The organism is Bifidobacterium sp. ESL0790 (assembly GCF_029395435.1).
Taxonomy (GTDB): Bacteria; Actinomycetota; Actinomycetes; order Actinomycetales; family Bifidobacteriaceae; genus Bifidobacterium.
The window spans coordinates 1,614,801-1,730,143 of sequence record NZ_CP113915.1 but is presented as its reverse complement, the minus strand read 5'-3'; the positions used below and the strand labels follow the sequence as shown (position 1 = coordinate 1,730,143).

The window sequence follows — 115,343 nt, the reverse complement described above, 5'->3', positions numbered from 1 at the left end:
CCCGCTTTGGAGTCGGGGCTGCTGTGCTTCACCATCGTGGCCGACGCCTTCGCCCACAACATGGTGCGCTCGCTGGTCAACGGCTGCGTGCAGGTCGGCCGTCACCGCAAGACGCTGGACTGGTTCGCCGGGAAGATGCGCGAGCCGGTGCGCGAAGGTTCCACCGGCCCCATCGCCGCCCGCGGCCTCACCCTCGAGCACATCGCGTACCCCGCCGACGACGAGCTGGCCACCCGTGCCCAGGCCATCCGCGCCCGCCGCACGTTGCCCGATCAAACAAGTTGACCCAGTTTTGCCGTCTGGCTAACTGCTGCTAACCTGTAAATCCTGCTGGTTTTCGTATGTTTTTGCACGTCAGAACGTACGTTTCCCAGCAGGATTGACCGGTTCGCAGCAGTAAGGTGTCGCTGTTGGTATAAGTGGTGTTAGAAGTGGAGGCGGTGTGGTTGCGCAACGGTGTGATTGGTCTGGTGTTTTCGTAATGTGATCAGCAATATTGGATTGGCGAGGTGCGCCACGCCCGGTTGCGGTGGTTGGCGGGTTGCCTTATACTTGAAAAGTTGCGTTTCGCGCAGCGGATGGATGAGTGTCCGAGCGGTCTAAGGAGCACGCCTCGAAAGCGTGTGAGGAGAAATCCTCCGCGAGTTCGAATCTCGCCTCATCCGCGAAAGACCTTTGGAATTCCACCTCCGAAGGTCTTTTCTTTTATCGTCGTGGCGGTGTCGCCATTACTTGGACGGTGTCTCTACTACTTGAACAGGGCCTCGTCGAAGGCGGGGTAGCCTAGGGTGAGCGCGTAGTAGGCGCGGGAGGCCGCGAGGTCACTGAGCGCTGCCAATGACTTGTCGGTGGCGTTGCGCTTGGTGGAGGCCGAGGGGTGGGTCTTGGCCACGGCGTCCACCGACTCCCTTGCGCAGTTCATCTCCACGACCGCCATCGTGGGGGCGCGCAATCCGGTGGATGGGTCGTCGATGATCTGCGGGTTGTTGATGAGGTTCGTGACGTCATATACCTTTTGACGCGGGTCGGCGGAAACATTGCCTCCGGACGCGTCAGCAGTGCCACCAGCGCCAGCAGTGCCAGAAGAACCGTCGGAACCTGACGTCTTATTCGCGCCATTCGTCTCGCCCAGCCCCTGCCTCAGCGAGATGAGCCTGGACGCCACGGAATGGTGGTTGTCGCTCAACAGCAGGCTGGCCCCGTCGCTGCCTCGCGCGGTGAGCACCTGCACCTCGAATCCCGCGCGGTCCTCCGCCAGCGCGACGCCATTCAGGGCCTCGTCGTCGATGTTGAGCGCCACGACGTTGTCGAGGTTCATCGTCTCGGCGTCGGCGCCCGGCGCGGCGAAACCGAACAGGGGAGCCATGGTGGCCTGCGTCCAACGCGCCTGCGCGGCACGCATGGTGTCCATGTCGAATTGCGAGGGGCATTGCGCGGCGGCCTCGCTCCAGCCAAGCGAGGCGTTGCCGGCCGAGAAATAACGCACGGGGAGCGGGTTGCCCGGGGCGGCGTGCGCCTGGGCCTGCGAGGCTGCGGTGTAAGCAGTCTCACACGGGCCGGCCTGCGTCGGCGTGGTCTGGATCGTGGGTGCCGTGCAAGCGGCCAAAGGCGTTATCAACAGCGCCGCGAGAAGCCCTTTGCAGGCACGGTGATGGTGGAAATTGCGCAAAGAGAAAAGTGGGTTACGTGTCTGCATAAACCACTAGAATAACGTCTGATTGTGACTAAATGGGCAGAGCGCTCGGTAGATTATTTTATTCGCTACATAACTTCATATAGGAGGTCTTGCGACCATGGAACTAGACCTGACAGGTATTCATCAACTCGCGTCCGAGCAGGGCATCGATTCCCAGACTTTGGATGACGCACTTTCCGAGGCATTGCTCCTCGCGTACAGCAAAACTCCACATGCGGCCAAGCACGCCCGCGTCGAACTCGACGAGCGCGCCGGCACCTTCACCATCTGGGCCCGTGACGAGAAGCCCGTCGAGCCCACCGAGGAGGACCCGCACCCGCGCCCGGAGCTGGGCGAGGAATATGACGACACCCCGCATGATTTCGGCCGTCTCGCCGCGTCCACGGCCCGGCAGGTCATCCGCCAGCTCTTCCGTGACGCGGAGGACGAGCGCGTGCTCGGCGCCTTCGCCGGCCAGAAGGGAAAGCTCATCACCGGCGTCATCCAGCAGGACGCCAAGGACCCGGCCAACGTGCACGTCAAGGTGGGCGACGTCGAGGCCATCCTCCCCAAGCGCGAGCAGGTGCCGGGCGAGCATTACCGCCACGGCGACCGTCTGCGCGTCTATGTGGTGACCGTCGGCCGCGGCCTGAAGGGCCCCGAGATCGTCGTCTCCCGCTCGCACCCCGAACTGGTGCGCAGGCTCTTCGAGCGTGAGGTGCCGGAGCTGGTCTCCGGAGCCGTCTCGATCATGGCCATCGCGCGTGAGGCCGGCGCCCGCACCAAGATCGCGGTGCGCGCCAACACCGACGGCATCAACCCCAAGGGCGCGCTGATCGGCCCCGGCGGCGCTCGCGTGCGCGCCGTGATGGAGAACCTTGGCAACGAGAAGATCGACATCGTCGACTGGTCGAAGGATCCGGCGAAGTTCGTCGGCTCCGCGCTTTCGCCGGCCGTGGCCACAGGCGTCAACATCGTCAGCGAGAAGAACAAGACGGCCATCGCCTTCATCCACGACGACCAGCTCTCGCTCGCCATCGGCAAGGAGGGCCAGAACGCCCGTCTCGCCGCGAAACTGACCGGTTGGAAGATCGGCATCGAGTCCAGCGAGGCGCACGCCGCGCAACAGGCCGCGCAGGCCTCCGAGGCGCCGAAAGAGCAGTGATTCGCAATCCAGCGTCACGAGTATGCTGGGGCACGGTAATCCGAGCGCGGGCTCACAGTCTGCCCGCGCGACGGAATGGAGACGAGGTAACACGATCATGGTCGCACGATGAGTCTGGGTAAGCTCGCCGGCAAAATACATTGACCGCGCGCATATACGCGTGGCCGCAACATTAGGAGAAAACTGAGTGGCAAAACAGCGCGTATATGAACTCGCCAAGGAGTTTGGCGTAAGCAGCAAGACGGTATTGAACAAGCTCAAAGACATGGGCGAGTTCGTCAAATCCGCCTCATCCACCGTCGAGGCGCCGGTGGTTCGCAAGCTTCGCGCCGCCTTTCCCAAGCAGGGCGGGGACGCGGGCAACGCCGAGGGCAAGTCGGGCAATGGAGGCTCAAAGGGTTCCGGCAACCGCCAGCATTCTGGTTCCGCCCCAAAGCCGGGGTCGCGCCAGCAGCCGGCATTCTCATCGGCCAGGCCTGGGCAGCCGGGCCACACCGGGCAAGGGCACAATGGGCGTCATGACGGCCAGCAGCGTCGTTCCGGCGCGATGCCGGGGCCGCGTGGTGGCCAGGACCAGCGCCAGCACGGCAATGGCGGTAACGCCGGGGGCATGAGGCCTTCGGGCGGCCAGTCGCGCAACCAGGGCGGCGCGCCGCATCCGCACACCCCCACTCCGGGCCAGCACAATGGCTCCACGCCCCGTCCGGGCAACAATCCGTTCAGCCGCAAGCAGGGCATGCATGTGCCCATGCCCAGCGGCATTCCGCGCCCGCATCCGATGGCGCGTCCGACGGTCAACAACGGCCATGGCCGTGGTGGCGGTCGCGGCGGCGCACGTGGCGGTTTCCGCAATGGGCGTCAGGGCCAGGGTCAGGGCGCTCGTCCGGGCCAGTGGGGCCACAACCGTCCGGGCCAAGGCCAGGGCGGCGCCGGGCACACCGGTGGCAACCGCTTCGGCGGCGGTGCCGGTGGCGGTTTCCAGGGAGGCCCCTCGCACGGTCCGTCGCGTGGCGGCCGTCGTGGCGGCACCGCGGGCGCTTTCGGGCGTCAGGGCGGCAAGTCCTCCAAGGCCCGTAAGAACAGGCTCGCGAAACGTCGTGATTTCCAGGAGATCAAGGCTCCTACCATCGGCGGCGTGCGCATCCCGACCGGCAACGGCCAGACCATCAAGCTGCGCCAAGGCGCCACGTTGGCCGACCTCGCCGAGAAGATCAACGTCAATCCCGCCGCGTTGGTGACGGTGATGTTCCACCTGGGCGAGATGGCCACGGCCACCCAGTCCCTGGACGAGACCACCTTCCAGATCCTGGGCGAGGAGATCGGCTGGAACATCAAGATCGTCTCCGCCGAGGAGGAGGACAAGGAGATCCTCCAGCAGTTCGACATCAACCTCGACGAGGAAGAGCTGCAGGACGACAAGGACCTCAAGCCGCGTCCCCCGGTGGTCACCGTCATGGGCCACGTCGACCACGGCAAGACCCGCCTGCTCGACACCATCCGCAAGACCAACGTCTCCGCACGCGAGGCCGGCGGCATCACCCAGCGCATCGGCGCCTATCAGGTGACGGTCGACCTGGAGGACCAGAAGCGCAAGATCACCTTCCTCGACACCCCTGGCCACGAGGCGTTCACCGCCATGCGTGCCCGCGGCGCCGAGCTCACCGACATCGCGGTGCTGGTCGTCGCGGCTGATGACGGCGTGATGCCGCAGACGGTCGAGGCCATCAACCACGCGCAGGCGGCCCATGTGCCGATCGTCGTGGCGGTCAACAAGATCGATGTCGAGGGCGCGAACCCCGACAAGGTGCGCGGCCAGCTCACCGAGTTTGGCCTCGTCCCCGAGGAGTACGGCGGCGACACCATGTTCGTCGACATCTCCGCGAAGCTCGGCACCAACGTCGACAAGCTGCTCGAGGCGATCCTCCTGACCGCCGACGCGTCGCTCGACCTCAAGGCCAACCCGGACATGGACGCGCGTGGCGCGACCGTCGAGGCCAGGCTCGACAAGGGCCGTGGCGCCGTGGCGACCGTGCTGGTGCAGCAGGGCACACTCCATGTGGGCGACGCTATCGTGGCCGGCACCTCCTATGGCCGTGTGCGTGCGATGCTCGACGAGAACGGCAAGCAGATGAAGGAGGCCTTGCCCTCCACACCTGTGCAGGTCCTGGGCCTCACCAGCGTGCCGAGCGCCGGCGATCTCTTCCTGGTCGCCCCCGACGACCGCACCGCCCGCCAGATCGCCGAGAAGCGTCAGGCCTCCGAACGCGCGGCCCAGCTGGCCAAGCGCCGCAAGGTCGTCTCGCTCGAGAGCTTGAAGGAGCAGTTCGCCAAGTCCGAGGTCGACATGCTCAACATCGTCATCAAGGGCGATTCCTCCGGTTCCGTCGAGGCGCTGGAAGACTCCCTGATGAAGATCGAGGTGTCCGACGAGGTCGGCATCCAGGTCATCCACCGCGGTGTCGGCGCGATCACCCAGAACGACGTCAACCTCGCGAGCGTCGACAAGGCCGTCATCATCGGCTTCAACGTCCGCCCGAACCGCCAGGTCGCCGACCTCGCCGATCGCGAGGGTGTGGAGATCAAGTACTACTCCGTCATCTACAAGGCCATCGAGGACATCGAGGCCGCGCTCAAGGGCATGCTCAAGCCGGAATACGAAGAGGTCACCACCTCCCATTCCGAGATCCGCCAGATCTTCCGTTCCTCCAAGTTCGGCAACATCGCCGGCGTCATGGTCCAGGACGGCGAGGTCAAGCGTGGCACCAAGGCGCGCATCCTGCGCAACGGCGTCACCACGGTCAACGACCTGGAGATCTCCTCGCTGCGTCGTTTCAAGGACGACGTGCAGTCCGTCAAGGAAGGCTACGAGGCTGGTATCAACCTCGGCAACTTCAACGACATCCAGGAAGGCGACATCATCGAGACCTTCGAGATGAAGGAGATCGAGCGCAAGGACGTCAAGCCCTCGTCGAAGGACGACAAGTCCGGCGACGCCAAGGATGCCGGCAAAGGCCCCAAGGCCGACTCCAAGAAGGCGTGACATCCGACCCCCCAGCGATTGTCACCTGCAGCGTCATCTCGCGGCAGATGGCAGTCGCTGATTTTGTTTGGTGACCATTGGGCTCTGGTCATGTGACGGAACGGACTGTGACATCTTTTAGGGTTCCGTTTCGTGACAGGTCGGGTGTGGTCCTGTGACGAAACGGACTGTGGGGCTTCGTAAGATTCCGTTTCGTAACAGGTAGAGTGTGTTGGTGTGAAGGAACGGACTATTCGTTGGTCAAGGGTCCGTTTCTTCATTGGGATGTGCGGGTCTAGGCAATATATGGATTCGCGGATATCCTTATTATGAAACGGTTATATATCAAGGAAACGTTATGGCAGGAACCAATCCACGCGCCGCGCGCATCGCGGCCCTGATCCAGCGCGTCATCGCCTCGTCGATGGAGCGCACATTGCACGACAAGCGCCTGCAGGGTGTCACCATCACCGATGTTCGCGTGACCGGCGACCTGCAGATCGCGCGGGTCTACTGGACCCAGCTCGGCCAGGAGGGCAAGGCCCAGGGGGAGCGCAAGCGCGCGCAACAGGCCCTCAAGCAGGCCACCGGCCGCCTGCGCTCGCTGGTCGGGCAGAAGGCCGGGCTGCGCCTGACCCCGCAGCTGCAGTTCGTCTACGACGAGGTGCCGAGCGAGGCCCACGAGATTGAGGACATCCTGACGGTGGCCCACAAGCGTGACGAGGAGCTGGAGAAGTCCCGCGCCACCGCCCAATACGCCGGCGGCGAGGACCCGTATGTCGAGCCGCGCAAGAAGAAGACCGCCGCCGATTTCGAAGATGGCGTCGAGTCGGGGATTGAGGAGTAGCGCCCGCGTATATCGTGGGTCAAACCGCGCACGTTGTGGTGTCGTTGTGTTCGTATAGCCGTGGATAGGCAGGCAACGTTTCTGCGGACAACGTTTCTGCGGGCAACGTACTGAAGAAGAACATATTGGGGGGGGCGGCTTGCCAAAGGCCGGCTCCCGATTTCGATTACTTTTCGATTATTGGGGAAGATATGGCGAAACAGGGCAAGACCGAGGCCTCGGGCCTGCTGGTGGTCGACAAGCCGCTGGGCGTCACCAGCCACGACGTGGTGGCGGCCGTGCGCGGGGCGCTGCACATGCGCCGCGTGGGCCATGCCGGCACGCTCGACCCGCAGGCCTCGGGCGTCTTGGTGGTCGGATTCGGCCACGGCACGCGCCTGCTCAATTACATCGTCGACCACACCAAGACCTACGAGGCCACCATCCGGCTCGGGCAGACCAGCACGACCGATGATTCCGAAGGCGAGATTTCGACCGTCGCCTCGGTGCGGTTGGAGGATGGCTCCGATAGCCGTGCTGCTTCCACGGGTCCGGCGGCTTCCGCAGGGCAGGGTATGGGCCACGGATATGACGAACATTATGAACATGACGAACACGGCGGGCAGAACGGACCTCGAGTTTCCCGCGAGCTCACGGTCAATCAAATCGAGCAGGCCATCGCCGAGCACCTGACCGGCGACATCGAGCAGGTGCCCAGCGTCTATTCCGCCGTGCGCGTCAACGGCCATCACGCCTACGAGCTCGCGCGCCAGGGCAAGGAGGTCAAGCTCGAGGCCCGCAAGGTCACCATCAGCGAATTCAGCGTGCTCGAGGCCCGTAATGTCGAGGTTGAGCTTGGTGGAAGCGACAAAGACGGCGACGGTAATGAAATCCAAAGCGTCGACGCCGTGAGAAGCGTCACCTCAGTGGTCGACGTGGACGTGCGCATCAGTTGCTCCACCGGCACCTATATCCGTTCTCTCGGGCGGGATTTGGGGCGTCTGCTGGGCGTGGGCGGTTATCTCACGCGTCTGCGCCGCACCAGGGTCGGCAGGTTCGATGTCAATGAATCCAAGGTCGTCACCGCGCACGCCATGCCGCACACCTTCACCAATCGCCAAGGCGAGGAGGTCACGCTCAACAAGGCCGTGCTCGACGTCAACCGCGACGAGCTGCTGCAGCGCGCCCTGCCCATGCTGGAGGCGGCGAAGCGCACCATGACGACCATCGAGATCAGTGAGAACGACGCCGCCGACTTGCGTTTCGGGCGTAGGATTGAAGGCTCGCTTCCGGACACCGCGCCGACCGCCGCCGCATACGTTCCGCAGACCGGTGAGGTGGTGGGCATCGCGGAGCCCGCGAACGACCACGAGCTCAAGTCCGTCCTGGTCTTTCCCGCAGAATCGTAGATAAAGCGGCGGTAATATTTTCAGCATCTCAATATCGCCAATATCATTGTGTGGGCATATCGCCGAAAACTAGATCCGTAAGAACGGTTACCAAAGCCGCAACTTTCCCGCCCAAGGCCGTTCGACCCTTCCTGTGTGACTTCGCACAGGGCGGCATCGTCGCTATTCCCTCGCGCAAGCGTAACTGGTAACATGGTGTGCTGGTTGATAAACAAAGGACTTCGATGAACATCACGAGATTGACACCCGACACCACCGGACTGGTCGACTGGCCCCTGCTGAGCCGCGACAAGAAGGCCGTGGTCACCGTCGGCACCTTCGACGGGCTGCATCGCGGGCACCAGGCCGTGGTGCGCCGCGTCATCGAGCTGGCGAAGGCGACCAAGTCGTTCTCCGTGGTCATCATGTTCGATCCGCGTCCGGCGCTCGTCCACGCCTACGCGCACGCGCACGACGACATGCCCGTGCCGGCCGACTTCTACGACGCCAAGGCGCTCACCTCGGTGGACCAGCGCCTGCGTGAGTTCGATGCGATGGGCGTCGACCACGTGCTCGTGGTGCGCTACGACTTGGCGTTCGCCTCCAAATCGTTCCGCTTCTTCCTGGGCCAGCTGGTCGGCAAGCTCGGCATGCGCACGCTCGTTTTGGGCAGCGACGCCACCATGGGCGCGGGTAAGACCGGCGACATCAAGGCCATCAAGAACCTTTCGCTGGCCACCGGCGTCTTCGAGCTCGACGTGGTGGACGACCGTGGCCCCGGCTATACGCGCGTGCCGGCCAAGATTGAGCCGTTGGCCCCGCCGACCGACCACTTGGGCGACCCCGAGGATCCGCGCAAGGCGATGGGCAAGGCCGAGCTGCGCGCCTGGAGCAAGGAGCGCCAAGGCAGGAACGTGCGGGTGTGGAGCTCGTCGAATGTGCGCTATCTGCTCGCGCATGGCTGCGTGCGCGAGGCCAACGACATCCTGGGCTACCGTCACGCCGTGGAGGGCACGGTGGTGCACGGCGAGCAGCGGGGGCGTGAGATGGGCTTCCCGACGGCGAACCTGGCCGAGCGCGTCGAGGGCTATGTGCCGGTCGACGGCGTCTATGCGGGTTGGCTCATCGACCTGGGCCCGGCCGACGAGGAACGCAACTTCACGCGCGACCGCATGCGCATGGCCGAGGGGTCGCAGTGGCGTTGGCCGGCGGCGATCTCCATCGGCACCAAGCCGACTTACTCCGACGAGACGGGCGTGGACGCGCGGGTGATCGAGCCCTACGCGGTCACCGACGACTGGCTGGAACTCTACGGCCATCGCGTGCGTGTGGAGTTCTCCTCGTTCCTGCGCTCGCAGGTCAAGTTCAGCGGCACCGAGGAGCTTACGGCCGCGATGAAGGACTACGCCGACCAGACGCTCGAGATCACCGCCAAAGAGTGATGGCGGCTGCTTTGGTGCCGTCGGTTTCGGCAGGGTCGCTTTCGCTGCGGACGATTGGTGATCGCCGTTTGTTGCCTTCGCGTTAATGACGTTGATGGAGTTGCCGGCGTTGATGGTGTTGCCGGCGTCGGAACAATTCATGCCGAGACTGTTCTAAAAAAATAAGCAAGTATATAAGGCGGGACCCACGAATCATTTCCGTGGGCCCCGCCTTATTGATTGATCGGATGCAGCCTCATCTTACTTGCGCATGCGCGCCTTGGAACGGCTGAGCACCAGGGCGATACCGGCCGCCAGGATCGCCGCCGTGGTGATGCCGGCGATGACCACACCGGTGGAGGAGAGGCGTCCGTTCGGGTTCGCGCCATTGGCACCGGGGCCGTTGGAGGCTCCCTGGCCGGGGGCAGAGGACTCGCTTGGCGCCGGCCTGTCGAGCTCAAGGGGGCTGATGGCGCTGGTGTTACCGGTCGCGTCCTTGACTTGTACCTTGGCTTTGACGGCCTGTGGGTCAGCAGGCCAGTTCGCTTCGAACGCACCGATATGGCCAGCGACGCTGCTGCTTTGCACGCTGGTCGGGGTGTCAGCCGTGATGGCGTTGCCGGCGCTGTCGAGCCAGGTGATGGTGGCCGTGTCGCCGCCCTCGGCCGCGGGGGTGACGCCGGTCAGCCCGCTCTTGGCGCTCATCGCCTTGCCGGTCACCTTCCCCGACGCGGAAGCGAGACTATTATCTTTTATCGCCGGGGCAATCATGTCGACATGCACGGTCTTGAAGGTATAGGGAGAGACATCCACGCCGTTAAGCGATTTCGCTCGGACGACATAGTCGACTCCGGTGCCGTTGGAATCGGCGGCGATATTGGTGAAAGCCGATACGGGGAACGTCGCCGACCACGTGTTGCGGGAGGTGTCGAAGGTGGTGGTCGCGGCGGCGGTTCCGTCGCCTTCCGTCTCACTGGTGCTGCCGGCGGGCAAGAGTTTTATGGACATGCCGTCAATATCGGTGGCGCCCGCCAGATCGCCGCTCACCGTCACGGTGTCAGAAGGTGAGACCGCATTGCCTTCCAAAGATTTGGGAGCATCCGCGCCATTGATGCCCGGTTTGGGAACGGCCCGCTTCCATACGGCGTAGAGAACGTTTCTGGTGGTCGTGTCCGGAAGCGTAGCGCCTTCTGCGTAGTCAGGTGTTGTCGCCGTCGGCGAGGTCGCCCAACCTTTGAAGCTGTAACCGGTTTTTTCTAATGTGTTCTGGGATGGTGCCGTCAATGCTGGATCGTTATAACCTGGAATGATCATGAAAGGCGGTTTCTCTCCTTGTGTGGCGCCGTTGCCGTCGAACACATATCCTATTCTGCCGTACCACTGCGTGCGTCCCACCGGGTGAATGGAACTGCGTGGGCCGCTCCAAGTGCCGTCCTCATTCGACCAAGTTATAGGAGTGCCTGACCACGGGAACGGGCCGTTTACATCATCGCCTGCAACGTTAGTCAGTGACGATAGGTTTCCTGCTGCGCTCAGACGAATCATCTTCACGCCGTTGTCGAACATGGCGTAGGCATTGCTGATTGTGCTTACGCTGGTGTCCAGATTAGATAAGTCGATACTTGTTAGCGAACCGTCAGCGGTGAACATATATGATGTGTTGGTGACCTTGCTCATGTCCCAGGAGGACAAATCCAGATTGGTGAGGGCACTGTTGGTTTGAAACATGTTGTTCATGTTGATGACATTGCTGGTATCCAGAAGGTTCATATTGTTGTATTTGGTGGCTTGGATCATTTCAAGAAATAGAAAGGCGCTATTCTCATTGGCCTTGACTTCTGAATCGATGGTCACCTGAAGGGCGACGTTGCTATAAGTAGGGTGCCAGGGCAAATCCTCATAGGAAGAAGTTGCAGCCAAAGTTCCGATACCCAGGGCCTGGTTCAGAGTGCCTAGATGGAATGTGCAGGAGGTATCGAGATGCCAATAAGCATTGTTGCCCCAAGGCTGCTGACCCGAATCGGGGCATTCAAACTGCGGGCCGACGGACGGGCTGGCGCCTCGTTTCATGGCGGAATCGGGCGAACCGAGCGTCGCGGATTTTGGCGTGATGCCTGTGGTCGGCGCAGGGGTCTTTGCTGTGGATTGGGTCGTGGCGTCGTTCGGTGTGTTGTTTTTGCCGGATTGTGTGTTGGATTCATTGCCTGTTTTGTCGGCATTGCCCGGTTGAGCGTTCACAGTTGCCGACGGTGACATGCCGCTGACCGGTGTGGCCGCGCTGGCCATTTGCGGGGCCAGGATGGTGGCCGCCGCGGCGAACAGCGCGACCGAGATGCGTACGATGGTATGGGCTTGCTGTTTTCCCATTGTCCTTGTTTCCTCTCCGCTCTTCTGGAGCATGCATGTGGTCATTAAGACATGGCGCTGTCTTTTGTAATGCAATTCACATGTAATACAACCATATAAGATGTGGCGGAAATAATTCACATTGGGTGTCGAATTGACTATTTTTCTGTGAAAGGTTTTGCGATTATGCCGTCGCTGGTTCATTGGTCTGATTATCGAATGCCATGATTTGAATCGCTACAGCACTCTTCTTTGAGACTACGATTAAGTGGTTTTTGATACTAGACACTCATGACGGCGAAACGCACGTCAAGACGATTCCGTGCACTTTGCCGCCGTTGTTTGCTCGACTTCGGTTTGGCTTCGTTTCTTACTCGAGGGTGAAGCCGTCGAAGGTGAATCCGGGGCTCACCACGCAGGAGACCAGCGCGTCTCCCTTGCCGGGCACTGTGCGCTGCCAGCAGCCTTCGGGGATGACCACCTGGCCGATGGGCGCCGATGATGCGTCGGGCGTTGCGGCTTCTGGCTGTGCCGCGTCTGCCTGTGCTGGATTCGCCGGGGCGAGGCCCTGCCCGAGCGCGTAGAGCGTGCGTCCGTCCTCGTCGGCCGGGGCGTCGCCGTAGCCGCCCAGCTCAAGGCCGACGGTGGCCGGGCCGTGCCAGAGCCAGATCTCCGTGGCATCTACCTTGTGCCAGGCGCTCGCGTCGCCCTCGGCCAGCAGGAAGTAAATCAGCGAGGCCAGCGGACGGCCTTCGGTGGCCTTCATCGCCTTCAACGCCTTGGGGTCGGCTTCCGTGCCCTGCCGTGTCGCCACGCCCGCCGCGGCCTGTTCGCTCAGCCAGGTCTGCCGGTACCATCCGCCTTCGGGATGTTCCTCGAGACCCAGCGCCGTCACCACACGCTGTGCGTACTCGCTCATATCCTCAAATGCAACGCTCATTGTTCTGCCGTCCTTCGTCTTTTGTTCGGGTGGAAGCGCGGGGTCGTCCCAAGCCTCAATCACAGGATTCAATGGTAATTGGATTGCGGTACCGATGGATCCGAGGTCGCGTCGCGGAGGTGGCGTGGATGGCGTCGATACGTAAATCTGGTACCAGGATATTTCGGATACGCAATGACGTAGACGAGGGCAATGGCAACACGAAATGGACGACGGCAAAGACGATTGATAAAAGGTGAGGGGCCATGGAGATAACTCGTGGACCCTCACCTTTTATATTGAATTATCGGCTATTTCTATTTGCTCATATGGGCCTTGGAGCGGTTGAGTACCAAGCCAATGCCCGCCATCAGGATCGCCACCATGGCGGTCCCGGCGATGGCCGCGCCGGTGGAGGAGAGGCGACCATTCCGATTCGGGCCGTTCCCGTTCGCGCTGTTGCTGCCGGAGCCGCGGCCTGAGCTGCCTTGAGGCTGATAGGAGGCGGGTGTGCCGAGGCGCATCATGCTGGTGGGGGCGCTGGTGTTGCCGGCGCCGTCCCGCGCGGTGACGGTGACGTAGTAGCCGAGCCGCACGCTCGCGGGCCATTCGGCGCTGAAGGTGCCGTCGGTCTGGCTGGTGGCGGTCGTGGTCAACGGCGTGCCGCCACGGCTGAGCGTACCCGGCGTCGTCAATGGCTGCCCGTCGGCGTCGAACCAGGCGAGCGTCAGCGTCACATGCCCCTCGGCGGCGCGGTGCGGCTGGGCCGTCTCGTCGGCGGAGGAGAGGACCTTGCCGGTCACCATGCCGCTCGCGGAGCCGGCGGGCGCGGTGAACGTGACCTGGGTGGCCACAGGCGCGACCATGTCGACGTTATGCTGCTGGCAGGTATAGGCCGAGTCACCGTTGTGGTCGGTGTGGAGCTTGGCGCAGAACGTGTGCTCGGTACCGGTTCCGATCTCATCGGCGAACGCCGAGTTGGGGAAGTCTGCCGTCCATGCGCCGGTCGAGGTGTCGAGGGTCGGGCTGTCGGCGAGGATGCCTTGCCCGGCCTCGGCGTCGGTGGCGGTCTTGCCGGAGGGCAGGAGGCGAACGATCACGCTGTCTCCCGCGTGGGTGCCGCTGACGGTGCCCGTCACGCTGACTTGGCCCGTCGGGGTAACGCCCGCCGTTGCGGTGGGAGCTTCGGGGCTGATCGTGGAATCCGGGTCGGCCGGGCGGCCAAGGTCCAGTGTGGTCGTGGCGCTGGTGTTGCCGGTCGTGTCTTTGGCCTGCACGCCGGCTTTCACGGCCTTGCGGTCGGTCGGCCAGTTCGCCTCGAACGTGCCGTCGGCGGCGCTGGTCACCACGCTCGGCGTATCGGCCGTGATCGCGTCGCCGTCCTTGTCGAGCCAGGTGATGGTGACGGTCGTGTTCTGCTCGGCGGCCGGCGTCACCCCGCTCAGCCCGTCCTTCGCGGACATGGCCGTTCCGGTGACTTTCTGATGGTCCGAGACCAGGTTGCTCGGCGACGGCGCGGTCATGTCGACGTGCACGGTCTTGTAGGTGTAGGCCGAGTCGCCATCGCTGTTGTGCAGGCGGGCGCGGATGACGTAGTCGACGCCCGTGCCGGTTGTGTCGGCGGCCGTGTCGGTGAAATCAGAGGCGTGGAACGTGGCGGACCATGTGTTCGCGCTCATGTTGAACGTCGTCGTCCCTTGTTTGCCGTCGGACGGAGTCGCGCTGGTGCTGCCAGAGGGGAGCAGGCTCACCGATACGTCGTCGGCTCCTGAGGCAGGTGTCAGGGTCCCCGTAATCGTCACTTCAGAGTTGTTGTCTACATTCAGTCCCTCGGAGGATTTGGGCGCTGTAATATCCGTCATGTTTGCCACTGGAATGATTTTCCATACCGCGTATAGCCTCACTGTGTTGCCGCTGTATTCGGTAAGAGGGTCACCTTGGTGGTATGTGGGTTCCGTCGCCTCGGATGAGGCCGACCAGCCCAAGAATTCATAACCGGTCTTTTCCAACGAGTTGCGGTCTGGTGCCGTGTATGTGCTGCCAGATACTGCCAGCGGGACGGGAGTTCCACCCGAAGCGCCATTGCCGTCGAAGAGATACGCGATGGAAACTTTGCTATACCACATGGCTTTCGACCGTGTACCGAAAGGAGTGGGGTCAGTGCTTGGATCTCCTGAGATGCCATCTTCGCTGGTCCATATGGCACTTGGGAGCTCATTATGGGGTTTGATTGTCGTGTCTTTCCCAAGACGGATAAAAGTAAGCAAGTGATCGGCGTCGAACTCCCAACTCATACTTGTGACGTTACTGGTATCGAAACTGCTGATATCTAGGCTACGCAGCCCCCAGTCGTCGTAGAACATGCCGCCCATGTTGGTGACCTTGCTGGTGTTGAAGTTGCTGAGGTCCAGGTTGGTTAACCCCCAGGTGTCGGCGAACATGCTGTCCATGCTGGTGACGTTGCTGGTGTCGAAGTTGCTGAGGTCTAGGCTGGTCAGCTTATTGTCTTCATCGAACATCTCTTTCAGGTTGGTGGCATTTTTAGTGTCAAGTAAATTTAGATTTTGAATTTCGGTAACATTTCGAAGCTCGCCAAACAGGCAGGCTGATCTGGTTGCGGCTTGGACAGCAGAGTCGAATTTTACTTTCTGCACGTGATAAGACCAGTCAAACCAAGGAAGCACTCTATGCACCTCGCCATAGCTTATTCGGCTGGTTACACCTAGGGTTGCCGGCTGGGAGGTATCAACTGCGCCAAAGTGCAGCACACAGTCAGAGTCTACATGCCAGTAGGCATTGGTGCCCCAAGGTGTGATTCCTGAGTCGTTGCAACTGCTTTGCGGACCTACGGTTGGTTGGTTGCTTTGCGCAAGTGTCGAATCGGAAGCTGAGACTGGTGACTGCGGGGCCGAACCGAGTTGCTGGTGTGTGTCGGTCTGTTGTGAAGTCTCGGGCTTCGACGCTGGAGCGGGAGCAGCACTGGGCTCATCCTTGCTTGGGGTTTGCGTACCAGACTGCTCGCCGGTTGCCTGGCTCGAGTCGCCTTGCTGCGTGGGCGCGGCCGTGCTGCCATCAACCTGCGGTGAGACCGGCGGTGTCGCCGCGCTGGCGAGCTGCGGGGCCGCCAGCATCGCCGTGGCCGCGAGCAGCGCGATCGCCGTTTTGATGAGCTTGTTGTTCGTGTCGCTTCTCAATGCGAATCCCTCCCTGTATGGATTGCCGTCTTCATCCAGGGACGGGAGAGGTGTTTGTATCCACTCTTGCGGTGGATTTGTAATACTATATAAAAATAATAGCATTTTGTATCACAAATGCTCAGTTAATTAGATAAAAAATATAAAATAACTAATTTTATCACAAAATGTATTACAAATAACTTCGGAATGGTGGATTTCAGGCGTCGTTGCCTTGCTCGCTGTCTTCTTTGCCCAGCGCCGAGAAACCGTTTGCCGCTACCGGCCCTTCGAGACTCCCATCGCGTCAAGGGCATCGCGCAGGGACGAGACCTCCACGATCTGCAAACCTTTGACCGCCTTGATGGCGCGGCGGCCGCGATGGGCGGGCACCACGGCGCGGGTGAAGCCCAGACGCGCGGCCTCGTTCAGACGGTGGGAGAGCTGGGGGACGGGGCGCACCTGGCCGGTGAGGCTGATCTCGCCCATGGCGCAGGTGGTGCGGGGGATGGGCTTGCTGGTGGCGGCGCTGGCCAGGGCGGCCACGATGGCCAGGTCGCACGAGGGCTCCTTGGCGAGTCCGCCGGCGATGGTGGAGACGTAGAGGTCGTTGGCCAGGAGGTTCACGCGCCCGTGACGGTAGAGCACGGCCGAAAGCATGGCGAGCCTGTTGGAATCGATGCCGTTGGTGTTGCGGCGCGGGGTGGGCAGCACGGATTTGGTCACCAGCGCCTGCACCTCGATCGGCAGGCTGCGGTGGCCGTCGAGCGTGAACGTGACGCAGGTGCCCTCAACTGGCGCGTCCTCGGTGGAGAGGAAGAGGCCCGAGGGGTCGGTGACCTCCTCGATGCCCTCGCCGCTCATGTCGAAGCAGCCCACCTCGTCGGTGGGGCCGAAGCGGTTCTTGGCCGCGTGGAGCATGCGCAGCGCCGTCTGCGAGTCGCCCTCGAACTGGCAGACCACGTCCACCAGGTGCTCGAGCGTGCGCGGGCCGGCGATGGAGCCGTCCTTGGTGACGTGGCCGACCAGCATCACCGGGATGTCAAGCGTTTTGGCGGTGTCGATCAGGGCGCTGGCCACTTCGCGCACCTGCGTGGAGCCGCCGGAGATGCCATCGACGTCCTGCGAGACGATGGTCTGCGCCGAATCGACGATGGCGAGGCTTGGCTTCTCCTGCTCGATCAAGGCCAGGACCGTGGCGAGGTCGGTGGTGGCGGCGAGCAACAGGTTCTCCTCGAGCGCGTTGATGCGGGAGGCTCGCATACGCACCTGCGCCTGCGATTCCTCGCCGGAGATATAAAGGACGGATTTCTTGGGATGGTTCCGTGCCACATTGCCGGCCGTCTCCAAGAGCAGGGTCGATTTGCCGATGCCCGGCTCGCCCGCTACCAGCACCACCGAACCCGGCACGATGCCACCGCCGAGCACACGGTCGAACTCCTCGAAACCGGTGGGGATGCGCGTGGTGCTTTCGGTGGAGATCTCGGTGATCGGCTTGGCCGCGGCGCTGCCGGCCACCACGCCGGAACTGGCTTGGGTGCGTGAGGTGCGCCCGGGCGCTGCCGTGCGGCTCGCCGTGGCGGGGCGTGCCTCGTGGAACTCCTCGACCGTGCCCCATTGGCCGCATTCAGGGCAGCGGCCATACCATTTCACGCCGTTCCAGCCGCACTCCGAGCAGACATACTGTGTCGAATTCTTTGCCATGAGGCCGACGCTACCGAGTTTGGCTGACAAAGGCAAGTCGTCTTGTGGATATGCATGGATATACGCGGATATATATGGACAGCGGCGAAAATCGGACGTTCGGAATCGACGGCAAACCTCTTGGCGCCGACGACGCACACCCAAAAGGGTGGTTACCAAAAGATACCGTACGTATTTCCATGGTATCTTTTGGTAACCATGGATTTGGGTGTGCGTCCTTTCGGTATAAAGCGCAAAAGTCGGAGCTTAACATACCTATTAACTAGATATATGGCTATAAGGTGCATGGCAAATCCAGCCGCCCCGTAATGCACTTCGACACCCGCGCAACGGCCATGTTGCAAGGTGGTCAAGCGTCAGCCCAGTGTGAAATAATCACTACTATGTCAAACGTTCAAAAATCCTCCTCCCACGGCAAGCTCATCGCGGTCATCGTCAGTGCGGCGGTGGTGATTGCACTGGTGCTGCTCTCCGCTTTCGTCTGGCCTGGTTGGGCGATGAACCACAACGGTTCGCGCGACCAACAGGCGCAATCCTCCAAGTCGCAGCCCACCACGCCGAGCATCAAGGCCAAAGACCTTCCGCAGGACGCCTCGGCGCTGCTCAAGGCCATGCCCGACAGCGTGCTCAACTTCGCCCGCATCGACGCCGGGCCCAGCGCGGACTGGACCTCCGCCTCCCCGCTCGAGGAATACACGTTGACCTATTCCACCGGCGACTCGGCCAAGAACGTCAGCCTCAAGGTGGCGCAGTGGCCCAGCGGCGACGGCGCGAACGGCCAGTACGACGCGTTGGTCAAGGCGCTCAACGGCGAGGACGTGGCCAGCGGCGACGTGAAGGTCTCCGGCAACGCCACGGGCAGCTATATGGTCAAGACCACCGACAAGAAGGGCAAGGAGGCCACGGCGATCTGGCGCAACGACAGCGTCGTCTTCCAAGCCACCGGTCCGAAGGATTCGGTGCTGCGCTTCTACCAGAAGTTCCCGCTCTGAGCCGGGCGCGCTCGGTTTCGGTGAGTTGGTTTTGTCGGTCGATGGCGTTTTAAGTCGGCTTGGCAGTGTATCATTGGGCAAGTTGCACACTTACAGTCAAGGAATGGAGGCTTCAGATGGGTTCCGTCATCAAGAAGCGCCGCAAGCGGATGAGCAAGAAGAAGCACCGCAAACTGCTGCGTAAGACTCGTCATCAGCGCAAGTAGTTCTTAACGCTTAGAGGCCCGGGATCGCAAGGTTCCGGGCTTTTGTTATGCGCGTTGACGGGTGTGGCGGCGGCATATTCTGGCCGACCCCGAGATTGCGGCCCCTGTATCTCAAACACCAGTCAGGCCATACGAAACAACACCCCACACCTCCAAAAACAGACACGTTTTCTGGCCTATAACCCAAAGCAGACACACATTCTGGCCGGTATCCCGGCATATTGGTGGTGCCGGCGTAGGTGGTGGTACCGCTTGCCGCCTCAATCCTTCGATGGCAGATTTTGGATATAGTTTGCGTCAGAATTATTCGTTTTCTGCCGTTAACCGGTTTCGGCGGCATACATCGGATAATTCTGTACGGCTTTGTATTCGTTTCCCGCCGTCGAAGTCGTGTAATTTATCGCCGGTGGGCGCAAAACGGTGGTGTTTCACGGCGCGCTGTGACACCATGGCTATATGGCACAAATTACTTTGGGTGGTGCGCCCACTCGCACCGTAGGAAATCTCCCCGCCGTCGGCTCTGCGGCCCCGGCCTTCTCCATCGCCGATGGCGATCTCAACGACTTCGGCCTCGACAAGTTCGCCGGCCGCAAGGTCATCCTCAACATCTTCCCCTCGCTCGACACGGCCACCTGCTCGATGTCGGTGCGCAAGTTCAACAAGATGGCCGAGGACCTGGACGGCGTCACCGTGGTCTGCGTCTCCAAGGACCTGCCGTTCGCCCAGGCCCGCTTCTGCGGCGCCGAGGGCATCGAGAACGTCGTCACTGGCTCCGTCTTCCGCTCCTCGTTCGGCGAGGACTACGGCGTGACCATCGCCGACGGTGGCATGCGCGGCCTGCTTTCGCGCGCGGTCGTGGTCATCGACGCGGACGGCAAGGTGGCCTACACCCAGCAGGTCGCCGAGATTCACGACGAGCCCGACTACGACGCCGTCCGAAAGGCCGTCGAGTCGCTCTGACAGCCAGATTCCAGCCGGATTGTTGGTCGGTCTGTTGGGGGGGGCTGGTCGGCTTGTCGGGGTTTGGTCGGCCCGGACGGTTAGTCTAGCCCAGCCGACCCCAATGGTTGCGTTTGTGACGCTAATTGCAGTTATAGCGTCGCAAACGCAACCATTTTCTTTGTCACATTGCAGTTGTGACGCTAAGTGGGGTGTTGGCGTCGCAAACGCAACGGGTCGATTGAGTTGCAGATGCGACGCAAAGTGGGTTGTTACCGTCGCGAACGCAACCGACTAATTGTGTGGGTTGCAGATGTGCGCAAAGTGGGGCATTAGCGTCACGAATGTAACTGTTGTGTTGCGGACGTGACGCTTAGTGAGGTGTTGGCGTCGCAAACGCAACTGTATTGGTTTCGGATGTGACGCAGAAGATGTGTTTAGTGTCACGAATGCAACTGGCCGATGGTGTGGGTTACGTTTGCGACGCAAACAGTGGATGTAGTGCATGAATGCGACCAGCTAACGGTAATTGTTGCGTTTGTGACGCTAATTGAGGTGTTGGTGTCGCAAACGCAACCGTTTTTCTTTGCCACATTGCAGATGCGACGCAAAGTGGGGCGTTGGCGTCGCAAACGCAACTGTGTTGGTTGCGGATGTGACGCAGAAGATGGGTTTAGTGTCACGAATGCAACTGGGCAACGGTTGTGAGTTGCGTTTGTGACGCTAATTGAGGTGTTACCGTCGCAAACGCAACCATTTTTCTGTCATATTGCAGATGTGACGCTTAGTGGGGTGTTGGCGTCGCAAACGCAATGGGGTAGTGGATACAAAAGAACCGGTACGGGCTTGTGAATCAAGCCGTGTACCGGTTTCGTACGTGAAGGCTGGCCAACGCGATCTGGTCAACCGATTAACCAGGCGATCAAGCGACCAATCCCAGCACCTTACTCCCTGGATTACTCCTCGGAGACGGTGAGTACGCGCGGGCCGTTCGGGTTGCCGACGATCACCTTGTCGACGCGGTTGAGGAAGAGGCCGTGCTCCACGACGCCGACCGTGTTGATGAGGTCCTCGGCCAGCTCCTCCGGGTGGTCGATGCGCTCCAGATGCAGGTCGACGATGAAGTTGTTCTCGTCGGTGCGCACCTCGGTGCCGTCCACGTTCTTGCGCAGCACGGGCTTGTAGCCCTTCGCCTCGAATTTGTCGATGACGTGGCGCGAGCCGAACGGGATGACCTCGACGGGCAGCGGGAACCGGCCGATGGTGTCGACCACCTTGGACTCGTCGACGATCCAGATGTTGTAGTTCGAGTTCTCGTTGACGATCTTCTCCCAGAGCAGCGCCGCGCCGCCGCCCTTGATGCCGTTGAAGTTGCTGTCCACCTCGTCGGCGCCGTCGATGGTCAGGTCGATGTGGTCCACGTCATCGATGTCGACGATCTTGATGCCGTAGCCTTCGGCCTGCTTGGCGGTGCGGCGCGAGGTGGTGACGCCCGTGAACTTGAGGCCCTCCTCTTGCGTGCGGCGGCCGAGCTCATCGACCAGGAACCGCACGGTCGAACCGGTGCCGAGGCCCGCGATCATGCCGTCTTTGATGAACTTGGCGCCTTCGATGCCGGCCGCCTTTTTCAGCGCGTCTTGCTCTTGCTTATCCATCTTGCTCCTTTGTTAAGCGCTTTGCCCGGCCAACCCGTGGCGGGCTTCCGTTGCCATACTATCGGGGTTGCAATACTTTCGGCGAGGCTTTGCGTCGAGGTGAACGACGTGAAGTTCCGAGTGTCTTTATATGGTTCCGGATGGTTGGTATTCCGCGGTTTTTGTGGGGATTATTAGTTATCGCTCCGCCGGTTGTTGGCGATCAGGAACGGGGCCCCGTTCAGGGTGATCGCGCCGTCGCCGGCCACGTAGCCATCGATGGCGATGACGCCACGGATGCGGCGCGGCTTGCCGTCGAAGGTCGGACTCGTGCACGGGGCGGGGGAGAAGCATAACGTGCCATTCACCGTCAGGCCGCTGGGCAGGTAGGTTGGCTGCTGCGGGCGAGGTTGTGGCTTGTCGGGTTGCGTTGCTGGGTTGTCGGGTTGCGTTACTGGGTTGTGGGAGGCTCCCGCGTTGCTGGTTGCATTGCCACGCGATGTGATTGTCTCGGCCGAGCTGGCTGATTCACTTGAATCGTTTGGTCGCGATGAGTCGGTTGACGTATCGCCGTCATGGGATTCGTTGGAATTGGCCGAGTCGCCGCGCTCGTCAGAATTGGCCAGATTGGCGGACTCGTCAGATTCGTCCGAATCGGCTGAACCGTCTTGCTTCCGGGTGTTATCCGAATTATCGAATCCACGGTGCTCATCGGAGTGGCTTGATTCCGCGGTCCCTGCCGCGTTGTTCAGGCCGGCTGATTCCTCGGACTCGTCTGAGTCTTCCGAATCGGCTGAATGGGCTGAATCAGTTGAATCTTCCGAATCGACTGGTTCTATGGAACCGTCCAGGTTTTGATATTGGTCGAAAGCGCTTGTATCGGCTGCCGTTTCTGGTGGTACAAGCGTTTCCAGATCGTTGGGATTGTTGGAATCGTTGGAATCTTTGGTACGTGACGTCATGTCCGAACGATTCGCCGCAACTGTATGGCCCGGTCGGTTCGAATCGTCCAAGTCCTTCGACTGGCTCACCCAATCCGCGTCGTCATAGGATTCACCGGCGGAAGCCTCGTCGTTTTCAGCAGCGCGGTGATGGGCCACGATCGGCTTGCGCGAGCCGAAATCGTATTCCGGCACATCCTCCGGTTCCGACAGTCGTTCGGCGAGTGACGGCCGATGTGCCGAACCGTTTTCACGATGATTGCCACTAGCGTTGTCATCGCTGTGGCGGCCGTCGTTGTCATTCTGGTTGTCATGATTGTCGGCGCTACGACTCAATCCCGCGTCATTATCCGCACCGTAATCCGCGCCATCATTCTCGCCGTAATCGTCCTCATCGTTCCAGTCATCGTCAGCGTCATCACCCGAGTTCGCTCCGCGCCCGAGATGATATTGCTCCTCGGTAATCTTGCCGTCAATCAGCATCTTCGCGTCGGCCGGAATATCCACACCTTTCGCGTAGGCCGAGGCGAGCAGCGATTGCCAGCCCTCAAGCGGCAAATAGCCGTCTTTCACCCCGCTGCGCGCGTCGCCGGAGTAGGTGTGGGCGAGGTCGTCGACCTTCTCGTTGCCTGGGTTGCCGTTGTGCCCTTTGACCCACACGAACCTCACCGGCCCTTCGCGGCGGCCGATCTCGGCGTCGATTGCCTTGATGAGCGGCGCGTTCTTCACCGGCTTCTTCTGCGAGTTCTTCCAGCCGTTTTTCTTCCAGCCGTGCACCCACTTGGTGGAGCAGTTGATGGCGTACTGCGAGTCCGTCTCGATGGTCAGTGGCTCGGCCCCGCGGTGCGCCCGCAGCGCCTCGAGCACCGCGCACAGCTCGCCGATCTGATTGGTGCCGTTGGTGGCGCCGCCCGCGTCGCTGTCGCCGTCATGCTGGTGGCCGGGCGTCCGCGCCGCGTTCGACGCGTGATCCGCCCAAGCCCAACCCATGGGCCCGTTGGGGTTGCCGAGTGCGCTGCCGTCCGTAGAAACCGTGATAGTCATAGCTCCCAGCCTACGTTTTGCCGGCGAAATTGAAAAGAGGAACCAGTTCTGCTTTTATTGGATTTTCAGATAAATGTAAAATGCGTTTTATACTTTTGCCCTAATTTGGGTAAATGTAAAGTGCGTTTTATATTTGGGTGAGAAATCGATAAGTTAAAAAATATTTTTAAACTTGAATCAGATTTGGGCTGCAACAAACAACAAGTCGGTAGATAGGTTTTTGGGAATCGCGGAATTTCGCCATTCCTGTTTTTCTATCTACCGACTTGTGCAGTGTTCCTATAGAGAATTATTCGCCGAGCGCCTTATCGACCACGTCGGTGGCCTCATCCAAGACCTGGTCGAGCGCCTCTGGGGAGACGAACGACTCGGCGTAGATCTTGTAGATGTTCTCGGTGCCGGAGGGGCGGGCGGCGAACCAGTTGTTCTTGGTGGTCACCTTGATGCCGCCGATGGGTGCGTCGTTGCCGGGTGCACGGGTGAGTTTGGCGGTGATGTCCTCGCCGGCCAGCGTGGTGGCAGAGACGGATTCGGGGGAGAGGCCTGCGAACTTCTGCTTCTGCTCGAGCGTGGTCGGCGTATCGACGCGCTTGTACCAGCTTTCGCCGAACTTGGCGACCTGCTCCTGATGGAGCTGCGCCGGGTTCTTGCCGGTCTTCGCGGTGATTTCCGCTGCCAGCAGGTCGGGGATGATGCCGTCCTTGTCGGTGGTCCACACGCGGCCGTCGCGACGCAAGAAACTCATGCCGGAGCTTTCTTCGCCGCCGAACGCGACCTTGCCGGTGAAGAGCGGATCAACGAACCACTTGAAGCCGACCGGCACCTCGACCAGCGGCGCGTTGATGGAAGCGGCCACGCGGTCAATCAGCGAGGACGAGACGAGCGTCTTGCCCACGCCGGTGCCCTTGGGCCAGCCGGGGCGCGCGCCGCCGAAGAGATAGGCGATGCACACGGCGAGGTAGTGGTTCGGGTTCATCACACCCCAGTCGGGGCAGACGATGCCGTGGCGGTCGGCGTCGGGGTCGGTGCCGCCGACGAGATCGTACTTGCTCCACGCGCCGCCGTTGAGTTCGTCCACGAGGCCTTTCATCGCATACTGCGAGCTCGGGTCCATGCGTATCTTGCCATCGTGGTCGATGGTCATGAACCGCCAGGTCGGGTCCACGTCGGGGCGGACCACACCGATATTCAATCCGTACTTCTCATTAATCAGCGGCCAGTAATTCACGGAAGCGCCGCCGAGCGGATCGATGCCAAGCCTCACGCCGGAGGAGCGGATGAGGTCGAAGTCGATGACGTCGCCGAGGTCGGAAACATAGTGGTCGCGATAGTCGAAGCGTTCCACCAGCGGAGACTTGATGGCCTCGTCGTAGGGCACGCGCTTAACGTCGTGGAACGAGCCGAGCAGCTCGTTGGCGCGGTTGGCGATGGCTTCGGTCGCCTCGGCCGGGGCCGGGCCGCCGGTGACCGGGTCGTACTTGAAGCCGCCGTCGGTGGGCGGGTTGTGCGAAGGCGTCACGACGATGCCGTCGGCAAGTCCGTCGCCCTCGAAACGCTGTGAGCCGTCGGCGGCGCGGTTATGGGTCAAAATCGCATGTGAGATAACAGGCGTGGGCACGAAGTCATCGCGCGAATCGATGCGCACAGTCACGCCATTGGCGACCAGAACCTCAATCGCGGTCTTCATCGCCGGTTCCGAAAGCGCGTGGGTGTCACGTCCGAGATAAAGCGGTCCGGTGACGCCCGCCTTCTTGCGGTATTCCGCGATGGCCTGCGAGATCGCGACGATATGCGCCTCGTTGAACGAGGTCTTGAGCGATGAGCCGCGGTGCCCCGAGGTGCCGAAGGAGACGCGTTGCGCCGGGTCGGCCGGGTCGGGGACGTTGTCGTAATACTTACCGATGACCTCGTCAACGTCGATGAGGTCCTTCTGTGTGGCGGGTTTGCCCGCATTTGTTGCTACCATATCTCCATTGTGCCACGTCGGGGCCATGAAGGTGCGGCTTTGCGAAGTTGCCGACAGCTTCCACACCATGAGCGGCGGATGAGGTGGGGCCGACGAGCCGTGATGGTGCTGGCGGTGGCAGTGGCGACGGCTGGGAATGCGAAGCGAATCGTGCGGGTTGGGGCTTGGCGGCGTGGTGCCTTTTCGGTTAAAGCGCTGGAAAATGTCATATAAATTTTTCTATCAGCGCCAAACAGGCCCGTGGTATCGGCGCGATTCTACGATGGAACACGAGAGAATTCCGCAACCCAACAGTTCGAGGCACTCCATGACCTTCTACGGCATCGATTACCTGCAAAACCAGCACGGCATCAACCAACTCATCCGTTTCTCCGTCATCATCGCGCTGTGCGTGGCGCTGGTGGCGTTCACCGTGCTCTACCTGCGTCACCGGCTCAAGACCAAATACCGCGACCTCGGCATCATCGCGCTGCTGCTGGTGGCGCTGGTCTTCGGCGGCGGCTACACGCAATACCGGCAAAGTGAGACGGCCAGCGCCAAAAGCGAGCAGATGGTCAGCTTCGTGCAGCACGTCGCCAAGGAGAAACACGTCTCGCAGAAGGACGTTCTGGTCAACTCGAAATACCTGAACCAGGACGTCATCGTCAAGATCGGCAAGAAATACTACACGGTGACACTCAACACGGACTACACCGCCTACCGTCTCACCGAGACCCACATGCTCACCGACATCAAAGTGGAGCAGTGAGTGAGGATCATGCCAGCCGCGGCCGCGCCACGGGATGCTGCTGCTAACCGGTCAATCGAGCTGGAAAACGTACGTTTCGGCGGTCCTAAATATACGAAAACCAGCAGGATTGACCGGTTAGCAGCAGGAACCACGTATTCGGCCGATACAACCATCCAATTTTGATTATCGTGATTGCAAGTATAAGTAGATAAGGACTTTCATCATGCTCATCAGCACAACACTCGTCATCAAACTCGTCGTGGGCATCGTCTTCCTCATCGTCCACATCAACCTCTTCGGCAAATCCAACCTCGCGCCCACCAGCGCCATGGACCAGATCCAGAACTACGTGCTCGGCGCCATCATCGGCGGCGTGATTTACAACGAGCAGATCACCGTGCTCGACTTCCTCTTCGTGCTCATCACCTGGACGCTGTTGTGCATGATCATCAAGTTCGCCAAGGAGCACAACCGGTTCGTCAAGAAGGTCATCGACGGCGGCCCGGTCGTGCTGATCTCGGGCGGCAAGGTGGACGTCGCCACCTGCATGCGCGCCGGCGTCTCGGCCAACGACCTCATGCTCAAGCTGCGCTCGCAAGGCGTCTACGAGATCTCCAAGGTGCGCAAGGCCTACTTCGAGCAGAGCGGCCAGCTTACGGTCATTCAATATGGCGAGGAGTCGCTGCGCATGCCGCTGATCGTCGACGGGCAGGTCTCGGCCGACGTGCTCGACGCCATCGGCCATGACGAGGATTGGCTCGATGGGGAAGTGAAGAAGCAGGGCTTTGACGGCACGAAGGCGGTGTATATCGGCGAGTATGTCAAGGGCAGGCTTGAGTTGACGGGGTATGCGAAATAGGGCGAAACGCGCGAAATAATAAGGTAATAAGGCGAAACGACTTTCAATAATTGAGCCGTTTCGCCACCGAACCGATTGCGAATTGAGCGCCAGCTGATTACTGACCGGCTCTGGCAGGCCCCTAGAGCCCTTAGCTGATGGCCTCTTTCGACGGCACGCGCACGCACAGCGACTTCGGCTCGATGCTGAAACGGATGTGGCTCGATTCGCCGAGCATGTCGCCGTCCACCTCGGCCAGCGCCGGCTTCTCGAGCCGCACCTCGGCCTGCGTGCCCTGGATCTGGTCCATGGTCGAGTTGGTGGAGATGGGGCTTTGCTGCGCCTTGCCGGTGATGGTCTGGTGCATCACGTCGCCGAAGAGGTTGGCCCAGCCGAGGATGCCGCCGGAGGTGTCGATGATCTCGAAATCGAGCAGGCCGTCGTCGAAGGAGGCGTCGGGCATCAGTGAGAACATCGGAATCTGGCCGCAATTGCCCGCCATCATCGTGCGGAAATGCACGTTGGTGATGGTGCGGGCGGTGCCGTCGGGGCTGGTGATGGTGATGGTGCCGCGGTATTTCGGCGCGAAGAGATGCTTCATGGCCCCGGCGAAATAGGCCAGCCAGCTGATGTTCTTCTTGAGCTCCGGGTCCGTGTCCTCGATCATGTCGGCGTCGAAGCCGATGCCCGCGATGATGAGGAAGGCGTGGGCGTGGGTCTGGTCGTCGCGGTCCAGCAGGGCCATGCGCCCCATGTCGACCATGCGCTCGCCACGCGAGATGGCCACGGTGAGCGCCGCGTCGATGTCGTCGATGGGGATGCCCATGTTGCGCGCGAAGAGGTTGCCGGTGCCGATTGGCACGATGCCCAGCGTGTGGCCGGTGCCGCTGATGGCGCTCGCCACGGTGCGCACGGTGCCGTCGCCTCCCACCGCCACCAGCACGTCGGCGCCGTGGTCCAGAGCGTCCAATGCGCAGGCGCGTCCGTCGTGCTCCAGCGTGGTTTCGATGAACTCGATGTCTTTGATGCCGCGGGCGTGGCAGAACTCCTCGATGTGCCTCCGCGATTTGTCGGCCTGGGGCTTCGAGGGGTTGACGATGAAGGCGTATCTCACCTGGTCGTCGTCGCGTTCGTTGAGCTTCTCCACACGCTTGCGGCGCTTGTAGGCGCGCCAGGCCAGCAGCGCCACGACCGCCACGACAATGAGGCAGATGATCGCGGCGATGACGATGAGCACAGTACCAGACATGTCTTTATTGTGTCGCGCTTTCTCGACGACATGCCTTACAAAGGTGCAAAAATGAACGAATCCTACACGCGTCGCCCCGCGTCTTTTCCGGCGTGAATGGTTTGCGGTGCCATCGGTTTTCGCGGGCCTGTCTCACAATGTGTCACCCTGTTTGCGAGGGTTGCGCGGCAAAGTTATCCTCAAAACCATGCTCAACCTGCGAACTCTCGACCGCCGCGCCATCGGTGTGTTGCGCGTCGATGAGTCGATGCCGGTTCTGGGCATTCTCGACCAGTCGGGTCGATCGCGTTCGTGGTCGTCTTCCAGCCGTTGCACCGGTTCCGGCTCGTGGCTCGACATTAGTTCGCGTCGCTGACGCTTATTTCCGGAAAGTCCGTTCAGGAGACCGCCGAAGAATCCCAAGGATTACCGTCAATCGTTTTAGGGAATAGTGGCGAATATCGCGGACAATGTTACGGAAACCGTCTTGCCGACGCAACAATCATCGGTGATAATCGTGAATCGCAACCAAACAAGCACAACAAAGCACAACAAAGCACAACAAAGCACAACAAAGCACAACAATCAAATAAAAACAAAAGGGAAAGTGGCATTGTCATGACGACAAAACCGGATGTCTCAACGAAACCGGCCGGCGGCGAGCGGGTGGATGTGAGCCAGTCGACCAGCGGCGGCAGGGCCGAGGCGCTCAAATGGCACGGCCGTGACATCAGATGGATGCTGAGCCTTTTCGGCACGGCGATCGGCGCGGGCGTGCTCTTCCTGCCCATCGACGCTGGCGGTGCGGGCATCATCGGCATCCTGCTCATGCTGGCCGTCGCCTATCCGCTGGCCTATTTCGCGCACCGGGCGATGTGCCGCTTCGTGCTTTCGGCCAAGAACCCCGGCGACGACATCACCGACGTGGTCGAGCAGCATTTCGGCTTCGGCTTCGGCATGGTCTTCACCATCATCTACTTCATCGAGGTGCTGGTCATCCTCTTGATGTATTCGGTCTCGATCACCAACACTGCCGAAAGCTTCATCGTCAACCAGCTGCACATGTCGGCCCCGCACCGCTGGCTGCTTTCCCTGGTGCTGATCGCCGCGCTGATTCTGATTGTGGTCTGCGGCGCCGGGGTGGTCACCCGCGTGATGAGCTGGATGACATGGCCGGTCATCGCCGTTCTGGTGATTTTCGCGCTCTACCTCATCCCGCGCTGGAACCCGTCGATGCTCACCAGCGTGCCGCGCAACGCTTCCGGCGGCTTCGATTTCGGGCAGCTGATCTTCGCGCTGTGGCTCTTGATGCCGGTCATCGTGCTCACGTTCGACCATTCCGCCATCATCTCCTCGTTCTCCGTGCACGTGCGCGGGCGCTATGGCGAGAACGCGGACGCCAAGATCGGCAAGATCTTGAAGGTCGGCGAGCCCATGATGGTCACCGTCGTGCTCTTCTTCGTGCTGAGCAGCGACCTCGCCCTGACGCCTGGCGATTTGGTGAAGGCCAAGGCGCAGAACGTCTCCATCCTGAGCTACCTGGCCAACATGATGGGCACCCCGGCCATCTCGTGGATCGCCTCGATCACCGCGTTCGTCTGCATCTTCAAGGCGTTCCTCGGCCACTACCTCGGCGTCGAGGAGGGGCTCGGCGGCATCATCCGCAAGGTGGCGCACACCCGTCATGTGGTCATCGAGCGCAAGCCGCTGCGCGTGGCCGTCAGCGTCTTCATGTTCCTCGCCTGCTGGCTGGTGGCCTGGGCCAATCCCTCTGCCATTGGCATGATCGAGACCATGGCCGGCCCGCTTATCGCCTTCGTGCTCCTGCTGCTGCCGATGTACGGCGTCCACAAGGTGCCGGCGCTCAAGAAATACTCTCACAAGATCAGCAACGTGTTCATCGTCGTGGTCGGCGTGATCGCGGTGAGCGCCATCTTCTACAACATCATTGCGCTGTTCTGAGGCTCAAAGCCAAGGCCAAGTCCAACACCAAGGCCGGAAAATAGCCGATACCGCGTGGGCGTCGGCCGGGTCGGGCACCACGAGGGTGTCCCTTTAGACAAGTAGGCTTATAGACATGCTTGATATCCAATTTATCCGTGAACATCCCGATGTCGTGCGCGAATCTCAGCGCAAGCGAGGCGAATCCGTCGAACTGGTCGACGAGGTCCTGAAGCAGGACGAGACCCGCCGTTCCGCGCTGAAGTCGTATGAGGAGGCGCGCGCCAGCCAGAAGGCCATGGGCAAGAAGGTCGCCCAGGCCGCGCCCGATGAGAAGGCCGCGCTGATTGCGCAGACCAAGGACCTGGCCAACAAGGTCGCCGAATACAAGAAGGTCTCCGACGACGCCTCCGAGGCCTACACCAAGGCCATGTGGCAGTTCTCCAACATCGTCGAGCCCGAGGCTCCCGAAGGTGGCGAGGACGACTACGTGGTGGTGCAGAAGGTCGGCACGCCGCGCGACTTCAAGGCCGAGGGCTTCGAGCCCAAGGACCATCTCACGCTCGGTGTGGGCGTGGCCGGCATCGACATGCGCCGTGGCGTCAAGGTCTCCGGCTCGCGTTTCTACTTCCTGCGCGGCGCCGTGGCCCGCATGCAGATCGCGATGCTCACCATGGCCGTCGACCAGGCCGAAGCGAACGGCTTCACCTTGGCGATCACGCCGACGCTCGTGCGCCCCGAGGTCATGGCCGGAACCGGCTTCTTGAACTCTCACGCCGACGAGATCTATCGTTTGCGCGAACCTGACGACCAGTATTTGGTGGGCACCTCCGAGGTGCCGCTGGCCGGTATGCACGAGGACGAGATTCTCGACCTTGGCGATGGCCCCCTGAAGTATTGTGGCTGGTCGAGCTGCTACCGTCGCGAGGCCGGTGCCGCGGGCAAGGACACTTCTGGTATCATCCGCGTCCACCAGTTTGACAAAGTGGAGATGTTCGTCTATTGCAAGCAGGAGGAATCCCGCGAGATGCACAAGCAGCTGCTCGGCATGGAGGAGCAGATGCTGGCCAAGGTCGAGGTGCCCTACCGCACCATCGACACCGCCGCCGGCGATCTCGGCTCCTCCGCCGCGCGCAAGTTCGACAACGAGGCTTGGGTGCCGACGCAGGGCCGCTACCGCGAGCTCACGTCCACCTCGAACTGCACCGAGTACCAGGCCCGTCGTCTCAACATTCGTGAGCGCACCGAGGACGGATCCACCCGCCCGGTCTCCACGCTGAACGGCACGCTGGCCACCACGCGTTGGCTCGTCGCCATCCTCGAGAACCATCAGCAGAAGGATGGCTCCATCGAGATTCCGAAGGCCATGCGCCCCTACATGGGCGGCCGCGAGGTCATTGAGCCCACCAAGTGGGAGGCGTGACGGCTTCCGTCGCGTAGCGTAGCCCCGCATCGGGTTCTCATCGTTCAAAAGCGCCATAAACAAGCTCGCTGACAATCGTTCAGCGGCCCGTCTATGGCGCTTTCCGTCATTCCGCCATTTTCAAGCCGCTTGGGCTTGGTCAGCGGCTTGTTTATGGCGCGTCTCTATAGTTTCGCCATTGTTGAGCCATTTGGTGCTTGCTGGAGGCTTGCTTATGATGCAATTGCTGAATAATCGCTGGTAGGGCGACGCGCCTGCTGTCTGCGGGCGGTTGCTATAATTCATCAGTCGCGCATTTCGGTGTCAGCCGGATGCGCCTCATGGACAGATGTCTGAGCGGTCTAAAGAGACGGTCTTGAAAACCGTTGAGGGGCAACCCTCCGCGAGTTCGAATCTCGCTCTGTCCGCTTTGCAAATGGGTTCTGGATACTAAGCCTATCCGGAACCCATTTCTCGTTTTCGCGTCAATTGCACGACGGCGAGGAAGTCTTAAAGAATCCCGCTCAATCTTCGTTCGAATGAATCTGATGCCAGTCCGAAGCCTATACGGAGGAATGACGGGAACAGCTTGCCGGCTTGGTGACGGCCGATGCAAATGGTTAAGACTGGCGGAAGATTCGGAAAGGTTATTGGGGCCAGTTTGCGGCGACATCACTGGTGATTGTTGGTTCATTTCGGCCAGTTTTTCGCGGCGGTGTCGAGCACCAGACGAACCATTTGCGTGGCCATATCCTCGGCCTGCTGCTCGGTCAGGCCGAGTCTCCTTTCAACGTCGGGTTTCTCGTTCGCGTCGATGGCGGTGCCATGCGCGTAAACACTGATGTTGACGGACATGGCGGGTGCGGTTTCGTCGCTCCTGTACATGCTGACTCTGATGCTGCGTCGCTCATCTGCATCGGAGTCCGGCCGCGAGAATATAAGCTTGTAGCCGTTGGCTTTGACGGTGATCATGCCGGTTGTGTTGTCCATCTGGCCGGCGACGGTGTCGGCTTTGATGTCGGGGCCGTGGCCCTGCAGGGCCTTCTGCACGTCCCACCGGTGGTCGAGGAACAGGCTGTCGGTCTGGGTGACGATGTCGGCGTGCCGCCGGTAGGTGGAGATGAACGGCTCATGCGGGGGAGGTTCCATACCCTTGTCGAATTCGTGCCCCACCCATACCATAAGCCCGACGAACAGGAGCGCCAGGGCGGCGATGACGGCTACTGTGGTGATGAAGGCGCGCTGCCAGAATGATATGAGCCTGGATTTGGTGTCTTCCTTCATGGGTTTGTTCTCCTGACATTGGATTCGATGGTGCCGTCTTTCGTGGTGTCGGCTGTCACTGGTCTGTGCCACCAATCTTGCGTTGCGGGAGGGTGGGATCGTTGATAACGGACCACCTTTGTCCGTCGCCGGCATTGTCCTTTTCGGTCGGCGTTATCACGTCTGGGCCACCCTCGGCTCGGTTCATGTCGTTCTTTTGATAAGCCATTTCACGCCCTGATCGGGATCACCGCTTCGTTGCTTCTCATCTCGCTCATATCGGAAAATGATAGCACTGAACGGAATATGGTTGCCGATTTGGGACTCCGAATGCTTTGAACTTTTACGTTCTCACACGATTCTTCGGTCGGCGGCCCAGCGGGTCAGCTCGGTGCGGTTGGAGAGCTGGAGCTTGCGTAGCACGGCACTGACGTGGGTCTCGACGGTCTTGACGGAAATGAATAGTTCGGCGGCGATTTCCTTATAGGTGTAACCGCGCGCGATGAGACGCATGACCTCCTGTTCACGGGTGGAGAGCTTGTCAAGCTCATCATCGTGCTGGGCCGGCTCGGTGCCTTGGAAGGTCGAGAGCACGAAGCCAGCCAGTTTCGGTGAGAAGACGGCGTAGCCCTCGTTGACCTGGATAATCGAGGATATGAGGTCGTCGCCGCTGATGGTCTTGGTGACATAGCCTCGTGCTCCGGCGCGGATGACGGCACCTACGTCCTTCGGCGAATCCGAGACGGAAAGGGCGAGGAACGCGGAATCGGGGGAGAGCGGCTGCGATTTCGCCAGTATCTCGGCGCCGCCTCCACCTTCGCCGCCAGGCACATGCACATCGAGCAGCACGACATCGGGCTTGGTGTTGGCGATCATCGCCACCGAACCCTCCACATCGGGGGCTTGCCCGACGATGGCGAAATAAGGACTCAGGGTCGTGATGACGCCCGCGCGGAACATCTCGTGGTCGTCGATCACAGCGATGCGAATATCGTGATGGTCCGATTTTGCCGTATCGGGTTGATGGGAATCAGGTTGGGCCGTGAACGTCCGGGGAGCGCTGGTCTTTCCTGTGCTTCTCGAACCGTACTTGCCTGAGCTGGTTGCTGATATGGCGGATTCGGCCATATCCGATACCTTGATGTCAGACTGCTTGGCACCCAGCAGCCCCGTATTCGCCTCGTCATTCATCTGCGTCTCCAGTTCCCCTCTCACTTGCCATTATGTCATCTGCGGCACAATGCTCCTGCGAGATTGGCATATGCATGCGCACTTCGGTGCCCCATTGGGGCCGTGAAACGATTTCGACGGAGCCGCCTCGACGTTTGATGCGCCCCATGATTGATTCGCGGATGCCAAGCCTGTCTTCGGGGATGGCATCGACGTCGAATCCGTCACCATGGTCACGCACGAAGACCTCGACCAGTTTCCCGCCCGTCTCGCAATAGACGGAAATGGGTTCGCCGCCATGTTGGACGGCGTTGAGCATGGCCTGCTCGCTGGCGTTGAGCAAGGCGTCGGTCTGGGCGCTGGGTCGTGCGTCGCCCACCGCCACCACCTCAATGGGCTTGCGATACTCATCCTCGATACGCGCGGCAATCTCGTGGAGGCCTGCGCTCACCGAGCGATCCGGTGGGGTGCGGTCCTGATAGAGCCAACGACGTAATTCCCGCTCCTGACCACGGGCCAGGGTGAAAACGGTCTGTGGCTCGTCGCTGTGCAGCTGGATGAGGGCGAGGGTTTGCAAGACGCCATCATGCAGGTGGGCCGTCATGTCGGCCCGCTCCTCCTCGCGTTCCTTCAGCGCGCGCTCGCGGCCGAGATCCTGGGTGAGCTTGTTGCCCAATGGCACCAACGCCACGCCCACACCCGCAAGAAGCGCCAGTCCCGCCACCATTGCGGAGAACGGAAGGTGGAATTGGAATGTCGTGGAATCCGTGCAGACGATATAGCCGGCGGCCAAGAGGATGATGCCCGCTATCAGATAGGGCAGCTGGCCACGCGCCGCGTTCATCTTGAGCCATGCCACACCGATGCCGCACAACGCCATGAGCACGCCAACGGTGAGGTCGGCGGGAATAGGACTGGCCGTCAGCAAGATGGCGAGAATAACAAGGGCCAACCCGGCCAATGCGATTAACGAGGGTTTCGAGGCTCGTTTCAGGGCCTGGCCGATATCCTCAAACGAGCCGATGCCGTCATCAGCGCCTGCATCCGCCGACGAATTCTGAGGAGTGTTCTCAGGGTGTCCGTATTGCTGACGATTGCCCTTCTCCTCTCTTTTACATCGTCGCTCGTCTTGATGGTTGTCAATTCCTGCTTCAGCTGCGGGATTCACGATGTTAGAGTTGGAGCTTCCGATATCCGCGCCGTTTTGGTAACCGGCGTTGCCACCATAGAAGTCTTGGTTCGCTCCAGGATAGGCCAGATTGCCACGGGCGAGCGGCCCCTGACTGGCTTGCTGTTGGGCTTGGTAGACGGCCACCGGATCGCCCGCTGGCACGAACACCCACAAGAAGATATAGGCGGCGATGCCTGAGCCGAACAGGAAGGTCAGGGCGATGAACGCCATTCGGATGACCGCTACCGGGATGCCCAGATGCAGGCTCAATCCCCGGCACACCCCGCAGAGCATACGCTTGTTTTTCGGCCTGAGCAGCGGCAGCCGTTGACGAACGGGAGCGGGGAACGCGGATTGCCCTGGGTAGTTGTTTCCTTGATAACCATAACGGCCGTATTCGTTTGAGGAGTGGCCATTGGGGCCATAGCCGTATCCACGGGCTGACGAGTCGGGGTACGGTTGCCCCGGCTGTTGCCCTCGCGTGGATCGGTTTGTTGGTCTCATGCTTCCATTGTGCCCGAAATCTGACATGTTCATGGGTATTCGTCGAAAAATCAGGGTTGAATCAGGGTGTTCCCTGACCCTTTCGCGAGTGTCGGCATGGTGTAATGGCACTATGAACAACGACAACATGTATGCGGGGGCCGCGCCAGGCCCGCAAAATTACCAGGGCGGTCAAGGTCCGGTGCCTCCAAGGCATGAGAAGATCGACCATTTCTTCGCTTGGATTCGCTCCAGCGGGTTGATGCGCGGCAACAACCGATGGATTGCTGGCGTGTGCGACGGCATCGCGGTGCGCTATGGCCTCAGTCCGATCTTTGTGCGGGCGATTGTGGCGGCATCCACCTTGGTGTTTGGCTTCGGGGCGGCCTTCTACGCGGCCGGATGGGTGTTGCTGCCCGATTGCCGAGATGGCAGGATTTCCGGTGAGGAGCTGGCATATGGTCACTGGCAGTGGTCGTTGCTGGGGCCCATCATCTTCATCCTCATCGCCTTTGCCTCGCCCGGCATTGGGGTGTTGCTGGCGGTGATTGCCGTCGGTGTGCTGTTGGTCATGGTCAACAGCCTGCAACACCGCGTGCAAGATCACAATGGTGGGGCCGGAACCGGAGGACGGGGAGCGCCCAATCAGCCCTCAGCTGGTCCCTATGGCCCTAATCCGCCTCAGGGAGGGGGCTGGCAGCCGCCCATGCCAGACGCCAACACCTTCAACACCAATGCTACGAATTTTGGCGGGGGTGAGGCTCGGTCGGAAGCGTTCCGGGGTCAATCCGATGAAGGATCGAGAGATCAGTCCTTTCGCGTCTCCAGCGATACAGTTAGGGAAGACGTGCAAGGAAGTGGTGCTCCGCGACCAGTGAATGACGGTGCCAATTCATTCAATTGGTCAGCTGATCGCACCGCGGATGGGCTTGGTGAGCCTCCTACCTATATGGCTGAACCATATGATCCTGCGTACCAACAGCCGCAACCATATCCTCAAGCTGTCGCTGGGGTGCGTGCGAAGAAGCGTGTCCGTCGCAAGCCGGCTGGGTTCGTTCTTGTCCTGTTCATGCTGGGCGCCATCATCCTTTCCGGTGCCATCGTCGCGATTGTGTGTGTGAGCGAGGGCGGCTATCTCGGATCCATCTTCAAGATGGGCACCATCTGGATTGCGGGTGTGCTGTTGGCGCTCGGCGTCGTCATCGCCTTGCTTGGCATGACGGGCAGGCGTGCTGGAGGGTTGCATCCATTGATGTGGATCGCGGCCATCGTGGCCGTCACGCTTATCAGCTCCGACATCGGCTATTCCTATGTACTCAGCGATATGAACCGTGTGGACACCTCTTACCAAAGCGTGAACGTGACCGGTTTCAAAGCGCTTGATGGCAGCGACAAGACTCAGCTCTCGCAGCTGAACCAAGGAATGGCGTTCAAAGGGAATCGCCTTGACAACGATGTCGTCAACATCGATATGAGCGAGTATCAGGCAGCCAACGGTACTCATGAGGTCGAGTTGAACGACGGCAGCAAGGTCCAGTCCGGCTGCCCGACTGGCCGCATCGATCTGACGGTGCAGCAATCGACGGTATATGTCACATTGCCTGCTGGTTGCTCCTACCGACTCAGTCATGGCACGAATGCCGACATACGTGCTGAGGCCCAGAAACGACATGCCGATGCGAAGACCTCTAAACCAAGTACTCCTGCGGAGCCCACTAAACCCGACAAACCAGAGGAACCGAATGTCTCTTCTCAATCCTCTTGGTTCATGAGGCAAGATACTCGAGGCGCTAATGTTGAATCCGCCTCGTCCATTGATGGCGCGAACGAGCAGAGTGCCTTGACCGAGCCAAGTGGTCTGCATGGGTTCTTGAATCGCTCGGCTTCCACACTGCCGGTCTCCTGCACGCACAGGCATGCCAAATCCAGTGATGGCAGTGAATATGACGAAAGTTTCGGTTGCGATTCTGATGAGGATGACGATACCGATGATGAAGACAACGACTATTACAGCAGCGAGAATGATGGTGGTCAGGGTGACAGGTTCTGCTTTGGCTTCTGTGACGGCAGTTTCGGTATGGGGGCATGGCTTGGCGACGATTTGGCCACTGGCACCAAATCATTGGGCAGTGGTTATGTCGCCATCGGTCGTGGTTCCCAGATTGGTGTAGGAGGGAACAGCTATAGCCGCCTTGAATTCCAACACGGTATCAGTTCATCCAAAGACTATGAGTGGTTCTTCTCGAATAACCATGCCAAGATGCCGAAAGGTGGTCCTGAGCTCACCATTGACGCACCCTATATCGTCGAAGGGCGAGTGACGGTGCAATATCCGAAAGAAAGCACCGTGCCGACGTATGCGCGGTTCAGCAAGGAGCAGGTCAAATGAGCGACATGCCAAACAAGGAAAACAACGTAGCCAATATCGGGGATGGCAATGAGCCAGATGGTATGACTGACAATGCTACTGAAGCCGAGGTTGATGCCGTTGATCTCGGCCAATCCGAAAACCAAGGTGCCGAACCCGGGCAGTTTGACGCAGATACGGTGACTGCCGAAGTGAAGATAGTGACGGGGGAGCCGACGGATTCGTCTGATGAGGCAATAGGGGCGGCCGATGAAGCGGTGGCTGCCAATCTGGATGCCGACAATCGGGATACCGCCAATTCGGGCACAACTAAGCTGGGTAGCGCTAATCCTGATATTGGTAATCCGGGTACTGCCAACCGGGATGCCGACAGTTTAGGTACAACTAAGCTGGGTCCTGATAATTCTGATATCGGTAATCCTGATGTAGATAATCTGGACGCTGTCAATTCCGGTACTGCTGGTTTGGGTCCTGATAACCCGAGTATCGGTAATGCGGATAATAGCCAAGCAAGCGTTGCCGGAGATGACATCAACGGAGACGCGAACCAGTATTGGGATGCGTCGGATGGTTCGCGGAATACCTCAAGCGAGCAGGAACATCCAGAGGACTATCAAAATACTGCAAGTTATGATCAAGCCGCTAGCAATTCCAGTCCGGGTTATTTCGTGGACGGGCAAGGTTCCGGGTCGTACATCCACGTGCCACGTGATGTGCCTGGGCAACCCGTGTGGGAGCCGTCCCCGCAACCCACCGGTTTGAGCGGAATGACCATTTTGCTCAGTTTGTTGCCGCTGTTTCTCGGCGTGGTTGCTCTCATCGTCGGCATCTGGTTCCCGATTCCCCTGCTGCCGAGTATGGGCGGCACCGACCCGCGCGCGTTGGCGGCCTTGGTGCTGGCGGTGTTGGGTGGCCTGCTGATCTTGGTTGCCGGCGTGTGGGGGTTGGCGTCAGCGATTCGGTCTCATCGGCAAAGGTCCAATTGATAAACAGACGTATTCAGAGGAGGTATGGATAGGAGAGATTGCGAAATCACCATCGGCAAACTCACTGAAGTATTCAGAAGGGGTCTGGATATGAGAAAGGGGTTTGGGTATGAGAGATAGGAAAAATTAAACAGTGGGGATGTGTGCATCTCGGGTCAGTAAGTGAGCAGTCCGAAGAACGCCATCAACGTCAGCGACAGGAGAGATCCAAGCGCGCACAGCACGATGACGGCTGTTCTGGAGAAACCGAATGTTGCGTCTTTCGGCTTGACGATTTCGCCGCGGTTGTGATTCTCGTGTTCGTAGTTGCGGTGTTCATACCTAAACATGGAACTGTTTTCTGGGAACCCGGTGGGCTTGAAAGTGGGGTCGCCGTCCCCTTGTTCATGCCTAGACGCGGAATTGCTTGTAGAGAACCATGCCTGATCCGTGCTGCTGGAAACGTAACCAGACGTAGACTCCGCTGCAGAAGCGATGTCCGGCGAGGTGCGGTGACGGAGTGTGCGCCACAGGCTCAAGATCAGCCAGGTGAGCAACGCGATATCGACAAGCGGTATGAGACGCAGCACAATCCAACCGACAGTGAGTGGGGTGCTCTGGTATGTCAGGCTCAATGCGTCTCGTGCCGCCATGACCACATACGCGGCGAACGAGACGACACCGGCGACTGACATGAAACCGTTGGCGCCTAGCGCGACGGCGAGTTTATGCGGAAGCCGAAGATGGTGGCGCTCGCTGTTATGGTGCTGAACATCATTGTGGTCATCGTATCCGGCACAGTATGCGTCACCGTCTGTTCCGAGCCTGTTCGTCCCAGATTCGCCAGTGCGATGCCGGGCCCATGCATTGCCAATCGCGATGCCGATTGCCCAGATTCCCGCCACCAGCGGGCAAAGAAACACCAAGACGAGCAAAACCAGCAGCGCCGGAAGAGTCGAGATGAGGCCTGGTCTGATCGTGGTGGGGACGGCAAAGCGTTGGCGCGGCTGCGTTCCGGCGACTTTCGGCGTCGTCCAGTCGGAGGCCGAGGCTCCCGAGGCCACGGCGTTGGTCCAGTCCTCAAGGTCGTGCGTGTAATGCTGCTCAAGCGGCAAACCGGGCTTCGATGTGTAGGCTCCCACACGCATCTGATGATTGGCTTGGTAATAGCGCACGGTCACATTGCTGTTTCCTACACCCTTGGCCGCCGTGGCGATGTCTTGCGCGCCTTGCTCGATGGGCATGGCCAGATCGTCGGTGCCGTAGTTGACCAGCAACGGCATACTCAGGCGGTCGAGATAGCGGTCGGCGGGGAAGTCCGCATAATTAGGTCCGATTGGCGCGAAATCCAAGCTGACGAACGAATCCACAGCGTGCCGAAGCCTTGGTGGAGCGCCAACCGCCGCCAGATAGGAGTTGCCGGCCATCGCCATCTGGTGCCGTCCGGAGACCGCCGGGGGAGAAGTCAGAATCATGAAGGGTATGGCGTGGTCGTCGCCGGCCATCGCCTCGCAGACCCACGTGCCCTCTGACTCGGCATAGATGCCCGCTTTGGAGGCGTCGACGTTGGGCAGCGCCCGCAAGGTGTTGAGCGAGACCAAGTAATCTCGCGCCATCGCGTAATAGTCGCGGTGGAAGGTGCCATAGGTGTCGAGTCGTTTGTCGGGCACGAGCGTGACGATGCCGGCCGAGCTCATGGCCGAGGCGATGTCGCCATAGACCTCGTTGGCCTTGCCGGTGCCCGCCCCGTGGATGAACAGCACCGCCGGCCGTTTGCCCGGTGCCCCGAGCGGGGAGCGAACGACCGCATTGATGGTCACCTTGTCAGTCAGCCGAATACGCATCGAAGTCGTCGAAACCTGGTAAGTGCCTTCCTGCGGGCTCGAAACGTCACGTGCCTGGATGGTCGTTTGCGACGAGGCAACGGAGACGTGTTCCCGCAACGGTTCCGCCTGCCAATCCGGCGTCATCGCGGCTCCCAGCGTCGCGAAAACCGCCAGCAACGCCACGAATATGGCGGTCGGAGGAATCAGGCGCTTGAACAATCGCATGCGAGTCACTCTAATGCGCCGTCCCTGACTTCGCCATCTTCAATTCTTCCTTTGCTGAATCTGGTCGGACGTTGCGGAATCCGGCTGAATACGAACGAAAGCAGATACATCCTTTTCGTCCATATTCATTCCATGTCCGTGCTTCTTCCAGCTCAGCCCTGTCCAGCTCATCGGCGCCCGTCTCAGACCTCCACCGGCTGCAAACGCTCAAGCGCGTCGGTATGGGTCTCATAACGCAGCGAATAGACCGCCAGCAGTGCCACGGCCACAACGGCGAACGGCACGCCACCCAGCGCGGGGTAGTGGTAGTCCATATCCGAAATCGTCAGCATCGACCCGCCGACCATCGATCCCACGGCGTTGCCGAGGTTGAAGGCCATCTGCACCGCCGCGCCGCCGATGAGCTCGCCGCCGCCCTTGCCCGCCTCGGCGAGCAGCAGTTGCTGCGGGGTGGAGATGAAGAAGAGTGCGAAGGCGACCACGAAGGTGAGGATCGCCGTGCTCACCCGGTTGCCGGGCACAAGGAAGACCAAGGCGAGGCCGATGACGGAGAAGAGCTGTCCAAGCCCAGCGGTGCCGGCGGTACGCCAATGATCGGTGAGCTGGCCTCCCGCAAGTCCGCCGACCACCATGGCGAACCCGGCGAGCATCATCAACAGCGGCACCATGCCGGAGGAATAGCCGCCCACGCGCTGCAGCCACGGCGACACATAGCTCCACCAGCTGAAAATCCCGGTGTTGCCGGTGAACACCGCCGCCAGGATCAGCCACGGCCCGGGCTTGCCAAGGAAGCGGAACTGGCCGATGATGCCAGTGTCCTTCACCGGTGTGATCTGCGGCACCCAAGCGAGCACCAGTACGATCGTCAGCGCGGCCACCCCGGCGAGGATGAGGAACGCCAGACGCCACGAGAGGTGTTCGGCGATGAGGGTGCCCGCCGGCACGCCCAGCATGTTGGCGACGGTCTGCCCGGTGACGGTCAGCGAGACCGCCTGGGCCTCCTTGCCCGGCTTCGCCACCGTTTTGGCGATGAGCGCCGACGTGCCGAAGAACGCCCCGTGCGGTAGGCCCGAGATGAAGCGTGCGGCGATCAGCAGCGGCGCGTTCGTCGAGAGCGCGCTGAAGGCGTTGCCGGCCAGCGCGATGACCATGAAAGCGATGATGAGCTGCTTCGGTCCGGCCTTGCGCCCGAAGACGAGCATCAGCGCGCCCACGCACACCCCGATGGCGTAGGCCGAGATGAAGTTTCCGGCGGTGGGGATGGAGACGTGCATGGTGTGGGCGGCCTGGGGGAGGATGCCCATCATCACGAATTCGGCGGCGCCGAAGGTGAATGCCCCGGCTGCAAGCGCGAGCAGACTCTTTTTCAAGTTCGTTCCTTTATGGATAATATGGTGAATTTATGGTTATTGTGGCTCTTTGCGGTTATGGCCGTGGTGTTGCCCGTCCGTGTCAAATCCGCACGCGTCGCCAAAGTGTTTTGTGAAGCGTAGCGATTGTAGGTCAGGCATACTACTTCTTTCCTCACGGCGTATGCTCACCAAATTCGGCCTGCGTATACCTCCAGGCGTTACCTATATATAGCTGCTATATAGCTACCGATTCGTGAAACTCAACTCACGCTCGAACGATTTGGCGGACAGGCTAGGCGGACTAGACGCGTTGTATAGGGTGACGCTGCGGGGCAACGGCATCGCGATGGTGGTGCGGTGACGCAATAACGTAGTGACGTCGTAACGACACCAAACACCATGGAATGGCCTATATCCCACTTTTCGGCAGACACAAGACGGGAACATTGTTCCTGACATGACGAAACCCCTCGAAAATCAAGGGGTTTCAAGTTGGTCGGGCTGGCGAGATTTGAACTCGCGGCCTCTTCGTCCCGAACGAAGCGCGCTACCAAGCTGCGCTACAGCCCGATGAACAACAGCAATCATCATACAACCAACCTGGGGACGAGTCCACCATGCGTGTCGGGAGGCAGGTCCTTATTTGTATTGCAGTTATAGTTTTCGGCGTGATATCGCGGCTTGCGGGGGAGGGTGGCGTCAACTTCCTGACGCGACAATGCCCTGCACGTCTCCCGCACGTCTCCCGCACGCGTTCCGTGACGTGCCTCGCGCAAAGTCCGCGTCCGTCCCGTACGAGCCAACCGCAAATCCGCCTTCCGAAAATCTCACCGAACCCTACCTATGATTATCCTTCCGAGATAAGGAACCCCGGCCTCCTGTATCGGGGCTGCTCGGTACACTCGTGAAGTATGAGTGAAACCAAAGAGACCGGGGAAAACCGGCAAGAAGAAGAGGCCGAAGGCCAGCAGATGTCCACCATCGAGCATGCTCAGATGCTCTTGGAACAAGACGAGCAGATCGCCAAAAACATTGAGGGGGGCGCCTCATTCGACGACGCCATCGACCCGACCAACAAGCAGTTCGGCCCGGAAGGACATCCCGAGCAGGTGCAGATGCGCGTGGCCAAGCGCGCCCAAATGCTCAAGGATGGCATCAATCCCTACCCCGTCAGCGTCGGCGTCACCGACACCATTCCGGCGGTGCGCGCCAAGTATGACGGCAAGCTCGAGGCCGGCCAGGAGACCGAGGACGTGGTGGCCATCGCGGGCCGCGTGCTCTTCCTGCGCAACGGCGGCGGCCTGTGCTTCGTGCAGCTCGCCGCGGGCGACGGCACCACGATCCAGGGCATGATCTCCAAGAAGGAGATCGGCGCGGATTCGCTGAAGTCCTTCAAGCAGCTGGTCGACCTGGGCGACCACCTCTTCCTCAAGGGCCGCGTCATCGCCTCGAAGACCGGCGAGCTCTCCGTCTTCGCCAGCGAGTGGAAGATCGCCGCCAAGGCGCTCCAGCCGCTCCCTGCGCTGCACAAGGAGCTTTCCGACGACACCCGCACCCGCAAGCCCTATATCGGCATGATCGCCGACGACAAGATCCGCGACATGGTCCGCCGCCGCTCCAAGGTGGTCTCCTCGCTGCGCAACACGTTCGCCAAGGACGACTTCCTCGAGGTCGAGACCCCGATGCTCCAGACGGTGCACGGTGGCGCCGCGGCCCGCCCGTTCATCACCCACATGAACGCCTTCGACATCAACCTCTTCCTGCGCATCGCCCCGGAGCTCTTCCTCAAGCGCTGCCTGGTCGGCGGCATCGAGCGCGTCTTCGAGATCAACCGCGACTTCCGCAACGAGGGCGTCGACGCCACGCACGCTCCCGAGTTCACCATGCTCGAGGCCTACCAGGCCTACGGCAACTACGACACCATCGCCGCCCTGACCAAGAAGCTCATCCAGCAGTCGGCCATCGACGCGTTCGGCTCCACCAAGGTGACGTTGCTCGACGGCAGCGAATATGACTTCGGCGGCGAATGGAAGCAGATCTCGATGTATGATTCCCTCTCCGAATCCCTTGGCGAGGAGATCACCCCCGAGACCTCCGTGGAGCACCTTGGCGCGATCGCCGACAAGCTCGGCGTGGAGCGCGACGAGGTGGAGAACCACGGTAAGCTCATCGAGCACCTCTGGGAGCATTTCTACGAGGCCGATCTCGGCGCCGTCACCCCCACCTTCGTGCGTGACTTCCCGGTGGAGACCAGCCCGCTGGTCAAGGCCCACCGCAGCAAGAAGGGCGTCGTGGAGAAGTGGGACCTCTACGTGCGCGGCTTCGAGCTGGCCACCGGCTATTCCGAGCTCAACGACCCGGTGGTGCAGCGCCAGCGCTTCGTCGACCAGGCCAAGGACGCGCTTGCCGGCGACGTCGAGGCGATGGACATCGACGAGGACTTCCTCGAGGCGCTCGGCGTCGGCATGCCTCCGACCGGCGGCATGGGCATGGGCATTGACCGCCTGCTGATCGCCATGACCGGCGCGACCATCCGCGAGACCATCACCTTCCCGCTGGTCAAGCCGCTCAACTAAGCGCAAGTTATTGATTGCGTGATTCGCGCCTCATCGCGTGAGTCCGCCGCATGAATCGGAAACCGTGGGCTCGTCTTCTAACCGAAGGCGGGCCCACGTTGCGTTCGTGCACAACATCTCAGTACGCTTCGTTTGTCGTTTGTTGCATATCGCATTTCATATATCGATATATCGCCTCCCATCTGGCTCTGTGCAACGTGTGATGCCGTGATAAGCCGCCATCCACATATCATCGTTTGCCTACTCAAATCCCAGACGGTTCCCCAAAAACTCGCACGATGAACGCCACCTGCCGCAAAAATTCAATGATTGCCTCGTGCCCGTTCCGGTTCCCGTGCCCGATGTAGTTTGCGTGGCATACAGTGGCAATTACTCGAGTGACTTGGGGGTTCCCGCCAGTCTCAACATTGGCGGAGGCCGCTGGAAAGTCAGCAAGCAGCAAGTACAGGAGTGGGTCAGTTGAAGAATATGTCGCTATGGGTTTCAGGGCTTCGTCCGAAGACGTTGCCGGCCTCAATCGCGCCGGTGCTGGTGGGCATCGCCGCCGGATATCGCCTGGTGAAGGCGCCGGTCACCTGCGGGGCCGTGGCGCCCCAACCCACCGGATGCGTGGCTGGCGGACTGCCTGGCCCCGATTCATCATGGTCCGTTTTCGCCCTGCTTTCGGTGCTCTGCGTGCTGGTCGCGCTCTTCCTGCAAATCGCCGCCAACTTCGCCAACGACTATTCCGACGGCATCCGCGGCACCGACGAGGGCCGTGGCGAGACGGAAGCCAAGACCGCCAAACCGCAGCGCCTCACCGTCTCCGGCCTCGTCACCCCTCACCAGGTGTTGGCCGCCGCCGGCGTCAACGCCTTCATCGCTTGCCTGGCAGGTATCGCCGCCATCGTCATCACCGGCTACTGGGGTTTCTTCATCCTCGGCGTGCTCTGCCTGCTCGCCGGCTGGTTCTACGTGGGCGGCAAGCACCCCTACGGCTACGCGGGCTACGGCGAGGTCGGCGTCTTCCTCTTCTTCGGCCTGGCCGCCGTGCTCGGCACCGAATACGTGCTCGCGGGCAAGATCAACTCCGAAGGCGTGCTCGGCGCGGTGCTTTGCGGCCTCTTCTCGTGCGCCATCCTCATGGTCAACAACCTGCGCGACGTCGACGAGGACAAGGTCAGCGGCAAGATGACGCTGGGTGTGCGCCTGGGATACAAAAACGCCAAGACGGTCCTCTTCGTCACCTACCTTGTGCCCTTCGCCATCACCATCGTCATGGCCTTCGTGCCGCTGTACGAGGTCATCAGCCGCTCGTGGGCCATCAGCCTCGTCGGCATCGTGCTGACCGTGCTCGCCTTGCTGGTCGCGGCGGTCTGCGTCAAGGCGATGGTCGGCATGGTGCAAAGCGTCAATGCCGGCAATTTCGTCAAGGCCCTGCCGATGTGCAGCATGACCGTGCTGCTGTTCTCGCTCGTCTTCATCTTCATGGAGCTTTCGTTGGCCTTATAAGGCTTTGCGGGGTTTCACTACGAGGTTCTTGTAGGTCTTGGTAACGGACCTTGCAGGGCTTTGAGCGTCGGGCTGTCATCGTGCTTTGCGTGGTGGCCTGACGCTTTCGTATAGTTTGCGTCAATACGCTATGTGAACGCTCACAATTTTGGTGCCCGTCCGTCCCATTGACCGCCTAGACTTGAAGCATGTCATATAGATTAGTATTGCTCCGGCACGGCCAGAGCGCATGGAACAAAACAAACCAGTTCACTGGCTGGGTGGACGTCCCGCTCACCGAGAAGGGCGTCGAAGAGGCCAAGCACGGCGGCGATCTCATGAAAGAGAAGAACGTCCTGCCCGACATCGTCTTCACCTCACTGCTGCGTCGCGCGATCAACACCGCCAACTACGCACTCGACGAGGCCGACCGCCTCTGGATCCCCGTCAAGCGTAGCTGGCGCCTCAACGAGCGTCACTACGGCGCGCTGCAGGGCAAGAACAAGTCCGAGATTCGCGAGAAGTACGGCGAGGAGAAGTTCATGATCTGGCGCCGTTCCTACGGCACCCCGCCGCCGGATATCGATCCCGACGACAAGTTCTCGCAGAACCACGACCCGCGTTACGCCGGCGATCCGGTGCCCGAGGCCGAGGCCCTGGCCAACGTCGTCGCGCGCGTCACCCCCTATTGGGAGTCCGACATCGTCCCCGAGCTCAAGAGCGGCAAGACCGTCCTGATCGCCGCGCACGGCAACTCGCTGCGCGCCATCGTCAAGATGCTCGACGGGCTGACCGACGAGGAGATCTCCAAGGTCAACATCCCCACCGGCATTCCGCTGGTCTATGAGCTTGACGAGGATATGAAGCCGATCAAGCCCCGTGGCGAGTACCTCGATCCCGAGGCCGCCGCCGCTGGTGCCGCGGCCGTCGCCGCACAGGGCCAGGCCAAGAAGTAAGTTTCTGGTTGTTCACAAAAGGGTCCTTACGATTTCGTGTCGTAAGGACCCTTTTGTTTTTGAATCAGCTGAAGCCACTGCCTGCAGGTGGCTGCAGTCCTTGGCTGGTCAATACTGCTGCTAACCTGTCAATCCTGCTGGTTTTCGTATGTTTCTTGCCCCTGAAACGTACGTTTTGGAGCAGGATTGACCGGTTAGCAGCAGAAGCGACTGCGCTCACTCCTCGTCGAGGTCGCGGGGCTCTTTGCTGGGGTCGAAGCCGGAAACGATGTAGACCACCTGGCGGGCGATGGAAACGGCGTGGTCGCCAAGCCGCTCCATGAAGCGCGCCGTCAGCACCACGTCGATGAGCTGCTGCCTCGTGCCCTTCCAGGAGTCGTCAAGCACCAGATCGAAGGATTCCTGGTGCAGCTCATCGAGTTTGTTGTCGTCGGCGATCACCTGCTGGGCCAAGGTCGTGTCGCGGTCGGCGAGCATTCCCGGCAGCCGGTCGGCGGTGACATCGAGCAGCGCGCGCATGCTGGTGAAAATGCGACGGGTCTTCTCGTCGTCCGGCAAGGCCGAGTCGGGATAGGCTCGATGCGCGGTCTGCGCGATATGCTGCGCCAAATCGCCCATACGTTCGATGGTGGAGGCCAGCCGCAGCGTGGCGACGACCACCCGCAAATCCGTGGCCACCGGGCTCTGCTGTGCAAGAAGCCGCACGCACTGGTCGGTCACGGATTTCTCCAGCTCGTCGATGGCCTCGTCGCCGTCGATGACCTTCTGCGCCGCTTCCATGTCGCCGTCGAGCAGTGCCTTGCCCGCTCCGTGCATGGCGTCGCGCACGCTGGTCGTCATGTGCTCCAGGTCGTCGGCCACCGCTTCCAGTTCCTTGTTGTAGATGACTCGCATGGTTCCTCGTCTCGTTGTGATGGGCTGTGGTCGGTCGTCCCGGAGGAGTCTCGGTGGTTGGTTTGATTGGATATCGTTACGTTTTGGGCCGTCGTTGATGACGGATGTCACATACTGAATATTGAATTATTGCGAACTGAATTGCAAGCCAAACGACCTGCGGAACCGGCACTAATCCGCGCCGAGCCTGCGATAGTCCCAGCGGTCGAAATGCTCCCAGACAAGCAGCAACACGCCGATGATGACCCCGGAGGAGCACAACACGAGCGCCTCGAGCACCTTGAACCCGCAGATGAGCAGGACCACGGTGACGGCCAGAGCGATCAGCCACCAGCTGGTCACAATCGCAAACGTTTTGCGCAGGTCGACGCGCACCGGCTTTGGCGGTGGCTTGCATACGTCCGGGTTGATGATTGGGGTCAGCTTCATATCGACGATTTTAGTATCCGGGGCTAACCTTGGGACTTGACTGTAGGCTTAGAACGATGAACGCGGCCCGGCGTCCCCGCTTCCGGTGGGTGTCGGGGCTATCGTCGCCAAACGGAACCACAAAGGAACCAACAGCGGAGCCACCAAGAAAGGAGCGCGCGTGTATCCGATCCATCCGGTCGTCAAGCGATATGCGTGGGGCTCCCATACCCGCCTGCAGTCCATGTTCGCCGACGTTTTAGCACTTGACGAGGGCGATGCCGAGCCGGCGAGCGGCCCCATCGCCGAGATGTGGTTCAGCGGACACGCCCAGTGGCCCTCGATGGTCGATCTCGGGGGAGGCGTGCGCGCGCCCCTGACCGACCTCATCCGCAGCGACCCCGAGGCGATGGTGGGCACCCGCTGTTCCGAGCGTTTCGGCCCGGTCTTGCCATATCTGCTCAAGGTGATCTCGGCGGGCACCCCGCTTTCGCTGCAGGTCCATCCGGTCGATTTCGAGGCGCGCGCCGGTTTCAATTTCGAGACCGCGCTCGGCCGGCCGATTGAGGACCCCGACCGCGCCTTCAAGGACGCCGTGGCCAAGAACGAGATGGTGGTGGCACTTGAGCCCTTCGAGGCCTCCGTCGGTTTCGCCTCGCCGGCCTTCATGCTGGCCAACCTCACGCTGGTTGACCACCCTGTGGCCAAGCGGATGGTCCGCGCGCTGACCAAGGCGCCGAGCGAGCGCACCGGGGGAGGGCCGTCGGTGACGCAGGCCTCCGATTTTGCGGCGGCCGACGCCATGATGCCGATCGCCGCGATGGTGTGGCCGGAGTCGCGCAAACGGGTGTTCCGCGCCTTCCACACCGCCGTCACCGCCGATTCCGAGACCGGCCTCGAGCCCGCGTTGCGCAAGGCCCGGGCCACGGTCTCCGACCCACGCTCCACACTCGCGTTCGACAACGCCCTGCGCGCCTGCCAGACCTTCGAGGGTGACCCGAGCGTGCTGGCGCTGCTGATGATGAACCCGGTCTCGCTGCAGGAGGGCGATTCGGTGTTCATCGCCGCGGGCACCCCGCACGCCTATATCAGCGGCACCGGCATCGAGATCATGACCAACTCCGACAACGTGCTGCGCGCCGGGATGACCGTGAAAAGCAAGGACATCCCCGATTTCATGAAAAGCCTCGACTGCTCGTGCGGCGCGCCCGTCAACCCCACCGTCAGCCGTTTCGCCGACCTTGGGACCATGTTCGGCAACCGCGTTTTCTACCGCCCGCGCATCAGCGAGTTCGCCCTGGCCTATGGACGCGTGGGCTCGGGGCGCAGGCCTTGGCCGGTCTGGGAGAAGATCACCCAGCGCTACGACGAGCTGCCACAGGTCAGCCGCCGGGCGCCGCGGCATTTCGGCCCGCGCATCATCGTCTGCACCGAAGGCTCGGTGGCCTGCGCCAGCGCCAAGGAGGAGCGGGTGCTTTGCCAGGGCGACGCCATCTTCGTGCCGGCCAGCGATGGCAGGGTGACGATCAGCGTGGCCGGAGGCAGCCCGACGCGGGCCGGTCGCAGGCGGTCGGAGGCCTCGCCGACGGGGTCGTTCGTCTACGCCTGCACGCAGGTCTAGGGCGACGTCAAGCGTTGTCGCGAAGCGGAAATGTGATGCGTCAAGCCGTCGGCGAAAGCCGTTCTGTAATGCATTTGCAGTTTGTATTGAAATTGTGAAAAAGTGACACGCCGGGGGTTTCGTTGTTTTCCCCTTATTGCTGCCGTTGCGGCACAATCGAGCCTTTTGGAAATTCGACCGGTCGGGTAGAATAATGGACTGTTGTAAGTGATGCATCTTACATTGCTTGGTTTGTTGCGGTTGGCATGTGGTATCGTGCCAACTTGTTATCAAGTGTTGAAGAATGTGGACGGCATTCGCAAGGAGTTAAACGTATGGGGCATGCAGCGCACAAGGCGCACGGACGCTTGGGCGGTCTGTCGATATCAGGGTTGATGTCGAAGTCCAGCCACGCCGCGCACTCTGCGAAAGCTATGCGTCGCGCCGAGGCGATGGCCTCAGATGGCGCGGTCGTCGAGCTTGATGCCGCCGTCGCCGAGAAGATCAACGAGATCATTCCCCCCACCCGTCGTTCCATCCGCATCGAGCGCCAGGCCCAGAGCCGCCGTCATGCGGCGGTGGTCTCGGCCTCGTTGGCCGCTTTGGTGGGCACCACGGCCACGGCCGCGATGGCCTTGGGCGGGGTCAACCGCTCGCGCATGGCTGTGGCCGACCCGACCACGACCTCGAACATCAGGGCCGCCGGCGCCGCCTCGCGCTCCGAGGACCGCGCCTCCCTCAACGGCACGCAGGTCAACGGCCACAATGCCCAGACCAGCAACTATGGTGCCTGGGACCTCGGTGATTCCAATACTTCCCTCGATGTCGCGATGATGTCGAAATCCGCGGCGAACAACCCCAAGGTGGCCGACCTGATGGATCAGGACGCCGGCCTTCTCCCCGCTGGGTTCAACCCCAACCACGACACGGGCGACACCGGCAACGCCTACGAGTTCAGCCAGTGCACCTGGTGGGTCTACGTGCGTCGCCACCAGCTTGGCCTTCCCGCCGGCTCGCATATGGGCAACGGCGCGATGTGGGGCAGCTCGGCCAGGGCCCTCGGCTATTGGGTCGACAACACCGCCCGCCATGTCGGCGACATCATGGTCTTCGCCCCCGGCCAGGACGGCACGGATCCGACCTGCGGCCACGTCGCCATCATCGAGAAGATCAACCCCGACGGCTCGGTCGAGACCTCGGAGTGCGGCAGCGTGATGAACGGCAAGACCTACTCCAAGACCTACACCGCCGCCCAGGTCGCCCAGCACGAAATCATCCACTACTGATTTCGCTGTCGGCATGAAGATAATGTGACGCCCATCATATTGGGCTTTTCAAGTTACACCCCTTATTTTTCGTGTCATTTATGTAAAACAATTGACCTTTTTTGTTTGGTCTGCTTGTTATGGTGGAGGAATGATGAAATTCACGAAGTCCTGCTCTGCTATCGCGGCTGTCGCCCTTGTGGGTTCGGCGCTCTTCGCATTCTCCTCGACCGCCTCTGCCACTACTGAAGACAGTGTTCCGGTCACTTCATCGCGCTCGTTCCGCAAGGTCAACACCGTCAAGAAAGACCTGCTCAAGGAATCGACATCCACCAGTGTGGACGCGCAGTCGAGCTGGGGCGGTATCGAATCGCTTGACGTGCCCCAGACCCAGTCCCAGTCCGAGAAGGACGCGGCCGCCGCTCAGGCAGCCTCGCGCTCGGCAAGTCGTGAGTCGTTGACCAAGGGTGATTTCACCATCACGCCTCCCGACGGCCAGACCTCCGCCGCGCTCGTCAAGTTCGCCGTGCAGTTCGTCGGCCAGGTTCCCTACGTCTACGGCGGCAACACGCCTGCTGGTTGGGATTGCTCCGGCTTCGTGCAGTACGTCTATGCCCAGTTCGGTTTCAGTCTTCCTCATTCCTCCGGCGCCCAGGCCGGGGTGGGTCGTGCGGTCGCCGATCTCTCGCAGGCCATGCCGGGCGACATCATCGCCAACGGTGATCACGCCGCCATCTATATCGGCAATGGCATGGTCGTCAACGCGATGTCACCGGGCCAGGGAACCCAGATCTGCCCTGTGGGCACGGTCTTCCCTGGCGGGTATTCGATTCGTCGTCTGCTCTGAGGTCTTATGAACTTTCTATGACGCGCTCCGTAATGGGGCGCGTTTCGCTTTGTTGAGCGCGCAAACTTACACGAGTTATCCGACCCGCGGTATTCTTAGTACAGAGGCGGTGTTGAGTGCCGCTGATTCAAGGAGGTAGTCATGGTAAACGACAAGGCCATTCTGGTGGGCGTAGATGGATCGCAAGCCAGCTACAAGGCGACATGGTGGGCCGCGAACTACGCCAAGCACGCGGGGCTCACCCTGCAGATCGTGTGCGCGTACTCGCTGCCGAGCTATGCCGCGGTGTCATTCGATTCCACATACACGTCGATGGGCGACGACAACGCGGCCCACATCGACGCCCAGGAGATTCTTTCCAAGGCCAAGGCCATCGCCAATGAGCAGGGCGTGGACGCGCAGACCCTCATCGTCACTGGCGACCCCTCGTCGGTCTTCGTTGAGCTCTCGCGCAACTACAATCTGATCGTCATTGGCAACCGCGGCAAGGGTGGCCTGGCGGAGCGACTGCTCGGCACCACCAGCTCGTCGCTGCCGGCCTACGCCTATTGCCCGATCATCGTGGTGCCCTACACCGACGACGACGGCAAGACGATGCATCTGAACAACAACATCACCAGCGTCGCCGTGGGCATCGACGCCAGCGAGTGGGGACTCAAGGCGTTGCAGATCGCCGCCGACCTCGCCGCCGACCGTGGCGCCGAGCTCGACGTCATCGACGCGGTGGCCGGCCTGCAGGGCGTCAGCGACGAGGACGGCGTCTACGACTCCTACATGGAGGATCTGGAGTCCGACATCGCCCCGATTCGCAAGGCCCACCCCGATCTCAAGATCACCAAGACCATCGTTCCCGAGTCCGCCGTGAGCGCCCTGACCAAGGCCAGCTACGACCACGACATCGTGGTCGTCGGCTCGCGTGGCAAGGGCGGGTTCACTGGCCTGCTCGTCGGCTCGACCAGCCAGGGGCTCATCCAGCACGCGGCCGGCCCGGTCTACGTGGTGCCGCGCAAGTACGTCGAGGCCGAGAAGTCGCGCTCTGACGGCACGCTGGAAGGTGTCAGCGGCGTCGAGAAGGTGTCGGTGGAGACCGCCGGCAGCGAACAGGCCGAGGCCATCGAGTCCTCGATCGACCCGGAGCACAAGGGCTGATTTACTGGTAGCGCATAACGCATAACGTATAGCAAAGCCCCGGCGTCCACGGTGATGGATGCCGGGGCTTTCGCTACGCCGCGCGAATCGCGTGTCAGTAAGTAATGTGGTGACTGCGGGCAAGCAGGCGACGGTCAAAACAGTAAGGCTCCGACGCTCAAGATGACGAACGTCGGGGCCCTATTGTTGCTCGCTTGATATTGCGGAAAGGCGGCCTTACTTGGTGAGCACCTTGACCTCCATGCTCACCGGCGTGGCGACCTCATAGGTGTGCATCACCGTGCAGGACTTGTCGATATGCTTGGCGACGCGGTCCTTGAGCTTCTCCACGTCCTCGCCGTGGATGCCGGCGCTGCGCGCGTCGACGACCACCTGCTCGCGGAAGGCGGTGTAGCCGTCGGCCTCGCGGTCGTAATCGCCGTCGACGGTGATCTTCGCGCCTTTGCCCTCACCCAGGGAATTCTCGATGGTCATCTGGCTGGAAAGCGCGCCGCAGGCCGCCAGCGCCACCTTCATCAGGTCGCCGGGGTTGAACTGGCCCTTGCCGTGCCCGAACTTGATGTGCGCGCCCTCGTCGCTGAACGCGTCCCAGGAGCCGTCCTTGTTGCGCTCCACCCACAGTTTCTTCGCCATTGCGTACCTCCTCGCGGTTGTGCCTTGCTGGTGTCAAGGCGTATCCCTACCAATCTAACCCCAAGCCCCGTCGTACGGGCGAGGTGTTGGTGAGCGAACAGGATACATCCAATCCGGCGCGTTTTCCCTCGGTGAAACGAATGCGGTGGTGCGGTGGACATGGTATTCGTCGCGAGCGCAAGGCCGACCCGGGTTGCTAGAATGGTTGGTTATGTTGAACCAAGAACAGCTTGAAGAAATTCGTCGCGAGATTCCCGACCGTCCGCAAACCGACATCCCGATGCCCTATGAGGACCTCGTACGCAAGATCCTGCGCGAGGGGACGCTCAAGACTGACCGCACCGGCACGGGCACGATCTCGCTGTTCGGCCAGCAGATGCGCTTCGACCTGTCGAAGAGCTTCCCGTTGCTGACCACCAAGACCGTGTTCTTCAAGGGCATCGCCTACGAGCTGCTGTGGTTCCTCAAAGGCTCGAGCAACGTGCGCTGGCTGCAGGAGCACAACGTGCACATCTGGGACGAGTGGGCCGACGAAAACGGTGACTTGGGTCCGGTTTACGGCGTGCAGTGGCGCAGTTGGCCCGCACCGACCAAGGATGATCCAAATCGCACCATCGACCAGATTTCCAATGTGTTGGATCTTATCAAAACACATCCGGACTCACGCCGTATGATCGTCACTGCGTGGAACCCGGCCGAGGTCGAGGAAATGGCGTTGCCGCCCTGCCATGCGCTCTTCCAGTTCTATGTGGCCGATGGCAAGCTTTCATGCCAGCTTTACCAGCGTTCCTGCGACATGTTTCTAGGAGTGCCGTTCAACATCGCGTCCTATTCGCTGCTTACGTTGATGATGGCGCAGCAGACAGGCCTCGAGCCGGGGGAGTTCGTTTGGACCGGCGGCGATTGCCACGTCTACGACAACCACATCGAGCAGGTGCTCACCCAGCTCGGCCGCGAGCCTTATCCGTATCCGCAGATCAGGATTGAAAAGGCGGACTCGATCTTCGACTATAAGTACGAGGATTTCGAGATTTTGAACTACCAGCATCACCCGTCCATCAAGGCGCCGGTGGCCGTCTGAACCGGTCGATAGACTTGGTGCCAAATGCCGTATTCAAGGAGTGAATGAAATGGAGCATGACAGTAGTCGCAGTGGCTATCACGAACCCGTGCCCGGATCCGCCGGGCAACGAGTGGTCGAGGACTGGGGTGACGATGTCGTCAAAACCTTCTCGGTCAATCTGATTTGGGTGTGCGCCTCCGATATGCAGGGCCGCCCCAACGCGATGGGATTCCAGGGTGGCATGCCTTGGCATTTGGCCGAGGACATGCGGCGTTTCAAGGAGCTCACCGTCTCGCACCCGGTGATCATGGGCCGCAAGACCTGGGATTCACTCAACCCCAAGTTCCGTCCGTTGCCGAACCGCGACAACATCGTTGTCACGCGCGACCCGCAATTCAAGGCCGCCGGTGCGACCACGGCCAATGACATCGAGGCGGCGCTCGATTTCGCCCGTCAGGAGGCCATTCCCGACGACGGCCTGGACCGTAGCGAGATCTGGGTGATCGGCGGGGCGCAGATCTTCCGCGAGATCATGCCGTTCGCCAACAAGGCCTATGTAACCTACATCCGCGGCCGTTTCGACGCCGACACCTACGCGCCCGACATGGGCGAGATGCTGCGTTCCGGTGCCTGGAGCGTGGTGGACGACGGGCGTTGGATGAGCCCCAAGAAGCACGAGAAGGGTGTGGAGGCCTTCCGCTTCGCCACCTACAAGAAGAACCTCTAAGTCTACCTGGCTTTTGCTGATGCGTTTAGCGCAGTGACGCGGGTATCGCCGGTTTCGCGGCGGTATCCGCGTCGTTGCATATAGCGGTGATTTGAGGTGCTTGCTGGGCTGCGTCGGTGTGCCGTCGCGTTCCGTTTCGAATATTTGCCTATTCATATCCGCTTGGGTCGCAGCATTTATTCGGGCGGCTGTAGTTCGTGTTCCGTATAATGCGTCCCAGAACTTTGTATTTCGAAAGCCTGTATTCCCGAAGGAAAGTTGCCAGAACAATGTCCAAGAAGCCTTACACCGTCATGACCGTCTGCACCGGCAATATCTGCCGGTCGCCCATGGCCGAGATCATCCTGCGCGCCCGTTTCGAGGACGCGGGCCTGGCCGACCGCGTGCGCGTGATGTCGAGCGGGGTGAGTGACGAGGAGCACGGCAATCCCATCGACCGCAGGGCCGTGCGGGTGCTCAAGGCCAGGGGCTACGAGATTCCGGCGCACCATTTCGCGCACCGCATCACCCCCGAGGAGATCGAGGAGACCGACCTCTTCCTGCCGATGACCGCCTCGCATATGCGCGAGCTGCTGTGGCAGCTGCCCGAGGAGAAGCGCTCCGAGGTCCACCTTTATCGCAGTTTCGACCCGGACCTCCCGAAGCCCGCGAAGGGGCACGAAAGCGAGATCGACCTGGTGGACCCGTGGTACGGCGGTCCGCGCGACTTCGACATCGCCATCGACCAGATCGACGGCGTCGCCCCCTACATCGTCGATTGGGTCGCCAGGCAGCTCTGAACAGAGCAGGGAGCGGTGGCCGCGGCGTCATCTTTAAGTGTTCTTGCCGCGTTGCATTAGCGGAGACAGGGAAGGCGATACACCTCGGCCCCGGTGTCTGTTTCCAAACATCGGGGCCGACGGCCATATTGAGAAAGACATGTAATGTCTAGTATCAGTTGCGACCCCTTCCGATAAAGCTTTATTGCCGCCTAATCTTCGAAAGGTTTGCGATGCCGCAACCGACAAGAACAATATATCACCTGATTTAGGATATTCCTTTTTTACAGGAAGCAAGTCCTCTGCATCCTGTTTCTTGAATCTGCTGGGTAAATGCTGGGTTTGGTGAGGACCAGCTCGTCGGTGAGAATGAAAAAGTCTCGAAACCGTGATGACTTGGTTTCGAGACCTGAGTGGTGGCTCCGAGCGGCATCGATCCGCTGACCTAACGATTTTCAGTCGTTCGCTCTACCAACTGAGCTACAGAGCCATGAATAAATCAAAAACCCGGCGAACCGGGCTTAAGACCATTCGAGCGACTCCGGCCAGACTTGAACTGGTGACCTCCGCCGTGACAGGGCGGCGCTCTAACCAACTGAGCTACGGAGCCGTGGCTTGCTTTCATCAAGCAGCCGAGTATCTATATTACTGAAAACCGGGAAATGCGCAAGTCTTGGATGAGGCACAGCGTGTCGCCTAGTGTTCCAGCGATTTTTCCGTGTCGTCATACAAAACGTCGGCAAGCGCCGTCAAACTAACGTCCTGATGGCCACGCGTCTTCAGAGCCACTGCGAGAGACCGGTGGTCTGCAGATACAGGGTCTCGGCGACGTTGCCATCCGCGCCGCTGAGCATGGAGGGCTTGGCCCAGATGAGATCGGCGGTGTCCTGCGTGCTGGCCTGGATGCCGTGGTCGGTGTCGAGGTATGTCTGCTCCGAGGAACAATCCTCGTCGTAATAGCAGTCGTCATCGTCCGAATATGAGGAGTCGCCGGCCATCGAGATGGCCACGACGATGAGGACGACCACGATGATGAGCGAGACGGTGCCGATCGCGCTGATCACAATGCCCGCGATGCTCAGCCCCTTGCTCTGCTCGCCGGTCTTGTTGATTTGGTTCATCGCGATGATCGAGAGGACCAGGCCGACGGGAGCGAAGATGAAGGAGAGGACGAAGCCCACGATGCACAGCGTGTTCCAGCGGTTGCTCTCAACGGGGACGTAGGGGACGTATCCGCCGTTCGCCGCCGTGTTCGGCTGGGTTTGGTAGCTCGGCGTGTACGGCTGGTATTGCCCGGCGTATGGCTGCGCGGCCGGGGCGCTGTAGTTCGGCTGCGGGTTGCCCTGGCTCTGCTGGTACTGGCCGTTGCCCGGATTCCCGGCACCCTGCCCGCCGATGTAGCCGTCGAAGGAATATGACGACGTCGGCGTGCCGTAGGGCGACTCATATGGTGAGCTGGCCTGGTTGGCGGATTGAGGTTGCTGAGGCTGCTGGGGTTGCGATTGCTGGTTCACGCCCGGCGCCTGCTGGCCCGCTCCGGCGGCCGGCCGGTTGGTGTTGGCCGAGGGCTGGCTCGCGGCGGATGCGTTGGCGTTGAAGGTCTGCGTCGGCTTCTGCCACGCGCCGTTCGCGTTGTATTGCGGGCCGCCCTGCTGGCCGGGGTTCGGTGAGCCGGTGGCGCCTTGGCTCGGCTGCGGGTCGTTTGTGCTGCTGGAACTATAGTTGTTCATAGGTATCAGTCTACATGTCACCGGCGCGCCCGCGCCAATCTGTGGCGGATTTCATCACGGAATTTGCAACGTTCTATGCTTTTCGTTGTGCTTCCGCCAGTCTCGCATTGTCATGCGGCTTTGACGGGTCTCAGCAAGCGCACAAAATCCATCCACACATATCGTTTGCCATACACCCGGGAAAATCACCGGCCCATGCATGTTTCCTATCGCTGACTCACGCTGAATGATAGAAAATGTTCTGATATGGACATTTCCTATCTGTGAGCATCACTCAGCGATAGAAAAGTACCCCAATGGACGTTTTCTGTTGGTGAGTGCGAATCAGCGATAGAAAATCGGTGGGAGAGGCCTATGGACGGGCGGTGGATGGTGGTGGGGCTGACGATAGACTGGCGGGGTGCAAGAGAACAACAAGACGCAGATTCATCATGTCCTTTCGTTTGTGAGGCGCACCGGGCGCTTGACCGACCGGCTCCAGCGCGCGTGGGACAAGTATTCGCCCGACTTCCTGCTCGACATCAACCCCGCGCCAGGCTCGCTCGACATCAGGCCGGGGTTCGTCTTCGATGCCGCCTTCGCCCGGGAGGCCTGGGGCAACGGCCATCCGGTGATCGTCGAGATCGGCACCGGGCAGGGCGAGAACGTGGTGGCGGCGGCCGAGGCGCGCTCCGATGTGAACTTCTTGGCGGTGGAGGTCTATGATCCGGGCGTGGCGCACACCATGTTGATGGCGGGCAAGCGCGGCCTGTGCAACCTCCGTATCGCCCAGGTCAACGCCCCCGAATTGTTCGCGGTGGCCGAGCCGGGAGCGATCGACGAGGTGTGGACGTTCTTCCCCGACCCGTGGCCCAAGATGCGCCACCACAAGCGCCGCATCGTGCAGCCCGACCTGGCGTGCGACATCCACCAATCGTTGAAGCCGCAAGGTTTGTGGCGTCTCTCGACTGATATCGAAGACTATGCGCTGCATGTCCACGAGGTGATGGACGGCCGCGATGACTTCAGCAATGTCGGCACGTTCACGGTCTCGCTGCCTACCGAGCATGTGGGCAAGGGGACGGCGGGGGAGGCCGCTTCGTTGCCTCACGCCGATTTCAAGGAATCCGAGCGGTTCGGCGGCCGCGTGCTGACGAATTTCGAGAAGAAGGGCCTCGCCGCCGGCCGCCTGATCCACGATTTCACCTATCAGGCGCTCTGAAACGGCCGCGTCCAAACCCAAATCCAACCAAGGGTTCCATATCCACGGTGGTCATGGACCGGAATATTTGGTCCATGACCTTGGTCTTGTCTTGCGGACGTAGGTGTCTCGTCCCGTTGCTTTTCTTTGGGAATTCGGGGTGTGGGTGATTCTGATTGGTCTTCGGCACGCCTACTCGCTTATGCCGAAGAACAATCACTGAGGGCTCCTCAATGAACGGTTTTCGGCATCCCCGATATCCTATGCCGAAGAACGCTTACTGGCGGTTGCCAGGTGAACGGTTTTCGGCATTCCTGACTATTCATGCCGAAGAACAATCTGAAAAACCAAACATTCCAGTCCATGACTCAGCGAGGAAAGGCATGATCGGAGCACGCCAACCTTCGCCGTATGGCATCCCCGATAGAGCCCACGGATAACGTCGCAAAATCGGGCCGCAAACCCGCCGCGAAATCGTCGAAAAGGCGCTCGCGGCGGGCGGTTCCGCGCCCTTTGTGCCGCAAGGCCGCCCGGCCCCGGAAACACAACACGCCGAGGGGCTTTTCGGTCTGCCTTCTCACGTAACCTAAAAAGGTTGTTGGCCCCCTTCGTCTAACGGTTAGGACACCAGACTTTCAATCTGACAACGAGAGTTCGACTCTCTCAGGGGGTACTTTCCTAGGGTTTTTCCACCGCGTGTATGCATGGGCTGATCCATGGATGGACTTCTAGCATGTGTGACGCAGTTTGGCTGTGGTTTTGCCTGTCTTGTGCCAAGTCGAATGAACGAGTTGGTTGTTGTGGTTCCTGATGTCAGCGAAGAGGAGCGGGACGATGGGCGTGGAGCAGAACGAGACCGAAAACAAGGCTGAGGGCATGGTGGCCCAAAACATTTCGAATACGAATCCCGCAATGGCAGGCAATGGCAGCGAGCCCAGTAAGCCCGACAAGCCCTTCACCTGGCGCCTGGAGGATTTCGACGCCGCCCTCTTCGACCTCGACGGCGTGCTCACCCCTACGGTCAACCTGCACAAGGAGGCCTGGAAGCGGCTTTTCATCTCGGTGCTCCCCGACGATGTGGCGCCTTATACCGACGAGGACTATTTCAAATACGTGGACGGCAAGCCGCGTTACGACGGCGTCGACGCGCTGATGCGCAGCCGTGGCATCGTCCTCGAGCACGGCAATCCGGAAGACACCCCCGACCAGAACACCATCTGCGGGCTCGGCAACCGCAAGAACGAGGAGTTCGAGCGCCTGCTGCACGAGCAGGGCATCGAGCCCTACGACGATGTGGTCGACGTGCTGCAGCATCTGCGCGCCGTGGGCAAGAAGCTCGCCGTGGTCTCCAGCTCCCGCAACGCCCGCGAGGTGCTGCTCGCCGCCGGCATCCTCAAATATTTCGACATTGTGGTCGACGGCAACGTGCGCGCCCAGCACAACCTGGCGGGCAAGCCGGCCCCCGACACCTACCAATACGCCTCCCGTTCGTTCAGGGTGCGCTATTCCCGCTCGATCGTCCTGGAGGACGCGCTCTCCGGCGTGGCCTCGGGCGCGGCCGGCCACTTCGGCCTGGTCGTCGGCGTCGATCGCGGCGCGGGGCGGCAGGCACTGCTCGACGCCGGCGCCAACATCGTCGTCACCGAGCTCGGCCAGCTGCTCGACGGCAAATACGAGACTTCCGACCCCACCACACCAGGCCATCTCGACACCGAGAAATACCCGATCGACCCGTGGAGCTTCACGCAATACGGCGAGCCGAGCGAGGAGAGCGCCACCCTGTTCTCCGTCTCCAACGGCTCCATCGGCGTCAGGGCCGAATCCGGCCAGCCGAGGGACCTGGGCTCCGGCACGTTCATCAGCGGGTTCCACGAGACTTTCGCCATCAGGCACGCCGAGGAGGCCTACGGCTTCGCCAGGATCGGCCAGGTGGTGCAGGGTGTGCCCGACACCTCCGATTTCCGTTTCAGCGTCGGCGGCAGGGTGCTCACCGCGCCCGGCTGCTACAAGCAGAGCGTGGACTTCAAGCAGGGCACGGCCACCCGCAGCTATCGTTACGAGGTGGGGGAGAACGCCAGCCTCGAGGTCGAGATCACGACCATGGCCTGCCTCTTCCGCGCGGACCTTCTGGTGAACACGATCAAGCTGCATGCCGTGGGCGAGAGCCTCAAGGTGCATGTGGCCGCACCGATCAACGTGCAGCATCCCGAGGTCTCGCGCGACGTCGATCCGCGCAAGGCCGACCTCATCGCCGACGGCGGCCTACGCAAGCTCGAGGTCGACGCCGTCTCGCAAAGCGACAAGAACGAGACCTTCGGCGCCTACCACTGCAAGCACTCCGGGTGCACCATGGCCGTGGGCGTGGCCCAACGCGCCGATGGCGCCTCCGTGCCCCAGACCTTCGATATTGAGGTCGTCAACGGCCAGACGGCCACCGTCGTGCGCTATTCCGCCTACAACAACCACCGCGTCACCCCCATCGGCGTGCGCAAGGGCCTGAAGGCCGTGGGCCGCAACGGGCGCAACTCCGTGGTGCTCTTCCAGCGCTGCGCCTCCACCCTGGCCTGGGCCGAGCGGGAGGGCCTGGATTCCCTGTGTACCCTGCAGCGCCAGTGGCTCGAACGCTTCTGGTCGCAGGCCGACATCAACGTGGAGGCCGATGACGGCGGGCGCACCCAACAGGTGCTGCGCTGGGAGATCTTCCAGCTGGCGCAGACCACCGCCTTTGTGCCCAACGGCATCGCGGCCAAGGGCCTGAGCGGCACCGGCTATTCCGGTCACTACTTCTGGGACACCGAGGCTTTCATCGTCCCGTTCCTCACCTACAACTCGCCCGACCGCGCCAAGGACGCGCTCGACTTCCGCTACCGCATGCTGCCCGCGGCCCGCAAGCGCGCCGCCACGATGAACGTCGACGGGGCGCTCTTCCCCTGGAGGACGATCAACGGCGAGGAGGCCTCCGCCTTCTTCGAGGCCGGCACCGCCCAATACCACATCGACGCCGACATCGCCTACGCGGTCTGCCAGTACGTCTCGGCCACCGGCGACATGGAGTTCATGGGTGAGAAAGGCATCGACATCCTTGTCGAGACGGCCAGGATGTGGGCGAGCCTGGGCTACATGGGCCCCGACGGCCAATTCCACATCAACACGGTCACCGGGCCTGACGAATACAGCGCGCTGGTGGACGACAACTACTACACCAACGTCATGGCCCAATACAACCTGCGGGCCGCCGTCCGCGCTCTGGGCGACCTCGACGACCAACAGCGTTCCGAGGCGGTCAAGCGCCTGCAGATCCTCTCCGACGAATCCAGCCATTGGCTCGAGGTGGCCGACGCGATGACCCTGCCCGTGGATTCGGAGACGGGCATCCACCTGCAGGACGCCGATTTCCTCAACCGGCAGACCTGGGACTTCAAGCACAACACCCTGCGCCCGCTGCTGCTGCACTACCATCCGATGATGATCTACCGGCACCAGGTGCTGAAGCAGACCGACACCGTCTTGGCGCTCTACCTGCTCTCCCAGCAGTTCGACCTGCCCTCCAAGCTGCGCGACTTCGACTTCTACGACCCGCTGACCACCGGCGACTCCTCGCTCTCGGCCTCGGCCCAGCAGATCATCGCCGCCGAGGTGGGCCATGACGAGCTGGCCATGAAATACTTCGACGAGGCGCTCTACGCCGACGTGGCCAACCTGCACGGCAACACCTCCGACGGCATCCATCTGGCCTCGGCCGGCGGCGTGTGGCTCTCCGTGGTCTCCGGCTTCGGCGGCCTGCGCGACTCGGGCGGCCAGGGCCTCACCCTCGACCCGCGTCTGCCGGGGGAGTGGAAGTCGCTCACCTACCGCATCCGCGTGCATGGCTCGTTGCTCGAGGTCACGGTGCGCGCCGGCGGCGTCGACATCCAGCGCCTCTCCGGCGACCCGGTCTCGCTGGTCGTGGAGGGTGAAAAGCGAACCGTTTGACGTGAGTCTTATCTTCGGCGTCATCGCTTCCTTCTAAAAAGGTTTCGATAACGCCGAGTGCCAGATAAATGTGAATTAGTTCATATTCGATAGTCGTTTTGTGCATAAAAGTGTCTGATTCTGCAATTCTGCCATTATTTCGCACGTTTTGCGAATATTCTAAAGGTGTTACTTATCAATGAAGGATATGCATTAGCACGATGATGTCAATGCATTTCCCTCACCTTAATTCCCAATGGAGGGGGTTGCGATGACAACGATTGCTATTCTGGGCGCGGGTTACGGCGGTTTGCGTACGGCCAAGCAGCTGGTCAAGGCCAATGTGGACGCGAAGATCATCCTGGTGAACAAGAATCCGTATCACTATCAGTCCACCGAGCTGCATGAGGTCGCGGCCGGCACCAAGGAACCCGACGAGATCACCTTCGACGTGCGCAAGGCCGTCGACGACAAGGTCGACGTCGTCATCGACGAGGTCGTCAAGGTCGACCAGGACGCCAAGAAGGTCGAGTTGAAGAACGGCGACCCGATCTCCTATGACTACTTGGTCAACGCGCTGGGCTTCGAGTCGGAGACCTTCGGCATCAAGGGCGCCGACGAGAACGGCTGGCCGCTCATCGACATCGACACCGCCGTCGCGGCGCGCAAGCACCTCGAAGACACCCTGAAGAACTACAAGACCAGCCACGACGAGAACGACCTGCACATCGTGGTCTGCGGCGCGGGCTTCACCTCCATCGAGTACCTGGGAGAGCTCGTGTATCGCCTGCCCGACCTCGCCAAGGAATATGACTTCCCGCTCGACAAGGTCAAGATCGACTGCATCGAGGCCACCCCGAAGATCCTGCCGATGTTCGACCCGAAGCTGGCCGCCTGGGGCGTCAAATACCTCGAGGACCACGGCGTCACCTTCCATCCGGCCACCCCGATCACCGAGGTCAAGCCGAACGCCGTGATGAGCAACGACACCGCCTTCCCGGCCAACACGATCATCTGGACCACCGGCGTGCACGGCAGCCACGTAATCGCCGACTCCGGCTACGACCAGAAGCGCAACCGCGTGGTCGTCGAGGACGATCTTTCGGTCAAGGGCCATCCCGAGGAGTTCCTCGTCGGCGACGTCTCCGCCGTGCCGAACCCCGACAACGGCCGCCTCTACCCGACGACCGCGCAGATCTCCATCGCCCAGGCCGACACCGCCGCCGACAACATCGTGGCGCGCATCCAGGGCAAGGAGCCGAAGAAGTTCGTCTACAAGTCCCTGGGCACCCTGTGCTCGCTCGGGCCCAAGACAGGCATCGCCGAGGTCGACATGGGCGGCCACTGGAAGCTCAAGGGCGCGAAGGCGTCGGTGGCCAAGAAGGCCGTCGCCGACCGCTCCGTCACCGAGCTGACGGATGTGCCCGGCATCATGAAGAAGTAACAGACTTCGCGGGTGGGCCGGTCATGGGCCCGCCCACGAAAGATTGAGGTTGCCTTCCATCTTGCGATGGGGCGAAAGGCGCGGCGAGGGTCGATTCCCACGCCGCGCCTTTCTTGTTCGTATCACATTGACACTATGATGTATTTTATTGGTAGTGAACTTTTCGCTTTCCCTTTGCCGCCTGGGTGCCTGGCTGACTCGCCGGAAACCCTCGCGTCATGACATGAAATGATTTTTGTGGTCCAGTTGTGGGGGCTGCGGCAATCGAAAATGTGAGATAGCCAATAGTTGCGGAAAAATTGCGTCACAGAAGGGATTTCGCTGTACTTAAAACGTTTTTTGTTTGGCGTTGAAGATATCCTAATGGATGTATTTTGATAACGCAGAAGCCTTTCAAGGGATCATCAAGAGGCTTTCAAAGCGATAAACCATGAGTAAAAGAAGGGTATTTCCTTATGAAGAAAATTGTCGTACTGGGTGCTGGCTACGCCGGTATGAGGGTCGTCAAGAAGCTGGTGCAGGGCCACGCCGACGCGCAGATCGTGCTGGTCAACAAGAACCCGTACCACTATGAGGCCACGCAGCTGCACCAGGTGGCCGCCGGCACCAAGGAGGCCGCGGACATCACCTTCGACATCCGTCCGCTGCTGGCCGGCAGGAAGAACGTCGAGGTCGTCATCGACGAGGTGACCCGCGTCGACCAGGACGCCAAGAAGGTCGAGCTCAAGAACGGCGAGCCCATCTCCTATGACTACCTGGTGAACGCCTTGGGCTTCGAGTCCGAGACCTTCGGCATCAAGGGCGCCGAGGAGAACGGCTGGCCGCTGGTCGACATCGACACCGCCCTGGCCGCGCGCAAGCACCTCGAGGACACGCTGCGCCGCTACAAGACCAGCCAGGACCCCAACGACCTGCGCGTCGTGGTGTGCGGCGCCGGCTTCACCTCCATCGAATATCTGGGCGAGCTCGTCTACCGCATGCCCAAGATGGCCAAGGAATATGGCTTCCCGCTTGATAAGGTCAAGATCGACTGCATCGAGGCCTCGCCGAAGATCCTGCCGATGTTCGAGCCGAACCTGGCGGACTGGGGCGTGAAGTACCTCGAGAGCAAGGGCGTCAACTTCCACGTCGCCACCCCGATCACCGAGGTGAAGCCCAACGCCGTGGTCAGCAACGACGTCGAGTTCCCGGCCAACACCATCATCTGGACCACCGGCGTGCGCGGCAGCCACGTGATCGCCGACTCCGATTATGACCAGAAGCGTAATCGCGTGGTCGTCGAGGACGATCTGCGCATCACCGGCCACCCCGACCAGTTCCTGATCGGCGACGTCTCCGCGGTGCCGAACCCGAGCAACGGCCGCCTGTATCCCACCACCGCCCAGATCTCCATCGCCCTGGCCGACACGGCCGCCGCGAACCTCATCGCCCTACTCAAAGGCGGCCAGACGAGCAAGTTCGTTTTCAAGCCTATGGGAACCGTTTGCTCTCTCGGCCCCCACGCCGGGATTGCGTCGATTGACATGATGGGTCATTGGAAGCTCAAAGGTTCCAAGGTCTCCATCGTCAAGAAGATCGTGAATGACCGTTCCGTGCTGGAATTGGCCAATATTCGTACTATGCTTGAAAGCAACTAATCCTACTAAACGCATAGTTAGGATAGGGAAGAAAGGAAAAGTATGACTATCTTGGGGTTGTCGCGTTTTCAGTTCGCGATGACGACGGTCTTCCACTTCTTCTTCGTTCCGTTGTCCATCGGCCTGGCATTTTCCGTGGCCGTTATGGAAACGTTATACGTAGCGAAGAGAAAAGAAGTTTACCGTCGTATGGCCCAGTTCTGGGGGAAGGTATTCCTCCTGAGCTTCGCCGTCGGTGTGGTCACCGGAATCATCCAGGAGTTCCAGTTCGGCATGAACTGGTCGAACTACTCCCGCTTCATGGGTGATATCTTCGGCGCGCCACTCGCCATCGAGGCGCTGTTGGCCTTCTTCATGGAGTCCACGTTCATCGGCGTCTGGATGTTCACTTGGAAGCGGTTCAAGCCGGGCGTGCACGTCATCTTCATCTGGCTGACCTGGCTCGGTTCCACCTGCTCCGCCATTTGGATCCTCGCGGCCAACAGCTTCATGCAGAACCCTGTCGGCTACGGCATCAATAAGAAGACCGGCCATGCCGAGATGACGAGCTTCGCGGCTGTGGTGAGCAATCCGCAGCTGTGGCGTCAGTTCCCGCACGTGGCCACCGGCGCGCTGATGACCGGTGCCTTCGTGATCGTGGGCATGAGCGCCTTCGGCATGATGCGCAAGAACGGCGACCGCGCCTTCTTCACCCGCTCCATCCGTGTGGCGGCCATCATCGCCCTCGTCTCCTCCATTCTGGTGATCATCACCGGCGACCTGCAGACCCTCGAGGTCATCAAGGACCAGCCGATGAAGTTCGCCGCCACCGAGGGCATCTACGATGACCTCAAGAGCCCGGCGCCCTGGATGGTCGTCGGATTCATGAACGAGACGAACCACACCTCCAGCGGTCTCGAGATCCCGGGCATGCTTTCGCTGCTCGCCTTCCACAAGCTCTATGGCGGCACCATCCAAGGCATGAACACCCTGAACGAGCAGTTCAAGGGTGAGGGTGGCAAGATCATCCAGAACGGCATCGCCCATCCGGAGATCTCCAACTACTACGTGCCGGCCAACGTGCTCTTCTGGAGCTTCCGCTTCATGGCGGCCGTCGGCTTCGCCATCCTGATCCTCTCGATCTGCGTGCTGTGGTTCACCCGCAAGTCCAAGAACACCCTGGCGGACAGCCGCTGGAAGCTCTGGATCCTCGGCGTCTGCACCTATCTGCCGTTCGTCGGCACCACCGGTGGCTGGCTCATCACCGAGCTCGGCCGTTACCCGTGGATCGTCTACGGCCTGCAGACCATCCAGGACGCGGTCTCGCCGACCTCGACCGTCGCCGGTTTGCTGACGACCAATATCGTTTACTTCCTGCTCTTCTGCCTCATGGGCGGCGTGATGATCTTCTACTCCCGCCGTGTGCTGCACCAGGGCCCTGAACCCGCGTCCGACGCGGAGGTGAAGGCTGAGGCCAAGACCTCTCCCGCCCACGCACCGGTCAAGGGATCCGCAAGAAAGGTGGCGCTGGCATGAGTGAGTTCCTCGCCAAACCATTGATTGATGGCAACAATTTCCTTCAGCTGCTGTGGTTCTTCGTGATCGCGCTGGTGTTCGCCATCTTCCTCTTCCTTGACGGCATCGATTTCGGTGTCGGCATGGCCACCCGTGTGCTGGCCCGCAACGGCGACGAGCGCGCGCTCTACATGCGCGCCATCGGCCCGCACTGGGACGGCAACGAGGTCTGGCTCATCACCGGTGGCGGCGCGATGTTCGCGGCGTTCCCGCTGTGGTACGCGAGCCTCTTCTCGGGCTACTACCTGCTGCTCTTCCTGGTGCTCGTCGGCCTCATCCTCCGTGGTGTCTCCTTTGAGTTCGCCAGCCATGCGGTCAGCGACCGTGAGCGCAACGTGTGGCAGTGGGCCAACTTCATCGGCAGCGTGTTGCCGCCGTTCTTCCTGGGCATGATGCTCACCAGCCTCATCCAGGGCGTCCCGATGAACACGAAGGGCGACATCTTCGGTGGCTTCTTCGACTACGTCAACCTGCTTTCCGTGGTCGGCGGCGTCGCCGTGGTGTTCTTCAGCTTCCAGCATGGAGTCCATTTCCTGAGCCTCAAGCTCAACGAGACGGAGTCCCGCCGCTTGCTCAACACCACCGAGAAGACCTACTGGATCGCCTACCCGGCGCTGGTCGTCTTCGTGATTCTCGCCTTCTTCTTCACCGATTTCTACCAGCGTCGCACCTGGTCGACCCTGCTGATCACCATCGTGATCCTGCTGGCGACCGTCTGCGGGCACGTGGCCGACATGAAGAAGCATGGCGGCTGGGCGTTCATCGCCTCGGGCGTCACGCTGGCCGGCATCATCGCCTTCATCTTCAACGGTCTCTTCCCGAATGTCATTCCGGCGAAGAACCCGTCGATGAGCCTGTCCATCGCCACGGCCTCGGCCTCGCAGTACACGTTGCAGGTCATGACGATCGTGCTGTGCTGCCTGCTGCCGATCGTGCTGATCTACTTCTCCTGGAGCTACTTCATCCAGCGCAAGCGCCTGATCACCGACTCGCAGCCGGCTTCGATCAAGGCCGTCGTCGCCGGATGATGAATCCTGGTTTTATGATTCGGCGTGAGCTTCAGGGCGAACACTGAACCCCGCCCGATGTTTTGGCGTCATGCCGGTGGATGTGAGATAATATCCACCGGCATGACGGGGAGCATCGGGCTTTCTTTGTGTTTCGTATCCATCTTGGGTTGGGATGTGCGCAGGTGATTGACAAAAGCTTATTCGAGTTCTCAGGCGTCCGGGCGCGGATGGGGCTCCTGGCCCTGCTTTCGCTGCTGCAGGCGCTGTTCATCGCGGGGCAGGCGCATGGCCTGGCGAGAGGGCTGGTGGCCATCTGGCAGCAGCAGGCGGCCTCCGCGCTGGTGAGCCCGGTCATCGAATTCCTGTGCTTCTACCTGCTGCGGCACCTGTGCGACGTGGCCAAGCAGTCCATCTCCACCCGTTTCGGCGAGAAGGTAGCGGGCGAGATCCGCCCGAAGCTGCAGAGCAAGATCTTCCGCCTCGGCCCCTCGGCCCTCGCCTCGCGTGGCACCGGTTCGACGGTGACGATGCTCATCGACGGGCTCGACCAGGTCAAGACCTATATCGAGATTCTCTTGCCCAAGATGACCGACATGATGATCATCTCGCTGGTCATCCTCGTGGCGGTGTGGACGCAGGATTGGGTCAGCGGGCTCATCCTGCTCTTGATGTACCCGCTCATCATCTTCTTCATGGTCATCCTCGGCCTCGCGGCGCGCGACAGGTCGAACAAGCAATACGACCAATTCAAGATCCTCAACACCAAGTTCGTCGACAGCATCCTCGGCCTGCCCACCCTGAAGATGCTCGGCGTCGACAAGGAATACGAGGGCGAGATCTACAGCGTGAGCGAGCGTTTCCGCAAGCGCACCATCGACGTGCTCAAGGTGGCCATGACCTCCACCTTCGCGCTGGACTGGTTCACCACGCTCGGCATCGCCATCATGGCCGTCTTCCTCGGCCTGCGTTTGGTCAACGGCACCATGCCGCTTTTCCCGGCCATGTTCGCGCTGATCATGGCCCCCGATTACTTCCTGCCCGTCCGTCAGTTCGGCGACAACTACCACGCCACGCTCGACGGCAAGAACGCCCTGCACGACATCATGGGCTTCATCAACAGCCCCGAGACGCCGCAGGACGACGAGACCCAGTGGGACGGCTGGACCAAGGACAGCGAGCTCAAGCTCGAGCATGTCGACTTCGCCTATCCCGCGGGGAGCAAGGCGAACGGCGACAGCGAGGCCGCGGTGGCTGGTGGCCACAATGTGGCGATGAACGCCGTCGAGCAGCAGCGCGATGGTGACGATGGCGACGCCAATGACAAGAACAAAGGCAAAAGTAAGCGTAGGCGTAAAGGCAAGGGCAAGAAAGACGCTTCCAAAGGCGTCGCTGTCAGCAAGACGTCCGAAGCCCAGGCCCTTGGCCCCGACGCCCTGCACGACCTTACGATGACCTTCAAGGGCTATGGCAAGATCGCCGTCATCGGCAAGTCCGGAGCCGGCAAATCCACCCTCATCAACCTGCTGGCGGGCTTCAACGCCCCGCACGCCGGCAGCATCGAGCTCGACGGGCACGAGCTCAAGAACTTCAACGTGGCCGCCTGGCAGCGCCACATCAGCTACATTCCGCAGACCCCATACATCTTCAGTGGCTCCATCGCCGACAACATCCGCTTCTACGTGAGCGACGCGAGCGACGAGCAGGTGCGCGCGGCCGCCCACGAGGCGGGTCTGGACGACTGGCTCGCCCAGCTCGCCGATGGGCTCGACACGCTGATCGGCGAAGGCAACCGCGGCATCAGCGGCGGGCAGGCCCAGCGTGTGGCCCTGGCCCGCGTGCTCATCGACAAGTCCCGCGAGATCCTGCTCTTCGACGAGCCCACCGCCCACCTCGACATCGAGACCGAATACGACCTCAAGAAGACGCTGCTGCCGGTGATGGAGAACCACCTGGTGGTCTTCGCCACGCACCGCCTGCACTGGCTCGAGAACGTCGACCAGGTGGTCGTGCTCGACAAGGGCCGCGTGGTGGAAGCCGGCACGCCCCAGGGTCTCATCGGCACGGGCGGCCAGCTCGACCAGCTGATCGACGAGATGGGAGGCAACCAGATTGACCAGTACTGAAACCGTTACTGAGACCAACACCGACCTCCACGCGAATCCGACGGCAGACATGGCGAATATGAACGACGAACAAGCAAAGGGCACACCCGTCAAGGGCGGCAGGCTGCGCGACTACCTCAAGATCTGGGACCACGACCACTGGTTCTGGCCCTACCTGCGCGAGAACAAGCGCAAGCTCGCCTTCATCTTCTTCCTCGGCTCGATGACCTTCGTGTGCGCCGCGGCCCTCATGTTCACCGCCGGCTACCTCATCAACCGTTCGGCGCGCATGCCCTATAACATCCTGATGGTCTACGTGCCCATCGTGCTCACCCGCGCCTTCGGCATCGGCCGCCCGGTGTTCAAATACGTCGAGCAGCTCAAAAGCCACGACTGGGTTCTCCACGTCATCTCCAAGCTGCGCGTGCAGCTCTACCGCACCCTCTCCAAGGACGCCGCGTTCTTGAACGAGCACGAGCGCACCGGCAGCGTGCTGAGCCTTCTGGCCGACGACCTCGACCACCTCGAGAACTTCTACCTGCGCACCATCTTCCCGACCGTGGTGGCCTATGTGCTCTGGATCGTGGTCACCATCGCCATGGGCGTTTTCTCTTGGTCCGGCGCGCTGCTGCTCTTCGTCATGCTCGCTTTGGTGCTCATACTCATCCCGCTGATCTCGCTGAGCTTCTCCACCGACCATTACGCGCTCGAGAAGCAGCGTCAGCAGGCCGAATACACCAAGGTCACCGAAAGCTACCTCGGCCTGAGCGACTGGGTGATCACCCACAAGGGTGACGCCTTCACTTCCATCGGCGCCGACGAATACCGTGAGATTCAGCGCAGCAAGGCGCAGCAGAAGAGCTTCGAGCGCTGGCGCAACTTCGCCATCCAGGTGGTCTTCGGCATCATCGCCATCGGCCTGATGGTGGGCGCGGGGATGACCATGACCGGCACGAAATCGATGGCCAACTGGTCCGCCTCCATCGTGCTCGCCGTCTTCCCGCTGGTCGACTGCTTCATCAACGTGGCGCAGGCCGCCGCCGAGATTCCGCTCTACAGCGACTCGCTCAAGCATCTGAACGACCTGACCAGCCGCGTCGAGTCCCGCCAGGCCGAGCCCGCCAAGCAGATGAAGCTCGAAGGCCCCATCGAGAGCGTCGACTTCGACCACGTCACCTTCGCCTACGGGCCGGGGCAGCCGGTGCTGCTCGACGACTTCACGCTGCATGTGGCGGCGGGGGAGAAGATCGCTCTGCTCGGCCCCAGCGGCGAGGGCAAGACGACGATTCTGCAGCTCTTGTTGGGCGACTTGCAGCCGCAGAGCGGCGAGATTCGCATCAACGGCGTGCCTGTGGCCCAGCTGCAGGACGAGCGGCCTCGCATCTTCGGCTACCTCAACCAAGAGGCGTTCCTCTTCAACTCCACCATCGCCGAGAACGTGCGCCTGGGCGCCCCTGACGCCACCGACGAGGAGGTGTGGGCCGCATTGAAGGCCGTGAGCCTCGACGAGACCGTGCGCGCGCTTCCCGACGGCCTCGACACCGTGGTGGACGAGGCGGGGCAGCGGTTCTCGGGCGGCCAGCGGCAGCGTATCGCGTTGGCGCGCGTGGTGCTCAAGGACACCCCGGTGATCCTGCTCGACGAGCCCACCATCGGCCTCGACCCGATCACCGAGCGAGACCTGATGCGGATGATCTTCTCGGCCGTCGGCGACAGGACGCTGCTGTGGGTGACGCACCACCTGCAGGGCGTGGAGGACGCCACCCAGGTCATCTTCCTGGAGGATGGCCGCATCGCCATGCACGGCGCCCCCGCCGAACTCTACCGCGACAACGACCGCTTCCGCACCCTCTACAAGCTGGACGTCGGCGATCTGGAGGCGCTGAAGGCCGTGTGAGATTGCGGCGGGGCGGGACTTGGCTCGGTTCGCTTAGAGTCCTGCTTTGAAGGCATCGGCAAAGGGCCGGAACATGTTGCTTCATGTTCCGGCCCTTGTCTTGTTGTTGCATTGACGCGCCGATCCCCCCCGGCTGTAGTTCTGTCCATCTATGTACGTTTCCTATCGCTGATTGCAAGTCAGCGATAGTTTTTCGTTGTGGGTGGACGTTTTCTATCGGTAAGTTGCGCGGCGCGGCGGTGAGTTGTGGTGTTGCGGCGTTTGATGGGGCGGAGATGATTGCGGGACTGCTGCCGTCATTGTTGTCGCGGGTGATTGCTGCTGTTTTGTGGGATTGGCCTGTGTGGTGGTGAGTGGTGGCGTGGTGGTGAGTGTGGTTTGCGGGTTTATTTGGTGTGGCGGGGGCCATGGGCGGTGTGTTTGGCGGCGTGGTGGAGCTTGGCGTGCGACGGCCTGTTGGAGGCCGGCGAGGGGCTGGCCTGCGTGGCCATGGTGTGGTGCTTGGTGGCTTGGTGATTGACGATGCGGTGGTTGACGGTGGTGAAGCCGTGGGGAACCGGCATGGTGTGGCCGTTGGTGGTGATCAGGCGGAGGCCGTGGTTGCGGCGGTTGCGCAACGTGGTGGTGATGCCGATGAACATCGCGGCCATGAGGATGAGCAGGAGCTTGGACCACAGTTCAGCCGGGCCGCCGGTGAAAGGTATCGCGGTGATGGGGTCGGTGATCTTCTTGGTGACCGGCTCGCTGGTGTTGATGCCGTCGCTCAGCACGTATTGGACTTTCTTGGCTCCGGTGACGGCGATTGGCTTGGTGGCGCTGAAGTGGCCGCCGGGTCCGGCAGTCACGGTGAGCGTCGTGGTGGTGCTTCCACCGTCTGGCCAGCTGATGGGGGTGTCGGTGTTGTCGAGCCAGCTGATGGTCACCGTGTCGCCCGGCTCGGCGACGGCTTGCAAGCGGTCGGAGCTCATGACCACGCCGCCCGCGCTGCTGGGTGCGGCGTACATGTCGATGATGGAGGGTGGAACCATGTCGGCGTTGCCGTCCTTGCCATCCGACCAGAGGCCGGTGGGGCCGCCGGCATCCTTCACCTGCGCTGTGACGGTCACCTTCGTGCCGGTGCCGATCTGGTCGGCGGCGGCGATGCTGGCGAAGCTGGGCGCGTTGGTAAGGTCGGCGGCCCAGTTGCTCCCATTGATGGTGGCGACTACGTTCTGGTGTTGTTCTGTTCCCGTCGCGTCGGTCCAAGTAAATCGTACGTGGATGGTGTCGTCGTGGCGCAGGAGGCTGGCGGTGCCCGTGGCCCGTATGCTTTTGGATCCGCCGCCGAGGTCGTGTGGCCAGGTGACCGAGTTGACGTCGGGCACGGGTATGGGGTTCCATTGGGGCGTGATGGTCAAATTGCCGGTGTGGGTGAGGGTGTCGCCGGGGATGTAGGCGTTGTGGTTGGCGTCGATCCAGTTGAGGCGGCGGGTGGCGGATCCGGTCAGGCCGGTGTCTCCTGCGATGGTGCAGGTGTCCGTGTCGGTCCAGCTGAGGCAGGGGTGGGGGTAGTCGCCCTTGGTCCCGTCGTCGTGCGCGTAGATCAGTTGGGATTGTGGTGTGCCGAACCAGGTGGGCTGGGTCACCGCGGTGGAGTACGCGCCTGTGGGCGTGGCGTTGGATTGGAAGTGCTTCGGCGTGTACACGGTCGAACCGTCCGGCAGCGAGGTCGATTCGACGGCGCCCTCCATGTAGATGGTCTGTGCGGGGCTGGCGGGGAACACGCTTGACTGCACTAAGGGTGCCAGCTTGGAGGTGCCCGCCCCTAGACGCAGGCGTTTGATATGCGTGCCGTTGAACATGAAGGTCGTAGCGGTGACACTGCTGGTGTCCCAGCCGCTCAGGTCAAGGGTTGCGAGCGACTGGGTGTAGAGGAACACGTACGTCATGTCGGTGATGTGGCTGGTATCGAGGTTCGGCGCGGAGAAAGACGTAAGCGCGGTCATGCTCCCGAACCAGCTAGCCATGCTGGTGACTGTGGGCTGAAGGGTCAGGCTGTCGACGGTCAGCGAGACGACTTTATCGCTGTAGTCGTAGCCTCTCCATGGGAAATAGTAGGCGCTGTAGTTCTGGCTGAGTATTCCTCCGGTGATGGTCATGTTGCAGGCGGAGTCGATGGTCCAATCGAAATGGTCCGTGGCGGGGCCGCCGTACGTGCTGCCCTGCCAGGTCGCCGTCGTCGGTGTGCACGAGCTTTGCGGGCCCACCTGCGGCTGTCCGGCCGGATCCGCTTGATGGATTACGGACGGGGTCTTGCCTGCCTGCATCTTCTTCGAGGTGCCTGTGAACGAGGCCTTATGGATTGAATTTGAACGTGTGCCTTGACTGCTGGAACGTGTGGAGTCACGAGAATCTGAAGGTGCGGGGCTGCGATGCTTCGAATCGGTTTTGTGGTCGCGACGTGAGTTTACGGATGGTCGCGACGGGTTGTCGTATTTCAATAACGATGAAAGTGACGGTAAAGATGAAAGTGAGAAGTGATTAGTTTGGGTTGGTGAGTTGTGATAAGAATTGGTCGTTAGGACTGCGGGGGGGGGTCGATCTCGGTGCTTTTTTGGTTGTCCACATTCGATAGGTTGCCTGTTAAGGGCGCGAGCATCGCCGCGCACGCGAGGACGGACACCACCACGTTCAACATCGGATAACCCCTTCAAGACACCGTTCCAAGCCCCGCGACCACGCCTCCGGGCGCAGCCCAAGAGGAGCCACGCGCGTGACGTATCGCATTGCCAAAGATGGGTCAATATTATAACGTCCGAGTGACCACAGTCTAATTAATCTTGCGTTCCGGTGATGATTCGTCCGACGAAACCGCCGAATCTGGCCGATTCGTATGACTTAAAATCTTGTGGCAGCGTGTCGCGCCCGGCCTGTTCGCCTGGTGTGTCTCATGTTTTGTGGATCCGACAATATTGTTTCCGCAAAGCACTTGTCTTTTCTTCGATGTCACCGCCGGCTTCGCTGCACGGCTTTTCGATTTATGGCTTGCGCGTCATATTTTGCCCAAGCGGTTGGCGTGGCATTGTCTCGCCGAATATCTGGGGCGTCGGGAATCATGAAGGGGCGATGAGCCAATGGCTAGCTGAAAAGAAAGCTCATGTGGACCACTGGTCGGAACCAGCGGCCCACACAAACCAAATAACGAGAAGGACGTAAGAATAGTCGCCCTATCGGTGAAGTCCAACGAGACAAAGCGTTAAATGACCCGGCAACTGTCTCGAAGTGAGACCACTTCGACCGACAAACTGAACTTATCATATTGCGTGAGAATCTTCAAATGTCCTAAAGAAATATCCTGAAGAAATGTCCAATTTTATTGAATCTTTAGGTTTTCATTTGGCTTTTCTTGTACAAACCGATAGTGTTTGTCGTGCCGCGCGCATGCGGTGGGCTTCCCTTGAGACGGAAGGCCGAAACGTGCGTGCGGTCGGCTTGGACCATAAGGCCGGCTGAAAATAACAAGAATGGGAGGCTCTTATGCCGTCCAATAAGAATAAAAGACCCGGGAACTCCGGGCTCTGCTGGCTCGTGGCGACGGTGTTGCTCGCGATCGCGCCGAAGGTAAGTCCGCCTTTGGCCGCGGCGATCCTGCTGATTTGCTTGTTGTACGCGATTCGCAGGATGGGGTAGTGCCAGCACCATGCTGACGTGAAAGTCGGCATGGCGGGATGATCCGGCGGTCCTGTGCCGCCGGATTTTTCATGCTCGAAGGCTGTTGCTGACTTATGTGGTGGCGTGGTGGGTTTGGGCTGTGTGGCTGCGAGTTGCGGCGTGGGTCAGTTGTGTGGTGGTGAGAGTTGTGGCGCGGTTTAGTGGCGTTGGGCGTGGTGGTTACTTGGTGTGGCGGGGGCCGTGGGCGGCGTATTTGGCGGCGTGGCGGAGCTTGACGTGCGATGGGGTGGGGGAGGCCTGCGAGAGGCTGGCCCGCATGACTGCGGCGCGGTGGTCGTTGGCTTGATGGGTCGCGGCGTGGTGATTCATGGTATGGCGGTTGGCGTGATGGTTGCGCGTCGGTGTTCCACTCGTGGTTTTGCCGTTGGTGGTGAGGTTATGGAAAATTGGCATGGTGTGGCCGTTGGTGGTGACGAGGCGGAGGGCGTGGTTGCGGCGGTTGCGCAGCAGGGTGGTGGCTCCGATGAGCATCACGGCTAGCAGGATGAGCAGGAGCTTCGACCAGACTTGGGCCGGGCCGCCGGTGAGGGGGATGGCGGTGATGGGGTCGGTGATCTTCTTGGTGACCGGCTCGCTGGTGTTGATGCCGTCGCTGAGGACGTATTGGACTTTTTTGGCGCCGGTGACGGCTAGGGGCTTGGTGGCGGTGAACCGGCCTCCGGGGCCGGCGGTGACGGTGAGCGTCGTGGTGGTGCCTCCTCCGTCGGGCCAGCTGATGGGGGTGTCGGTGTTGTCGAGCCAGCTGATGGTGACCGTGTCGCCCGGCTCGGCGACGGCCTGGCTTCGGTTGGAGCTCATGGCGATGCCGCCCGCGCCGTCGCGGTTGGCGTAAGAGCTTGACAGTTCCGGCGCGACCATGTCCGCATAACCGTCCTTGCCGTCCGACCAGAGGCCGGTGGGGCCGCCGGCGTCCTTGACCTGCGCAGTGACGGTAATCTTTGTGCCGGTGCCTTTCAGATCGGCGGCCGCGATGCTGGCGAAGCTGGGCGCGTCGTTAAGGTCGGCGGTCCAGTTGCCGCCGTTGACGGTGGCGGTGGTGTCCTTGTGTTGTTCGGTGCCGGTCGCGTCGGTCCAGGTGTAGCGCACGGGGATGGTGTCGTCGTGGCGCAGGAGGCTGGCGGTGCCCGTGGCGCGGATGCTACGTGACCCTCCGCCCAAATCATGCGGCCAAGTAACCGAGTCGACCGTGGGGACGGGTATGGGGTTCCATTGGGGCGTGACGGTCAGGGTTCCGTCGTGGGTGAGTGTGTCGCCGGGGATGTAGGCGTTGTTGTTGGCGTCGATCCAGTTGAGGCGGCGGGTGGCGGATCCGGTCAGGCCGGTGTCTCCGGCTATGGTGCATGTTCCCGTGCCGTCCCAGTCGAGGCAGGGGCGGGGGTAGTCGCCCACGGTTCCGTCGTCGTGGTTGTACTGGATGCTTCGTTTGGCGTTGCCGAACCAAGTGGGCTTGGTCACCGCGGTCGAGTAGGAGCCAGCTGGCACCGCATTGGACCGGAAGTGTTTCAGCGCGTACACGGTCGAGTTGTCCGGAAGCGTGGTAGTTTCGAAGGCCCCATCGACGTAGATGGTTTGTGCGGGGCTTGCGGGGAACGCCTCCGCCTGTACCTCCGATGCCAGATTCGCGGTGTTCGCGCCCAGGCGCAGCCTTTTGAGATACGTGTGTTCGAACATGTAGCGCATGTCGGTGACGTTGCTGGTGTCCCAGCCGCTAATGTCAAGGGAGACGAGTGATTCCGCACCACTGAACATCCCGTGCGTGCTGGTTAGCTGCGGCGTCGTCCAGCCGCTTAGGTCGAGGGTGGTGAGCGAGGATGCTCCATCGAACATGTTGGTTGCGTTGGTGAGGCTGCTGGTGTTCCAGCCGCTCAGATCGAGGCTGACGAGCGAGGAGGCGTCGTCGAACATCGCGTATGTTTTAGTGATTTTGCTGGTGTCCCAGCTGTTGAGGTTTACTGAGACCAGGGCGTAACAGCAGTTGAACATATAACTTACGTCTTGCAGGTTTCTTGTGTCCCAGCTACTCAGATCGACATTCTTCAGCTTATGGCATTGGTTGAATATGCCTTGCATGTGGGATATACCCAAGGTATTCAAACTAGGTGCCGAAAAAGACTTCATTTCAGTCATATATTGGAACCAGTATTGTATGTCGGTTACTCCGCTCGTAAGCTGCAGTGAACTACTGATGGTCAGCGAGACGACTTTAGTCCCATAAGTACTGGCTTGAGACCAGGGGAAAGGCGAAGAAGCGTAAAAATAGTCATAGCTGAGTATCCCGTCGGTTATCGTCATGTTGCAGTCGGCGTCGATGGTCCAGTTCATGTAATCGGTGGTGGGGCCGCCGTGGTCGCTACCCTGCCACCTCTCGGTAGTTGGCGTGCACGAGCTCTGCGGGCCCACCTGCGGCTGTCTGGCCGGATCCGCCTGGTGGATTACGGACGGAGTCTTGCTGGCTTGGGTCTTTTTCGAGGTACCTGTCAACGAGGCCTCATGGATTGAGTCCGAACGCGTACCTTGACGGTTGGAACGGGTGGAACTACGGGAGGCGGAACGTGTGGAACTGTGTTGCTTCGAATCGGATTTGCGGTCGGGACGTGAGTTTGCGGACGGGCGCGACGATGCGTCATGTTCCAACAATGAAAATGACGTTAAAGAGGGAAGTGAGAGATGATTACTCTTAGTTGGTGAGTTGTGATAAGAATTGGTCGTTAGGACTGCGGGGGGGGGTCGATCTCGGTGCTTTTTTGGTTGTCCACATTCGATAGGTTGCCGGTCAAGGGCGCGAGCATCGCCGCGCACGCGAGGACGGACACCACCACGTTCAACATCGGATAACCCCTTCAAGACACCGTTACCGGCTCCACGACCACGCTTCCGGGCGCAACCCAAGGAGGGCGCGCGGATGTGTCGCATTGCCGAAGATGGGTCAATATTATAACGTCCGAGTGACCACAGTCTAATTAATCTTGCGTTTGAGCGATAATTCGTCCGACGAAAGAGCCAGATTCAAGCGATTCGTATGACCTAAAATGCATGTTGCGAAGGCGTTTCTACATCCCGCCCCGGCGTGTCTTACGCCTTGTAAGCACGAAAATTCCGCGGCGCCGAAATATTATTGCCGCAAGACGCCCGTCTATGCAAAGCCCAGCGCCAGCCGCCACTCTAGAGCGAGGCGACCAGTTTGTCGAGCGTCTTGACCAGCAGGGCCTTGATGTCCGCGTTCAGCTTGTCGCCCGCGGGCTCGCCGAGCGCCTGGCGCGCCTTGCCGCAACGCTCGCGCACGGTGTCTTTGGACCGCTCGATGTATTCCGGGTGCACGTCGAGGTAATCGAGCGCCTTGGCCGGGTCGTCGGACTTCACCAAGGTGATGAACGACGGGTCCTCCTTCATGGCGAGGATGACCGGCAGGGTGTAGATGCCGTCGCGGATGTCCTCGAGCTTGGGCTTGCCGGTGTCGTGCTCGACGTTGAAGTCCTCGATGTCGTCCATGATCTGGAAGGCGACGCCGAGGTTCTCGCCGTAATCCCTGGCGAGCGTGATGAGCGGGTTGGCCGGGTCGACGCCGGAAAGCTCGAGGCCGGTGGTGCAGGCCAGGCGGAAGAGCGCGGCGGTCTTGCCGCTGACGGCGCGCGTGTAGTATTCCTCGGTGATGCCGGTGTTGTGGCGGGCGCTCTCCTGCAAGAGGTCGCCGGCCACGATCTCGTTGACCGTGTGGGCCTGGTAGGTGACGAAGGCCGTGTTGGGCGCGACGCTGGCCATCACCTCCATATAGCGCGAGAGGATGAGATCGCCCAGGTAAATCGCCGCCTTGTTGCCGCGCATGGTGTGCACGGTGGGCTTGTTGCGGCGGATGGGGGCGTTGTCGAGCACGTCGTCGTGCACGAGGGTGGCCAGATGCAGCATCTCGATGGCCTTGGCGCCGGTGACGATGGCCTCGGGGGCCGGCTCCGGGCGCTCCTGGATGGCGTAGGAGAAGAGCAGCACCAGCGAGGCTCGGATCATCTTGCCATGGTTGTCGAGCAGATTGCGGTAATCCTGCCGATACGGGGTGACGTTGCTTTCCTCGTGGTGCAAGGCATCGACGACACGCTGCATATCCGCGCGTAGCAGGTGTTCTTGTCGAAATGGCATGCTGGGACCTCTTGTTTGATGTATCGGACGTACCCAATATAGCAATCGCGGCCTATTTCTTAGCCGGATGGAGCAAACGTTTTTGTCTATCTGACGAATATCAGCGCGAAATTATTCGTTTCCGTCAATGCGAGTGACCGAAATCACGCCGTCCAGGTCGCTCAGGTCGCTGATGAGCTCCGCATTCTCCCTGCCGCGTATCTCGAGGTTGGCCGAGACGATGCGCTCCCCGCCGGCGCTTTGCGCCTTGTCGTTCTTGGGTTTGTGGGTGGCGAAGCCCTCCACCGAGATGTCGTGTGCGGCGCACACCGAGAGAATGAGGCGCAGGGTGCCGTGGCCGTCGACGTAGCGAAGGCGCAACACGTCGTTATAGCCCAGGTGCGGGGAGATGAGGCGCATGAGGGCGGGGAAGAGCAGCACCGCGATGAAATAGAGCACGGTGCACACCAGCGCCGGCAGGAAGAGGCCCGCGCCGCACGCCGCGCCGATGGCCGCGGTGATCCAGATCGAGGCGGCCGTGGTCAGGCCGCGCACATGCGAGCGCTGGGTGAACACCACGCCCGCGCCGATGAAGCCGATGCCCGAGACGATCTGGGCGGCCACGCGGGAAGGGTCAAGTTTAACGTTTGACGAAAGCACGTCCATGAAGCCATATTTGCTGATGATGACGAAGAGGGCCGAACCCACGCCCACCAGCGCGTGGGTCCTGGTGCCGGCGTCCTTGTGGCGGGCCTGGCGCTCCACGCCGATGGAGGTGGAGAGGATGAACGCCTCGAAGAGATAGAGGGCCTGCCAGCCCCACATGCCCAACTCAAACTGTGTCATCGTCCACCTTCCGCCCGCGCGCGCCGCGCTTTGCGGCCATATACGTTTTTAGGTGTCCTAATTTTAGTGCCCCTTTCGAACATTGGACATCTCTCGGCTGAAATGTGGCGGATTTTGCGGATTCGGCGACTCGGGCGATTCCGTTTGTCGCCGCGACCGCCCGCGCCCTCAGCGCTTGGGGGAGGGCAGCAGCTGCTCGGCCGTGCTCTGGTCGACCACCAGATGCGTGACGAACCCCGAGCGCAACGTGACCAGCAGCGCCTTGGCCTTGCTGCTGTCGCCGGCGATGAACAGGCGGATCGGCACCTTGAAAATCTCCCGGTGCGTCAGGCCCGTGGACCGCCGGTTGATGGCCACGTCCTCGGTGCTGCCGTCGGCGCGGAAGAAGGTGGAGGCCAGGTTGCCCACCACCTTGTCCTTCTCCAGCTGCTTCAGGTCGTCGTTGGTGAGCATGCCCGGGGCGAAGAGCGGGCTGGGCTTGGGGCCCTCGCGGCTGCCCACCGAGGTGATGATGAGGTCGAGGTTGTCGCGCAGGGTGAGCAGGCGCCTGATGCTGCGCTCCTGGTACATCAGCTGGCGGGTGTGCTCGGAGTCGAAGATGGCGGGCATGGGCAGCAGGTGCACGCTGGCGTCGAAGGCGTTGCCGAAGCGGGTGAGGATCTGGGTGACGTAGTCCTCGCCGTAGAGCAGGGAGTCGCCGAAGCCGTGCAATTGCAGGATCTGCACGCCGCGCACCGGGTGGTTGTTGAGGTTCAGGGAGAGCGCCTCGATGGTGCGCCCCCAGGTGACGCCCAAGACCATGTTGGGCCGCACGAGCCGGTCCAACAGGGTGGCGGCCGCCCGGCCCACCGCTTGCTCGCGCATGGTCTTGTCGGCGTTGGCCGCCGTGGGCACCACCTGCGCGTAGACGTGGTAGCGCTCGTTGAGGGCGTTCTCCATCTTGGTGGTGGAGCAGTCCTCGTGGCGTATCTTGAACTCCACGACGTGGTGCTTGCGGGCCTGGGAGAGCAGGCGGGAGACGGTTGAGCGCGAGATGCCGAGCTTGTGGCCGATGCTCTCCACCTTCATGTTCTCCACCCAGTAGAGCTCGGCGACCATCGCCATGCGCCCCCATTCGGCGTCGTGGTGGCGCGTGGTGTGTTTTGTTGTTGTATCGTTTTGTGTTGCGTTAGACGAATTTTCCTTTGATGTCGTATTTGACTGATTGTTCGTCATTTGAATCATTTCTCCCTTGAACCTCTGACACATATTCCCACAAAGCCGTTTGATGTGTCAAAGAACCATCGAATTCTGCTATATCTTCTCTTGTCCGATATCCATCCTGCATGTCAAAGGAGAGTGCATACATGTCAACGGAGACGATAAAACCAGGCTCTGCCAGAAGGAGCAACTACCGTTGGGTCGTCCTCTCGACGATCTTCGTCGGCTATGTCATCTGCATGGCCGACCGATCCAACATCGGCGCCGTCTTGCCGATGATGAAAGGCGAATTCCAAATCTCGAACTTCGCGGCCGGCGCGGTTTCGAGCTTCTTCTTCCTAGGATACGCCATTTCCCAGATTCCCGCAGGCCTCATCATGGGCAAGTACGGCACCCGTAGGATCGTCTCGATCGCCATCCTCGGATTCTCGATCATCACCTTCCTGATGGGCCACGTCGGCACCGCCCTGGTGCTCTTGGTTCTGCGCCTGCTGCTCGGCCTGGTCGAAGGCCCCACGCCCGTGGGCATGACCTCGACGATTAACGCGTGGTTCCCGACCAAGGAGAAGGGCATCGCCACCGGCGTCTACATCGGCTCCACCATGGTGGCCCCGATCCTCGTGCCGATCGTCTCGATGTACCTGGCCCAGTCCTTCGGCTGGCGCTCCGTGTTCATCTGGTTCTCCGTGCCCGGCTTCATCATGGCCTTGGTCTTCTACCTGGTCATCCGCTCCAAGCCCGAGCAGAGCAAGCACGTCAACCAGGCCGAGACCGACTACATCCATGAGGTCGGCGCGCAGGCCACGGCAAAGAGCTCCGACTTCGGCGATATGGGCTGGATCGACAAGGTCATCCGCCTGAAGAACGGCGTGCGCCTCGAGAAGAACGGCCAGGTGCTCAAGTCCTGGAACATCTGGGGCACCACCCTCGCCTACTTCTGCATGAACAACGTGCTCTACGGCATGATCACCTGGATCCCCGCCTACCTGAAGAGCGCGCGTGGATACGGCAACATCGGCATGGGCTGGATGGCCTCCACCCCCTACATCGGCGGCCTCTTCGGCGCCGTGCTCGGTGGCGTGGTCTCCGACCGCGTCTTCCACGGACGCCGCAAGCCGCTGATGCTCATCACCTCGCTGTGCACCGCCGTGATGATGGCCGTGCTCCTGGTGACCCCGAACAACTCGGCGCTGCTGGCCCTCGTGCTCATCCTCGCCGGCTTCTTCCTGAACATCGGCTGGTCCGGCTTCACCTCGATCGCCATGAACATGACGACCGACAAGACCTACCCGTTCGCCATCTCCATCATCAACAGCGGCGGCAACCTCGGCGGCTTCTTCGCCCCGATCATCATCGGCGGCCTGCTGGATATGACCCACAACAACTACACGGTGGCCTTCAGCTACTTCGTGTTCGTGCTCATCCTGGCGTTCATCATCCTGATGACGCTCACCGAGTTCCGCCCCGCGGAGACGCTCGCGAAGGTCAAGCCGGCCGACGCCCCAAAGGAAGTCGCGGCCTGAACGGCGCGATGAGGCCATGATGCGAACGGCGCGACGCCGCGATGATGTGGTGTCGCGCCGGTCGGACCACGCGCAACCCAAGCACACCTCAAGTGCACACCTGAAGTTTTAAGGAGAAATAATGACGTTGCTCGGTATTGTCAGTGACGACGTGACCGGGGGAACGACGGTCGGGGCCCTGCTGGCCCGCGTGGGGACTTCGCCCACGGTGTTCTACAGCCCGGACCTGATCGCGCGGAACGCCTGCGCCGACCAGGACGCGGTGATCGTCAGCACCGATTCGCGCGCCCTCTCGGCCGAGGAAAGCTACAAGGCGGTCAACGAGGCCACCAAGGCGCTGATGGCGCTCGGCGCGGTGCAGTTCTCGAAGCGCATCGACACCACCCTGCGCGGTGGCATCGGCCATGAGGTCGAGGGCATGCTCGACGCTCTGGGCGACGACCATGTGGCCGTCGTCGTGCCGGCGATGCCCCAGTCGAAGAAGGTGGTGGTCGGCGGGTTCTCGCTGATCAACTCCGTGCCGCTCTCAAGCACCGACGTCGCCCACGACGTGCGCACCCCCGTGCTCACCTCGGACGTGCGCAAGCTGCTGCAATCGCAGTGCGACGAGCCAGTGTCATATATTCCGTTGGACGACGTATTGGGTGGCTCCGAAGTGATCGCCGCCCAGATGCGCCTGCAACGCTGCAAGGGCTCGCGCATCTTCGTGGTGGACGCGGCCACCGACGAGCACATCGATTGGATCGCGGAGGCCGTCGCCGGGCTCGACTGGCACGCCATCGCGGTCGATCCGGGCCCGTTCACCGTCAGCCTCGCCATCCACCGCCACGTCATCACCCCGCTGCCGCACGTCGACAAGCCCATCAGGCTTGAGCAGAGCGCGGGCGAGGCCGGCACCGTGATGGTGGTGGCGTGCAGCGCCACGGCCGTCACCCACCAGCAGATGGTGCGCCTGGGCGCCGAGAAGGGCACCGAAGTGCTCACCGCCGATCCGTTGCTACTCATCTCATCGGATCGCGGCAAGTCGCAGGCCGAGTTCGACCGTGTGATCGACAAGGCCCACAAGCTCTTCTCGGCGGGCGCCGCGCCCCGCGTGCTCATGCTGGCCACCGACGTGGCCTACCTCGACAAGGAGCCGTTGCCGGCCGAGGAGCTCGCCGTGGCGAGCGGCCTTTCGGCCAACGACGCCTCCAACCTCATCACCAAGCGTTTCAGCGAACTGGCGCGCGTGCTGGCCGACATCATCGGCCCCGAGCGCTGCGCCGGGTTCTACCTCACCGGCGGCGACACCATGCTCGCCGTGTGCAAGGCCCTGGAGACCAGCGGCTTGAGGATGACCGATTACCTCATCCCGCAGGTCGACCAGTCCGTGCTCGTCGGCGGCCCCTACGCCGGGCTGCCCGTCATCTGCAAGGGTGGCCTCACCGGCATGGAGCTCACCGCCGTGCAGGGGGTCAACAGAGTATTCGATGAGCAACACGTTCATCTATCAGACACCAAGAAGGAGTTGGTCTGAATGCAGAAAGACAACAAGCCGATCACCGCGATCACATTGGGGGATCCCGCAGGCATCGGTCCGGAGACGGTCGTGCAAACCATGGAATCGAAGGACGTCTACGAGTTCTGCCACCCGTTCGTCATCGGCCATCGCGATAGTTTCGAGAAGGCGGCCGATCTTCTGGGGGCCCACTTCGACATCCATGTGATCAATGACCCCAGCGAGGCGGAATACCGCCATGGCACCGTCGACCTCCTGCAGACCGACGCGGCCAACGACGCCAAGATCGAATATGGCAAGGTGCAGAAGGACGCGGCCGTGCGCGCCTACTCCTACCTCACCAAGTCCATCGAACTGGGCCTGGCCGGCAAGATCGACGCCGTCTCCACCGCCGCCATCAACAAGGCCGCGCTCAAGGCCGCGAACGTGCCCTACATCGGCCACACCGAGATCTACCAGTCGCTGACGCACTCGCCCTACGCCCTGACGATGTTCAACGTGCACAAGCTGCGCGTCTTCTTCGTCAGCCGCCACGTCTCGCTGCGCCACGCCTGCGACCTGGCCAACCACGACCGCATCCTCGAGTTCATCAAGAACATCGACACCGAGTTCAAGAAGCTCGGCTTCGAGCACCCGACCATCGATGTGGCCGCGTTGAACCCGCACGTCGGCGAGGGCGGCATGTTCGGCACCGAGGAGATCACCGACATCGCCCCGGCCGTGCAGGACGCGCAGAAGCTCGGCATCAAGGCCTACGGGCCCGATTCCGCCGACGCGATCTTCGCGCTGAACCTCGACGGCCACTACGACTGCATCCTCTCGATGTACCACGACCAGGGCCATATCGGCTGCAAGACGCTCGACTTCGAGCACGCCGTGACCATCACCCTCGGGCTGCCCTTCATGCGCAGCTCCGTGGACCATGGCACCGCCTTCGACATCGCCGGCAAGGGCATCGCCCAGGGCCGCAGCATGATCGAGGCCACTAGGGTCGCCTCCGTCTACGCCAAGATGGGCATGGACCACCAGGCGGCGCTCGCGGAAGTCGAGAAGTAAGCGGGAATTCATTTGGCTGGCGTCGCCGATGTTGATGTCATGGCGACATGGGCGGCGCCGGTTATATCAATGCGATATTGACGCGGTAGCTGCGCGCTATCTATGCGATAGCTGTGTGCTATCAACGCGCTATTAATAAGGAGCGAATCATGAAGGTTGCTTTCGGTTGCGATCCCAACGCCACCGACCTCAAGGAATATTTGATGAAAGAGGCCAAGGCGGCCGGCTACGAGGTGGTCGACTTCCCCTCCGACGACCCGATCTACGCCAACGTGGCCATCGCGGTGGCCAATTCGGTGGTCAAGGGCGAGGAGGACCGAGGCGTGCTGCTGTGCGGCACCGGCATCGGCGTCTCCATCGCGGCCAACAAGGTGCCGGGCGCCTATTGCGCCTGCGTGGCCGACATCTACCAGGCCGAGCGCGCCACGCTGAGCAACAACGCCAACCTCATCTCGATGGGGGCGCAGGTGCTTGGCGAGAAGACCGCGCGGAGCCTCATGCTCGAGTACTTGAAGAACGATTTCGACCCCGGCTCCAGAAGCAAGCCGAAGGTCGACCGCATCTGCGAGTACGAGGAAGAAGTGACCAAGTAGCCTTCAAGCAGCTCTTTAGTAGCTCTCGGGCAGTTCTTGAGTAGCTTTCAGGGTTTCCTTTTCAAGTTGTGCCGTCCCTCGCCTGTTGAAGGCGGCGGCCGGTTGTTTCAGAAGCGCGGGGCCGAAGACCGTCATGGGTTTTCGGCCCCGTCGTTTGAGCGGGGAGCCTGAGGGGGAGTGCCTGTTGGGTATCTGCTGAGGAGCGAATGAAGCGTGAACGGTGAATGGTGAATCAACGAAGAACCAACGAAGAATCAACGGTGAAACCAACGAAGAACGAATGTCGCCAATCAATGGATGATGGTGCTGGGAGATGAACATGCGAAAAGCGATAGTGGCGTTGAGCCTCAAAATGTATTTTTCACGGCAGCAGACGCTGCGCTACTGCCAGGACCTGGCCGAGCTGCTGCGGAGTGACGGGCTCGACGAGGCCATGAACCGCCCAAGCGAGCTGACGATGGCCGTGCTGCCCGACTTCCTGACGCTGCCGAGCGCCGCCGACACGTTGCGGCCACTGGACGTCGAGGTCGGCTCGCAGAACATCGCCACCGACGACCACGGGGCCTTCACCGGCGAGGTGTCGGGCGTCGACATCGCCTCGCTGGGCGCCTCGATCGCCGAGATCGGGCATGTGGAGCGGCGCACGATCTTCCACGAGGACGACGTGATGGTGGCGCGCAAGGTGCAGGCCGCCTGGCGCAACGGGCTCACCCCGCTGCTGTGCGTCGGCGAGCAGAAGCGCGGCACGCCCGAGGAGGCCGTGCGGCTCTGCCTGCGCCAGATCGAGTCGGCCGAGAGCGGCGGCGCGCCCGAGGGCCAGGCCGCCTCGCAGGCCTTGAAGACGAGCCAGGGGCTGCCGCTATGGATCGCCTACGAGCCCAGGTGGGCCATCGGGGCTTCGGAGCCCGCGCCCACCTCGTACGTCAAGGAGGTGTGTGGCAGCCTCAAGGAGGAGCTGGCCAAGAGGCCGGGCGATTCGGCCGTCATCTATGGCGGCTCGGCCGGGCCCGGGCTGCTCACGGAGCTGTGGCCGAGCGTCGACGGGCTCTTCCTCGGGCGCTTCGCCCACAAGCCCGAGGCCTTCATGTCGGTGGTGCACGAGGCGATCGATCTGCTCGGCTGAGCCGGCGTGCTTCAGACGTGGTTTGTGGAGCAATTCGTCCGTTTTCCGCACCATGCTTAAGTTCCTGTAACCCACCTATTCAATACGAAATGGCGCGTATCCCTCACCTTTGCAAGGAATACGCGCCATTGTCCGATATTCAAACCCGGCTGAAACAGGCGGAACCGGCCCGAATCAGCCAAGACTCATATGACTCACTGGAACTGCATGCCGCCGTCGACGATCAGCGTCTGGCCGGTGACATAGTCGGAGTCGGGGCCCGCGAGGAACGAGACCGCGGCGGCCACGTCCTCGGGCTCGGAAAGGCGGCCGAGCGCGATGTCCTTGGAGAAGGTGGACATGCCCCACTCGTCGCTCTTGCCGGCGTTCTTGCCGACGTTGTGGGCGATATCCATCATCATCGGGGTCTTCACGATGCCGGGCGCGTAGGCGTTGGCGGTGATGCCCTCGGCGGCGAGGTCACGCGCGGCGACCTGGGTGATGCCGCGGATGGCGAACTTGGTGGAGCAGTAGAGCATCAGGTTCGGGTTGCCGACCACGCCGGCCTGGCTGGTGGCGTTGATGATCTTGCCCTTGGTCTTGCTCTCTCGGAACTTGCGCACCGCGGCCTGGATGCCCCAGATGGTGCCGGCCACGTTGACGTGGACGACCTTGTCGAACATCTCGGGGGTGATGCTCTCGATCGGGGTGGTGGGGCCGAGGCCGGCGTTGTTGACGATCACGTCGAAGCCGCCGAGCTTTTCGGCCACGTTGTCGACCGCGTCGCTGAACGCCTTCTGGTCGGAAACGTCGAGGCCGACGGCCATGGCCTTGCCGCCCGACTTCTCGATGTCGTCGGCGACTTCCTGCGCCTTGGACTTGTTGAGGTCGGCGACGGCGACGGCGAATCCGTCCTTGGCCAGCCGCTTCGAGATCGCTTCTCCGATGCCTTGCGCACCTCCGGTAACCATGGCGACTTTTGTCATGATGCTCTCCTTTTCGTCCATTGAAAATGTGACATATATCACTCTATTACATTTTGGGCGAAATGGGCTCAAAAGATGTGAGCGTTAACAATCCTTGTGTTGGCACGTAAATTGAGATGTGATGGTAATTGTTCGTTTTTGTTTGGTTTGGTGTGGCGATGTTCGTTTGGTGCTTCCTGCGTATGAATACGTGGATTCTCGAGCGTCGTTGCCTGTCGGATTGTTGCTGTCTGCGTGAACGGAAATAAATGGTCAGGAAAGATTGAATGACCAAAGCGATGAATGACTGAAGTAATAGATGAAAACGATGGATGGGCGGAAATGATAAATGGGCGAAAGCGATGGATGACGCAAGCAACGTTCAGGTGACTGATGGCCCACCCACCGTCTCACCAACATTCAGCGGCTGGGAATCTCGCTCTGCTCCCGGCTCCAGATGGTGGCGGCGGGATTGATGTCCTTGTGCCCGAGGTACTTCTGGTAGACCGGATAGAAGGCGCGCAGCGCGGGGTAGAGCGCGTAGAGTGTGCGCTCGGTGTTGTGGCGGCGCGAATGGTTGGGGTGGGCGTCGAAGGTGTTCTGGAAGCGCTGCATATAGCGGTGGAACGACGAGAACGAGGTGTCCATGCGGCGGGCCGAGACGCCGGTGATCATCTTCGAGGAGTAGACGGTTTTCAGGTTGTGATCCATCATGTGCAGGGAGACGTCGATGTCCTCGTGCATCACGTCGCGCCTGTCGCGGCACACGTCGTGTTTGATGGCCTCCCAGGCGCTGGCGCGCAGGGCCATGTTGGAGCCGAAGAGCAGCACCTGGTCGCCGTCGGCGCGGTAGGTGGTGCGGCGCACCTTGTCGTCGCCCTCGAGCGCCACGTGCTTGGCGGGCATGTCGTAGTAGACCGCGGGGCCGGTGGCGCCCATGGCCTTCGGGTCGTCGGTGAAGATGGAGGTGACGACCTCAACCCAGTCGGGCTTGAGCATGCAGTCGGCGTCGATGCGCCCGTAGATGTCGCCCGAGGCGGCCGCGAAGCCGAAATTGCGCGTGGGGATCAGCCCCTGCTCATCGCTTTGGCTCAGCAGGCGCACGCCGCTTTGGGGGTGCTCGTCAATGAAATGCTCGACCAGTTTGGGGGTCTTGTCGGTGGAACGATTGTCGACCACAAGGATCTCGAAGGCCGCGACGGTTTGCCGAATTGCGTTCATGAGGCAATTGACAATATGCGCCTCCTCGTTATAGGCGGGGATGATGATTGAGACCTTCAGCATAATGCACAAGGATAAGCCATGAGCCCTACACATGGGGGCGGGTACGATGGGGAGGCATGGAAGAACGCGATGATCAGAAAATCGATTTTGCCTCGGTGTTTCCGCAAAAGGGCGACTCGCGCCGGCCGCCGGATTGGTGGGGGCGCGCGCTGCTCTACGCCGCCATCGCCGTCTTCCTGTGCATCTTCGTGTGGCGCTCGTGGAGCAAGGTCGAGTTCGTCGTCCTCGACGTCGTCATATCGATTTTCATAGCGCTGGCTATCGAGCCGCTCGTCGTGCGCCTGGTGCGCCACGGCTGGAAGCGCGGCGTGGCCTCGGCGACAAGCCTGGTGGGCCTCATCATCATCGTGCTGGCGCTGATGGCCCTCTTCGGCAACATGTTCATCCAGCAGATGATCTCGATGATCAAAGGCATCCCCGACCTCTACGAGCAGGCGCGCGGGCTGGTCTCGCAATACCTCAACTTCAAGCTGCCCGAGATGAGCAACCTCGGCAACGAGATCATGAAGAACGTGCAGACCTCGTGGGTCACCGATTTCGCCGGGCAGGCGCTGAGCACCACGATGGGCCTCTTCAGCTTCATCATCAACCTGCTGACCATCGTCATGGTCACCTATTACGTCTCCGCCGCCGGGCCCAAGATGCGCCGCAGCCTGTGCCAGTGGCTCGGGCCGGTGACGCAGCGCCGCTTCCTGCTCGGCTGGACCATCGTGCAGAACCAGATCTCCGGCTTCCTCTTCTCGCGCACCATCCTCGCGGCGTTCAACGCGTTCTTCACCTCCATATTCCTTATGGTCATCAAGGTGCCCAACTGGCTGCCCTTGGCCCTCTTCTGCGGCATCGTCTCGCAGTTCGTGCCCACCATCGGCACCTACATCGGCGGGGCGCTGCCGGTCATCTTCGCCTGGAGCTCGCGCGGCATCGTCTACGCGGTGGCCGTCGTCGTCTTCATCGTCATCTACCAGCAGGTCGAGAACCTCATCATCTCGCCGAAGGTCTCGCAGCGCACCATGGACCTGAACCCGGCCATCGCCTTCCTCTCCGTGCTCGTGCTGGGCGCGTTGTTCGGGGCGCTGGGCGCGTTCCTGGCGCTGCCGATCACCGCCAGCCTGCAGGCGATCTTCAAGGTGTACACCAAGCGCTACGAGCTCGTGGAGTCGCCTCTGATGAACGACCCCGTGCCGGTTAAGAAATCCAAGGTGGTGGAGGGCGCCGAGGCGTTCAACGAGAAGGTCATCAAGCCCGTGGCCGACCATATGCCGCGCGCCGCCAAGGGCTCCAGCGCCCGCGTGCCGGTCAACGACGAGGTCAAGGCGCTGCGCGACCAGGTCTACCATCTCACCGAGGGCCTGGGCAAAGCCACGTCCTCCGACCTCGACGAGTCCGAGACGGTGGCCATACCCAAGGGCGTCGTGCCCATGGGCGGCGGCAGTGGCAGCAAGGGCTCTAATAGCGTCAATAATAAAAATGGTAAAAGGAAGCTCCGCGGCACCGACGAGGCCGAGCCCGGCGATGCCGATACCTCTCATACCCACGATTCATCTCGTGATGCCAAGAGCGGCGCGACCCAGCGCAAGCCCGACGTCGAGGCGCGTGGGAAAGATGAAGACGACACATCAATCGACAATCCGCGAAGCAGGTGGAACTAATGGTCTTGCTCAGCATCCTCGACGTGCTGATGGCGATTTTGGGCATCGTCAGCCTCGGATACCAGGGCGTGTGCATCGTCGCCTCGCTGTTCCACCACAAGATCACCTTCCCGCCCGCCCCGATGGACAAGCGCTACGCCGTGCTCATCTCCGCGCGCAACGAGGAGAACGTGGTGCCCCACCTCATCGACTCGATTCGCGCCCAGACCTATCCCTCCGACATGGTCGACATCTGGCTGGTGGCCGACAACTGCACCGACAACACCGCCGAGGTGGTGCGGGCCAAGGGCTGCAACGTGGTGGAGCGGCACGACACCGAGCACATCGGCAAGGGCTATGCGCTCACCTACCTGTTGAACGCGATGATTAGCCGCGGGGTCTCCGACGACTATGACGCCTACTTCGTCTTCGACGCCGACAACCGGCTCGACAAGCACTACATCGAGGAGATGAACAAGGCCTTCCAATCAGGCTTCAGGATCCTCACCAGCTACCGCAACTCCGTGAACCTCTCCGACAACTGGGTCTCCTCGGGCTCGGCGCTCTGGTTCATCCGCGAATCGCGCTTCCTCAACAACTCGCGCATGCTCTTCGGCTCCAGCTGCCACGTGGGCGGCACCGGCTTCATGTTCTCGCGCGAGGTGATGAAGCGCAACAACGGCTGGAAGTTCCACCTGCTCACCGAGGACCTCGAGTTCACCATGGACTCGGTGCTGCACGGCGACCGCATCGGCTACTGCGGCACCGCCATCCTCTACGACGAGCAGCCGGTCACCTTCGGGCAGAGCTGGCGGCAGAGGCTGCGCTGGAGCAAGGGCTTTTTGCAGGTCTTCCGCTACTACGGCCCGCAGCTGATCAAGCGCGCGGTGCGTGAGCGCGACTTTTCCGCCGTCGACTTTACCCTGCTCATCTGCCCGTTCACCGTGCTCGGCGCGCTGCGCGTGGTCTTCGGCGTCTGCTTCGCTCTCTTCGGCTTCGTCTCGTGGGCCTCGCAGCTCAACTCGCTGGTCAGCTGGATCGCCGGCGGTGTGTTGGGGCTTCTGGGCATGATGGCGCTCGCCCTGCTCACCATCCTCGCCGAGCGCGACCAGGTGGGCGCGACCAACAAGGAGCTCTTCGCCTACGTGCTGAGCTTCCCGATCTACATGGCCAGCTACATCCCCATCTCCTTCCAGGCCATCTTCTCCAAGGCCCAGTGGAAGCCGATCGCTCATAAAGGCTAGCGGCCCGACGGGTGTTGGTGATAAAGCCGCACACCCAAAGCGGGGCATTTAAAAACAGTTTGGCGGAATTCCGCCCCTCCCGTTTTAAATGACCCCTTTTGGGTGTGCGCGTTTTTCAACTAGGCCATGTTCTAAGGTGGTCAGAGACAAAACGTGTGGCACCCGCTGCCACTAGGCGATGAGAGGCATGATGGAACAAGGCTCGGGGAAGGGCAGGCACGCGCAACATTCGGCCAGGTCGGTCGGCGCGCGCCGCAACTGGCGCATCGTCGTCTCCGCGCTGGTCACCCTGGCGTTGTTCGCCGGATACGTCGTCGCCGACATCTATGACAAGGTGCCTGGGTCGCTTACCTTGAGCAACGGTACTGGTTCGCGGGCGCAGACGCTCGACGAGGTGCGCGAGGCCAAGGATGTGGCCGGCGCGGCCGACCTGGGCAAGCCGATTGACAAGCAGGGCGTCGAGGCCGCTATCTCCGCCCTCGGAGCCGCCCCCGGCGTTGGCTCCGATTTCTCCGTGGCGGTCGCCGACGCGCATGGCACCATCGTTGCCTCGCAGAATGACGGGACCCCGCGCGAACCCGCCTCCACTATGAAGACCCTGACGGCCCTGGCTGCCTCTACAACGCTCGACATGGGCTCCACGTTCTCCACCGAGGCCTGGCTCGACCCTTCCTCGGTCCATGACGGCTCGGGCGTCGTGACGCTCAAAGGCGACGGCGACATGCTGCTCGGGGCCGGTGAGAACGACCCCAGCCATATCAACGGGCGCGCGGGGCTCGCCTCCCTGGCCGACCAGACGGCGCAATCGCTCAAGGCGCGCAAGATCTCCAAGATCAAGCTGCGCTATGACGACGCGCTGTTCGGCGAGACTCGGTACCCCGAGAACATCGCCGAGAACAACGACGGCAATATGGAATACACCGCCGTCTCATCCATGGCCGTCGACGGCGGACGCCAGTGGGGCGGCTATGGCCCCGACGACCCCGATACGTATACGGCCTACCCGCCCATGAGCACCACGCCCACGCAGGACGCGGCGGCCACCTTCGCGCAACTGCTCGCCGCCCGAGGCATCACGGTGGACGGCGACGCGACGAAGGGGAGCGCGGCCAAGGGCTCGGCCCGGCTGGGCGCCGTGCGTTCCGCCACGCTCTCGCAGGTGCTCGCCTTCACGTTGCGTCATTCCGACAACACTCTGGCCGAGGAGTTCGGCAGGCTCACCGCTTTGAAACTTGGGCTGGCCAACTCGCCCGAAGGCGCCACCAAGGCCGTTGCCGCGCAGGTCACGAAAGCCGGCGTCGACACCACCGGCCTGACCATGGCCGACTGCTCCGGGCTCTCACCGGGCTCGAAGGTCGGCGTCAAAACGCTTGTGGAGGTGCAGGCGCACAACCTGCAGCCGGGCAATGGCGCGGCCGCCGCCGAGGGGCTTTCGATGCCCGGCCTGGTGGGCACCGCGCGCAACCGGATCGAGGACGTGGACGACGCCGGACTGCTGCGCGTCAAAACAGGCTCGCTCGATGAGGTCACCTCGATGGCGGGCAACGTCTCGCGCAAGGGCGGCGGGGTGCTGGCCTTCGCGGTCGTGGTCAACAATCCACAGGACCTGCTCGCCGCGCGCAACGCCATCGACGCGCTCGTGGCGGCCATGGACAAGCTCTAGGCGAGAAGACGGAACGCGGCTATGGCATATTCTGCAAGACTCAGGAAGGCGATCGGCGCCGTGCGCGCCAGCTTGGCCGCGCTTTCCATCACCTCGCAGGGCGAGCGTTTCCGGCGGCACGGCGAGCATGAGCCGGACGCCGACGCGCCTTTGGTGCTCGTGGCCTGCTCCGGCGGGCGCGATTCGATGGCCCTGGCCGCGTTGAGCCATATCGTCTGCGCCTCGCTGGGGGTGCGCTGCGGGGCCGTGGTGGTCGATCATCAGCTGCAGGAGGGGTCCGCGAAGGCGGCCGCGGACGCGGCACAACGGTGCCATGGGCTGGGGTTGGAGCCCGTTGAGGTGCGTACGGTCGATATCGACGTGCAGAGCCATGGCCACGGCGAGGAGGCCGCCGCCCGCGACGCGCGGTATGAGGCCATTATTGAGGTGGCGCGAGAGACCGGGGCCAGCGTGGTCTTTTTGGCGCATACCCAAGACGACCAGGCCGAGACGGTGCTTATTGGACTTGCCAAATCCTCCGGAATCGACGCCATCGCCGGCATGCCCCCCACATTCACCAGAGATGGGGTTCGTTTCGCCCGGCCGCTGCTGGATGTGACGCGCGAGGAGACCACCGGCATCTGTGAGGATTTGGGATTGGATTGGTGGGACGACCCGACCAACGGCGACGCCATCCCTGCCTCCGATTCGCTCCCGGCTAATTTTCCCCTGCGCTCCAAAATCCGCCACACCCTCGTGCCCTATCTCAACACGTTCTTCTCGGGCGACGTCGCCTCGCACCTCGCCGACGCCACCCGTTTGGCCCAACAGGACAAGGACTATCTCGATTCGGCTGCCGACGCCGTCTATGACGAGATCGTGAGCAGCGTCGCCACGCCGCGAACAGGCGTTGATGAAGCCCCCGCAAAGCTGGAAATCCGCGTCGACGCGCTCGTCCGCGAGCACCCCGCGATTCGCCGACGTGTAATCGGCAAAGCCCTCTCTAGCCTCGGCATCCCCTTCACTTCGCGGCACGTCGAGCGCATCGACGAGCTGGCCATCCGATGGCACGGGCAGGGCCCGGTCTCGCTTCCCAGCGGTTACACAGCAAACAGACAGCGACACGTCATTCGCGTGTGCGAGAATGGTACCCATGCAGATCGCGGATGTACAAGGTGAAATCGACCACGAATTGGTGTCGAAAGAGCAGATTGAACGGAAAATAAAAGAGGTCGCCGATCAGGTGAGCAAGGACTACGCCGGCAAGGATATCTTGCTGGTCTCCGTGCTCAAGGGCGCGGTCAACACGATGGCCGCCTTCTCGCAGGCGTTGAGCATCAACGTCAGCATGGATTTCATGAGCCTTTCCAGCTATGGCGCCGGCACCTCGAGCTCCGGGGAGATCACCGTGCGGCAGGATCTCTCCAGCGACGTGAAAGGCCGCCACATCCTGATCGTCGAGGACATCGTCGATTCCGGCAGGACGCTCGATTGGCTGATGGACGAGCTGAAACGTCGTGGCGCCGCGAGCGTCGAGGCCTTTGCGCTGCTGGAGAAACCCTCACGCCGGGAGATTAATGTGGCGGTGAAGTACAAAGGTTTTGAAGTGCCCGACGAGTTCGTGGTGGGCTTCGGGCTCGATTACGACGAACGGTACCGGAACCTCGATTGCATAGCGGTGCTGAGACCGGAAGTCTACCAAGGAGGACAGGCATGAGCTATCCCCAGAACCCCCGCAACCCCATGGGTGGCGGCAACCGCGGAGGCGGCAATCCATTCGGCAACCCCTTCAACCGCAACGGCGACGACAACCGCAACAACAAGCGTGATGACCGTAATAACCGCAATGGCAACAACGGCGGTGGCGACAACAACGGCAAGCGCCCTCTGTGGCAGTCGCCGCTGCTGTGGATCGTCGTGCTCGTGCTGCTGGTGATGGCCGGCTTCCAGCTCTTCACCTCGAACGCCACCCAGACCATCGACACCAAGGACGGCATGTCGCTGATCGCCAACGACAAGGCCAATCGCATTCAGATCATCGACAACAAGCAGCTCGTCAAGCTCAAGCTCGACAAGAACTTCAAGAAGATCGATCCCAAGACCAACAGCGACCATGATTACGGCCGCGACGTGCAGTTCTACTACACCGAGGCCGAGGGGCCAGAAGTGCTCAGAGCCGCCAAAGACACGAAGGCCGCCAACGGCTGGACCGCCGACATCCAATCCGACAGCATGTGGGGCTACCTGCTCACCTCGATTCTGCCGCTGATTCTTATATTCGGGCTGTGCTGGTGGCTGCTGAGCCGCATGAGCGGCGGCGCCAACGGCATGTTCGGCATGGGCGGCAAGAAGGGCAACGGCAAGCTGCTGGAAGGCGAGCGGCCCACCACCAAGTTCTCCGACGTCGCCGGCGAGCAGTCGGCCGTCCAGGAGGTCGAGGAGATCAAGGACTTCCTCAAGGACCCGTCCAAATACAAGGCGCTCGGCGCGCGCATCCCGCGTGGCGTGCTGCTTTACGGCCCTCCCGGAACCGGCAAGACGCTGCTCGCGCGAGCCATCGCCGGTGAGGCGGGCGTGCCGTTCTACGCCATGGCGGGCTCCGACTTCGTCGAGATGTTCGTCGGTCTCGGCGCCTCGCGTGTGCGTGACCTCTTCGAGGAGGCCAAGAAGAACGCGCCGGCCATCATCTTCATCGACGAGATCGACGCCGTGGGCCGCAAGCGCGGCAGCGGTATGAACGGCGGGCACGACGAGCGCGAGCAGACGCTGAATCAGCTGCTCGTCGAGATGGACGGTTTCGACAACGACACCAACCTCATCATCATCGCCGCCACTAACAGGCCCGACGTGCTCGATTCCGCGTTGTTGCGCCCCGGCCGTTTCGATCGCCAGGTGGCCGTGGAGGCCCCCGATCTCGAAGGCCGCGAGGCGATTCTGAAGGTGCACGCCAAGGGCAAGCCGTTCGTGCCGAACGTCGACCTGCACACCGTCGCCGTGCGTACTCCGGGCTTCACCGGCGCCGACCTGGCCAACGTGCTCAACGAGGCCGCGCTGCTGTGCGCCCGCGCCGGTGCCCAGCTCATCGACAACCGCGCCATCGACGAGGCCATCGACCGCGTGCAGTCTGGCCCGCGACGCCAGTCCAAGGGCATGGCCCTCGACGAGATGCGCAACACCGCCTACCACGAGGGTGGCCACGCACTGGTCGCCGCCGCGCTGCACCACACCGATCCGGTCACCAAGGTCACGATCCTGCCACGTGGACGCGCCCTGGGCTATACGGCCGTCATGCCCACGCAGGACCGCTACTCCCAGTCACGCAACGAGCTGCTCGACCAGATGGCCTACGCCATGGGCGGGCGCACTGCCGAGGAGGTCGTCTTCCACGACCCGACCACCGGTGCCTCCAACGACATCGAGAAGGCCACGCAGATCGCCCGCAAGATGGTCCTCGAGTTCGGCCTGTCCTCATCGCTCGGAGCGGTGAAGTGGGGCGACGCCGACAACGACCAGGATTCGATGAACGGCCTGGTCCACAACTATTCCGACAAGACGGCCGAGCAGATCGACCAGGCGGTGATGAAGCTCATCGAGACCGCCCACACCGAGGCGTGGCGCGTGATCACCGAGAACCGCGACGTGCTCGACGAGCTGGTGCGCCAGCTTCTGGTCAAGGAGACTTTGAACGAGAAGGAGCTGTCGGCCATCTTCGCCAATATGCGCAAGGCTCCGGAGCGCGAGCTCTGGCTCTCCAACGACGCCAGGCCCGATTCCTCGATTCCGCCCGTGCCGATTCCCGACGCGCTGAAACGTTCCGTCGGCATGAAGCCGGAAGAATAGAGCGGTCATGACTGGTTCGCAACGATCCACGGCAAGGGGCATGTCAGAGGATGGCACGCCCCTTGGCGTTTACGCGCGGGTCGGGATTTCCTTCGATCAGGATTCCTTTGCTGCTGTGCAAGGCGCGCAGATTGCCAAGCGTCTGCGGGAGGCCATCGCCTCGGGGCGTGCGCATGCGCAGCTGAGCGTGGATTTCGACGGTGAGGAGATTCGTTTCGACGACCCCGATATTGGCTTTGTTGGGGAGACTGGCTTGGGCGGTGATAGTTCCGAAGGCATTGGCGACTTCGGTGGACCTGTGTTTGCTCTGGCCAATGCCAACGCGCGGCCGACCGACGCCTCTCTCGCGGGGGCCGATATGTCGGCGGACATCCAGCGTCAGGCCGACGAGGCCAAGAAGGCCGAGGGTTCCGGGACCGGCGCGCCTGCCGCGGGTTCCGTCGCTCATCGCGCGGTGGTCGCCATGCGCAGCAAGGCGCTCGACGCCGAGCAGCGGTTCCGCGCCGTGGTCGTCTCGCTCGATTCAGTCCCTGGCAACCAAGTCGAGGGCATCTCGCCGCTGTACCACGTCATGGGCGTGGATACCGCCGACGCCGAGGCCGCGGTGATCCAACTGACCACGAAGCTCACGCCGTCCGGTCTCGCCGAGTTGCTCGATTCGCTTTCGGCCACGCACGAGGGTGCCGTCTCTTTGCGCCTGATTGATATGGAAGGCGAAAGCGAGGGCAACGACGCCGAAACCGCCACAGGCCCGCAATTACCGTTGCAACAGGCCAAACGTGAAGCGGAAGTGCTGGCCCCATGGCTCGACATGGACCCGGACGCCAGGTTTGATGGCGATCCGGTCTCCTTCCTGCTCGCCATGGCCTCCGACGCCGCCCGCGTCGGCCTGCTCTCCGACAGCTGGATATTGGGGGATACACAATGATCAATCGTCGCACCCCATGGTGGTATTACCTCGTGGCTCTCGGGCTCGGGATGTTTCTCGGCATCGTCTTCGCCAAATCCGACGAGATGACGGGCCTCTCGCTGGTCGGGGCCCCCTGGATCGTCGCTTTCGTGCTCATCGCCCTGGGCGCGATCGTGCTGATCCTGGCGCTGCAGGTGCACCGTTACGCCACCACCGACCCGGCCAAGCGCAAAAGCTGGATCGACCCGACGAAGGCCGTCTACACGCTCGTGCTGTGCAAGGCGCTCGGCATTGCCGGGGCGGGCCTGGCCGGCTGGTATTTCGGCCAGCTGTTCCTGATGCTGAGCCACGTCAACGCGCCCTTCTACCGCGACGCGTCCATCCAATGCGGGGTCACCGCGATCATCTGCCTGGCCGACATGGTCGTCGGCATCGTGGGGGAGTGGCTCTGCCAGCTGCCGCCGAACGACGGGCCCGAAAGCCCGAAGATGAAGGCCGCCAAGCGCCGTGAGCGTCAGCGCAAGATCGCCGCCGGCTCGCTGGGCAAAAGCGACATTTGATATTCGTTTCAGGGTTTGGCTTGAACGCCTGAAACGGGACGAAAGGACACAACGAAGTGCTCAAACGGACATTCGAAAAGCTCGGTGAATCCTATGATTTGCTTGTTGCCGAACCGAAGCGAGCCGAATCAGGGGAATTCTGGACCACAGTCTCATTGACCAGCGGTGATGACACCATATGGTCCCACGAGATTGGCGGCGTCGATGGCGTCCAATCGACGCTGTGCGCCTTGTCGTTCGCCCGTCGACTGCTCGAGGCCAAGGGTGGCTTCACTTTTCTGGGTGGCGAGGACCTGATGCTTCCTGATTTTTGATATTCTGTTTATTATTAGGCAAACGGCATATAACCATTCGACGGAGAAGAAATATGGGGTTATTCACCATAGTTGTATGCTGTCTAGCCGGTTGTTTGTTCGGCTGGTTTTGGACAAAACGTCATCAAGACGATTGACGGCTCATGAAATTGCCGGCCGTTGAATGAACGACCGGCAAACAATCAGAAATACGTTCCGATAAGCCAGGAATGTTACTTCTCGGTTTTCTTGTCGTCCTTCTTGCCGTTCTTGTCATCCTTCTTTTCCGGCACGCGAATCGTGGCTTCCTGCGTCATCGCGGCCAGCAGCCTGCCGTCCGCCGAGTAGACCTTGGCGATGCCCAGAGCCCTGCCATGCCCGGCCACCGGGGCGTCCTGCACGTAGAGGTGCCATTCGTTCATGTCGATGTTGTCGTACCACCACATCGAGTGGTCGATCGAGGCGTAGAAGATGCCGGGCGTCGAGATGCTCAGGCCCGCGCGGCGCAGGTCCGGCTCCATCATCACCTGGTCGCACTCCAGCGCCAGCAGCGCGCGGTGCACGTTCTGCGGCGCCTCGATCGGGCTGGCCATGCGCATCCACACCATCTGCTTGCCGGAATCCTTGTCGGCGCTCTTCTTGTCGGGCTCGAGCATGACGGTCGAGCCGATGTGGCGGATGTCGAAGGGCGACTGCGACGAATAGTATTTGGCGAACCCGGACTGGTCGGCGTAAGGCTCCATCAGGTCCTTGGCGCTGGTGAGTGTCTCGGGATCGGGGAGGTTTTGCGGCATGTCATCGTTGAACTCCACGCCAGCCTGGCCCGCCTTCTGCATGCTCACCGTGGCGGTGAAGAGCAGCTGGTCGCCTTGCCTGGCGTCCACGCGGCGGGTGGAGAACGAACGGCCGTCACGCAGCGATTCCACCTCGTAGCGGGTCTCCTCGTCGAGCTTGCCCACCTTGATGAACGTGGCGTGGATGGAGTTCGGCACCTTGTCGGCGTCGGTGGTGTCGGAGGCGGCGATGATGGCCTGCGCGGTCATCTGGCCGCCGTAGATGCGCTCGGTGGGGTAGTAGAGGTTGGTGGCATCATGGAAGACGGTGCGGTCGCCCTGCTGCTGCCCGGGCTTCAACTCGAGCGCTTTCACTGCCTGCTGTGCCGCGTCGCCCGCCTTGACTTCCGCCATGTCATTCCTCATTCCTATCGAATTAACGCTTATGAGAGTCTATCCAATCCGCCCAACTTTTTCCTCCATTTTTTATATCCGCTTATTTTCCCCCAGGCCTACCAAGCAGTCGCTTGCTTATGACGGTGACCTTAGAACTGGCGCTGGTGGTCTGGGATATACGATATTCGACACGCTCCGGGCCGCTCGGCCAAGTCATACGGTCGAACATCGCATATCCCAGACCACCAACTTAACGGAATCGACTCTGGCAGTGAGTTGGGATTGGCTAGGTCTTTAACACTTATACGTTGAGTGGTGGGGGTGGAAATATGCGATGTCAGACCGTAAAGACTTGGCCAGAGCGGCCCGGAGCGTGTCGGACATCGTATATTTCCACCCCCACCACGTCAAGGGCAACCCATCAGGCCGGATAAAGCGCTTCATACTAGCGGTAACTAACTGAGCGGCAGCAGGGCGACCGATTTGGGGAGCGGATATGGGGATAGGGATTAGCGGGTGAGCTTGCGGTGGATGCGGTGGGGGCGGGAGGCCTCCTCGCCCAGGCGCTTGACCTTGTCGTCCTGGTAGGCCTGGAAGTTCCCTTCGAACCAGTACCATTTGGCCGGGTTCTCGTCGTCACCCTCCCACGCGAGGATATGTGTGGCGATGCGGTCGAGGAACCAGCGGTCGTGGGAGATGACCACGGCGCAGCCCGGGAACTCGATAAGCGCGTTCTCGAGCGATTCCAGCGTCTCCACGTCCAAGTCGTTGGTGGGCTCATCGAGCAGCAGCAGGTTGCCGCCCTGCTTGAGCGTGAGCGCGAGGTTCAGGCGGTTGCGCTCGCCGCCGGAGAGCACGCCGGTCATCTTCTGCTGGTCGCTGCCCTTGAAGCCGAAGCTGGCCACGTAGGCGCGCGTCGGCACCTCAACGCCGGCGACCTCGATGAAGTCGTTGCCGTCGGACACTGCCTCCCAGAGGTTCTTGTTCGGGTCGAGGCCCTCGCGGTTCTGGTCGACGTACGAGATCTTGACGGTCTCGCCGATCTTGAGCTCGCCGCTGGTCAGCGGCTCCTGGCCCACGATGGTCTTGAACAGCGTGGACTTGCCGACGCCGTTGGGGCCGATGATGCCCACGATGCCGTTGCGTGGCAGGGTGAAGGAGAGGTCGTCGATGAGCACGCGGTCGCCGAACGCCTTGTGGATATGCTCGGCCTCGAGCACCTGCGAGCCCAGACGCGGCCCCGGCGGGATCACGATCTCGGAGAAGTCCAGCTTCTTGGAGTTGCGCGCCTCGTTCTCCATCTCGTCGTAACGCTCGAGCCTGGCCTTGTTCTTGGCCTGGCGCGCCTTGGGCGAGCTCTTGACCCACGCGATTTCGTTCTTCAAACGCTTGGCGAGCTTGGCGTCCTTGGCGCCCTGGATCTCCATACGCTTCTCTTTGGTCTCCAAGTACGTGGTGTAGTTGCCCTTGTAGGGGTAGAGGTGGCCGCGGTCGACCTCGCAGATCCATTCGGCCACGTTGTCCATGAAGTAGCGGTCGTGGGTCACCGCGATGACGGCGCCCTTATAGGTGTGCAGGAACTGCTCCAGCCACAGGATCGACTCGGCGTCGAGGTGGTTGGTGGGCTCGTCGAGCAGTAGCAGGTCGGGGGCCTCAAGCAGCAGCTTGCACAGCGCCACACGACGGCGTTCGCCGCCCGAGCAGACCTTCACCGGGGTGTCGGGGTCGGGGCACTGCAGCGCGTCCATGGCCTGCTCGAGCTGGGAGTCGAGGTCCCAGCCGTCGGCCGCGTCGATCTCCTCCTGCAGCTTGCCCATCTCGGCCATCAGCGCGTCGTAATCCGCGTCGGGATTGGCCATCTCCTCGCCAATCTCGTTGAAGCGGGTCACCTTGTCGGCGATTTCGCCGAAGGCCTGCTTGATATTTTCGCCAACCGTCTTGGTCTCGTCGAGCGGCGGCTCCTGCTGGAGGATGCCCACGGAGTAGCCGGGGGTCAGCTTCGCCTCGCCGTTGGAGACGGTGTCGAGGCCGGCCATGATGCGCAGCAGCGTCGACTTGCCCATGCCGTTGGGGCCCACCACGCCGATTTTCGCGCCGGGCAAAAAGCTCAGGGTCACATCGTCGAGAATCACGCGGTCGCCATAGGCTTTGCGCGCGTTGATCATCTGATAGATAAACTCAGCCAAGTATTCGTTCCTTCATTGTCTTCTGGTTGCCGCACTCGGGCACGGCGCTCAAGCCGTGGTTGGGAAGGCCCCGTTTTCGGTGGCGTCGCCATCAGGTTTGCCTTGACGTTCCGGCCTTTCCGAGCCCACGGATTTCCAGTCAATTTTGTCATAGCGAGGCGACAGTGCGCTTGCGGAATATAAAGGACAAAGCGTTTGCACGACGGGTGTCGGGAAACGCGGACAATGTGGCATCGGGCGACAAAATGTGAAGATTTTCGATTTCGAGGAACAACAGGTGGAGGTGTTATGTTGGGTCTGGTACTGTGCTTGTTTCGGCGTCCGGGGCGATTTCGTCTCAGGGCGTCGTCAAGCGTTTAGACACTCGAAGGGAGCGGCATGATGGAACGTCAGCTAAGCAATCTGCCAGAGGCTCTGCCCATTGAGAATCCACTGAGCTCGAACGACGCGCGTGTGCCGGCCGAGATCGAGCAGTCCAGCGGCGTCGTGCTCGAGGGCCGCCGCCTGCGCTCCTTCGCCTATACCACCGACGCGGCCGTGATCCACAACACCAACGCCGACGCGATCCTCGCCGTCTACCCCTTTACCGGCCAGCCCGTGATCAACCAGGCCGTGCTCTCCGTGGCCCGGGCGCCCGTGTTCGTGGGCGTCGGGGGAGGCACCACCACCGGCACCCGTGTGCTCGAGTTGGCCGTCTTCGCCGAGATGCAGGGCGTCTCCGGGGTGGTGCTCAACGCGCCGTCCACCGTCGAGATCGTGCGTGAGGTGGCGATGACTGTGCATGTGCCGGTGATGGCCACGGTGGTGCAGTTCGACGACAACGTCGCGCGCAAGATCGAGGCCGGCGCCCGCATCATCAACGTGGCCGCTGGCAGGCGCACCGCCGAGGTGGTGGCCCAGATCAAGGACCGTTACCCGGAGATTCCGCTCGTGGCGAGTTCCGGGGGCTCCGCCAAGTCCATCGAGGAGACCATCGCCGCCGGAGCCAACGCCCTTTCGTGGACACCGCCTAGCGCCGCCGATCTGCAGAAGGCCATGATGGATCGCTATCGCAACGGCGAGACCGGCCATGCCGCGCCCGCCGCCGCTCCCGCATCCAGCCTGAAACCGGACGCTTCGGCTTCCGCGGGAACTCCGGCTGCCGCTCCGACCAGCAAGAACTTCTACACCGCCACGGCCACTATGGGCCATCCATACACGGACGTGCCGCCGGCCAAGGCTCCGAGCCCGCGCCACAAGAAGCAGACCCCGCCCAGCGAGGGTGCCATCGTGGAGTCCCACGGCGCGTGAGGGCCTGAAAGTCTCACAAAACGCCCTCCGGCTCATGTTCTCGTATGTTGTACGAAATGTGGGTCGGAGGGCGTTGTTGTTTTCAGTTGTTATTGCGAGTATTTTCCGGGCATTCCCAACTGGTATTCCCTAATGACGCTTTATCAATACAGTGTTATGCGATGTGAATGTGCTTGGGCGGGGGCGTGATGCTCAGATGAGAATCCCGTCACAGTGGTCGATCTCATGCTGGATGATCTGGGCCGTCCAATCCTGGAACCGCGCGGTGTGCTCGCGCATCCTCAAATCCATGTAGCGCACGCGAATGATGCGGAAACGCGTGGTCTTGCGCATGCCTTCGAGCGACAGACAACCCTCTTCGGTCTCGTACGGCTCGGATTTCTCGACGATCTCGGGGTTGAGCATCGTGACGATGCGCCCGATGAGGTTGTCGAAGAAGACGATGATGCGCTTGCGCTCGCCGATCATGTTGGCCGCCATGCCCACGCACCGGTCGGCATACGCCTCCAGCGTGTCCTTGAGATCGCGGGCCACGGGCAGGTCGTCAGCCGTGGCGGGCTCGCTTTTGCGCGCCAGGAATGTCGTTGAGGTGGTTATCGGCCGCTGCATCAATCATGCCTTTCCATGAGTTCCGTTCGTCGTTTTCGAATCGATCGATGCTACCAGCTTGCCCGCGCTGGCAGACGATAGGGCTGGAAATCCGCTGTGGGCGAGGCTTGCAGGTTGGGCGTGTCTGATATAGTGAACTGTCCATTACGAAGCCGGTGTTCGATTTTAAGCAAGAGAAACAGGTCGGCTTCAATCTTTTGAAAGGCTATTGTGCCGAACCGTCGTTCTCATCAATACAACAAACGTAAAAATTCAGATTATTCCTCCGATTTCTCGGACTATTCGGACGCTCAGACCTCCGATTCCACCACTGGCAACTCTTCTAAGGCGAGCGAACAGGCAGAAAACGCGGCCGCATACGCGAAAAGCGGCGACCAGCCCGAGCGCACCTTCGCCGAGCTCGGCGTGCCCGATCCGCTCGTCCGCGTGCTGGCGAAGGATGGCAAGACCTTCGCGTTCCCCATCCAGGCCGACACCCTCGGCGATTCGCTGGCCGGCCGTGACGTGCTCGGCCGCGGCGAGACCGGCAGCGGCAAGACGCTCGCGTTCTCCATCCCGCTCGTCGCCCGCCTCGGTGAGGAAGGCGAGGGCGAGGCCGCGATGCGTGACTTCGAGCGTATGGAACGCAGCGGCGACCGCAAGTCCCGCTCCCGCGCCATGCTGCCGCACCCGCGCGCGATGATTTTGGCACCCACCCGCGAGCTCGTCAACCAGATCGACGAGGTCGTCGCCCCGCTCGCCGCCGCCTACGACATGCGTACCGCCACCATCTACGGCGGGGTGAAATACAGCCGTCAGATCTCCCAGCTCAAGGCCGGCGCCGAGATCATCGTCGCTTGCCCGGGGCGTCTGGAGGATCTGCTGCGCCAGGGCGCGCTGTCGATTGAATCGGTCGAGGTCGCGGTGCTCGACGAGGCTGACGAGATGGCCGACATGGGCTTCCTGCCCGCCGTGCAGCGCCTGCTGGAGCAAGTCGACCCCGACGGCCAGCGTATGCTCTTCTCCGCCACGCTCGACCACGGCGTCGACAAGGTTGTGAAGCAATTCCTGCATGAGCCGAAGATCCACGAGATCGCGCCGGCCGACGCGCAGGTCGACACCATGACCCACCACATCTTCGAGGTCTCGCAGGGTAACAAATACGAGGTCATCCGCGAGCTCGCCAGCGGCATGGGAAAGCGCATCCTCTTCACCCGCACCAAATACCAGGCCAAGAAGATGGCCGACAAGCTGGTCAAGGCAGGCATTCCCGCCGTCGATCTGCAAGGCAACCTCTCGCAGAACCAGCGTGACCGCCATCTCGCCGCCTTCACCTCGGGCGACGTCCGCGTGATGGTCGCCACCGATGTGGCCGCGCGCGGCATCGACGTCAGCGACGTGGAGATGGTGGTGCAGACCGAGCCGCCGGAGGACCCGAAGTCGTTCCTGCACCGTTCCGGCCGCACCGCGCGCGCCGGCGAGTCCGGCGACGTAGTCACCCTCGTGCTGCCTCAGCAGCGTCGTGACGCCCGTCAGATGCTGCGTCGTGCCGGCATCAAGGCCAAGAGCCAGCAGATCGTGCCGGGCGCGCCCGAGCTCGAGGAGCTGGTGGGCGAGCACGCTCCGCTGGTCGAGGGCTGGACGCTCACCGTCCCTGTGGTCAACCGCAAGGCCGGGCGCAACGGACGTGGCGGCTCCCGTCGCGACCGCGGCGGACGCCGTGACCGCAACAATCGCCATGAGGGCTCGCGCCGTTCCTTCGACAAGAAGGGACGCGGCGATTCCGGCGAGAGCTTCGGCGATTCCCGCGATTTCAACGATTCACGGTCCCAAGGCGGTCGTCGAGACGGTCATAAGAACCGTAACCCCCGCTACGACGAGGGTGAGGGACCAATTGACGCGCGCACGAACCGTGGTCGTCGTGATGGCCATCGTTCGCGCGACTTCTATGACGATGATTTCCGTGGCGGCAAGGGCAAGCGCTCGCGTCGTTCGGAGTATGACGATTACGGCCATCGTGGTGGCAAAGGCAAGGGGCGCAGCAATCGCAACGACCGCAACGACCACTATGGCAACCGGCGTTCCGGCGGCCGTAATAGCGGATACTCCGAGGACTATGGCGATTCCTACGGCTCACGCAAGTCGAATCGCCACGGTGGTTACGGCAAGTCCGGCGGTCGTGGGCGCAACGAGGGCTACGAAGGCCGTGGCGGCAATCGCGGCAAGGGTTCGCGCAAGGCCGATGGCTTCCATCGCTCGCATGGCAAGCGCAACTCGGCCCCGTTCCGCCGTTCGCGCTAGTGAAGTGATGGCTGGCTCGAAACCCGTCAGCGTCTAGATTTGCGCCAGGCGGGTTCGCCAGATCGAGCTTATCGAAGGTGTCGTGGATATTCCGCGGCACCTTTTGCGTTTATTCTGGCTGAGTGCGAAATAAGTTGGCGGCGCGAATAGAGTTGACATCGTGAATGAACGCGACGAGAAGACGAACGGCATGATAGGCGAGACTGGCCCACGAAACAAGGCCAGTGACACGTCCACGACCACCAATGCCCGGAATTCCGCGGTGCCGCAAGCCATCGAGGTGCGTGGCGCCCGCGTGCACAACCTGCGCGATATCGATGTCGATATCCCGCTTAACAAGCTCGTCGGCATCGCCGGCGTCTCCGGTTCCGGCAAATCGTCACTGGCTTTGGGCGTGCTCTACGCCGAGGGCTCGCGGCGTTATCTCGACGCGCTCTCGACGTATACGCGTCGCCGCATGACCCAGGCCGAGAAGCCGCAGGTCGATTCGGTGCGTTTCGTGCCTCCCGCTTTGGCGTTGCGGCAAAGGCCCGGCGTGGGTGGCATGCGCTCGACTTTTGGCACCTCCACCGAGACGCTCAACGTGCTGCGCCTCATGTTCTCCCGCCTCGCCTCGCACCGTTGCCCCAACGGCCACTACCACAAGCCGACGTTCGATGTGGCCGCCGAGGTGCCGATTCACTGCGAGGTGTGCGGCGCTCTGGTCACGCCGCCCAGCGCGGAGGAGCTGGCGTTCAACTCCACCGGCGCATGCCCCACCTGCCAGGGCACCGGCATCGTGCGCGAGGTCAACGACGCCGCGCTGGTGCCCGACGAGAGCATGACCATCGACGAGGGCGCGGTGGTGCCATGGCGCACCTTCGGCTTCAACGTGCAACCCGACATCGTCCGTGAGTTCGGCGTGCGCACCGACGTGCCGTTCCGCGAGCTGACCGACAGGGAACGCGACATCGTCTTCAACGGGCCCGAGGAGAAGAAGCCCATCACCATCACCTCGATCAAGGGCGTGCACCATCTCGGCTTCACCTTCCGCAACGCGCGGCTCACCGTCACCAAGGAGCTCGACCGGGCCACCGACGAGAAGCGGATGAAGAAGGTCGCCAAGTTCCTGGTCGAGCGCACCTGCCCGGATTGCGGTGGCTCACGGCTTAACGCGGCCGCGCGTGCGCCGAAAATCGGTGAGTACAATCTTGCCGAGGTCACGTCCTGGCCGCTGCGTCAGGTGCTTTCGTGGGCCAAGGCCGTGCCGTCTTCGCTGCCGGACGACATGCGCCAGATGGCCGACAGCCTGGTGGAGACCTTGGAGGACATGGGCCGTCGGTTGCTTCAGTTGGGGCTCGGCTATCTGACTCTTGACCGTGCCAGCGCCTCGCTGTCGACCGGCGAGCGGCAGCGCGCCCAGCTTTCGCGCGCCGTGCGCAATGAGACCACGGGTGTGCTCTATGTGCTCGATGAGCCTTCGACCGGCTTGCATCCGGCGAATATCGAGGGGCTTATCGGCGTGATGCGTGATTTGCTGGCCACGGGCAACTCCGTCGTGTTCGTCGACCATGACGTGCACGTGCTTAACGCCGCCGACCATTTCATCGAGATGGGACCGGGCGCCGGCAGCCGTGGTGGGAGGATTCTCGCTCAGGGTTCGCCCGATGAGATTCTGCGCTCCAAGCAGTCGCGTATCGCCGGGTTCCTCGATGGTCGGGAGCCTGTCGTCGTGCGTCAGCGCGAGGTCTTGCCGCCGATGACCGATAGGCTTTGTCGGTTTATTTCGGATTCAAATGAGCTAAAAGGCTCTGCCGGTTCCAAGGATTCGTCGGGTTCAGAAGAACCAAGAAATTCAAAAGTTTCTGCCCAACAAGACGTTCTAATCGAACCTGATTGGATCACGATGGCCACCGGCGGAATCCACACCGTCCATCCGCTGCATATCGCCATTCCGCGTGGCAGGATGACCGCTGTGACCGGCGTCTCAGGGTCCGGCAAAACCACGATGGTCTTGGAATCGCTTATTCCTGCCCTGCAGGCGAAAGAAGCGGGGAAGGCGCTGCCAGCTCACGTCCATGCGATTGGCGACGCGGGCATCACCCGTGTGCGGCTGGTCGATTCGACGCCTATCGGCATCAACGTGCGTTCGACCGTCGCCACCTACACCGGCGTGATGGATATGCTGCGCCGGGCGTTCGCTTCCACGGCGTCGGCGAAGAAGCGCAAGCTCAAGGTCTCTGCATTCTCCTACAACACCGGTTCGCTGCGCTGCCCGCAGTGCGATGGCACCGGCCAGATCAGCCTCGATATCCAATTCCTGCCTGACGTCACCATCACCTGCCCCGCATGCGAGGGCCGTCGCTATCGTCCTGAAACTAACGAGGTGCGGTTGACGACACCAGCTCAGCCGCAAGGCCTGACGTTGCCCGAGGTCTTGGATTTGGAGATTGACGACGCGCTCGACATCTTCGATCCGAAAGCCAAGACTAAAGCAGGACAGGCCGGCAACGGGGGAGTACAGAGTGCCAAACGTACTATCGATTCGACTGGTAAGAGCAGCCACCTCAATTCCGCCAACACGATAGATTGCCATGGTTCGACTGGTGTGGGCAGCTCCATCGACCCCGGCGACATGATCTCGCCTTCCATGCTCAAACGCATCCACAAGGCGCTCGCCACATTGCACGACCTCGGTCTTGGTTACTTGACCCTCGGCGAGGACACTCCAAGTCTCTCCGGCGGAGAGGCCCAGCGCCTCAAACTTTCCAACGAGCTCGGCAAGAAGCAGGACACCACGATGTTCGTGCTCGACGAGCCCACCACGGGTCTGCATCCTCTCGACGTCCGTACCCTCATCGACGTGCTGCAACGGCTGGTCGCTGGCGGTGCCACGGTGGTCTTCATCGAGCATGACCTCGACATGATCGCCAACGCCGACTACGTCATCGACATGGGCCCGGGCGGTGGTGAGGAAGGCGGCCGTGTCGTCGCCACCGGCACCCCCGACGAGATCGCCAACAATCCCTCCAGCATCACCGGCCATTACCTGGCTAAGCACCTGGCCGGTAGCGCCGCATAATCAGTTATTTTCCACGGTTAGACAAATCCTCCCTTATCTCCTCCGGGCCCCAATCCCTGATATACGAATGTTCCGGCGCCAATGCCCGCAAACGTTTGGCCTTCGCGATTTCCTCTTCCGGGTCGTAATCAATCCCCGGGCGCTTGTGTTTGCCAGGAATTATCCCGGTCGTGGGCTGGAACGGCAGGTTGCCGTCACGCACGCTCTGCTTGAGGAACACGGTGATGGCGGTGGTCATGTTGAAGCCCATCTGCTCGAAGAGCTCCGCCGCCTGCTCCTTGAGCTCGGGGTCGATGTTCATCGTGAATTTCGCCATCATGGTCCTCCTGAAGTCGTCTGTCATCGCGTTCGGTATCTTCAGTATAGGACGCTGAGCAGCATGTTGTATATCTATTGCACCCATATCAACCTTCCATCAGCAGTATTAAAGTTCGTTGCCAACCAGTCTATTGGTGCTATACGTCTGAAGGCAAGCCGAAACGGGTGATGTGGTCGAACGGTTATAAACGTTGGTATCAAGCCAATTTGGGCATGAAAAGGCGATGTGGATAACTTTCGCAGCATCCACATCACCGAATATTTCAGATAATGTAGTCATCGCAGGGCCAAGCGAAAATCAGGCCCTGTATTCCTTCGTTCCTGGAGATTTCAGTTATTCTGTAGCCTCGTCCAGCAGCTTCACATACTGGCCGTACCCCTCGGCCTCCATCCGGTCGCGCGGCACGAACCGCAGCGACGCCGAGTTCATGCAATAGCGTAGCCCGCCACGGTCCCGCGGTCCGTCGTCGAAGACATGCCCGAGGTGAATCTGCGAGTCGGCGGTCCTCACCTCGATGCGCGGCCGCCCGGGGATCGAGGTGTCACGATGCTCGGTGAGCGCCTTGCCATCGATCGGCTTGGAGAACGCCGGCCAGCCGCACCCCGCGTCGAACTTGTCGGTCGAGAGGAACAGCGGTTTGCCGCTGACGACGTCCACATAGATGCCCGGCTCGAAGTTCTGGTCGTAGGCGTTGGCGAACGGCCGCTCGGTCGCCGCCTCCTGCGTGACCGCGTACTGCTCCGGGTTCAGCGACCAGACGCGCTCGATATAGCGCTGGCGCTTGCGCACGTTCATGAGCTTCGCCACCGAGATGTGGCAGTAGCCGCCGGGGTTCTTCTCCAGATAATCCTGATGGTAGGTCTCGGCGGGGTAGAAGTTGCGCAACGGCTCCACCAAGACCGCCGGCTCCCGCCCCTCGCGCGCCTGAAGCTCATGCAGCGCCGTCGCGAAAACCGCCTTCTGGTCGTCGTTGAGGTAGAACATCCCGCTGCGGTATTGCCGCCCGGTGTCGTTGCCCTGCTGGTCGACGCTGAACGGGTCGATGACGTCGAGGAACAGTAGCGTGAGCGTGCGCAAGGTGACCTTCGTCGGCTCAAAGACGACTTTCACCGTCTCCGCCGCGTCGGTCGCGCCCGAGCACACCTCCTCATACGACGGGCTCTCCTTGCGTGACTGCGCGTAGCCGACCTGCGTGGCGGTCACGCCGTCCACGCCCTGCATGTAGCGCTCGAGCCCCCAGAAGCAGCCGCCCGCGAAATACGCCGTCTGGGTTGGCGCCGAGGTGGCCGCGGTGGCCGATGAGCTCGATGCGGTTCCGTCCGTCTGGTTCGTCTGTCCATTGTCGCTTGTCATATCGTCACCCTCGCCGTCCGTCGTTGCCGTCATATCGGATTTGCTTGTCATGGTACCTCTTGCCGATGGCGTTATCGTGCTCATTCGCCATCGCCGCCAGTATGGCACATTCGCGCCGGACATGCAGCCCACGAATTCGGTCTATAGCGTATTCCTCGTCTTTCGCGATTCGCCAAACTCGCGGCCAAGCCCCGTATCTACGAGACAAGACCTCGTTTTCGCACGTCCCCGGTTTCCCGCCTCCGCCCGAACGTAGTAAACTGGAAATTTGCGATGTTGTCGACGATTCGACGCGAATTCGGCTATACAGAGCGCGTGGCGGACTGACGAATCCGAATATATGGGGGATTGGATTCAGCGGTGGCCGCGAGGCCGATACCGAAACGTTTCGCGCGATATCAGGCGACCATCGGACAAACGTTTAAAAACGAGACGAGTGAAGGACGGAAGCGGATTTTGGATTGGCATGCCTCGGTGTACGGATCGCGGACCGGTAGCGCCGGCGGCTTCGGCCTGGGTTCCGGCGACGACTCGTATGGTGGTTTCGCCGACCCCGACGGCGGCGTGACCTACGGCGGCAACGAGCCCGCCGTCCCCGAGAAAGTGCTCCGCCAACGTGGTGGTAAAGCCTTTTACCGCGCCTACGAGGTCATCCAAAGCAAGCGCATGCAAGGCTACACCTGCACCCCAGGCGAGGATGGCACCAGGCTGGCCGCCTCCGTGGAGCCCGCGGACGAGTTCGCCGACGATTACGCCGTCTCTGCCCTTATCGACGAGAACCATGGCGAGATCCTCTCCTCCGACTGCACCTGCCCGGCGTTCGGCCGTTTCGGCGCGATCTGCAAGCACGTCATCGCGCTCATCATGCAATACAACGATGCGCCGCAGGTCTTCGAAGAGCTTCCTGGATTCGGCAACAGCGGTTCGGCCGCAAGCCTCAGCGTCCGTCCCCAGCGCAAGATCGTCCGCCGCACCTCCCGCGCCCTGCGCTCGTTCATGCAGCAGGAGGATTCGCAGCTTCAGGAGAAGGCGAAGAACCGCCAGCTGGAACTGCTCAAGGAGGTCAGCAGCCGGGCCGCGGGTGACACCGGCAGCGGCGTGGCGATGAGCCGCCACATGCCCATCGGCTCGGTCGTGTTGCGCCCGATGGTGGAGCATTCCGGCCGTGACTGGTACCTGCGCCTGCATATCGCCGTGCCCTCGAAAGGCATCTCATACGTCATCAAGGACGTGCGCGGGCTGGTCGCCGCGGTGCAGAACCGCGAGTTCGTCACCTACGGCAAGAAGCTCGCGTTCGTGCACTCCCGCGATTCCTTTGACGAACGCTCGCGGTCGATCCTGGCCATTTTGGGCCGCGCCATCGAGATCCGCAAAAGCGTCTCAGGCGACTACGAGTTCTACCAGAGCAAGGCCGAGTCGCAGGAGATGCGGCTTTCCGACGACGAGATGGCCGAACTATTGGATTTGTTCGTCGACGCGGACGCCACGGTTGATTACGTGCCGCCACGTAGCTGGCGCACTTCCGCCATACCGATCGCGGTGGTGGACGGCGACCCCGACTTGGGACTTGCTGTGGAGCCCGCCGGTATTGGCAATGGTGCTGACGTAAACGCGGATTCCGCAAGCGGTACGTCAGATGGCTATGTGATTCGCCATGGCATGATCGTCGACAATTTCATTGTGGGACGCACCTCGTCCTACGTCGTCGTTCACCAGGACCCGCAGGCCGCCGAGAGCCACGCCGCCGGAAGCGCCGCGAACGGTTCCGCCAGCGGTCGTCGCAAGCCTTCTGACGACTATGGACTTTCCAGCGACGTCCTTTCCATGATTCGCGCCGACCGTCATATCGCCGACGCCGTCCCCGAGATTCATCGCTGCTCCAGGGCGTTCGTGGACAACC

Annotated in this window: 81 protein-coding genes, 6 tRNA genes and 2 pseudogenes (2 of these 89 cut by a window edge); 55 read left to right on the top strand and 34 right to left on the bottom strand. The window is 61.5% G+C overall.

Annotated elements, in window-relative coordinates:
* A protein-coding gene (locus tag OZY47_RS08485; RefSeq protein ID WP_348519386.1) for a tRNA pseudouridine synthase A crosses the window boundary here: on the top strand, window positions 1–285 show its 3' portion. It extends 990 nt beyond the left edge of the window; 285 of the gene's 1,275 nt are visible here — the last part of the coding sequence; its start codon lies beyond the left edge, outside the window; its stop codon occupies window positions 283–285.
* A 295-nt stretch (window positions 286–580) separates the two neighbouring features.
* Window positions 581–665, top strand: a tRNA-Ser gene (locus OZY47_RS06450).
* Window positions 666–748: 83 nt separating this feature from the next.
* Here the strand turns inward: OZY47_RS06450 and OZY47_RS06445 are convergent.
* A complete protein-coding gene (locus tag OZY47_RS06445; RefSeq protein ID WP_277177520.1) occupies window positions 749–1,606 on the bottom strand; it encodes a hypothetical protein in 858 nt (285 codons plus the stop codon).
* A gap of 187 nt (window positions 1,607–1,793) precedes the next feature.
* On the opposite strand from OZY47_RS06445, the gene nusA reads away from it, so the two are divergent.
* The 5 genes and pseudogenes from nusA (at window position 1,794) to OZY47_RS06420 (ending at window position 9,515) form a co-directional block, all read left to right on the top strand.
* A complete protein-coding gene (gene nusA, locus OZY47_RS06440; RefSeq protein WP_277177519.1) occupies window positions 1,794–2,840 on the top strand; it encodes a transcription termination factor NusA in 1,047 nt (348 codons plus the stop codon).
* 187 nt (window positions 2,841–3,027) lie between these two features.
* Window positions 3,028–5,793, top strand: a pseudogene (infB, locus tag OZY47_RS06435) (translation initiation factor IF-2); the annotation flags it as partial.
* A gap of 424 nt (window positions 5,794–6,217) precedes the next feature.
* The gene (rbfA, locus tag OZY47_RS06430) at window positions 6,218–6,706 is read left to right on the top strand and encodes a 30S ribosome-binding factor RbfA (RefSeq protein WP_277177518.1); all 489 of its coding nucleotides are present in this window, start codon (window positions 6,218–6,220) and stop codon (window positions 6,704–6,706) included.
* Window positions 6,707–6,897: 191 nt separating this feature from the next.
* A complete protein-coding gene (locus tag OZY47_RS06425; RefSeq protein WP_277177517.1) occupies window positions 6,898–8,094 on the top strand; it encodes a tRNA pseudouridine(55) synthase TruB in 1,197 nt (398 codons plus the stop codon).
* Between the two features lie 224 nt (window positions 8,095–8,318).
* Window positions 8,319–9,515, top strand: coding sequence for a riboflavin kinase (locus OZY47_RS06420; RefSeq protein ID WP_277177516.1), 1,197 nt, complete (start codon window positions 8,319–8,321; stop codon window positions 9,513–9,515).
* A 240-nt stretch (window positions 9,516–9,755) separates the two neighbouring features.
* Here the strand turns inward: OZY47_RS06420 and OZY47_RS06415 are convergent, their stop codons facing one another.
* The 4 genes from OZY47_RS06415 to radA all read right to left on the bottom strand — a co-directional run bounded on the left by OZY47_RS06415 (window position 9,756) and on the right by radA (window position 17,636).
* The gene (locus tag OZY47_RS06415; RefSeq protein ID WP_277177515.1) at window positions 9,756–12,044 is read right to left on the bottom strand and encodes a BspA family leucine-rich repeat surface protein; all 2,289 of its coding nucleotides are present in this window, start codon (window positions 12,042–12,044) and stop codon (window positions 9,756–9,758) included.
* Window positions 12,045–12,210: 166 nt separating this feature from the next.
* On the bottom strand, window positions 12,211–12,780 hold the full coding sequence (locus OZY47_RS06410; protein WP_277177514.1) for a cupin domain-containing protein: 570 nt from the start codon (window positions 12,778–12,780) through the stop codon (window positions 12,211–12,213).
* 296 nt (window positions 12,781–13,076) lie between these two features.
* Window positions 13,077–15,953, bottom strand: a complete 2,877-nt coding sequence (locus OZY47_RS06405) for a BspA family leucine-rich repeat surface protein (protein ID WP_277177513.1) — start codon at window positions 15,951–15,953, stop codon at window positions 13,077–13,079.
* A 258-nt stretch (window positions 15,954–16,211) separates the two neighbouring features.
* Window positions 16,212–17,636: a DNA repair protein RadA gene (gene radA / locus OZY47_RS06400; protein WP_277177512.1), complete on the bottom strand. Its 1,425-nt coding sequence runs from the start codon at window positions 17,634–17,636 to the stop codon at window positions 16,212–16,214.
* Window positions 17,637–18,019: 383 nt separating this feature from the next.
* On the opposite strand from radA, the gene OZY47_RS06395 reads away from it, so the two are divergent.
* The 3 genes from OZY47_RS06395 to tpx all read left to right on the top strand — a co-directional run bounded on the left by OZY47_RS06395 (window position 18,020) and on the right by tpx (window position 19,794).
* Window positions 18,020–18,628 carry a hypothetical protein gene (locus OZY47_RS06395; protein WP_277177511.1) on the top strand — a complete coding sequence of 203 codons (609 nt, stop codon included), beginning with the start codon at window positions 18,020–18,022 and terminating at the stop codon, window positions 18,626–18,628.
* Between the two features lie 116 nt (window positions 18,629–18,744).
* Window positions 18,745–18,834 carry an AURKAIP1/COX24 domain-containing protein gene (locus OZY47_RS06390; RefSeq protein ID WP_004268639.1) on the top strand — a complete coding sequence of 30 codons (90 nt, stop codon included), beginning with the start codon at window positions 18,745–18,747 and terminating at the stop codon, window positions 18,832–18,834.
* A gap of 456 nt (window positions 18,835–19,290) precedes the next feature.
* The gene (gene tpx, locus OZY47_RS06385) at window positions 19,291–19,794 is read left to right on the top strand and encodes a thiol peroxidase (protein ID WP_277177510.1); all 504 of its coding nucleotides are present in this window, start codon (window positions 19,291–19,293) and stop codon (window positions 19,792–19,794) included.
* A gap of 935 nt (window positions 19,795–20,729) precedes the next feature.
* Here the strand turns inward: tpx and rpiA are convergent.
* From rpiA to pgm, 3 genes and pseudogenes are all read right to left on the bottom strand, one after another.
* The gene (gene rpiA / locus OZY47_RS06380; protein ID WP_277177509.1) at window positions 20,730–21,428 is read right to left on the bottom strand and encodes a ribose-5-phosphate isomerase RpiA; all 699 of its coding nucleotides are present in this window, start codon (window positions 21,426–21,428) and stop codon (window positions 20,730–20,732) included.
* A 1,352-nt stretch (window positions 21,429–22,780) separates the two neighbouring features.
* Window positions 22,781–23,392: pseudogene (locus OZY47_RS06375) on the bottom strand (ribonuclease H); the annotation flags it as partial.
* Window positions 23,393–23,681: 289 nt separating this feature from the next.
* Window positions 23,682–25,358 carry a phosphoglucomutase (alpha-D-glucose-1,6-bisphosphate-dependent) gene (gene pgm / locus OZY47_RS06370; protein ID WP_277177508.1) on the bottom strand — a complete coding sequence of 559 codons (1,677 nt, stop codon included), beginning with the start codon at window positions 25,356–25,358 and terminating at the stop codon, window positions 23,682–23,684.
* A 262-nt stretch (window positions 25,359–25,620) separates the two neighbouring features.
* On the opposite strand from pgm, the gene OZY47_RS06365 reads away from it, so the two are divergent.
* Window positions 25,621–26,106, top strand: coding sequence for a DUF3290 domain-containing protein (locus OZY47_RS06365; RefSeq protein WP_277177507.1), 486 nt, complete (start codon window positions 25,621–25,623; stop codon window positions 26,104–26,106).
* A 205-nt stretch (window positions 26,107–26,311) separates the two neighbouring features.
* The gene (locus OZY47_RS06360; RefSeq protein ID WP_277177506.1) at window positions 26,312–26,947 is read left to right on the top strand and encodes a DUF421 domain-containing protein; all 636 of its coding nucleotides are present in this window, start codon (window positions 26,312–26,314) and stop codon (window positions 26,945–26,947) included.
* 130 nt (window positions 26,948–27,077) lie between these two features.
* On the opposite strand, the gene OZY47_RS06355 is transcribed toward OZY47_RS06360, so the two are convergent.
* Window positions 27,078–28,175, bottom strand: a complete 1,098-nt coding sequence (locus OZY47_RS06355) for a diacylglycerol kinase family protein (protein WP_277177505.1) — start codon at window positions 28,173–28,175, stop codon at window positions 27,078–27,080.
* 187 nt (window positions 28,176–28,362) lie between these two features.
* Here OZY47_RS06355 and OZY47_RS06350 point away from each other — a divergent pair, with 187 nt between their 5' ends.
* From OZY47_RS06350 to OZY47_RS06335, 4 genes are all read left to right on the top strand, one after another.
* Window positions 28,363–28,530, top strand: a complete 168-nt coding sequence (locus OZY47_RS06350) for a hypothetical protein (protein ID WP_277177504.1) — start codon at window positions 28,363–28,365, stop codon at window positions 28,528–28,530.
* A 242-nt stretch (window positions 28,531–28,772) separates the two neighbouring features.
* Window positions 28,773–30,116: a hypothetical protein gene (locus OZY47_RS06345; RefSeq protein ID WP_277177503.1), complete on the top strand. Its 1,344-nt coding sequence runs from the start codon at window positions 28,773–28,775 to the stop codon at window positions 30,114–30,116.
* A gap of 115 nt (window positions 30,117–30,231) precedes the next feature.
* Window positions 30,232–31,518 carry a serine--tRNA ligase gene (serS, locus tag OZY47_RS06340; RefSeq protein WP_277177502.1) on the top strand — a complete coding sequence of 429 codons (1,287 nt, stop codon included), beginning with the start codon at window positions 30,232–30,234 and terminating at the stop codon, window positions 31,516–31,518.
* Window positions 31,519–31,840: 322 nt separating this feature from the next.
* Window positions 31,841–31,925: transfer RNA gene (locus tag OZY47_RS06335), tRNA-Ser, on the top strand.
* A 262-nt stretch (window positions 31,926–32,187) separates the two neighbouring features.
* Here the strand turns inward: OZY47_RS06335 and OZY47_RS06330 are convergent.
* The 3 genes from OZY47_RS06330 to OZY47_RS06320 form a co-directional block, all read right to left on the bottom strand.
* Window positions 32,188–32,781 carry a hypothetical protein gene (locus OZY47_RS06330; RefSeq protein ID WP_277177501.1) on the bottom strand — a complete coding sequence of 198 codons (594 nt, stop codon included), beginning with the start codon at window positions 32,779–32,781 and terminating at the stop codon, window positions 32,188–32,190.
* 330 nt (window positions 32,782–33,111) lie between these two features.
* Entirely contained in the window at window positions 33,112–33,720 is a 609-nt protein-coding gene (locus tag OZY47_RS06325; protein ID WP_277179196.1) for a response regulator transcription factor, read from the bottom strand.
* Window positions 33,721–33,943: 223 nt separating this feature from the next.
* Window positions 33,944–35,605, bottom strand: a complete 1,662-nt coding sequence (locus OZY47_RS06320) for an ATP-binding protein (RefSeq protein WP_277177500.1) — start codon at window positions 35,603–35,605, stop codon at window positions 33,944–33,946.
* A gap of 112 nt (window positions 35,606–35,717) precedes the next feature.
* Between OZY47_RS06320 and OZY47_RS06315 the strand changes: the two genes are divergently transcribed.
* Both OZY47_RS06315 and OZY47_RS06310 read left to right on the top strand, forming a co-directional pair.
* Window positions 35,718–37,973 (top strand): PspC domain-containing protein, encoded by a 2,256-nt coding sequence (locus OZY47_RS06315; protein ID WP_277177499.1) that lies wholly within the window; start codon window positions 35,718–35,720, stop codon window positions 37,971–37,973.
* On the top strand, window positions 37,970–38,938 hold the full coding sequence (locus OZY47_RS06310) for a hypothetical protein (RefSeq protein ID WP_277177498.1): 969 nt from the start codon (window positions 37,970–37,972) through the stop codon (window positions 38,936–38,938). The genes OZY47_RS06315 and OZY47_RS06310 overlap by 4 nt, the downstream gene beginning before the upstream one ends.
* A 155-nt stretch (window positions 38,939–39,093) precedes the next feature.
* Here the strand turns inward: OZY47_RS06310 and OZY47_RS06305 are convergent, their stop codons facing one another.
* The 3 genes from OZY47_RS06305 to OZY47_RS06295 all read right to left on the bottom strand — a co-directional run bounded on the left by OZY47_RS06305 (window position 39,094) and on the right by OZY47_RS06295 (window position 42,890).
* Window positions 39,094–40,968 carry an acyl-CoA thioester hydrolase/BAAT C-terminal domain-containing protein gene (locus OZY47_RS06305; protein ID WP_277177497.1) on the bottom strand — a complete coding sequence of 625 codons (1,875 nt, stop codon included), beginning with the start codon at window positions 40,966–40,968 and terminating at the stop codon, window positions 39,094–39,096.
* 182 nt (window positions 40,969–41,150) lie between these two features.
* The gene (locus OZY47_RS06300; RefSeq protein ID WP_277177496.1) at window positions 41,151–42,338 is read right to left on the bottom strand and encodes an MFS transporter; all 1,188 of its coding nucleotides are present in this window, start codon (window positions 42,336–42,338) and stop codon (window positions 41,151–41,153) included.
* 475 nt (window positions 42,339–42,813) lie between these two features.
* A tRNA-Pro gene (locus tag OZY47_RS06295) sits at window positions 42,814–42,890 on the bottom strand.
* A 341-nt stretch (window positions 42,891–43,231) separates the two neighbouring features.
* On the opposite strand from OZY47_RS06295, the gene lysS reads away from it, so the two are divergent.
* The 3 genes from lysS (at window position 43,232) to OZY47_RS06280 (ending at window position 47,322) form a co-directional block, all read left to right on the top strand.
* On the top strand, window positions 43,232–44,896 hold the full coding sequence (gene lysS / locus OZY47_RS06290; protein WP_277177495.1) for a lysine--tRNA ligase: 1,665 nt from the start codon (window positions 43,232–43,234) through the stop codon (window positions 44,894–44,896).
* 468 nt (window positions 44,897–45,364) lie between these two features.
* Complete coding sequence (menA, locus tag OZY47_RS06285; protein ID WP_277179194.1) at window positions 45,365–46,387, top strand: 1,4-dihydroxy-2-naphthoate octaprenyltransferase; 1,023 nt, start codon at window positions 45,365–45,367, stop codon at window positions 46,385–46,387.
* A 188-nt stretch (window positions 46,388–46,575) separates the two neighbouring features.
* Entirely contained in the window at window positions 46,576–47,322 is a 747-nt protein-coding gene (locus OZY47_RS06280) for a phosphoglyceromutase (protein WP_277177494.1), read from the top strand.
* 216 nt (window positions 47,323–47,538) lie between these two features.
* Here OZY47_RS06280 and phoU read toward each other — a convergent pair whose 3' ends face one another.
* Both phoU and OZY47_RS06270 read right to left on the bottom strand, forming a co-directional pair.
* Window positions 47,539–48,216 (bottom strand): phosphate signaling complex protein PhoU, encoded by a 678-nt coding sequence (gene phoU, locus OZY47_RS06275; RefSeq protein WP_277177493.1) that lies wholly within the window; start codon window positions 48,214–48,216, stop codon window positions 47,539–47,541.
* A gap of 171 nt (window positions 48,217–48,387) precedes the next feature.
* Window positions 48,388–48,645 carry a hypothetical protein gene (locus tag OZY47_RS06270; RefSeq protein WP_277177492.1) on the bottom strand — a complete coding sequence of 86 codons (258 nt, stop codon included), beginning with the start codon at window positions 48,643–48,645 and terminating at the stop codon, window positions 48,388–48,390.
* A 160-nt stretch (window positions 48,646–48,805) separates the two neighbouring features.
* Here OZY47_RS06270 and manA point away from each other — a divergent pair, with 160 nt between their 5' ends.
* The 4 genes from manA (at window position 48,806) to OZY47_RS06250 (ending at window position 53,485) form a co-directional block, all read left to right on the top strand.
* Window positions 48,806–50,245 (top strand): mannose-6-phosphate isomerase, class I, encoded by a 1,440-nt coding sequence (manA, locus tag OZY47_RS06265; RefSeq protein ID WP_277177491.1) that lies wholly within the window; start codon window positions 48,806–48,808, stop codon window positions 50,243–50,245.
* Window positions 50,246–50,559: 314 nt separating this feature from the next.
* On the top strand, window positions 50,560–51,510 hold the full coding sequence (locus tag OZY47_RS06260) for a CHAP domain-containing protein (protein ID WP_277177489.1): 951 nt from the start codon (window positions 50,560–50,562) through the stop codon (window positions 51,508–51,510).
* Window positions 51,511–51,640: 130 nt separating this feature from the next.
* On the top strand, window positions 51,641–52,336 hold the full coding sequence (locus OZY47_RS06255; protein WP_277177488.1) for a C40 family peptidase: 696 nt from the start codon (window positions 51,641–51,643) through the stop codon (window positions 52,334–52,336).
* Window positions 52,337–52,477: 141 nt separating this feature from the next.
* On the top strand, window positions 52,478–53,485 hold the full coding sequence (locus OZY47_RS06250; RefSeq protein ID WP_277177487.1) for a universal stress protein: 1,008 nt from the start codon (window positions 52,478–52,480) through the stop codon (window positions 53,483–53,485).
* Between the two features lie 216 nt (window positions 53,486–53,701).
* Here OZY47_RS06250 and OZY47_RS06245 read toward each other — a convergent pair whose 3' ends face one another.
* Window positions 53,702–54,118 (bottom strand): OsmC family protein, encoded by a 417-nt coding sequence (locus OZY47_RS06245; protein ID WP_277177486.1) that lies wholly within the window; start codon window positions 54,116–54,118, stop codon window positions 53,702–53,704.
* Between the two features lie 211 nt (window positions 54,119–54,329).
* On the opposite strand from OZY47_RS06245, the gene OZY47_RS06240 reads away from it, so the two are divergent.
* The 3 genes from OZY47_RS06240 to OZY47_RS06230 all read left to right on the top strand — a co-directional run bounded on the left by OZY47_RS06240 (window position 54,330) and on the right by OZY47_RS06230 (window position 56,687).
* A complete protein-coding gene (locus OZY47_RS06240) occupies window positions 54,330–55,199 on the top strand; it encodes a thymidylate synthase (protein WP_277177485.1) in 870 nt (289 codons plus the stop codon).
* Between the two features lie 49 nt (window positions 55,200–55,248).
* Entirely contained in the window at window positions 55,249–55,908 is a 660-nt protein-coding gene (locus OZY47_RS06235; RefSeq protein ID WP_277177484.1) for a dihydrofolate reductase, read from the top strand.
* A 269-nt stretch (window positions 55,909–56,177) separates the two neighbouring features.
* Complete coding sequence (locus OZY47_RS06230) at window positions 56,178–56,687, top strand: low molecular weight protein-tyrosine-phosphatase (RefSeq protein ID WP_277177483.1); 510 nt, start codon at window positions 56,178–56,180, stop codon at window positions 56,685–56,687.
* 393 nt (window positions 56,688–57,080) lie between these two features.
* Here OZY47_RS06230 and OZY47_RS06225 read toward each other — a convergent pair.
* From OZY47_RS06225 to OZY47_RS06215, 3 genes are all read right to left on the bottom strand, one after another.
* Window positions 57,081–57,156: transfer RNA gene (locus OZY47_RS06225), tRNA-Phe, on the bottom strand.
* 46 nt (window positions 57,157–57,202) lie between these two features.
* Window positions 57,203–57,276: transfer RNA gene (locus tag OZY47_RS06220), tRNA-Asp, on the bottom strand.
* Window positions 57,277–57,445: 169 nt separating this feature from the next.
* Entirely contained in the window at window positions 57,446–58,396 is a 951-nt protein-coding gene (locus OZY47_RS06215; RefSeq protein ID WP_277177482.1) for a DUF4190 domain-containing protein, read from the bottom strand.
* 400 nt (window positions 58,397–58,796) lie between these two features.
* Here OZY47_RS06215 and trmB point away from each other — a divergent pair, with 400 nt between their 5' ends.
* From trmB to cydC, 9 genes are all read left to right on the top strand, one after another.
* Entirely contained in the window at window positions 58,797–59,597 is an 801-nt protein-coding gene (trmB, locus tag OZY47_RS06210) for a tRNA (guanosine(46)-N7)-methyltransferase TrmB (protein ID WP_348519385.1), read from the top strand.
* 580 nt (window positions 59,598–60,177) lie between these two features.
* Window positions 60,178–60,249: transfer RNA gene (locus tag OZY47_RS06205), tRNA-Glu, on the top strand.
* Window positions 60,250–60,410: 161 nt separating this feature from the next.
* Entirely contained in the window at window positions 60,411–63,548 is a 3,138-nt protein-coding gene (locus tag OZY47_RS06200) for an HAD-IA family hydrolase (protein WP_277177481.1), read from the top strand.
* A 250-nt stretch (window positions 63,549–63,798) separates the two neighbouring features.
* On the top strand, window positions 63,799–64,971 hold the full coding sequence (locus OZY47_RS06195; protein ID WP_277177480.1) for an NAD(P)/FAD-dependent oxidoreductase: 1,173 nt from the start codon (window positions 63,799–63,801) through the stop codon (window positions 64,969–64,971).
* 455 nt (window positions 64,972–65,426) lie between these two features.
* Window positions 65,427–66,608, top strand: coding sequence for an NAD(P)/FAD-dependent oxidoreductase (locus OZY47_RS06190; protein ID WP_277177479.1), 1,182 nt, complete (start codon window positions 65,427–65,429; stop codon window positions 66,606–66,608).
* 42 nt (window positions 66,609–66,650) lie between these two features.
* Window positions 66,651–68,123 (top strand): cytochrome ubiquinol oxidase subunit I, encoded by a 1,473-nt coding sequence (locus OZY47_RS06185; protein WP_277177478.1) that lies wholly within the window; start codon window positions 66,651–66,653, stop codon window positions 68,121–68,123.
* A complete protein-coding gene (cydB, locus tag OZY47_RS06180) occupies window positions 68,120–69,190 on the top strand; it encodes a cytochrome d ubiquinol oxidase subunit II (protein ID WP_277177477.1) in 1,071 nt (356 codons plus the stop codon). The genes OZY47_RS06185 and cydB overlap by 4 nt, the downstream gene beginning before the upstream one ends.
* A gap of 209 nt (window positions 69,191–69,399) precedes the next feature.
* Window positions 69,400–71,295, top strand: coding sequence for an ABC transporter ATP-binding protein/permease (locus OZY47_RS06175; RefSeq protein ID WP_277177476.1), 1,896 nt, complete (start codon window positions 69,400–69,402; stop codon window positions 71,293–71,295).
* Window positions 71,296–71,353: 58 nt separating this feature from the next.
* Window positions 71,354–73,171 carry a thiol reductant ABC exporter subunit CydC gene (gene cydC, locus OZY47_RS06170; protein WP_277177475.1) on the top strand — a complete coding sequence of 606 codons (1,818 nt, stop codon included), beginning with the start codon at window positions 71,354–71,356 and terminating at the stop codon, window positions 73,169–73,171.
* A gap of 386 nt (window positions 73,172–73,557) precedes the next feature.
* On the opposite strand, the gene OZY47_RS06165 is transcribed toward cydC, so the two are convergent.
* The 5 genes from OZY47_RS06165 to OZY47_RS06145 form a co-directional block, all read right to left on the bottom strand.
* Complete coding sequence (locus OZY47_RS06165) at window positions 73,558–75,477, bottom strand: BspA family leucine-rich repeat surface protein (protein ID WP_277177474.1); 1,920 nt, start codon at window positions 75,475–75,477, stop codon at window positions 73,558–73,560.
* A 1,564-nt stretch (window positions 75,478–77,041) separates the two neighbouring features.
* Entirely contained in the window at window positions 77,042–79,363 is a 2,322-nt protein-coding gene (locus tag OZY47_RS06160) for a BspA family leucine-rich repeat surface protein (protein WP_277177473.1), read from the bottom strand.
* A gap of 681 nt (window positions 79,364–80,044) precedes the next feature.
* Window positions 80,045–81,013, bottom strand: a complete 969-nt coding sequence (locus OZY47_RS06155) for a polyprenyl synthetase family protein (RefSeq protein ID WP_277177472.1) — start codon at window positions 81,011–81,013, stop codon at window positions 80,045–80,047.
* A 111-nt stretch (window positions 81,014–81,124) separates the two neighbouring features.
* A complete protein-coding gene (locus OZY47_RS06150) occupies window positions 81,125–81,838 on the bottom strand; it encodes an MgtC/SapB family protein (RefSeq protein WP_277177471.1) in 714 nt (237 codons plus the stop codon).
* 168 nt (window positions 81,839–82,006) lie between these two features.
* Window positions 82,007–82,942 (bottom strand): sugar-binding domain-containing protein, encoded by a 936-nt coding sequence (locus OZY47_RS06145; protein ID WP_277177470.1) that lies wholly within the window; start codon window positions 82,940–82,942, stop codon window positions 82,007–82,009.
* A 242-nt stretch (window positions 82,943–83,184) separates the two neighbouring features.
* On the opposite strand from OZY47_RS06145, the gene OZY47_RS06140 reads away from it, so the two are divergent.
* The 4 genes from OZY47_RS06140 to OZY47_RS06125 all read left to right on the top strand — a co-directional run bounded on the left by OZY47_RS06140 (window position 83,185) and on the right by OZY47_RS06125 (window position 87,708).
* Entirely contained in the window at window positions 83,185–84,561 is a 1,377-nt protein-coding gene (locus OZY47_RS06140) for an MFS transporter (RefSeq protein ID WP_277177469.1), read from the top strand.
* A gap of 121 nt (window positions 84,562–84,682) precedes the next feature.
* A complete protein-coding gene (locus tag OZY47_RS06135; protein WP_277177468.1) occupies window positions 84,683–86,077 on the top strand; it encodes a four-carbon acid sugar kinase family protein in 1,395 nt (464 codons plus the stop codon).
* Window positions 86,078–87,115, top strand: coding sequence for a 4-hydroxythreonine-4-phosphate dehydrogenase PdxA (gene pdxA / locus OZY47_RS06130; RefSeq protein WP_277177467.1), 1,038 nt, complete (start codon window positions 86,078–86,080; stop codon window positions 87,113–87,115). It abuts the gene before it with no gap.
* A 149-nt stretch (window positions 87,116–87,264) separates the two neighbouring features.
* Complete coding sequence (locus OZY47_RS06125; protein WP_277177466.1) at window positions 87,265–87,708, top strand: RpiB/LacA/LacB family sugar-phosphate isomerase; 444 nt, start codon at window positions 87,265–87,267, stop codon at window positions 87,706–87,708.
* A 15-nt stretch (window positions 87,709–87,723) separates the two neighbouring features.
* On the opposite strand, the gene OZY47_RS06120 is transcribed toward OZY47_RS06125, so the two are convergent.
* Window positions 87,724–88,029: a hypothetical protein gene (locus OZY47_RS06120; RefSeq protein WP_277177465.1), complete on the bottom strand. Its 306-nt coding sequence runs from the start codon at window positions 88,027–88,029 to the stop codon at window positions 87,724–87,726.
* Between OZY47_RS06120 and OZY47_RS06115 the strand changes: the two genes are divergently transcribed.
* Window positions 88,028–88,831 carry a triose-phosphate isomerase family protein gene (locus OZY47_RS06115; protein WP_277177464.1) on the top strand — a complete coding sequence of 268 codons (804 nt, stop codon included), beginning with the start codon at window positions 88,028–88,030 and terminating at the stop codon, window positions 88,829–88,831. The genes OZY47_RS06120 and OZY47_RS06115 overlap by 2 nt on opposite strands.
* 194 nt (window positions 88,832–89,025) lie before the next feature.
* On the opposite strand, the gene OZY47_RS06110 is transcribed toward OZY47_RS06115, so the two are convergent.
* Together OZY47_RS06110 and OZY47_RS06105 are read right to left on the bottom strand one after the other, a co-directional pair.
* Window positions 89,026–89,796, bottom strand: coding sequence for a (S)-acetoin forming diacetyl reductase (locus OZY47_RS06110; RefSeq protein ID WP_277177463.1), 771 nt, complete (start codon window positions 89,794–89,796; stop codon window positions 89,026–89,028).
* Window positions 89,797–90,195: 399 nt separating this feature from the next.
* Window positions 90,196–91,059 (bottom strand): glycosyltransferase family 2 protein, encoded by an 864-nt coding sequence (locus OZY47_RS06105; RefSeq protein ID WP_277177462.1) that lies wholly within the window; start codon window positions 91,057–91,059, stop codon window positions 90,196–90,198.
* A gap of 56 nt (window positions 91,060–91,115) precedes the next feature.
* Between OZY47_RS06105 and OZY47_RS06100 the strand changes: the two genes are divergently transcribed.
* The 9 genes from OZY47_RS06100 (at window position 91,116) to OZY47_RS06060 (ending at window position 101,197) form a co-directional block, all read left to right on the top strand.
* Window positions 91,116–92,708: an AI-2E family transporter gene (locus OZY47_RS06100; protein ID WP_277177461.1), complete on the top strand. Its 1,593-nt coding sequence runs from the start codon at window positions 91,116–91,118 to the stop codon at window positions 92,706–92,708.
* Entirely contained in the window at window positions 92,708–93,931 is a 1,224-nt protein-coding gene (locus OZY47_RS06095; protein ID WP_277177460.1) for a glycosyltransferase family 2 protein, read from the top strand. The genes OZY47_RS06100 and OZY47_RS06095 overlap by 1 nt, the downstream gene beginning before the upstream one ends.
* 187 nt (window positions 93,932–94,118) lie before the next feature.
* Entirely contained in the window at window positions 94,119–95,594 is a 1,476-nt protein-coding gene (locus OZY47_RS06090) for a D-alanyl-D-alanine carboxypeptidase (protein WP_277177459.1), read from the top strand.
* Between the two features lie 21 nt (window positions 95,595–95,615).
* On the top strand, window positions 95,616–96,752 hold the full coding sequence (gene tilS, locus OZY47_RS06085) for a tRNA lysidine(34) synthetase TilS (protein WP_277177458.1): 1,137 nt from the start codon (window positions 95,616–95,618) through the stop codon (window positions 96,750–96,752).
* Window positions 96,727–97,290: a hypoxanthine phosphoribosyltransferase gene (hpt, locus tag OZY47_RS06080; RefSeq protein WP_277177457.1), complete on the top strand. Its 564-nt coding sequence runs from the start codon at window positions 96,727–96,729 to the stop codon at window positions 97,288–97,290. The genes tilS and hpt overlap by 26 nt, the downstream gene beginning before the upstream one ends.
* On the top strand, window positions 97,287–99,413 hold the full coding sequence (ftsH, locus tag OZY47_RS06075; protein WP_277177456.1) for an ATP-dependent zinc metalloprotease FtsH: 2,127 nt from the start codon (window positions 97,287–97,289) through the stop codon (window positions 99,411–99,413). The genes hpt and ftsH overlap by 4 nt, the downstream gene beginning before the upstream one ends.
* Before the next feature lie 40 nt (window positions 99,414–99,453).
* Complete coding sequence (locus OZY47_RS06070; RefSeq protein ID WP_277177455.1) at window positions 99,454–100,341, top strand: hypothetical protein; 888 nt, start codon at window positions 99,454–99,456, stop codon at window positions 100,339–100,341.
* Window positions 100,338–100,883: a DUF3180 domain-containing protein gene (locus tag OZY47_RS06065; RefSeq protein ID WP_277177454.1), complete on the top strand. Its 546-nt coding sequence runs from the start codon at window positions 100,338–100,340 to the stop codon at window positions 100,881–100,883. Before OZY47_RS06070 ends, OZY47_RS06065 begins: the two co-directional genes overlap by 4 nt.
* 56 nt (window positions 100,884–100,939) lie before the next feature.
* Window positions 100,940–101,197, top strand: a complete 258-nt coding sequence (locus OZY47_RS06060; RefSeq protein ID WP_277177453.1) for a hypothetical protein — start codon at window positions 100,940–100,942, stop codon at window positions 101,195–101,197.
* A gap of 212 nt (window positions 101,198–101,409) precedes the next feature.
* Here the strand turns inward: OZY47_RS06060 and OZY47_RS06055 are convergent, their stop codons facing one another.
* Together OZY47_RS06055 and ettA are read right to left on the bottom strand one after the other, a co-directional pair.
* Window positions 101,410–102,363, bottom strand: coding sequence for an acyl-CoA thioesterase domain-containing protein (locus OZY47_RS06055; RefSeq protein WP_277177452.1), 954 nt, complete (start codon window positions 102,361–102,363; stop codon window positions 101,410–101,412).
* 491 nt (window positions 102,364–102,854) lie between these two features.
* On the bottom strand, window positions 102,855–104,531 hold the full coding sequence (gene ettA / locus OZY47_RS06050; protein ID WP_277177451.1) for an energy-dependent translational throttle protein EttA: 1,677 nt from the start codon (window positions 104,529–104,531) through the stop codon (window positions 102,855–102,857).
* Between the two features lie 378 nt (window positions 104,532–104,909).
* On the opposite strand from ettA, the gene OZY47_RS06045 reads away from it, so the two are divergent.
* Window positions 104,910–105,821, top strand: a complete 912-nt coding sequence (locus OZY47_RS06045) for a dioxygenase (RefSeq protein ID WP_277177450.1) — start codon at window positions 104,910–104,912, stop codon at window positions 105,819–105,821.
* 192 nt (window positions 105,822–106,013) lie between these two features.
* On the opposite strand, the gene OZY47_RS06040 is transcribed toward OZY47_RS06045, so the two are convergent.
* A complete protein-coding gene (locus tag OZY47_RS06040; RefSeq protein ID WP_277177448.1) occupies window positions 106,014–106,430 on the bottom strand; it encodes a peptide deformylase in 417 nt (138 codons plus the stop codon).
* A gap of 405 nt (window positions 106,431–106,835) precedes the next feature.
* On the opposite strand from OZY47_RS06040, the gene OZY47_RS06035 reads away from it, so the two are divergent.
* Window positions 106,836–108,710, top strand: coding sequence for a DEAD/DEAH box helicase (locus tag OZY47_RS06035; protein WP_277179192.1), 1,875 nt, complete (start codon window positions 106,836–106,838; stop codon window positions 108,708–108,710).
* A 190-nt stretch (window positions 108,711–108,900) separates the two neighbouring features.
* Entirely contained in the window at window positions 108,901–111,771 is a 2,871-nt protein-coding gene (locus OZY47_RS06030; RefSeq protein ID WP_277179190.1) for an excinuclease ABC subunit UvrA, read from the top strand.
* A gap of 4 nt (window positions 111,772–111,775) precedes the next feature.
* Here OZY47_RS06030 and OZY47_RS06025 read toward each other — a convergent pair whose 3' ends face one another.
* Window positions 111,776–112,090: a type II toxin-antitoxin system RelB/DinJ family antitoxin gene (locus OZY47_RS06025; protein WP_277177447.1), complete on the bottom strand. Its 315-nt coding sequence runs from the start codon at window positions 112,088–112,090 to the stop codon at window positions 111,776–111,778.
* A gap of 333 nt (window positions 112,091–112,423) precedes the next feature.
* On the bottom strand, window positions 112,424–113,476 hold the full coding sequence (msrA, locus tag OZY47_RS06020; RefSeq protein WP_277177446.1) for a peptide-methionine (S)-S-oxide reductase MsrA: 1,053 nt from the start codon (window positions 113,474–113,476) through the stop codon (window positions 112,424–112,426).
* A gap of 441 nt (window positions 113,477–113,917) precedes the next feature.
* Between msrA and OZY47_RS06015 the strand changes: the two genes are divergently transcribed.
* Window positions 113,918–115,343: the 5' end (the start) of a DEAD/DEAH box helicase gene (locus OZY47_RS06015; RefSeq protein WP_277177445.1), read on the top strand. Its footprint extends 2,870 nt past the window's final position; only the first 1,426 of its 4,296 coding nucleotides appear in the window; its start codon is at window positions 113,918–113,920; its stop codon lies off the right edge, out of view.

Coding starts and splice junctions, on each gene's coding strand:
- nusA (WP_277177519.1), top strand. CDS start 1,794: ATGGAACTAGACCTGACAGGTATTCATCAACTCGCGTCCGAGCAGGGC.
- rbfA (WP_277177518.1), top strand. CDS start 6,218: ATGGCAGGAACCAATCCACGCGCCGCGCGCATCGCGGCCCTGATCCAG.
- OZY47_RS06425 (WP_277177517.1), top strand. CDS start 6,898: ATGGCGAAACAGGGCAAGACCGAGGCCTCGGGCCTGCTGGTGGTCGAC.
- OZY47_RS06420 (WP_277177516.1), top strand. CDS start 8,319: ATGAACATCACGAGATTGACACCCGACACCACCGGACTGGTCGACTGG.
- OZY47_RS06415 (WP_277177515.1), bottom strand. CDS start 12,044: ATGAACCAGCGACGGCATAATCGCAAAACCTTTCACAGAAAAATAGTC.
- OZY47_RS06410 (WP_277177514.1), bottom strand. CDS start 12,780: ATGAGCGTTGCATTTGAGGATATGAGCGAGTACGCACAGCGTGTGGTG.
- radA (WP_277177512.1), bottom strand. CDS start 17,636: ATGGCAAAGAATTCGACACAGTATGTCTGCTCGGAGTGCGGCTGGAAC.
- OZY47_RS06395 (WP_277177511.1), top strand. CDS start 18,020: ATGTCAAACGTTCAAAAATCCTCCTCCCACGGCAAGCTCATCGCGGTC.
- OZY47_RS06390 (WP_004268639.1), top strand. CDS start 18,745: ATGGGTTCCGTCATCAAGAAGCGCCGCAAGCGGATGAGCAAGAAGAAG.
- tpx (WP_277177510.1), top strand. CDS start 19,291: ATGGCACAAATTACTTTGGGTGGTGCGCCCACTCGCACCGTAGGAAAT.
- rpiA (WP_277177509.1), bottom strand. CDS start 21,428: ATGGATAAGCAAGAGCAAGACGCGCTGAAAAAGGCGGCCGGCATCGAA.
- pgm (WP_277177508.1), bottom strand. CDS start 25,358: ATGGTAGCAACAAATGCGGGCAAACCCGCCACACAGAAGGACCTCATC.
- OZY47_RS06365 (WP_277177507.1), top strand. CDS start 25,621: ATGGAACACGAGAGAATTCCGCAACCCAACAGTTCGAGGCACTCCATG.
- OZY47_RS06360 (WP_277177506.1), top strand. CDS start 26,312: ATGCTCATCAGCACAACACTCGTCATCAAACTCGTCGTGGGCATCGTC.
- OZY47_RS06355 (WP_277177505.1), bottom strand. CDS start 28,175: ATGTCTGGTACTGTGCTCATCGTCATCGCCGCGATCATCTGCCTCATT.
- OZY47_RS06350 (WP_277177504.1), top strand. CDS start 28,363: ATGCTCAACCTGCGAACTCTCGACCGCCGCGCCATCGGTGTGTTGCGC.
- OZY47_RS06345 (WP_277177503.1), top strand. CDS start 28,773: ATGACGACAAAACCGGATGTCTCAACGAAACCGGCCGGCGGCGAGCGG.
- serS (WP_277177502.1), top strand. CDS start 30,232: ATGCTTGATATCCAATTTATCCGTGAACATCCCGATGTCGTGCGCGAA.
- OZY47_RS06330 (WP_277177501.1), bottom strand. CDS start 32,781: ATGAAGGAAGACACCAAATCCAGGCTCATATCATTCTGGCAGCGCGCC.
- OZY47_RS06325 (WP_277179196.1), bottom strand. CDS start 33,720: ATGTTCCGCGCGGGCGTCATCACGACCCTGAGTCCTTATTTCGCCATC.
- OZY47_RS06320 (WP_277177500.1), bottom strand. CDS start 35,605: ATGAGACCAACAAACCGATCCACGCGAGGGCAACAGCCGGGGCAACCG.
- OZY47_RS06315 (WP_277177499.1), top strand. CDS start 35,718: ATGAACAACGACAACATGTATGCGGGGGCCGCGCCAGGCCCGCAAAAT.
- OZY47_RS06310 (WP_277177498.1), top strand. CDS start 37,970: ATGAGCGACATGCCAAACAAGGAAAACAACGTAGCCAATATCGGGGAT.
- OZY47_RS06305 (WP_277177497.1), bottom strand. CDS start 40,968: ATGCGATTGTTCAAGCGCCTGATTCCTCCGACCGCCATATTCGTGGCG.
- lysS (WP_277177495.1), top strand. CDS start 43,232: ATGAGTGAAACCAAAGAGACCGGGGAAAACCGGCAAGAAGAAGAGGCC.
- menA (WP_277179194.1), top strand. CDS start 45,365: ATGTCGCTATGGGTTTCAGGGCTTCGTCCGAAGACGTTGCCGGCCTCA.
- OZY47_RS06280 (WP_277177494.1), top strand. CDS start 46,576: ATGTCATATAGATTAGTATTGCTCCGGCACGGCCAGAGCGCATGGAAC.
- phoU (WP_277177493.1), bottom strand. CDS start 48,216: ATGCGAGTCATCTACAACAAGGAACTGGAAGCGGTGGCCGACGACCTG.
- OZY47_RS06270 (WP_277177492.1), bottom strand. CDS start 48,645: ATGAAGCTGACCCCAATCATCAACCCGGACGTATGCAAGCCACCGCCA.
- OZY47_RS06260 (WP_277177489.1), top strand. CDS start 50,560: ATGGGGCATGCAGCGCACAAGGCGCACGGACGCTTGGGCGGTCTGTCG.
- OZY47_RS06255 (WP_277177488.1), top strand. CDS start 51,641: ATGATGAAATTCACGAAGTCCTGCTCTGCTATCGCGGCTGTCGCCCTT.
- OZY47_RS06250 (WP_277177487.1), top strand. CDS start 52,478: ATGGTAAACGACAAGGCCATTCTGGTGGGCGTAGATGGATCGCAAGCC.
- OZY47_RS06245 (WP_277177486.1), bottom strand. CDS start 54,118: ATGGCGAAGAAACTGTGGGTGGAGCGCAACAAGGACGGCTCCTGGGAC.
- OZY47_RS06240 (WP_277177485.1), top strand. CDS start 54,330: ATGTTGAACCAAGAACAGCTTGAAGAAATTCGTCGCGAGATTCCCGAC.
- OZY47_RS06235 (WP_277177484.1), top strand. CDS start 55,249: ATGGAGCATGACAGTAGTCGCAGTGGCTATCACGAACCCGTGCCCGGA.
- OZY47_RS06230 (WP_277177483.1), top strand. CDS start 56,178: ATGTCCAAGAAGCCTTACACCGTCATGACCGTCTGCACCGGCAATATC.
- OZY47_RS06215 (WP_277177482.1), bottom strand. CDS start 58,396: ATGAACAACTATAGTTCCAGCAGCACAAACGACCCGCAGCCGAGCCAA.
- OZY47_RS06200 (WP_277177481.1), top strand. CDS start 60,411: ATGGGCGTGGAGCAGAACGAGACCGAAAACAAGGCTGAGGGCATGGTG.
- OZY47_RS06195 (WP_277177480.1), top strand. CDS start 63,799: ATGACAACGATTGCTATTCTGGGCGCGGGTTACGGCGGTTTGCGTACG.
- OZY47_RS06190 (WP_277177479.1), top strand. CDS start 65,427: ATGAAGAAAATTGTCGTACTGGGTGCTGGCTACGCCGGTATGAGGGTC.
- OZY47_RS06185 (WP_277177478.1), top strand. CDS start 66,651: ATGACTATCTTGGGGTTGTCGCGTTTTCAGTTCGCGATGACGACGGTC.
- cydB (WP_277177477.1), top strand. CDS start 68,120: ATGAGTGAGTTCCTCGCCAAACCATTGATTGATGGCAACAATTTCCTT.
- OZY47_RS06175 (WP_277177476.1), top strand. CDS start 69,400: ATGGGGCTCCTGGCCCTGCTTTCGCTGCTGCAGGCGCTGTTCATCGCG.
- cydC (WP_277177475.1), top strand. CDS start 71,354: ATGAACGACGAACAAGCAAAGGGCACACCCGTCAAGGGCGGCAGGCTG.
- OZY47_RS06165 (WP_277177474.1), bottom strand. CDS start 75,477: ATGCAGGCAGGCAAGACCCCGTCCGTAATCCATCAAGCGGATCCGGCC.
- OZY47_RS06155 (WP_277177472.1), bottom strand. CDS start 81,013: ATGCCATTTCGACAAGAACACCTGCTACGCGCGGATATGCAGCGTGTC.
- OZY47_RS06150 (WP_277177471.1), bottom strand. CDS start 81,838: ATGACACAGTTTGAGTTGGGCATGTGGGGCTGGCAGGCCCTCTATCTC.
- OZY47_RS06145 (WP_277177470.1), bottom strand. CDS start 82,942: ATGGCGATGGTCGCCGAGCTCTACTGGGTGGAGAACATGAAGGTGGAG.
- OZY47_RS06140 (WP_277177469.1), top strand. CDS start 83,185: ATGTCAACGGAGACGATAAAACCAGGCTCTGCCAGAAGGAGCAACTAC.
- OZY47_RS06135 (WP_277177468.1), top strand. CDS start 84,683: ATGACGTTGCTCGGTATTGTCAGTGACGACGTGACCGGGGGAACGACG.
- pdxA (WP_277177467.1), top strand. CDS start 86,078: ATGCAGAAAGACAACAAGCCGATCACCGCGATCACATTGGGGGATCCC.
- OZY47_RS06125 (WP_277177466.1), top strand. CDS start 87,265: ATGAAGGTTGCTTTCGGTTGCGATCCCAACGCCACCGACCTCAAGGAA.
- OZY47_RS06115 (WP_277177464.1), top strand. CDS start 88,028: ATGCGAAAAGCGATAGTGGCGTTGAGCCTCAAAATGTATTTTTCACGG.
- OZY47_RS06120 (WP_277177465.1), bottom strand. CDS start 88,029: ATGTTCATCTCCCAGCACCATCATCCATTGATTGGCGACATTCGTTCT.
- OZY47_RS06110 (WP_277177463.1), bottom strand. CDS start 89,796: ATGACAAAAGTCGCCATGGTTACCGGAGGTGCGCAAGGCATCGGAGAA.
- OZY47_RS06105 (WP_277177462.1), bottom strand. CDS start 91,059: ATGCTGAAGGTCTCAATCATCATCCCCGCCTATAACGAGGAGGCGCAT.
- OZY47_RS06100 (WP_277177461.1), top strand. CDS start 91,116: ATGGAAGAACGCGATGATCAGAAAATCGATTTTGCCTCGGTGTTTCCG.
- OZY47_RS06095 (WP_277177460.1), top strand. CDS start 92,708: ATGGTCTTGCTCAGCATCCTCGACGTGCTGATGGCGATTTTGGGCATC.
- OZY47_RS06090 (WP_277177459.1), top strand. CDS start 94,119: ATGATGGAACAAGGCTCGGGGAAGGGCAGGCACGCGCAACATTCGGCC.
- tilS (WP_277177458.1), top strand. CDS start 95,616: ATGGCATATTCTGCAAGACTCAGGAAGGCGATCGGCGCCGTGCGCGCC.
- hpt (WP_277177457.1), top strand. CDS start 96,727: ATGCAGATCGCGGATGTACAAGGTGAAATCGACCACGAATTGGTGTCG.
- ftsH (WP_277177456.1), top strand. CDS start 97,287: ATGAGCTATCCCCAGAACCCCCGCAACCCCATGGGTGGCGGCAACCGC.
- OZY47_RS06070 (WP_277177455.1), top strand. CDS start 99,454: ATGTCAGAGGATGGCACGCCCCTTGGCGTTTACGCGCGGGTCGGGATT.
- OZY47_RS06065 (WP_277177454.1), top strand. CDS start 100,338: ATGATCAATCGTCGCACCCCATGGTGGTATTACCTCGTGGCTCTCGGG.
- OZY47_RS06055 (WP_277177452.1), bottom strand. CDS start 102,363: ATGGCGGAAGTCAAGGCGGGCGACGCGGCACAGCAGGCAGTGAAAGCG.
- OZY47_RS06045 (WP_277177450.1), top strand. CDS start 104,910: ATGATGGAACGTCAGCTAAGCAATCTGCCAGAGGCTCTGCCCATTGAG.
- OZY47_RS06040 (WP_277177448.1), bottom strand. CDS start 106,430: ATGCAGCGGCCGATAACCACCTCAACGACATTCCTGGCGCGCAAAAGC.
- OZY47_RS06030 (WP_277179190.1), top strand. CDS start 108,901: ATGATAGGCGAGACTGGCCCACGAAACAAGGCCAGTGACACGTCCACG.
- OZY47_RS06025 (WP_277177447.1), bottom strand. CDS start 112,090: ATGATGGCGAAATTCACGATGAACATCGACCCCGAGCTCAAGGAGCAG.
- msrA (WP_277177446.1), bottom strand. CDS start 113,476: ATGACGGCAACGACGGACGGCGAGGGTGACGATATGACAAGCGACAAT.